This window comes from Streptomyces sp. STAM6, from assembly GCF_054963715.1.
Window position 1 is genome coordinate 55,615 of sequence record NZ_JBUEFZ010000013.1, and the last position, 111,704, is coordinate 167,318.

Sequence of the window (111,704 nt, forward strand, 5' to 3'; positions counted from 1 at the left end):
TCGCGTGAATGACAGGGACATCATCAATTACAGCGGTACGAATCATGACCGCAGCCTGACCGGTCCCCGCCCTACCGCGCCAGCAATATCCGCGCTACGGACACCCGCTCGCCCACCAGCACGCTCTCCCCGTCCTCCACGTCCCACAGGGCGTCCTGAAGCACCCGGCTCAGCGTCCACGCCCTCGCCCGCTCCCGGTCCAGCCCCAGCACCTCCGTCAGCAGGTCGAACCGCCACAGCACCTCCGCCGGATCGAACCGGTTGCACAGCGCCGGCAGCAGCTCGAACCCCGGATCGCCCGCCAGCGGCTTCGGATCGATCACCAGCCACGGCTCCCGCTCCGCCGCCAGCACGTTGTCGAAGTGCAGGTCCCAGTGCAGCAACCGGTCCCCCGGCTCCCCCACCACCTCCCGCACCGCCACCGCGCAGTCCCGCACCAGCCGCCGGTCCTCCTCGCGCGCCAGCTCCCCCAGCGCCTCCAGCACGTCCGCCAGCATCTCCGCCGCGATGTCGCCCAGCGTCCGCATCCCGGCCGGCGCCTCCACCGCCACCAGCCGCGCCATCAGCCCGGCCAGGATCCGCGTGGCCTCGCGCGCGTCCTCCACCACCGACAGATGCCGGCCCTCGTCGAGCCGCTCCAGCAGCAGCGCCCCCGTCCCGGGATCCTCCGCCAGCAGCCGCACCGCACCCGCGCCGTCCCAGGCCCGCAGCGCCGCCGCCTCCCCCTCGGTCTCCTCGTCCGGCAACCGCAGCTTCAACGCCGCCGACGATCCGTCCGCCGCCACCGACACCGGCACCACCAGCGAGGCCGCCCCGCTCATCACCGGGCCCGTCCTGCGCAGCCCCCACTCCTCCAGGAAGCGCTCCACCAGCCCCGGCAACGCCTCGACGAACGCCCGCCCGGCCTCACCGCCGAACTCCACCTGCGACTCGGCCAGCGCGGCCGGAACCTCGATCACACGCACCCCATCCAGTAACGTCCCGGCACACGCCCCCCACCCCACCGGCGCAACCGAGGACCCACATGAACACCGTCAACGGCGGCATATCGTTCTGGTACGCACAGGAAGGCACCCCCGCACCGCGGGAACCCCTCCCCGGCGACACCACGGCCGACGTCTGCATCGTCGGCGGCGGATACACCGGCCTGTGGACCGCGTACTACCTCAAAAAAGCCGTTCCCTTCCTCAATATCACCATCCTCGAAGCGAAGTTCTGCGGATACGGCGCCTCCGGACGCAACGGCGGCTGGCTCTACAACGGCATCGCGGGCCGCGACCGCTACGCCAAGGCCCACGGCCACGACGCGGCCGTCCGCCTCCAGCAGGCCATGAACGACACCGTCGGCGAAATCGTCAAGATCGCCGCCGAGGAGAACATCGACGCCGACATCCACCGGGGCGGCGTCCTGGAAGTCGCCCACACCCCCGCCCAACTCGCCCGCCTCAAGGCCTTCCACACCGTCGAAGTCGCCTTCGGCCAGACCGACCGCGAACTCCTCGGCGCCCGCGAAACCGCCGACCGCATACGCGTCACCGGCGCCGTCGGCTCGACCTGGACCCCCCATGGCGCCCGCATCCACCCCGTCAAGCTCGTCAAGGGCCTCGCCGCCACCGTCGAAGCCCTCGGCGTCACCATCCACGAGTCCACACCCGTCACGGAGATCAAGCCCAAGCACGCGGTCACCCCGTACGGCACCGTCCGCGCTCCCTACATCCTGCGCTGCACCGAAGGGTTCACCGCGACCATCAAGGGCCAGAAGCGCACCTGGCTCCCCATGAACTCCTCGATGATCGCCACCGAGCCGCTCCCCGCCGCCCTCTGGGACGAGATCGGCTGGAACGGCCGCGAAACCCTCGGCGACATGGCCCACGCCTACATGTACGCCCAGCGCACCGCCGACGACCGCATCGCCCTCGGCGGCCGCGGCATCCCCTACCGCTACGGCTCGAAGACGGACAACGACGGCCGCACCCAGCCCGCCACCATCGACGCCCTGCGCGACATACTCGTCCGCTTCTTCCCCGTCCTCGCCGGCACCCCCGTCGCTCACGCCTGGTCCGGCGTCCTCGGCGTCCCCCGGGACTGGTGCGCCGGCGTCACCCTCGACCGCTCCACGGGCCTCGGCTGGGCCGGCGGCTACGTCGGCTCCGGCGTCGCCACCGCCAACCTCGCCGGCCGCACCCTGCGCGACCTGATCCAGCAGGACTCCGGTCAGTCCGGCCCCACCGACCTGACCACCCTGCCCTGGGTCGACCACAAGGTCCGCAAATGGGAACCGGAGCCCCTCCGCTGGCTCGGCGTCCACGGCATGTACGCCGCCTACCGCACCGCCGACCGCCGCGAGTCGACCACCCACAGCGCCGGCACGGACCGCATCGCCGTCCTCGCCGACCGCGTCTCCGGTCGCCACTGACCCACCGGCCGCGCCCCGTACGAAGGCCCCGGACGCATCCGTCCGGGGCCTCTTGCCGCAACAGCCCCCACGCCCCCTATACTTACGCTCCGTAACCCCCTCGCTGCTCACGGTGGGAGGCCCATGCAGATCTCCATCACGGTGCGGGACGGTCGCGGCCCCACCGCGCCTTCCGGACCTGCTGCCCCCACCGCGCCCACCGGGCCCGAAGCCCGGCCGGCCGTCGAACCGTCCGCGCCCGGACGCTGACGGCCGCTCCCGTGACCACACCGCGTCGCACCGGTGACCTCACGGGCCCCGCGGCACGCGCGGTGGTCGTCGGCACCAGCCGCCACACCGGCGCATCCGGACTCCCCGGGCTGCCCAGTGTCGAGGCCACCGCCCAGGACCTCGCCCGCGCGCTCCACGAGGTCTGCGGCATGGACCCGTCGCACATCGCCCTGATCGTCGACCCCGCGGACGACGGCGTCGTACTGGAAGCCGTCGAGGAGGCCGTGGCCCGGGCCCGCGGCCTGGTGCTCTTCGTGTACATCGGGCACGGTCTGCTCGGTCCCCAGGACCAGCTGTACCTCGCCACCGGGGCCAGCACCTCGACCGGCGTCGCCCGCTCCGTCTCCTACCGGTCCGTCAAGGACACGCTCAGCGACAGCGGTGGCCGCACCGCCGTCATCCTGGACTGCTGCTTCTCGGGCCGCGCCGACGTCGCCTCCCGGACCCCCGTCCGCGACCCGTTCGTCTCCGCCAGGCCCGACGGCAGCTTCCTGCTGACCTCCGCGTCCAACTTCGCGGTCTCCTTCGCCCCGGAGGGCGAGCGGCACACCCTCTTCACCGGGAAGCTGATCAACCTGCTCCACCGAGGCGACCCGGCCGCACCGGCATGGCTGACCCTGGACGCGGCGTACGCGCACCTGGACCGTCAGTTCCAGCACGGGCCGGTCCGCCCGCACCGGAGGAGCGAGGACCGCGCCGGCGAACTCGTCCTGGCCGCCAACCGCGCCTATCCCACGGCCGCCGCGCCCCGGGACGACCTCCCCGCTCATCCGGCCGACGACAGCACCTGCCCGTACCCCGGCATGGAGCCGTTCCGGACCGAGGACCACGCACGGTTCTTCGGCCGCGAAGCCCTCGTCCGTGAACTGCTGACCGCGGTGACGCAGCGCGCCGAGCGCCCACCGATCGTCCTCGTCGGCGCCTCGGGCACAGGAAAGTCATCCATCCTCCGGGCAGGGCTGCTGGCCGGACTGGAACGCCGGTACGAGCAGGATCCCGCCACGCCCTGGCCCGCGCTCCTCCTCACCTCTCCGGGCCCGCACCCCCTGCGAGCCCTCGCGGCGCTCTGGGCGGAGGCGTCCGGCATGCCACGCGCCGAGGCCGAACGGCAACTCGCCGACGGCAGACTGCCGGACGGCGGCTGCAGGCTGCTGATCGTCGACCAGTTCGAGGAGATCTTCACCAGCTGCCAGGACCCCGAGGAGCGCGCCCGCTTCGTCCGGGCACTGTGCGCGGAACCCGGCGAGGACGGCACTCGTGTCGTACTCGGCCTGCGCGCCGACCACTACGGCAGCTGCCTCGCACACCCCGAACTCGTCCGGGCCCTCGACACAGGGCTGCTCAACGTGCCGCCCATGGACGAGACCGGCCTGCGCGCGGCGATCGAACGCCCCGCGCACGACGCCGGACTGCGACTGGAGGACCGGCTCGCCGACGTGCTGCTGCGAGACACCAGGGAAGGCGGTGGTCGCGACCTCGGCTCCGCGCTGCCCTTCCTCGCCCACGCGCTCCGCGAGACCTGGGTCCGTCGCCGAGGTGCGGTACTGACCCTCGCCGGATACGCCGCCACCGGCGGGATCTGGGAATCCGTGGCCCACACGGCGGAGACCATCCACGAGGAGCTCACCGAACCCGGCCGACAGACGCTCCGGGAACTCCTGCTGAACCTGGTCGGCCTCGCCGGCATCGGTGACGAACCGGTACGCCGCCGAGTCGCACTCGACGAACTGCAAGGCGGCCGGACCGAAAGCCGACGGCAGCGCACCGGCCTCGTCCTCGACCGGCTGGCACGCGCCCGCCTGGTCACCGTCGACCGCGACAGCGCCCAGATCTCCCACGAGGCGCTGCTGCGCGCCTGGCCCCGACTGCGCCGCTGGATCGACGAGGACCGGGCGGCACTGGTCATGCGCCGACAGCTCGCCGAGGCCGCCGACGCCTGGCAGAGAGCCGAACGGAACGACGAGTACTGCTATCGCGGCAGCCGGCTGGCCGCCGTCCTCGACTGGCTGCGCAAGGAACGGCACGCGCAGCTGCTCCGCCCCCTCGACCGTGCCTTCATCGACGCGAGTCGTGCCGTGGAGAGCGCGGAACGGGAACGGGAGCGGCTCCGCGCCCACCAACTGGAGCAGTTGCTCGCACAGGAGCGGCGTCAGACGCGCCGGCTCCGGCAGTTGGCGGGGGCACTCGCGGGGGTCCTGTGCCTGGCGCTGATCGCCGCGGGGATCGCCGTCCAGCAGCGTTCGAACGCCAGGGCCAGCAGCGAAACCGCGCTGAACCGCCAACTCCAGGCGGCGGCCCGCTCGAACATCGCCACGGACCCGAAGTCGGCGCTGCTGCTCGCCGTTGCCGCGTACAGGGACGACCCCACGCCGCAGAGCCGGGCGACCCTGATGGACGTCCTCTCCGGGACCCAGTACACCGGCTCCATCGAGGGCAGCGACACCGTCGACGGACTGGCCTACAGCGACGACGGCCGGACGCTCGTCGTGGGCGACGAGGACGGCACCGCCGCGTTGTGGGACGTCTCCGGCGCCGACCAGCCACGCAAGCGGGCCGACGCCGCCGCCGAGCAGTCCCTCCTGCCGGGTGATCCCGCGCTCTGGATCGGTGACGGCCGGTCCCTCCTCCTCGCCGGCGGCGGCGTGCCCTACCGCGTCGGCCGGTTCGCCCTCGGTGGCCGGGCCCCGGCATCGCTGGGCCGCCCTCTCATCCCGGCGGCCAGGCTGATGGAACAGGCGGAGTTCAGCCCGGACGGGCGGATGCTGGCCACCTCCGCCGACAAGACCACCCTGTGGTCGGTGGATCCGGGGCGCGGCGCCGTCCGCGCACGGGCGACCCTGCCCCAGCGGCAGAGCAACGTCAGGGCCATCGCCTTCTCGCCGCGAGCCGACCTACTCACTCTGGGCTGGCAGGACGGGACGGTGGAGCTGTGGGACATCAGCGCCCCGGGCCGCCCCCGGGCCCTCGGCGCACTGGACGGGACGGGCGGCGCGCCGCGAGCCGCCGTCTTCAGCGAGGACGGACGCACCCTGGCCGTCTCCTCCAGCGACGCTCAGGTCCGGCTGTGGGACGTCTCCAGGCCGGCCGCCGCCCGCCGCACCGCGGTGATCAGTGGACACGGCGGATCCACCGAAGCGCTCGCGTTCAGCCGCGACGGCCGCCGGCTGGCGATCGGCAGCACGGACCACGGCGCGACGCTGTGGGACGTCTCCGGTGGAGTGCCCGTCCGTTCGGCCGTCTTCACCGGACACGACACCACCGTCTCGGCCCTGGCCTTCTCGCCCGACGGCCGCACCCTCGCCAGCGGCGACACCGACGGCTCCGTCTTCTTCTGGTCGCTCACGGACCGCCTGACGCCCACACTCGCCGCCCGGCCCGTCGCGCCGGCCATCCCGCCGTACGACCGCCAGCTGCAACTGGTCACGCCGTACGCCTTCTCCCCCGACGGCCGGCTCCTCGCCGTGGCCACGACGGAACGCGAGCTGAGCCTGATCCCGCTGACCGGCCCCTCCGCGGGACGGGCGGCGGCAGTCGTCGGTGTCGAGGCGCCCGCCCGTCTCAGGGGCGGACGGCAGGTGTTCTCGGCGGACGGCAGCCGCCTCGCCGTCGAGGGGCCGAGCGGCACGGTGGCCGTCTGGAACGTGGCCGACCCCGCCCGGCCCGCCCTGGCGTTCCGGCAGCGGCTCGCCACCTCGGGCACCGGCGTCGACATGGCGTTCTCGCCAAGGGGTGATCTGCTCGCGGTCGGCGCCGACCACAAGGCGACCCTGTGGAACATCGCCCGCCCCGGGGGCCCCGAGCGACTCGGCGTCGTCGAGACCCGGACCGACCGCCCGAGCGTTCTGTTCGATCCCCGGGCGCGGACTCTCGTGGTCAACAGCACGCTGTACGACATCACCGATCGAAGGGCCCCCGAGCGGCTGCCGGACCTGCCCGATCCCGATGACAAGAGCATCACCCTGACGGCCCTGCCCGTGACGTTCTCGCCGGACGGCCGGACCCTGGTGTTCTCGGGGCTCGACGGAGGCCTCCTCTTCGACGTCGCCGACCGGAAGCACCCCCGCTTCCTGAGCAGACTCGACAACGGCATCGATCTGGGGCGCTACTCGTTCAGCAAGGACGGACGGCTGCTCGCGGGCAACGGCCCCGGAGCCCAGGTCCTCCTCTGGGACCTGACCGACCGGGCGGCACCGCACGAACTCGCCGCGATCACCCTGGACGACGAGGTGGAGGACCTCGCGGTCTCGCCGGACGCCACCGTCCTGACCACGTACGACGAATCGGACATCGCGAGCCACTGGCGCATCGCCGCGCTGGGCACGACCCTGCGCGATCCCGTCTCCCGCGCCTGCCGCATCGCCGGGGCGAACCCGACGGTAGCGCAGTGGAGGGCCATCGCCCCGGGCGTGCCCTGGCGGCGCGTCTGCCCCGGCCTTCCTCCCGCGCCGTCGCGCTGACGAGGAGGGCCGGACATGCACGTGTCCCGGACCTGAGCGGTCCGGGACACGGTCTGCCGGAGCCCCCTGTCGGGTTCGAACCGACGACCCCCGCTTTACAAGAGCGGTGCTCTGGCCAGCTGAGCTAAGGAGGCACTGCGGACGAGTGTAACCGGACACCGCCGCCTCCCGGTCGAAAATTTCCCGGTCCGGGAACTGCTGACATATCGCCCGCCGCCAGGTAGCGTCACGGGAAGTTCACTCACGTGGACTAGACCGATTCCATTCCTTTACTCGGATCGTCCGGCACGTTCCTGCCGGTGAAGGGACCGCATCACCATGGCTTCTGTCACCTTTGACAAGGCGACCCGGATCTACCCGGGCGGCACCAAGCCCGCCGTCGACCAGCTCGAGATCGAGATCGCGGACGGCGAATTCCTCGTTCTCGTCGGCCCGTCCGGCTGCGGAAAGTCGACCTCCCTGCGCATGCTCGCCGGCCTGGAGGACGTCAACGGCGGTGCCATCCGTATCGGTGACCGCGACGTCACGCACCTGCCGCCGAAGGACCGGGACATCGCCATGGTGTTCCAGAACTACGCGCTGTACCCGCACATGACCGTCGCCGACAACATGGGCTTCGCCCTCAAGATCGCCGGCGTGAACAAGGCGGAGATCCGCAAGAAGGTCGAGGAGGCCGCGAAGATCCTCGACCTCACCGAGTACCTCGACCGCAAGCCCAAGGCGCTCTCCGGCGGTCAGCGCCAGCGCGTCGCCATGGGCCGGGCCATCGTGCGTGAACCGCAGGTGTTCCTCATGGACGAGCCGCTGTCGAACCTGGACGCCAAGCTGCGCGTGTCGACGCGTACGCAGATCGCCTCGCTCCAGCGGCGCCTCGGGATCACGACGGTGTACGTCACGCACGACCAGGTCGAGGCCCTCACCATGGGTGACCGGGTCGCGGTCCTCAAGGACGGTCTGCTGCAGCAGGTGGACAGCCCGCGCAACATGTACGACCGCCCGGCGAACCTCTTCGTCGCCGGCTTCATCGGCTCCCCGGCCATGAACCTGGTCGAGGTTCCGATCACCGACGGTGGTGTGAGGTTCGGCAACAGCGTCGTCCCGGTGTCGCGCGAGGCGCTGGCGGCCGCCGCCAACCGTGGTGACACGACCGTCACGGTCGGTGTCCGCCCCGAGCACTTCGACGTCTCCGGATCCGAGAGCCACGCGGGTCTGCCCGTGTCCGTCAATGTCGTCGAGGAGCTCGGCGCCGACGGGTACGTCTACGGTTCCGCGCGCGTGGGCGGGGAGGACAAGGACCTGGTCGTCCGCGTCGGCGGCCGGTCGATCCCGGCGAAGGGTTCCACGCTGCACGTCGTCCCGCGTCCGGACGAGATCCACGTGTTCTCGACCTCGACGGGCGAGCGCCTCAGCGACTGACGCACCCGACGGCGAGAGCCGTCAACGCGCCTGGACGGCCCCGCACTTCGGTGCGGGGCCGTCCGCGTGCGCGGCGGGCCCAGTGATCATGGATGTCGACAAATACCCCGGCGTAACGGGCAATTCGGACCCTGTTCGTCAACGGTCAATTCGAAAAGGAGCATCGAACCATCCCCCGGAGGGGTGACTAAATGTCTCCAAATCATCACTGACCGCTACGCTCACCTCGTGACCCACACAGCACGCCGCATCGGCCGCACTCTCGCTCTCGTCCTGCCCGTCGTCCTGGTGCTCTCCGGAACTCTCGCGGTCACCAGTGTCCCGTGGGCGGGCAGCTCCGGGACGCAGATGCTCACCGCGTCCTCGGAGAACGTCTCCGTCCGGGCCAAGTCGCGCGCCCCGCAGGATATTCTGCGCGACCGCCTGCTCGCAGAGCTTCAGGAGAAGAACCCGGGCGTCGCCCTGACGGGCCTCCAGAAGACCGTCGAGGAGAACCCCTCGCTCGCCAAGTACTGCATGTCGATCGCGCGCGATCTGGGACGCGCCGCGGTCAAGAAGTACGGCCCCGCGCAGGCCCAGTCCTACTCCCGTCCCGTCTGCGACACCTCCTTCGCCTCCGGTGTCGCGCACGAGAGCTGAGCGGCGCTGATCGCATCGCTCCCTGCCGGGGTGCGCCTATCGTGCCGGTATGCACACCTCTCCGACGCAGGCCGTGGTCCTGGCGGGCGGCCAGGGCTCGCGACTGCGCCCGTACACCGATGACCGCCCCAAGCCGATGGTCGAGATCCCGGGAACCGGGACCCCGATCATCGGCCATCAGCTTTCCTGGCTGGCCGCGGAGGGGGTCACGGACGCCGTCGTCTCCTGCGGCCATCTCGCCCAGGTCCTGACCGACTGGCTGGCGACCGCCGAACTGCCGTTGCGCATCACGACCGTTGTCGAGGACGAGCCGCTGGGCCGGGGTGGCGGGCTGAAGTACGCCGCCACGCATCTGCCGGCCCCGGACGAGCCGTGGTACGCGACCAATGGCGACATCTGGACACGCTTCTCGCTGCGTGAGATGGCCGCGTTCCACACCGAGCGGGACGCCACCGCCACGCTGGCGCTGGCCCGTCCCCGTATCCCCTGGGGCGCCGTGGAGACGGACGCCTTCGGTCACATCACCGACTTCATCGAGTCGCCGCCGTCGCCGTATCTGATCAACGCCGGCGTGTACGTCTTCTCCCCGGCCTTCACGGCGCTTCTGCCGGACGTGGGCGACCACGAGCGCACCACGTTCCCCCGTCTCGCCCGTGAGCGGCGGCTGGCGGGCTTCCCGCTGCCGCAGGGGGCGTACTGGAGGGCCATCGACACGGCGAAGGACCTCAAGGAGGCCGCCAAGGAGCTGGCGGCGCGATCCGGCGCCGCATAGGCCCCCGCTCGCCGCGGAAGGCCCCGCTCGCCCATAGGCCCCCACTCGCCGCGGAAGGCCCCGCTCGCCCATAGGCCCCCACTCGCCGCGGAAGGCCCCGCTCGCCCATAGGCCCCCGCTCGCCGTGGAAGGCCCCGCTCAGGCCCTGTGCGGCGGGCCTCGACGGCACTGCGAAAGGGCGGTCACCGTCGATACGGTGACCGCCCTTTCCGGTGGGGGGTGGTGGGGGAAGGCGTCAGCCGAGGAGGCCGCCGATCGGGTTGCGGTTGCCGCCGGAGGAACTGCCGCCGTCGTCGGAGCCGCCGCCACCGCCGTCGTTGTCGCTGCCGCCGCTGTCGGAGCCGCCGTTGCCACCGCTGGACGACGGGCCGGAGCTGCTGGACGGCGGGTCCATGGGCCGGGACTCCTGCGGCGCCTCCTGGCCGGTGCCCTGGGAGGCGGTCGGCCGCTGCTCCTCCACCCGGCCGGTCTCGCGGACGGTCTCCTCGGGGGTGGACTCGTCGGCGGACGGGCGGGTCTCCGTGGAGGCGGACGGCGTGGGCCGCTCGGACGTCTCGCGGGAGGACGGGGAGCGCTCGCCCGGCTCCTGCGGCAGGGGCTGGCCGGGCAGGTGGTTGGTCGGGTCGTCGTTCGGGCCGGGCACGGTGACCATCTCGGTGGAGCGGACGGCGCCACCGAGGACCGAGCCGATGAGCAGGGTGAGACCGACGACGACGGTGGCGACGAGTGCGCCCCGGCGCAGTACGCGGCGGCGCAGGTCCCAGAGGGCCGAGCGGGGGCCGAGCTTGCGCCAGGCCTCGCCGGCGAGGCGGCCGTCGATGGAGTAGACGGGTGCGCCGGCGATGATCAGCGGGGACCAGGCGGCGAGGTAGATGATGTCGGGCGCGTCGTAGACGGGGACGGTGCGCCAGGTGACGGTCAGGATCAGCGCGGCGGACAGCAGGGCACCGAAGACGGCGGCGACGCGCTGCCAGAGCCCGAGGACGGTCAGGACGCCGACGACGACCTGGGCGAAGGCGACGGTGAGGCCGGCGCCCACGGGGTGGGCGAGGGCGAAGTCGCGCAGGGGTTCGGCGGCGGGCCAGGGGTGGAGCGAGGTGAGCCACTTGACCATGGAGCCGCGTTCGCCGCCGTCGAAGTAGACGGGGTCGCAGAGTTTGCCCATGCCGGCGTAGATGGAGATGAAGCCGAGGAACACGCGCAGGGGCAGGAGGACGACGCCGAGGTTCATGCGCCGTCCGGGGTAGTAGGCGTGCCGGTGGGCGGGGCCGGTGTAGGCGCCGTCGGCGTATCCGCCGCGCTCCTCGGTCCCGTCGTCGTCGGGGCCGTCGGGGCCGTCGAGGTCGAGGGCGCCGGTGTGGGCGGCGGTGGGCTCGGCCTGTTCGTCGTAGGCGCTCATGGCCCGGCGCATGGGCGGGAGCAGTGGCGGGGCGTCGGGGCCGCGCTGGTGGCCGACGACGGGGTTCGGCATGGTGTCGTCGGTGAGGCCGACGCGCGGGATGACCTGCGTGGCGCCGGCGTCGAGCGAGGGGGCGAAGGCCGGGTCGAGGGTGTCGACCGCGGCGGAGTCGCGGACGGCCTGGAGCAGCCCGGTGGCTCCGGGGTCGCCGGGGGCCGACTTCCCGCTCCAGACGACGGGCCGTCGCCGGGCCGGCTGCCCGGCTCCGCTCATCGCGGGGACGCGGGTGGTCTCGGCGGAGAAGCGGGGCTTCTGGGTGGGTGCGAGCTGTACGCGGAAGCTGGCGTGGTTCACGATGACCTGCGCGGGATCGCAATCCACCTTGACCATGGTCAGCGCGGGCTGATCGTCGAATCCGGGCCGGGGCGTTCTGGTGTCCACACTCATCTAACCGAGTGACGCGGGTTTAGGACACTGCCTTGACGGCGGGGAAATGTCCGAGACCCGTCAAGATCACGACGGGTCCCGGAATGCCCCGGTGGGGGCGGTTGTGTCAGGCCCGGCGGCGGGCCGCCTCGTAGAGCACGACGCCCGCGGCGACACCCGCGTTGAGGGACTCGGCGCCGCCCGGCATCGGGATGCGGACGAGGAAGTCGCAGGTCTCGCCGACCAGCCGGGACAGGCCCTTGCCCTCGCTGCCGACGACGATGACGACGGGGCCGCCGAGCGCTTCGAGGTCGCCGACCTCGGCGTCGCCGTCCGCGGCGAGGCCGACGACGGTGATGCCGGCCTTCTGGTACGCCTCCAGGGCGCGGGTGAGGTTGGTGGCGCGGGCGACCGGAGTACGGGCCGCGGTGCCGGCGGAGGTCTTCCAGGCTCCGGCGGTCATGCCGGCGGCGCGGCGCTCGGGGACGACGACGCCGTGGCCGCCGAAGGCGGACACGGACCGGACGACGGCGCCGAGGTTGCGCGGGTCGGTGACGCCGTCGAGGGCGACGATGAGCGGGTCCTCGCCGTCGTCGAAGGCGGCCGCGGCCAGGTCCTCCGGGTGGGCGTACTCGTACGGCGGGACCTGGAGGACGAGCCCCTGGTGGTTCAGGCCCCCCGTCATGCGGTCGAGCTCGACGCGCGGGGCCTCCATGAGGTTGATGCCGCCGCGCTCCGCCGCGAGCTGGAGCGCCTCGCGGACCCGCTCGTCGTTGTCGATGAACTGCTGGACGTAGAGCGTGGAGGCGGGCACGCCGTCGCGCAGTGCTTCGAAGACGGGGTTGCGGCCGACGACCATCTCGGAGGTGCCCTTGCCGCCGCGACGGGCGACGGGGCGGCGCTGGGCCTGCTTGGCCTTGGCGTTGGCGACGCGGTTCTTCACATGGCCCTTGCGGGCGGACGCGGGCGGCGTCGGGCCCTTGCCTTCGAGGCCGCGACGCCGCTTGCCACCGCTGCCGACCGTCGCGCCCTTCTTGTTGGACGTGCGGCGGTTCCTGCGCTGGCTGTTCCCGGCCATGACCTACCTACTTCGTGGATCCTGTGGTGCGTACGTATATATGAAGTGTGCCGCGCCGGGCGCTCAGCGCGCGCCGAGCGTCCACCGCGGGCCCTCGGGGCTGTCCTCGATGGTGAGCCCGGACCGGCCCAACTGGTCGCGGATCGCGTCCGCGGTCGCCCAGTCCTTGCGGGCCCGTGCGGCCTCCCGCTGGTCGAGGACCATGCGTACGAGGGTGTCGACGACGCCGTGGAGGTCCTCGCCGCGGTCGGACTCGCCGGCCCAGCTCGGGTCGAGCGGGTCCAGGCCCAGTACGCCGAGCATGGCGCGGACCTCGGCGAGCCGGGCCACGGCGGCGTCCTTGTCGTCGGCGGCCAGCGCGCTGTTGCCCTGACGGACGGTGGTGTGGACGATCGCGAGCGCCTGCGGGACGCCCAGGTCGTCGTCCATCGCCTCGGCGAAGGACGGCGGCACCTCGGCCGCGGGCTCGACGGGGCCGGCCTTCTCGACGACCCGCTGGACGAAGCCCTCGATGCGCGCGAACGCGGACTCCGCCTCGCGCAGGGCCTCCTCGCTGTACTCGATCATCGACCGGTAGTGCGGGGTGCCCAGGTAGTAGCGCAGGACGATCGGGCGCCACTGCTTGACCATCTCGCTGACGAGGACGGAGTTGCCGAGGGACTTCGACATCTTCTCGCCGCTCATGGTGACCCAGGCGTTGTGCACCCAGTACTGCGCGAAGTCGTCGCCGAAGGCCTTGGCCTGGGCGATCTCGTTCTCGTGGTGCGGGAAGATCAGGTCGAGTCCGCCGCCGTGGATGTCGAAGGCGGGGCCGAGGTACTTGTGCGCCATGGCCGAGCACTCCAGGTGCCAGCCGGGGCGGCCGCGGCCCCAGGGCGTCTCCCAGTCGGGCTCGCCGGGCTTGGTGGCCTTCCACATGGCGAAGTCGCGGGGGTCGCGCTTGCCGGAGACGCCTTCGTCGGGCTGGCGCAGGTCGTCGATGTCCTGGTTGGACAGCGCCAGGTACTCGGGGAAGGAGCGGACGTCGAAGTAGACGCTGCCGTCCGCCTCGTAGGCGTGGCCGCGCTCGATGAGGCCGCGCATCATCTCGACCATCTCGGTGACGTGGCCGGTGGCACGCGGCTCGTAGGTGGGCGGGAGGCAGCCGAGCGCGTCGTAGCCGTCGTTGAAGGCCCGCTCGTTGTCGTACCCGATAGACCACCAGGGGCGGCCCTGCTCGGCGGACTTGGCGATGATCTTGTCGTCGATGTCCGTGACGTTGCGGACGAACGTCACGTCGTAGCCGCGGTACTCGAACCAGCGGCGCATGATGTCGAAGTTCAGACCCGACCTGATGTGGCCGATGTGGGGTGCCGACTGCACGGTGGCGCCACACAGGTAGATCGAGACGGCGCCCGGCGTGAGCGGGGTGAAGTCGCGGATCTGCCGGGCGCTGGTGTCGTACAGCCGAATAGTCACCACTCCAGAGTAGTGGGCGCACGGCAGTGCCCCCGCCCGGTACGGGGCGGAGGCCCATTACTTTTCCGTGGCGCCGTGTGCCGTGGGTGACCGGCGTCAGGCCGTGCGGACGACGAGGACGTCAGGCCGTGCGGACGACGAGGGCGGTGGCGATCGCGGCCAGGCCCTCCGCGCGGCCGGTCAGCCCGAGCCCGTCGGTGGTGGTGCCCGAGACGGAGACCGGTGCGCCGGCCGCCGCGCCGAGCGCCTTCTGCGCCTCGTCGCGCCGCTTGCCGACCTTCGGGCGTACGCCGATGACCTGGACGGCGATGTTGCCGATCTCGAAGCCCTCGGCCCGGACGATCCGGGCGGCCTCGGCGAGCAGCGTGACCCCGGACGCGCCCGACCACTCGGGGCGCGAGGTCCCGAAGTGGGCGCCCAGGTCGCCGATCCCCGCGGCGGAGAACAGCGCGTCGCAGGCGGCGTGGGCGGCGACGTCGCCGTCGGAGTGCCCGGCGAGCCCGTAGCCGTCGCTCTCGGCCTCGTCCCACAGCAGGCCCGCGCACCACAGTTCGCGGCCCTTCTCGAAGGCGTGGACGTCGGTGCCGATGCCGACGCTGGGGATGCGCAGCGGCTCAGAAGCCATCGTTGGCCCTCCTGCGGGCGAGAACGGCCTCGGCCAGGACGAGGTCGAGGGGACGGGTCACCTTGAACGCCTCCTCGTGGCCGGGGACCACGACGACCGGCTCGCCGAGCTGCTCGACCATGCTCGCGTCGTCGGTGACGTTGTCGGTGACGGTCTTGTGCGCCCTGACGAGCGTGTCGCGGTCGAAGCCCTGCGGGGTCTGCACGGCGCGCAGCCGGGACCGCTCGGGCGTGGCGACGACCGGCTCCGGTTCGCCCTGCTCGCGCGGTTCGACCTGCTTGACGGTGTCGGCGAGGGGCAGCGCGGGGACGACGGCGACGGCTCCGTCGCGTACGGCCTCGATGACCGCGTCCACCGTGTCGACGGGCACGAGCGGCCGGGCCGCGTCATGGACGAGGACGGTGGTGATACCGGCCGGCAGCGCGTCCAGTCCGAACCGGACGGACTCCTGACGGGACTCGCCGCCGGGCACGACCAGATAGTCGGTCCTCTCCGGCAGGGCGTGGGTGTCCAGGAGGTTCTTGACCTCCGCGGCGCCGTCCGGCGGGGCGACCACGACGACGAGCGACACCGCACGGGAGGCGGCCATCGCGCGCACGGCGTGGATCAGCATGGGCGTGCCGTTCAGCGCGCGGAGCGCCTTGGGGGTACCCGGGCCGAGGCGGACGCCCCGTCCGGCCGCGGGGATCACCGCGGCGGTGCGGCCGGCGGGGGCGGGGGTGGCTCCCACTCCGAAGGCCGTGGGCGAAGAGGGCGCGGGGGGCGCTTCGTCAGACATCGGTTGCACTCCGGCAGGTTTGTTTCCTCGGCCGACATGGGTATGGCCTCTGCGGGCACCCCCGGCCGAAGGTTGGGGGAGTGCCGCGCGACGCCTGACCGGACCCTTCCGTGACGCACCGGTCGAGCGAGCCGCGTCGGCCGCCCGGGCCCGGCACATCGGGAGTGCGGGCACTGAGGGGGTGCGTGGGGGATGCGTATCCGAACATGCCGCAGCGCCCGGCGACGAAGCTGTGTGTCACAGCATGTCAGCGGGCACCGCGGCAGTGGTTCACCTCAGGACGCGAGGACCTCGTCGAGGAGGGCCTCGGCCTTGTCCTCGTTGGTGTTCTCGGCGAGCGCGAGCTCGCTCACGAGGATCTGGCGCGCCTTCGCGAGCATGCGCTTCTCACCGGCGGAGAGACCGCGCTCCCGCTCGCGACGCCACAGGTCGCGCACCACTTCGGCGACCTTGATGACATCGCCGGAGGCGAGCTTCTCGAGATTTGCCTTGTAGCGACGGGACCAGTTCGTCGGCTCCTCGGCGTACGGTGCGCGCAGCACCTCGAAGACCCGGTCCAGTCCATCCTGACCGACCACATCGCGCACGCCGACGAACTCCGCGTTGTCCGCTGGCACACGAACCGTCAAGTCGCCCTGGGCGACCTTGAGCACCAAGTAGGTCTTGTCCACGCCTTTGATCTGACGAGTTTCGATGGCCTCGATCAGCGCGGCCCCGTGATGGGGATAGACCACGGTGTCGCCAACCTTGAACGTCATGTGACAGGTACCCCTTCCGTGGCTATCCAGGGTAACACGGATACGGCTTCTTCTGAATGGCGTTTTCGCAGGTCAGGGCATATCTCGGGGCTTGACAACAGCGACAGGAACGTGCTGCGGAGGCCTTACGGAAGCGGGTATTCGCAGGTCGGAGCGGCTGTGCGGGCAGGCAGAAACGCGCACGTTACACGCACCTGGAGGGACACCGAGAAGGGTGAATGTCCCGGTTTGTCGGGTTCCAAGCGGTGAACTTCCCGTACTCCGTTCGGACGTCGTTCACTCGCTCGGACCCGGGCGCGCCACATTCCGGAATTGATCACCGGGGGCTTTTCCGTAAGGAATGCGTGGGCATCGTGGAATTGATCAAGGCGGTTATGTGAACGGCGATCGGCGTCCTGATCGAGCCGCGATCGGCGCCGCGGCCGACGCCGTGATCGGCCCCGTGATCGGCGCCGTCTGTTCGGGCGGCGTCCTGGGCACCGACGCACGCTGGGGCGGGTCGGGTGCGGGGCGGGGATGCGGGGTCGGTAACCTGAGCCCGCTGACTGATCCTTGGGCGTTCCCGAGAGTCCGCCGGGGATCGTCGCACCTTTCACAGACAGTGCCCGTCCCTCCGTCCGTACGTCCTAGGAGTTGCCGCCGCCGTGAGCCGCAGCCTTCGACGCGGCGCCCTCGCCGCCACCGCCATCGTGATCTCGATCGCTTCGCTCACCGCCTGCGGCGCGGGGAACGACGCGGAGACGCTCACGATCAGGCCGGACAACGCCGCCACCTCCGTCGGCGACATCCAGATCCAGAACGCCACGGTCATCACCCAGCCGAAGCTCGACGCGGTGGGTCCGGCGGTCGTCTCGGCGATGCTGTTCAACAACGGCTCGAAGGACCAGACGCTCGAGGCGATCGAGCTGCCCGGCACCGACGCCCCGGTCAAGCTCGCCCCGGCGAGCGGCTCCGGCCCGATCACCGTGCCGGCCGGCGGCTCGGTCCTCCTCGGCGGCAAGGGCAACGCGTCCGCCGTGATCGACCAGGGCCGGGAGGCGGCCAAGGACGGCAACGCCCAGGAAGTCGTCTTCAAGTTCAGCGAGACCGGCGACGTGAAGCTGAACGCGTTCGTCATCCCGGCGACCAGCTACTTCGCGGACTTCGGCCCGACCGAGGTGCCGAAGGCCCCGACCGAGCAGCCGAGCGGCTCGCCGACGGGCTCGCCCACCGGTTCCCCCTCGGGCTCGCCCACCGGCAGCCCCACGGGCACCCCGACCGGCGGTACCACCCCGGGCGCCCCGGCGGGCGGCCAGGCGTCGGACACCCCGTCGGACTCGGCCTCCGCGTCCCACGCGGGCCACTGAAGGCACGGAAGGGCGCCCCACCGGTGAGACCGGTGGGGCGCCCTTCCGCATGCGCGGCGCTCCGGCCGGCGGGCGTACGCCGGCCGGTGACCCACGGGCCCGAACCCACGGGCCCGAGGCGTACGGCCGGTGGCCCGTGGCGTACGGCCTCTGGCGGGTGGCCGGGGGCCTGTGACCCCCGCGGCCTATGGCGGGTGGTGGCCTACGGCTCGAACTTGTAGCCGAGACCGCGGACCGTGACCAGGTAGCGGGGCGCGCCGGGGTCGGGCTCGATCTTGGCGCGCAGGCGCTTCACATGGACGTCGAGGGTCTTGGTGTCGCCGACGTAGTCCGCGCCCCAGACCCGGTCGATCAGCTGCATACGGGTCAGCACCCGGCCCGCGTTCCGCAGCAGCATCTCCAGCAGGTCGAACTCCTTCAGCGGCAGGTCGACCTTGCCGCCCGCGACGGTGACGACGTGACGGTCCACGTCCATGCGGACGGGGCCGGCCTCCAGCGCCGCGGGGGCGACCTCCTCCGGCTCGCCGCGGCGGCGCAGCACCGCGCGGATGCGGGCGACGAGCTCTCGCGAGGAGAAGGGCTTGGTGACGTAGTCGTCGGCTCCTATCTCCAGGCCGACGACCTTGTCGATCTCGCTGTCCTTGGCGGTCACCATGATCACGGGGACGTTCGAGCGGCCGCGGAGCTGGCGGCAGACCTCCGTGCCGGGCAGGCCCGGCAGCATGAGGTCCAGCAGCACCAGGTCGGCACCGTTGCGCTCGAACTCGTCGAGCCCCTCGGGCCCGGTGGTCGCCACGGCGACCTCGAAGCCCTCCTTGCGGAGCATGTAGGACAGGGCGTCGCTGAAGGATTCCTCATCCTCGACGACAAGCACTCGGGTCACGGAAGGACCTCCGGGGCAGGGAGCGGATCGGTGTGGGTCTCGATGTCATGAGAGGTGGGACCGGCGGGCCGGTCCCGGGCGGCGCCCGCCTCGGGCAGCCGGAGGGTGAAGGTGGAGCCCTGACCCTCAGTGCTCCACACGGTGACCTCCCCGCCGTGCGAGGCGGCCACGTGTTTGACGATGGCGAGGCCCAGACCCGTACCTCCGGTGGCACGGGAGCGGGCGGGATCGACGCGGTAGAAGCGCTCGAAGATGCGCTCCTTGTCCTTGTCGGGGATGCCGATGCCCTGGTCGGTGACGGCGATCTCGATCAGTCCCCCTCGGCCTTCGGCCTGGGAGGTGCCCCCACCCCCGGGCGCGCTGACCCGCCGTGCGGCGATGCCGACGCGGGTGCGGGCCGGGGAGTAGTTCACGGCGTTCTCGACGAGGTTGCCCAGGGCGGCCGCGAGCTGCCCGCGGTGGCCCCATACGTGCAGGTCGGAGGTGACGCCGGCGGCCATGGTGATCTGCTTGGTGGAGGCGGTGTGCCTGGAGCGGTCGACGGCCTCGGCGACCAGCTCGTCCACAGGCACGGGCTCGGCGTCCTCCAGCGGGTCGTCGTTCTGGACCCGGGAGAGGTCGATGAGCTCCTGTACGAGGTTGGTGAGGCGGGTCGCCTCGATCTGCATCCGGCCGGCGAAGCGCTGCACCGCCTCCGGGTCGTCGGAGGCGTCCATCACGGCCTCGGAAAGCAGGGAGAGCGCGCCGACGGGGGTCTTGAGCTCATGACTGACGTTGGCGACGAAGTCGCGGCGCACGGCCTCGATGCGGCGGGCCTCGGTGAGGTCCTCGACGAGCAGCAGCACCAGGCGGGAGCCGAGGGGGGCGACCCGGGCGGAGACGGCGAGGGCCTCGCCCCGGCCACTGCCGCGGCGGGCCAGATCCAGTTCGACCTGGCGTATCTCGCCGTCGCGCCGGGTGTCGCGCGCCATGTGCAGCATCGGTTCGACGGCGAGTTCGCCGCCCCTGACCAGACCGAGCGCGTACGCGGCGGAGCTGGCCTTGACGACCGAGTCGCTCTCGTCGAGGACGACCGCGGAGGAGCGGAGCACGGACAGGACCGTGTCCACGCCCGGGGGCAGCACCGCGTCGGTGTGCAGGGAGGTGCGGGTGGGTCTCGCCTGGTCGCGCTCGCTCCAGCGGAACGCCAGCATGGCGATGACACCGGTCAGGAGACCGGCGATCGCTGCCGCTGCGGCGACCGCCGCGTTCACGTCCATGCATCCAGGTTATGCGGGGTCGAGGAGGGTCTCCCAGCCATCCGAGTGGCTCCTCGAACAGTCGTCGCTCAGAGTTCACCAAGGAGCAAGTGACGGTTCACTTGAGAGGGAGGCGCCCGACTTGTCAGGCCCGGAACGTGGGAGCGTGGGGGTCCGAGCCCCACCCGGACCGACCCGGACCCCCTGTGGGTCGTAGTGAGAGAGGGACATCCATGCGGGACGCGTACCACGAGGAACTGGACTCGATCGGCGAGAGTCTGGTCGAGATGGCCAGGCTGGTCGGGTCGGCGATCGGGCGCGCCACGACGGCGATGCTCGACGCCGACCTGAAGCTGGCGGAGGCCGTGATCGCGGCCGACCAGAAGGTCGACGATCTCCAGCACGACCTGGAGGCCCGGGCGATAGCCCTGCTGGCACGCCAGCAGCCGGTCGCGACGGACCTGCGCATCGTGGTGACCTCGCTGCGCATGAGCGCCGACCTGGAGCGCTCCGGCGACCTGGCCCAGCATGTGGCGAAGCTGGCGCGGCTGCGGTTCCCGGACCCGGCGGTGCCGCGGGACCTGCACGCCACGATCCTGGAGATGGGCCAGCTGGCGCAGCGCCTGATGGCGAAGGCCGCGGAGGTCATCATCACCAAGGACGTCGACCTGGCGCTCCAGCTGGAGACGGACGACGACGAGATGGACCTGCTGCACCGGACGCTGTTCCAGCACCTGATGGACGACCGGTGGAAGCACGGCATCGAGACGGCGGTCGACGTGACGCTGCTGGGCCGCTACTACGAGCGGTTCGCCGACCACGCGGTGTCGGTCGCCAAGCGGGTGGTGTACCTGGTGACGGGCGAGCACGCGGACGAGCTGCAGCAGGCGGAGAGCCCGGTCGAGGGCGCCTGAGACACGACGGGGCCTCTGTGCGCCGTTGATGCGCCCTGTCGGGTGGGCATGCAATGGGAAGAGGCGACGTACGCCTTTGAACGTACGCCTTCGAGGAGGAACCCATGGCAGATTCCCCCAGGACCGACCCGCAGCAGGAAACACCCGTCGAAGTGCTCCACCTGCCCGTGCTGGGCGCGTGCGGCTGCGGCTCCGGCTGCAGTTGCGGGTGCCAGTCGGGCGCGCCGTGCCAGTGCGGCGGCTGCTGCGGCTGATGCGCAGGGGTGTGCGAAAGGGCCTGTCCAGTGCTGTGGACGGTGCCCTTTCGCATGCCGCCGCGGCCTTCGCGCGGGGAATCGGCGGCCGCGGGCGTCGCCGAAGCCAAGATCACCCCGGTGTGCACCGACCAAGGCGGGCAGGAGCCGGGCGGTCGGCAGGACACCCGCAAGGGCAAGGGACTCATCGAGACGAACGAGAACCCCACGGGCAAGGCACCGCCGGGACAGAACTGACACCACTCGGCACCACGCGAACGCCCCCGTCCCACCGGGAGAGGGGCCTGCTGGTGTCCGGGCGCCGCTTCTCGCCTGTCGACCGACTTCCTCGGACGGTCCTCCCGACGGGCGACCCACGGGGAACGGACTTACGGTCGAGCGGTGGACGCCGCACCCCGTCGACGGGGGCACCACACATGTGCGGCTCCGCCGATTCCCTTCCGACAGCGACAGGAGACAGCCTGCCATGGCCACAACCTCTGAGACCCCGGTACTGGACACCCTCGCGGCGATGACGGTCGACTCGATCGAGCGGTGCGGGCTGGCACCGGAAACGTTCATGCTCACGCGCATCGCCGCGCTCGCCGCTTCGGACGCGCCGCCGATCTCCTACGTCGCCCACATCGACCCCGCGATCCAGGCCGGCGTGACCGCCGAGCAGGTGCAGGACGTCCTCGTCGCCATCGCCCCCGTCGTGGGGACGGCCCGCGTCATGACGGCGGCGGGCAACATCGCCAAAGCCCTCGGCATCACCATCGCGGTCGCCGACGCCGAGGCCCAGGGCCGGGCGTAGCGACCGGGCTGCCCCCGCGCCCTGGCGGCGGCCTCACCGGCAACAAGCGACAAGCCCCCTGTCGGCGGAAGAACCGCGGACAGGGGGCTTGTCCCTCCGTACCTACTTCTTCTTGCCCTGGGTCTGGGGGGCCCGATTTTTGTCCCTGGTCAGAGAGGTGGCCACCCCAACTGACCAGCAGTCGGGTGGTCGTTGGTGGTCGTTGTCTGTCGTCGTTGGTCGTCCTCGGAGGGCCCAGAGTGGGCCCGGAGGCGCCGCCCTGGGTCTCATTGACTAAGAGGAGCAGCGGCCGCGGCCGGCCCCTGCGAGCGCAGTCGTCATTGCGCAGGCAGGTCCGGCACCAGCGCCTCTGCGTCAATAGTTGCGGTCCACAGCAAGGTCACGCTTGTCGTTTGTCTCTCCCTGGATAGTCACGAAGACTGCCGGCGGCTCGTCGTCTTCGCTCCGGGCCGTCTCTTCCAGAAGAGTTAGCAATCGCTCTGCCGCGTTCAGCTCGAACCACTCGCTAGTACCTGTGGCGACGGTCAACCACCTATCAGGAGTGGACAGGCCAGGAACGAAAACCTCTAGGACGAACTGTCCATCCGCATCGTCGTCAGCCTCGCGCACGCGGGCGCTCACGATGTCCTCGCCCCGAACCCACGTGCTGACTGATGAGCCTCGCGTGTCCAACCAGACACGTGGCCTCTGGGCCAAGAATGCGCCCCGTAGCACTGCGTACGTCACAGCAGCGAGGCCCTCTCCAACCGCGTCTGTCAACTGGCCGTCGCCCGTCCGGTTCTCGGCCCGCTTGGCCTGCGCTGCAGCCTTTAGCTCCCATGCCGACACGAAACGTCCCCTCCGTTGTTTGCCTGTCGGTCCTGCTCTCCCCACCGACACGACCGACACACCTGCCGGGGGCGGCGATTCCCCAGAGACCCGACACCACAGCGGTTTTCATAAGCGTTGTGCTTTCAGTACCCAACTTGCCTCTGACCTGGGCAGACGCCTCGGCCACCCGGGAGAGTTCCTCTTATTGGCCCACGCACGGCCCATAGGCTGCATCACTCCGCATGGTCGACCTCGCATTTACCAACGATCACCCGCAGGTTAGAGGCGCCATCCTTCGAGGCCGGTTCGGGATCTTCGGACGAGACTGCCGTTGAGACTGAGAGTGCCCGTCGGCTGCCTCTCATGCCGACTCGAAGTCGTACGGGAAGGGATGCGCGAAGCCGGGCATCTAGCTCTCCGGGACCGACAACGTGCTCTATACCCCCAACACGGGTGCGAGGGGTGCGCATTGTACCTTAGCCAAGCGTTTTGACCTGGTGTACAGTTTCTGTTGTTGGACGCCTTGTCCTGGCTGACGAGGTGCCGAACATGACGAAGGGCCTAGCTCGTGCCAGAGCCAGGCCCTCCATGCAGTAACACGAGCCCGGTCGCCTACTTACAGGCCGGGCTCGCTGCTTTTCCAGCGGCCCGCCGCGGCCGGGCGTACTCGTGCGTGGGCGCTCCCTAGTTGCCTAAGAGGCGTACTGCACCACGATGGCGGCAAGCGCCAGGATCAGCCCAATCACACCGATGGCTACCTGGGCCTTCTCAGGTCCGGTCCACCGCCGACGAGGCTTCTCACCATTGAGACTTGCCACTTCGCGCCCTCCCATCGTCCAGCCCTGACCTCTCAGGGCGTTTCGCCGAACTCCCTTTTGGAGTCCGACCAGTTGAGGGGAGGATCGAGGAGCGCGATCACCACACTACTCTATCTGTACGTCACCAACTTAACGTACACACGCCACTCGGGACACGTACCGCACGACGCGGCACCCGTCTGCACTGACGTACCATCAGTACATCGCACCGCTACTGTTTTTGCAAACAACTCCAGTGTATCGACAAACAGTTTGCGCAAACAGTGCGGCCGCAAGGGCAAACCACATGGGGGTTGACATGCCGACTTTGCACACGGCGATCCGCGCACAGATGGGATCGACTCCGTACTACGTGACCACCATGAGGGTCAGCGACCTCGTCCAGATCGCCCGACCGGCGAGCGAACAAGAGAAGTGGGCTACTACGGGCCTGACCGAACGCCTGCAACGCGAACTCAACAGTGCACGCGTCCACTCGGAGATCGCCCCCTACTTGGCCAACTCCCCAGATCGGTTCTTCGGCGCGCTCATTCTCCTCCTCGAAGCTGATGAGGAACCGCAGTTCGAACCGTTCAGCGACCTAGCCAAGGGCCTACCGAGGGCGTACCAGGCAGCCCTGTCCAAGAACCCCTTCGGCTTCCTCACCATCGAGAGCGGTGACCGGATCATCCTCGATGGCCAGCACCGCTTTGCTGCACTGCGAGAGGTGGTCATCGACAGGTTGATCGAAGGCAGCTACGCAAAGGACGTTGCCAATGACGAGGTGACCGTCATCATCGTCCCGCACATCAGCACCCAGCACACCAGGAAGATCTTCAACAAGGTCAACCGGTACGCGAAGAACACCAGCCGCGGAGACAACATCCTCACCAGTGAGGATGACGGCTTCGCCATCCTCACTCGCCGGCTCGCGGATGACGATGGCCCGTTGGCCGGCCGAAACCACAAGGGCGAGTCGCTCGTCAACTACAAGAACAACACCATCGCTGATCGCAGCGTTCAGCTCACCACTCTCAGCGCGGTCTACGAAACCGTCCGCGTCATCGCAGAGCACTACGGGGTGGCAGACGAACTCAACGAGAAGAAGACGCACGTACGCCCCTCGGACGAGGTTCTGGACGAGGGGTATGAGCAGGTGCAGGGCTGGTGGACGACCGTGCTGGACGGCATGCCGATGCTCAAGCATGGCCGCGACAACACCAAGGTGCTACCAGACCTGCGAGCCAAAGACGCCAGCCATGGACTGCTTTTCAAGCCCGCCACCCATATCGTGCTATTCCAGGCGCTCTCCCAGATCCTGAAGGCTGACCCGAACTTGACACTCCAGGAGGCCGTGGAGCGCGCCTATCAGATCGACTGGGGGATCACGAGCCACCTCTGGCGGGATGTCCTGATCAACTCCGCCTACAACATCCTCACGAAGAAGGAGAACTACAACCTCGCTGCCGACTTCATGACCTACCTCGTCATCGGCAACAAGATGGCAGCCAACGACATCGAGATGCTACGTATCCGCATCGCGACAGCCCGCGGCGCGGACCTTGCCTCCTTCACGCTCCCGGAACCGTTGACCAACTGAGCTGGCCGTCGGCGGGTATTGCCCCGGACGGCCTGAAGTCGGACCACGCCAGTGTCGTACCTCGTGCCTACACTCCGCTCATGGACAAGGGAGCGATCTCGCGGGACGACATCCTCAAGACACTCGCTGAGTACGACGAGTTGACGCGAGAGGTCTTCCTGGAGACCTATGGGTACGGCAAGGCGAGTAAGTATCTGATTCTTCACGAGGGTAGGGAGTACGACTCCAAGGCTGTGGCCGGTGTGGCGCACAAGCACCAGCACGGCAGGCCGCTCACGAAGGGCGAGCTCATTGGGGGCGTAGGCCGTGGTCATGCTGTCGAGTGGCTTAAGCGGGAGGGCTTCGTCATCGGGGTCTCTCGCAATCCCAACTGGACCCGCGACGAGCTCATTCTCGCCTGTGACGTGGTAGCCAAGAACGGATGGCAGGGGCTCGACGCAGAGGATCCACGCATCGCTGATCTCTCCCGCTACCTTCAACTGCTTGGCGCCTACCCGCCGGAGGAGCGGGCTCTCACCTACCGCAACCGGAACGGCGCGGCGCGCAAGACCTTCGACATCGCTACACATCATCCGGACTACGCCAAGAAGAAGACCAAGGGCGGCGAATTGGACCGAGAGGTACTCCGCGACTTCCTGGAGCGGCCGGATGAGATGGCGCATGCTGCCGAGCTGCTGCGCGAGGGACTGGCGAACGGCACCTTGAAGGCCATCCTGGAGGCCGACGATAACGACGACGCCGAGGACGAGGCCAGCGCCCCCGAGGGCAAGGTGTTGTACCGACGTCACCGGACGCGCGAGCGCAACAAGGGCATACGGAATAAGAAGATCGCCGCTGTACTGAAGGCTGGCGGCTCTTTGGCTTGTGAGGCTTGCGGCTTCGACTTCGCGGCCGTCTACGGCGAGCGTGGTGAGGGCTACATCGAATGCCACCACGTCGTCCCACTGCATGAGGCCGGCGAGGGGACGACCAAGCTTTCCGACCTGGCTCTCATCTGCTCGAACTGCCACCGGATGATCCACCGTAGTGCACCATGGCCCACACCGGCGGAGTTGCGCGCGCTGATTCAAGCACGCGCCGAAGGTGCAGTGCTGCTGCCCGCCCCTAGAGACGTCGGCGCAGCGGCCAGCCGTCGATAGACCTACTTGCAGGTGCGACGATTGGCAAGAGCGCCGAGGTGTCACACCTGACCCCTGCCCTGACCTGCACGGATGCTTCAATCGGACCGGCCTTCCAGCGCGTTGGCCCACGCATGGCCTGCAGGAAGCGCGCTGAACATGGGGCCAGCTCGGTGCCCTACCGCCTTCTCACGGCTCCGGAGGCCAGTGCCGTCTTCGTGTCCATCCTGCTCACGCTTCATTTCTGGGATGGGGAAGCCAACTCATCCTGCGGATGCGTCGCGAGGTACTTGAAAGCCCTACCTCTCGATGCGAACTACGGGCCGGGTGGTCGCCGAAGCGCGCTGAGCAGATCAGGAGGGCTACTAGGGTCGGCGACTGTCAATCCTGGTCGACATAGTTGCTGTACAGCACTGTAGTGGCGCATGCGATCTTCGGCATACGCCACTACAGGGAGAAACAGCCTTCGCGGCAACGTGCTGCTTCTCGACGTTCCCGGAGCCCACAGCAGCCGGGTAGAGGTGCCAGCCTTCGGCCGCCTCCGTGACTCAACGACTACAAGGTCCCTCCGCTGCGGTCCAGCAGCAAGGCCAGCCAACGGTACAAAAATGCGGGAATTTGAGCATGCAGTTGCTTGCTGATCAGGGGTTTCATCCTTCAAGTTCCTGCTCACCTACATCGGGGCCTGCCGCCCCCAGGTTGGGCCGTGCCTGCCGGAATCACCGCGGTGGGAGTGGGCTGACTGCTCAGTGCCTGCCAAAATCGACTCTCGTGAGCCAGGGCGACGGCAACCGCCCTTTCACACCGCCGAGTTGGAGCCCACGCACACCTGGAGGACCATCCCTGATGGCCGCACAAATCAGCAATCTCAACTGTGTCGAGCCCGCACCACAACCGCTCACGCTTCCGGAGGTAATCCTCGTGGTGGTCGTGGTGGTACTGGTGGCCAGCCTCACCTTGTCCGGAACGTCACCTTTGGTGTTCTACATCACCATTGGGAACGCCTGCTTCTTCGCGACGCGCTTCGGTCGGCGGGTGCGGCTACATGCTGGCACCTCCCGCCTGGCGCCTGGTGCGGTTGCTTGATCGTGGGACGTCACGAATCCCCAATCGCTACATGTAGTGCGTCCCTTTATGCTCTCGCGTCGTGGCTTCGCGCCCGGCGCGAGAGCGCGGGGTACAGCTACGAGCAACTAGCGCGCTTCACTGCATGCAGTGAGGACACTCTTAGGCGTGCAGCCTCGGGAAAAAAGATTCCGAGGTTGAATGTGGTTCGCGAGTTCGCCAACGCCTGTGGCGCAGATCCACGTGAAGCAGAGCGTCTATGGCAAAAGGCGCGATACGAAGCCGCGAAGGAATCAACCCCTCGGGGCTCGACTAATTCTGCACATGTCGATTACGTTCAGAATTACTCGGAGCTTTATTCCGCCTTGGTAGAGCTCTACCGCAAGGATGGCTGTCGCTCCTACCGTGAGTTGAGCGAACGAGCTGGTGGGCACGGACGGCTTCCTCCCACCACGATCAGTCGGATTCTCACCAAGGACTACCTACCACGTCGGGACTTCGTCATAGCCTTCGCCCGGGCGTGTGGGGTGCAGGGATCTGCGCTGGATTCGTGGGGGATGGCTTGGGAGCGCGCCGATGCAGAACTCCGGGAGCAAGAGGAAAGGGCAAAGCGATCCCGGAAATCCTGGCGCGAGCGATCAAAACGGGCTTCAAGGACCAGTCAGGACCCGTATTCTAGCGCCGTCCAGAGAGGGCCTGGGCGATATCGTATCGTCGATTGCGCTGGATGCTATCGAGTGATTGTCGAACCTGAAGCTGCCCTCACTGGGCAATTCTGGTGCCTGGACTGCGGCCGGGATCGGATACCGAGAATTTCGCGAGCCAAGATGGCCGATAACTGCACGTGACTACGGGAAGCTGAAATCACGCACAATCACCCACTACCCCGGCTCCTGTGCACGCCACCCGCTTAGGGCGCCCCCGCCGGAGGCACCACTTGGGCCTGCTGCCGCTCTGCGGTGACCACCCCATGGCCTCGGCTCCAGCCGAGGCCATGTCTTTCTCGGCCTGGAGCGGATCCGTTCACACTCGCTTTCGAGGTCTGTTCGTGCTGCTCAGGGCGTAATATATAGGGCTGTCCAGGCCCGTTCATTCCCGTACTCCCGCCCGGAGCGTGAACCGCTTTGAACGGCTCCGGACGGGGGTGAATGAGACGGAAACTGAGACGGAGCGCAGTCGCTCCCATCAGGACCGATCTGCTGTTTCGGGCACGATTCGGCTCGTAAAACCGTGGTCGCGGAGCCGCTCATAGGCGGCCGTGACGTCGTCGGGAATCTCTTGCTCGATCATGAACCCTTGCCGGGGGTAGATCATGAGGCGCTGCTGAGCACCGACCAGCATGTCGACGACAAGACGGACGTCCCCGATTGAGTCGAAGTAATCAGGGAGCGTCATGCGGGTGGACGCGCACACCCACTCGACATCTGGCCACACCTTCCGGGCGGTCGCGTATGCGCGCCGTTCCTCGTAGGGCTTGCTGACCAGGAGGATGGAGGAAACGGCTACATGCCGTTCTTCCAGGAGCGCGCGAGAGAAGCGGATGTTCTCACCCGTGTTCCGTGCGTTCGGCTCAACAAGGATGGCGGGCTCGGGAACCCCCAGCTCCATGGCGCGTTCGCGGTAGTGCTCGGCCTCGCCGCGCGGCATCCGCTCCCGTGTCGTCTGGCTGGTTGCGCCGGTAAAGACGATGAGCGGCATCATGCCCCGGCGGTAGAGATCCGCTGTGGTGTCGGCCACCCCCAGGTCGTGACTGCCCAGACCGATGGCCACGGAGCATGGGCGGGGCTCATGGCCCATCTGCTGGAAGTCCCAGAGTCGGTGAGCGTCCGCCCACACCTGAGCCGAGATCACTTACTCTCACCCTCCGTCTCCGTCTTCGCTGAGTCGGGCACCTTGAAGTCGTACGACCACGCGAACCGCGTTGCGGCGTGTACCCCGATGGCGAATTCGACAACGGTTCCGTCTGCTGTGCGCGTGGTGCGGTGCAGCTCCACCACCCACTCACCTGGTGAGAGCTGAAGCTGTTGGGCCTCTTCGGCAGTGGGCACGCGTGCGAAGAGCTCCTCCGTCATGTGGTCGATCTCGTAACCGGCGTCATAGAGGACGCGGAACCCGCCGCCCCGTCCGGCGGGACCCGGTGTCGGGTCGACGATGCGGGTTCCTTCGACATGCTCAGGGCGGTAGTAGCTGGTCAAGGTGTGGGTCGGCTGCGTCCCTTCCTTCACGAGGCGTGCTCGCGCGTACACGTCCGCTCCCTCAGAGATGCCGTGGGCCGCGGCCACGGCCGCCGGCGCCTTCACACGGCTCACGGTCTGGGTTTGCTCGTTCCGGTTGTAGGAGCGGCCGGACGCCACTCGGTCAGCGATGAACGCGACTTCGTCGCCGTCCCGCCACTTGGCCTTGTCGTACCGCGCGATGCCCAACCGCTTGAGCGGAGGCTTCGAGCGCACGACGGTGCCGTGGCCGCGGGTCATCGTGACCAGCCCCTCTGCTTCCAGAGCCTTGTAGGCCCGGTGGACCGTCTCCTTTGACCCCTCGCCAGCCTCTACTAGCTCCCGAATCTGAGGAAGCTGCCGGTCAGGCCCGTATTCACCGCTCCTGATTCTCTCGGCATACCGGTCCGCAAGGTCACGCCACTTCGGCGCCTTCGCTGCCACATCGACTCCTCCCGACAGCTCTAAGTGAAGCACACAGTCCTAGGACTGTTGACAGTCCTAGGACAGCGGTGCATTCTCTTCTCAGGCCGCTCGCAGTCCTAGGACAGCGAGGGAAGGGGCTCATCTTTGGGTTCCCTTCAGTGGCTTTGTCGGTTCGGGATTGCTCGTGCACGTGGGGCCCTGAGCTGGTCGTTCCTTAAGAACTCAACAGCGTGACAAGTCGATGGGGCCTAGAGCTCCGTCCCCGCAACGGCCCGGGTGATGGCCGTCGGCGGCCACTTCCTGCGTGTCAGCTCTGGAGAAACAGCCGTGGGGATCATCCCTTCCTTTCGGGATGGCAACCCTTCGGGTGCCACGTGGTGCGCGCCGCCCTGCTGGCGTCAGAGCAGTGACGATGACGCGCCCGATTTCCCGGCTCGGGGCCGGTCCGCTGTGGCAACGGCGTACCAGTGAAAGCCGTGTCCCTGCGATCTGCGGGAGGTCGGCATGGGCCGACGACATACCAAGGCGCCGTCGTGATGGACCGGCCGGCGGCGCCCCTGCTCTTTCCGGTCCGTCCTGGCTTCGCAGCGCTGGACGCTGCGGCCGGCTGCCTCTCCCGCCCGTACCTCGTTCCGCCTTGCGGCCGGGGGACGGGCGGGAGCGCGGGGAGCCGGATTGACCGACTTCAACGGCGCGCGGCTCCCGGAGTGCCACCCGGGAGCCGCTGTTCGGGCCGTTCACCTTCTGGAGAGGACCACGACCCAATGGACCACATCGTGACTGTTCAGGATGCTGTTACCGCGTTCGCTGACTGGAACGAGCCGACGGATGCGGAGCTGGACGCGATCGAGACCGAGATGCCGGTCATCCTCGCGGACATCGACCTGCTGGACGCGCACATCGCCACCCTCGACCGCACCCCGAGCGAGCTGGATCAGCGGCGTATCCGCCGAGCCCGCCGCCGGGCGCTGGCCGCGCGGGTGGAACTGATCAACCACACGGTCACGGCGTCGGGAGTCGGGGCGTGACAGCGCAGACGTTCACGGCGCAGATGTCCGTGTTCAAGGGCCAGTGGCGCCTGTACGTGGTCCTGCTGAACACCACCGAAGCGTGGCCGGAGTTCGGCTTCGACCGGGCCCTTCCGGTGCCGACGTTCACGGAGCGCGCGGACGCGCTCAGCGTGCTCGGCTTCGAGCCGGTACCGGGCGCTGAGTGGCGGTGGACCGAGGACAGCGACGACCCCGGCAACCCTGCTTCGCCGGTCGTCCTGATCGCCGCGACTCAGGTGCGTTCATGGACGGGGGCGATCGCGTGAACGCCGTTCAGATCCGTTCAGCCGAGCGCGCCCTGTCGGTTGGCACGTGGCTGATCGTCGCCGGGGCGATGCTGTATTCGATCCTCACCGTCACCCCCCTCGCCGCCGCCCACACCCCCGACGAGTGGAAGTGGACCGCCCCGATCCTGCCGCTCGTGGTGGATGCCGCGGTGGTCATCGTGGTCCGTCTCGATGCGGTGCTGGCCCGGCTCGGAGGTCACGGAGGGAAGTGGCCGATCGTGCTGCGCTGGATGACCGGCTGCATGACCCTCGCCCTCAACGTCGCCGACTCCGCCCTGCACAACGACCTGGTCGGCGTGGCCGTGCACGCGGTCGCGCCGCTCCTGCTGATCGTCACCGCGGAAACCGGGCTCGCCTACCGGCGTGCGATCGCCGCCGCAGTGACCGAGCTGGAGACCCGGCAGCGGGCACAGCGCGAAGCGCGCGAGCGGGTGATTGCTGAGCGGCGTGAGACGGCCGCGCGGCTGGCCCGCGAGGAGCGCGAGCATGCCGCGCTGCTGGCACGTGAACAGCGTGAACACGAAGCCCGCCTGACCCGTCAACAGGTCGAACGCGAGGAAGCCGTCCGCCGCGAGGAACGCGAGCAAACCGCGGCCCGTGAGCAGGCGGAGCGGGAGGCGCGTGAACGCGCTGAGCGCGAGCGTGAACAGCAGGCGCGCGAGCGTGAACGCCGTGAACGCGAGGCCGCTGAGCGTGCCGAGCAGGAACGGGCCGCGCGGGCGGAGCGTGAACGCCTTGAACAGGCTGAGCGGCAAGCGCAGGCGGAGCGTGAACGCGCCGCCCTGCTGGCCGCTGGGCCCGCTGTCGAGAAGCTCCCCGAGGATCGTGCGCGTTCAACCGTGCAGGCCGCGTTCGAGGTAGGGCTTCCGGTGCGATCGGCTGCCGAGCTGTGCGGCTGGTCGGTGGGATGGGTGTCCACGCGCTACCAGGAGTTCCGCAACGTTGGTCACCCTGCCCGTGAGCACGAGCCGGTTGAGGTGGTGGCATGACCTCCCGCAACAAGCGCCGACAGCTGGTCGGGGACATGTTCCCAGGCATGGCCGACCGCATAACTGGCCGGCCGCCGAAGGCGGAAGCCGAGCCCGAGGCTTTGACCTTGGATGCGGCGATCGCCCGCTCATTCGCCATCCTCGATCGCGTCCTGGCCGCCTTCCCGGTCGTGGCCACGGTTGGGCTGTTCTCCGGCGGCAACGACTCCGTGGTCGTCAACCATCTCTTCCGCGATCATGTGGATGCGATCGCGCACGTCAACACCGGTACCGGTATCCCGGATACCACCCAGCACGTGCGCGATGTGGTCGCCGCCTGGGGTTTGCCCCTGCACGAGCTTCGCCCGAAGAACTCCTACCGGGATCTCGTGCTGGGCAATGTGCTGTCCACTCGCGGCAAGAACATCGGCCGCCAGGTGTGGAAGGGATTCCCCGGCCCGGCCGGACACTCAGTGATGTACCGCAGGCTCAAAGACGAGCCGTTACAGCGCCTGCGGGGGCAAATCATCGGCCGCCACGGGCGTACCCGCAACGTCGTCTACCTCGGTGGCATGCGCTGGGCCGAGACCGACCGTCGCTTTCGCAACGCAGAAGAGGTCGACCGCGAGGGCGCCCTGCTCTGGGTCTCCCCGATCGTGCACTGGACCAACGCCCACATGCGCGAATACCGCGATCGCCACCGCTGCACCCTCCCCCACCAGCACACCGACCACATGCTGTGCACTCCGAACGCCCTCCCGCTCAACGAGGTCACCGTGCACCTGCACATGTCCGGGGAGTGCCTGTGCGGCGCGTTCGCCAAGCCCAATGAGCTCGAAGAGATCGAGTTCTTCTACCCCCACGCCACCAAGCCCCTGCGGGAGTTGCAGCGCGAGGCCGAAGCCGCGGGCCTGACCGCGTGCAAGTGGGGCCAGCGCCCACCCGGCTCCCGCCGGCGCCGCCCGGCCGGGCGGCTGTGTGGCAAGTGCGAGGCCATCGAGGGGCAAGCCGACCTGCTCGCCGAATGGCGCGAGTCCGGCCTGATCACCCCCAGCCAGTTCGCCACCTTCACCCGCCCCGACGAACAGCGCGCCGCCTGAACACCCTCTTCAACCTGGGAGTTTCGCTGTGTCCAGCCGTACCCGATCCCGCGGTGGCGCGGGCATCCACACCGTTCGTATTCCGCACCAGCGCGGCCGCCGCTCGCAGCCGTTCCTAATCGTCGTCCCGCACCGACCCTCGCTGACCCGCGAGGTGTTCGGCTTCCTCGGGCGGGCTCTGTGGCGCTTCCGTGCCGCGCTCGCCCCCACGGGCCTGGCTCTGCTCGCGCTGGTCGTCACCGCGCTCCTGCACGTCTTGGGCTGGTGGTCCGGGCTCGTCCTCGCCCCGCTCGCCGCGGCGCCGGCGGTCTGGTTCGCCGTCATGCAGCGCCGCCGCCCCGCCCACCGTTCCACCCTCGCCTGGCGCATCGGACTGTCTGCGCTCGCCACGCTCACCGGCACGTGGGCGGCGCTGGCCGCCGCATTCGGCCCGTGGGCCGGCCCGCTCGGACTGATCTGGCTGATCGCCCTGATCATCGCTCAGTCCGCCTGGCTCATCGTCCGCCGCACCCACTAGCTGAGGAGACTGCCCGATGGCAGCAAACCGCAACGCCTCCGCCCGCCAGGTCGACGACTTCGCCCGGCGCCAGGCAAACCAGCCCTTCACCAACCCCCGGCGCAACGGTGCGAACCCGCAGAACAAGGGCGCCAAGTTCGCCAACGCAGGCGCCGCCGTGGGCGGGTTCGTCGGCGCAATGGGCGGCTCGTTCGTCCCCCCGATCAACGTCACCGTCAACAACACCAAGCACGCGGCCCGCGGCGGGGGCCGCCGCTCGCCCGCCGAATCCCTGCTGCCCGCCCCGGAGTTCGGCTCCCCGGCAGAGGTGCGGAACTACTGCAACACCCTGCGGGCCGCGGCCGTGACCTTGTCCATTGAGGTGGCCATGGGGGCGGAGATCCTCAAGGGCGTTTTGACTGCGGTGCCGGACCCGGAGGGCCGTGCGTTCGGCTCGCGTGTGCGGGCCCGGAAGGTCTCCCGCAAGATGCAGCGCTCCGCAGACGCCTTGCGGGATGCCGCGAAGAACGCCGCGGCCTGCTACGCGACCTTCCAGCAGGAGTTCGAGGAAGAGATCAACCGCGTCCGTCACCGCGCCCGCAAGCCGCAACAGCCGGTCATGAACTGGGCTCAGCAGTAGGGAGGTTGAGCCATGGCTCAGCAGTGGACTGATCAGGACGGCCGGAGCTACCCGCTCGCCGTCACCGGCATGAACGAGGGTTCGGGCGGCACGGTACGGGCGTACCTGCTGAACCGGGCCAAGCCGCACCTGCCGCCCTGGCTCGGCTGGGCCGGTACCGGTGTGGCCGGGGCGTTGGGGCACTGGCAGTGGGGTGAGAGCGCCGCCGCCGGCGTCGGGCTGACCCTCGCCTCGGTGGCGCTGACCGGCGCCACCTGGTGGGCTGGCAAGTCGACCAGCAACCAGCGGCGCCTGCACGCCACCGTCACCGCGGCCGCCGGCTCCGCCTGGGTCACGGCTGCCTGCCTCGCTGGGCCCACGGCCGGGCCGATCGACGACCTGTTCCTCATGGGCGGGCCCGCCGTGGCGCTGACGTGGAACGTGCGCACGGTCCTGCGCCACAACCCTGACGGAGCCCCGGCCAGTTCGGACGGGGGTCTGCTGGAAAAGGTGGGCCTGGCGCGGGCACAGATCGGTGCAGCGAAGGTGGAACCCAACCGGGTCACCGCGCCGATCGCCCTTCAGGCGGGCGAGCAGACCAACGACGACGTTGCCAAGGCCCTGGTGCGGATCGCGTCCGCGCTGGATCTGCCGACATCCGCCGTCCGGTACACGCCCGACCCCGGCTCCGTCCGGCGCGGCGAGCTGGTCATCGTCCCCGAGGACATGCTGTCCGAAGAGGTCCAGTGGGAGGGCCCCTCCAACCTCGGGGGGTCGATCGCCGATCCGCTGGTCATCGGCCGCTACGACGACGGCTCCGCGCTCGTCATGTGGCTGCCCGGCGATCCGGACGCGGGCCGCAACTCTACCCACGGCCTGATCGCGGGCCAGTCCGGGTCCGGCAAGGGCGATGCCGCCCTGAACCTGCTCACGGAGGTCCTCTCCCGGCGGGATGTCATCGTGTGGTTCTCCGACCCGAAGGCGTTTCAGGACTTCGCCCCTCTCCGGGCTGGTCTGGACTGGGACGCTGAGGGCGGCAGCCAGACGGAAATCATGGTGGCGGCAGTTGAGGCGGTCATCCCCGCCCGCACCCGCTGGCTCGGAGCCCACGGCTACCGCCAGTGGGTGCCCGCTGCAGCCGAACCGCAGAACGACCCCGAGCACTCCTGCCGCCAGGACGGCCGGGCCTGCGGCTGCGCGGGCATGCCGTTCCTGGTCGCCTGGTTCGAGGAAGCCGCCAACACCCTGCGCAACCTCGGAGACGACGCCTTCACTGGCATCGCGCAGGAGGCCCGCTCCGCGGGTGTCTCCCTGATCGTGTCGCTTCAGCGCCCTTCCTACGACCAGATGTCCACCTCCACCCGCGCCTCCCTCCCGTCCGTGATCGCACTCGGTTGCGACCCGCGCGACGAAGGGTTCGCACTGCCGGAGACGGTCATCGACGCCGGCGCCCACCCCGGAGCGTGGGGCAACCGGCGCCCCGGCTACTGCTACGTCGTCTCCCCCGGGATCGACGAAGCCCGCTACCCCTCGCCGGGCCGCACCCGCCGCTTCACCACCCGCGCGGTGCCCGTCATGGAGCAACTCGCGGCATGGGCGCAGCACAACGGCGCCACCGCCGACCCCATCACCGCCGGCGTCGCCTCGTCGGTGGCCGGCCGCGCCTACACCGGCCGCACCACCGACGACACCGACACGGCGCCGCGGCCGGTCGGGCTGCGGGCCGTCCCCGAGGAGGACGACATGGAACACGGCGGTCTGCTCGTCGACCCCGAGGACGCCGATATCGACCCCGAGGCCGACCTCCCCGAGCCGGAGCAGGGCGACGACGCGCCGATCTTCGGCCAGGAAGCCGGCCGCAAGCCCTCCCCCGAGGAGGCGCGGCGGCTGTTCGCTCAGGCACTTGAGGAGTTCGAGAGCAACGGTCAGATGGTGGTCGGCCCGAAGGACTTCACCGACTGGTGCGACCGCCACGGCCTCTCCCGCTCCTGGGTCTCCCTGCGGCTCAAGGAAGCCGCACAAGACGGGCGCCTGGACGCCACCAACACCACCGGCCGGTGGCGGATCGTTCCCGCCCTCACAGCCGCCTGACACCCGTAACGCGTTACGCCTGCCTAACACCCAAACCCCTAGGCAGACGCACGCGTTACCCGCCCTAACAGCGGCCGATCACACCCCTCACACCGTCACGTAACACCCGCTCGCGGGCCCGCCTCACACTCTGTGGCGCGGGCCCGCTCCCGTCCCAGAGGAGTTCGCATGGGTCACCTCGAACGGCCCGCGGCCGTCGAAGTCCACCACCCCATTCCGATCACCGCCTATCCGCCCGCCGCACCCCTCGTGCCGGTGCAGCCGGACCCGGCGTCCGCGGTGCAGTCGATCGTTTTGCCCGATGGCCGGGTCGTCACCGGCTACTCCCTCGCCCCCGCGCCGGCCCCGGCGCCGCTCGCTCCGCGGCCGGCCGTCTCGCGCACCGCGGTGAACATCGCTCTCGGAGGGATCGGGTTCGGCGCGGTGTGCGGCGGACTGGTCCTGCTCACCTCGTTCATCGCCGCCCTGACCGCGTTCATCACCCAGCTCATCACCCTCGCCGCGGTCATCTTCGGCGGCTGGATCGCCATTCAGATCTTCGGCACCACTGGCCGCCACAGCGGCGGCACCACGGTCAACATCCGCAAAGCCGTCATCAAGCGCAGCCACTTCCACGGGTAGAAGCTCAGGTGGTGAGGGGAAAGCCGGCGAATCCCTCAGGCGTCCGTGTCACCAGAGCGATGTTCTCCGCCATCAACAGCTCCTGCACGTCCTCGCTGGGCGCTTCCGGCAGCAGCACCGCCAACCGCAAACCGTCCGGGACGTCTAGGTGCCGGCGGTAGTCCAAAAGCTGGCCGATCGCGAAGCGCACGGCATTGCGACTCGCCTGTCCCTTGGCTTCGTACAGCACGTTGTCGGTGCTGTCGTACAAGTCCGGTACCAGGGCGCCCACTTCGCCCTTGACTGTGATTTGGAAGCTCTTGAAGACGTGGCCTACCGCCGTCAGGTGCTCCTCGAACGCGGTGACCAACTGGCCCTCGCGGCGGATGACCTGCCGCTCGCCACCCCGGATGGTGGCGGTAGTGCTCTCCGTAGAGTGCTTCTCCGTCTTCTTGTCCTTAACCCCGGTCTGCTTCGCGGGCGAGGCGGGCGCCTTCGGACTTGCCGGCAACTCCACCACACTGCTCACTGCGGCGGGCATCGCCATGTCCGCATCCGTCAGCGACCACTCCACCCCCGGCACGGGACGCAAACGGAAGACGAACACCCGCCGCATCACCTTGTCACCGCCCGGCGCATGGCGTTCCACGTAGGGAAGCACCGGGTCCACCAGGGCCGGCCCCACGAACCGGTGCCGCACACCTCCCTTGGCAGCGCCCTTCTTGCTGGCCGCGACGAAGAGCAGGACCCGGCGGCCATCGGTGACGCTGTCCAGCAAGGCTTTGTTCCCAGACGTCATCTGCTGATTCCCCGACATCCCTTCGCCGGTGTAGAGGAAGAGCGGGCCGTGTTCGTCGTCCTCGACCTGCCCGTCGAAGGTGTACCCGTGCTTCGCCCCCGCCGCCGGGTCGGAGTAGATCAGCACCGTTTCGCCATTCGCCGGGGTCTGGATACCCCCCTGGATCGCTCCGCCGTAGATCGCCTTCACCTCAGCGCGGGTCGCGATCGTGCCTGGAACAAGGTCGTCAGTCGCCATGAGACGCAACCTATCCAGCTCCACTGACACAAGCCTTTGCCGGCCCACTGCCGGCAAGTAGGGCGGCTCCCGTCTCGGCAAAGTCCGGGGCCGCCCTTGCCAACCAGTCCTCGACAGACCTGTTGGAGGTCTCCAGCATGACGCAACCCGATGACACCCGGCGAGCCCTCGCCTTACTCACTTCCCGGACGCTGGAGGTGGCAGCGTGAACAACCACCTGTGCACCGCCCTCCAGCTCGCGGTCGAGGGGCTGCCCGTCCTGCCGCTGCGCAAGGGCAAGGTGCCCTTCGCCAACTGCCCCGCGTGCCTGTACACCTCGTGCGGCGGGCGCCCGCACATGAAGAACCCCGGCCCCTGCACCTGCCCCGCCCCCTGCCACGGCTGGGCCGCCGCCACCACAGACCCCGCCGTCATCAACTCGCCGGCATGGGCGACCGCATGGCACGGCGCCGCGGCGGTCGCCTACCACCCCGGCGGCGCCGGCCTGACGGTCGTCGACTGCGACAACACCGACGCCATCGCGTGGGCCCGCGCCACCCTGCCCGCCACACGGACCGTGCCCACCACCCGCGGCGAGCACTGGCTCTACCTCGGAACGATGCCGTCGGCCAACGGCGTGCGGCCCGGCGTGGACATCAAATCCACCATGGCCTACGCCCGCTGGCTCGGATCTGGCACCGGCACCATGGCCGCGCTGCCCGACGTCGTGCGCGCGCTCACCGCAGCCAAGCCCGCGGCCCCCGTACCCATCAGGGTCCCCGCGCCGGCCAGGGGCGGGGAATGCCGCCACCGCACCCCCGCCTACCTCGAACGCGGGATCGCCATGGCGGAACAGCGCATCACCGAGACGTCCAGCGGCGTGCACACGGCCGTGTACCGGACGTTCCTGGCCGTGCTCTCGACGCACGGCCGGTGCGGCTGCCTCACCGAGGACCACATCGCCCGCCTGTTCACCGCCGCGCAGGCCAAGGGCGAGACTCCGCGGCACTGCACGGATGCGTGGACCAACGCACGCACCACGTTGGGGCTTTGAGCATGGACGACGACGACAAGAACCCGGCGCGGAAGGTCATCGCGGACTACGCGCAAGAGCGCTTCCGCTACTTCCGCACCGCGGACGGCACCGTCTACGCACAGCGCAAGGGCCACCCCGTGGCCCGCCCGATCCGCTCCCAGGGCACCACCGGAAGCCACCGCCAAGAACTCATGGTCGGCCTATTCAAGGACGGACTCGGCACGTTCAACGGCACCGCGATGAAGGAGGCACTCGACTTGATCGAAGCACTCGCCCTCACCGAGCAGGTCCAGCCCGTCCACATCCGCGTCGCCCCCGGCCTGGACGGGGCCACCTGGCTGGACCTCGGCCGTAACGACGGCCAGTCCGTCCGCATCCACCCCACCGGCTGGGACATCCGCACCCCCGACCCGAGCGAGGTGTGCTGGCGACGCACCCAGCTCACCGGCGAACTGCCCCTGCCCGCCAAGGACACCAACGGCAAGGGCATCGACCTGCTCTTTCGGCTCTGCAACTTCGCAGGCGCCGAAACCGAGTGCCTGGCCATGGCCTGGCTCATCGGCTGCCTGGAACCCGCCGTACCCGTCCCCGCGCCCTTCCTCACCGGCCCCCAGGGCGCGGGCAAGTCCACCGGCGGACGGATGCTCATCCGGCTCATCGAGGGCATGACCGGGGACCTGCGTCGCGCCCCGAAGGACGAGGACAACCTGATCGCGGCCGTGGCCGCGGGATGGGTCACGGCGCTGGACAACCTCTCCCACATGACCCCGGACCTGTCCGACGCCATGTGCTGCATCGTCACCGGAGCCGAAAGCGTCAAGCGAGCCCTGTTCACCGACGGAGACGTCTTCCGCGCCCGCTACCGCCGCCCCCTGCTCCTGACCGGCATCGACGTCGGCGTCATCCGCCCCGACCTCGCCGAACGCCTCCTACCGCTGCGCCTGGAACGCCCGAAGGTGCGGCGCACCGAAGCGGAGCTCTGGACGGAGTACGCGGAAGCCCTGCCCGTCATGCTCGGCTCCCTGCTGGACCTGACCGTCAAGGTCCGCGCCGCCACCGCCGAGACGCCAACCGACCTGCGCATGGCGGACTTCGCCCACCTGTGCGCGCAGCTCGACGAAGCGATGGGCCTCGGGGCTCTGGCGGCCTACCGGGCCGGACTGGACGATCTCAACGACGACGTCATCGAGGGCGACCTGCTCGCACAGACCGTGCTCCAGTACGCGGCCGGCATGCACCCCGGGGCACAGGAGCGGATGACGTCCGCGGAGTGGCTGCACCTGCTCACCCGGCTCTACAGCGGCGAGGACTGCCGCCCGCTTCCCAAGGGGTGGCCGACCACCGGCAAGGTCCTCTCCGACCGGCTCAAGCGCCTTCAGCCCACCCTCGCCGCCCGCGGCCTGGTCGTCGACTGGGGACGCACCCGCGAGGCCCGCTACATCGAGCTCACCGAACCCGCGCCGGCACCCGGCCCGCAACAGGAACCCGCGTTCTGAACGCGAGGTCACCGCACAACAGCAAGAAGAGCACCCGGGCCGACGCGGCGATGGGTGCTCCTCTTGCTGTTCGGTGCGCAGCACCGCCCGAAGGACGTGCCGCGCCAGCGGCTCCTTCTTCGCGCTCTGAGCCGCGCACAACAACAGACACCACCCCCCTCTTTTCCTAAGTAGGGGAACGCTGCGTCACCTGCGTCACACACGACGGAAAACGGCCTCTGACCAGCCAAAACAAGCGTGACGCAGAGCCCAACCGTCTGCGTCATCGTGCGTCACCTGCGTCACGCCACCGTGACGCAGGTGACGCGGCAGTGACGCACCCCCGCCGCGCTGTGTCACAGATTCCCCCAGGTCAGAAGCCTGAATGACGCTGGTGACGCTGTGACGCAGAAATCCCAACCTCGGACAGACGAGCCCTCCGGGCCCGCGCGCCCGCAACTCATCGCAGAAGACCTCACACCCTCCGCGACGGACATGAGGAGTCACCGAATCCATGGCCACCGAAGAGCCGACCGACCTGATTGGCGTCCTGCTCGCCCTCCTGCGCGGCAGCGTCCCGGACCGCTACCTGACTCCCGAGGACCTGGTCACCATGTTCAGCCTCCCAAGCGTCGAAACCGTCTACCAGTGGCGCCGCAAGCGCATCGGGCCGCCCGGTTTCCGCGTCGGCCGCTACCTCCGCTTCAACCCCGCCGCCGTCAGGGCGTGGGAGGCCGAACGCACCGCCCTCGACGACGCGGCCTGAGCCTGCCGCGCACCGCGCCAAGCAACTCTCCGGGGAGGGCCACACCGTGGCCCTCCCCCTCCCATGCCCAGAAGGGACCGCGCCCCACATGGCAGGCAGCATCCAAGACCGCTGGTTCAAGACCGAGACCAACTCCGCAGGCAAGAGCAGCAAGGTCAAGACAGCCCGGTACGGAACCGGCATGCGCTACCGGGCCCGCTACTTCGCACCCGACGGCAAGCGCAAGAGCAAGTCATTCGCCGACGGACAGAAGCGCCTCGCTGAGCAGTGGCTGACCAAGATGGCTGCGGACGTGGCCCGCGGCGACTACATCGACCCGAACGCGTCCCGGACCTCCTTCCAGGAGTTCGCGGAAGGATGGTTGGCGAGCCAGAGCGGGGACCCGAACACCCGAGCGTCGATGCAGTCGCAGCTCAGCCTGCACGCTTTCCCGCGCATCGGGTCACGCGCGCTGGGATCGTTCCAACCGAGCCACATCCGGGAATTCGTGACGCAGCTCGAAGCGTCCGGCATGTCCGGCGCCTACGCGCGCGTGATCTTCTCGAACGTCCGCGCTGTCCTTTCCGCCGCTGTAGAGGACGGCTACCTGCGCCGAAACCCCTGCAACTCGCGCACGGTGACGCTCCCCGAGATGGGCACGCGCCGTGTCGTCCCCTGGCAGCCTGACCGCGTTTTCGCCGTACGTGACGCCATGGTCGAGCGCTTCCGGACTATGGTCGACATGGGTGCCGGATGCGGCCTGCGACAGGGCGAGATTCTCGGACTGTGCGTCGATGAGCTGGACTTCGACAGCGGCACCCTGCACGTGGTGCAGCAACTCAAGTTGAGCCTGAGTAGGCCAGTGTTCGCGCCTCCCAAGGGCGGCAAGCTCCGGGACGTGCCTCTCCCCGAGCCTGTAGCTGAGGCATTGAAAGAGCACATGAAGCGCTTCCCGCCGGTTGAGGTCACCTTGCCGTGGATGCGCGCAAGCGGTCAGCCCGTGACCAAGCGGCTCATCTTCAGTGGGCCGCGCGGCGGGCACGTCTGGCGTACGTCGCTGAATGAGGACCACTGGAAGCCCGCCCTCGCGAAGGTAGGCGTCATCCCCAAGGCCAAGAGCCGTGAGCACGAGGCCGCTCGCGAACACGGCATGCACGCGCTCCGCCACTTCTACGCGTCCGTTCTCCTGGACGCCGGCGAGAGCATCAAGGCCGTCAGCGAGTACCTCGGACACTCTGACCCGGGGCTGACGCTGAAGGTGTACGCGCACCTCATGCCGAGCAGCCGGGACCGGGCCCGGAACGCCATCGGCCGCGCACTCAGGCCGCACGATCCGGGGCGCTGAGGGCCCACAGTGGGCCCAGACCATGAAAACGCCCCTGACTCGCACCATGTGCGCAGGTCAGGGGCATGATCACAATCCCTACTTCTTCTTGCCCTGGTTCTTGACCGCCTCGATGGCGGCCGCCGCGGCGTCCGGGTCGAGGTAGGTGCCGCCCGGCTTGACCGGCTTGAAGTCGGCGTCGAGCTCGTAGGCCAGCGGGATGCCGGTCGGGATGTTCAGGCCCGCGATGTCCGCGTCGGAGATGCCGTCGAGGTGCTTGACCAGCGCGCGCAGGCTGTTGCCGTGGGCGGCGATCAGGACCGTCCGGCCGGCCAGCAGGTCCGGGACGATGCCGTCGTACCAGTACGGCAGCATGCGGACGACGACGTCCTTCAGGCACTCGGTGCGCGGACGCAGCTCCGGCGGGATCGTGGCGTAGCGCGCGTCGTTCGCCTGGGAGAACTCGTTGTCGTCGGCGAGGACCGGCGGCGGGGTGTCGTAGGAGCGGCGCCACAGCATGAACTGCTCCTCGCCGAACTCGGCGAGCGTCTGCGCCTTGTCCTTGCCCTGCAGGGCGCCGTAGTGGCGCTCGTTCAGGCGCCAGCTGCGGTGGACCGGGATCCAGTGGCGGTCCGCGGCCTCCAGCGCGAGCTGGGCGGTGCGGATGGCGCGCTTCTGGAGCGAGGTGTGCAGTACGTCGGGCAGCAGACCGGCGTCCTTGAGCAGCTCACCGCCGCGGACCGCCTCCTTCTCGCCCTTCTCGGTGAGGTTGACGTCCACCCAGCCGGTGAACAGGTTCTTCGCGTTCCATTCGCTCTCGCCGTGGCGGAGGAGGATCAGCTTGTACGGTGCGTCGGCCATGCGTACGAGATTAATGGACGCGGGTGAAGGCCGACGGAGCCGTCTCAACCCTTGACGGGTCCGGTCAAATGAATAGCAGCGGGGTCGCACGTGCTTGTAAGTTCCGGTTACCGGATCAGCCACTTACGGGGGATACACGCATGTCGATGGCCACGCTCAGGCGCGCGGCGAAGGAAAGTGTCTCGGGGCTTCCCCCGGCGTTCTGGTGGCTGTGGGCCAGCACTCTGGTCAACCGGCTCGGGGCGTTCGTGGCCACCTTCATGGCCCTCTACCTGACCCTGGAGGAGGGCTACTCGGCCTCGTACGCGGGTCTCGTCGTCGCCCTCCACGGGCTCGGCGGCGTGGTGTCGTCGCTGGGCGCGGGGGTGATGACCGACCGGCTCGGCCGCCGTCCCACCATGCTGATCGCGCAGCTCGCGACGGCCGCCTCGGTCGCCGTGCTGGGCTTCATGGAGCACCCGGCGGCGATCGCCGCGATGGCCCTGGTCGTGGGCGCGGCGTCGAACGCGTCGCGGCCGGCCGTACAGGCGATGATGGCCGACATCGTCCGCCCCGAGGACCGGGTCCGGGCGTTCTCACTGAACTACTGGGCGATCAACCTGGGCTTCGCGATCTCCTCGGCGGGCGCCGGCTTCATCGCCGAGTACAGCTATCTCGCCGGCTTCCTCGGCGAGGCGGCCCTGACGCTCGTCTGCGCCGTACTGATCTTCGTCAAGCTTCCCGAGTCGCGGCCGGAGCACGCCCCCGAGGCCGCGGGCAAGACGGCCGACCCCGGGCTCGGGATGGGCACGGTGCTGCGCGACGGGCGCTTCATGGGCGTCGTCGGGCTGTCCTTCCTGATCTCGCTGATCTTCCAGCAGGGCTATGTGACCCTGCCGGTCGCCATGGGTGTGGACGGGTTCTCCAGCGCCGACTTCGGGCTCGCGCTCTCGGTCAACGGCGTCCTGATCGTCGCCCTGCAGATCCCGGTGACCCGGTACATCGAGCACCGCGACCCGCGCCGGCTGCTGATCGTCTCCGCGCTGCTGGCCGGCTACGGCTTCGGGCTCACCGCCTTCGCCGAGTCGATCGCCGTGTACGCGCTGACCGTGGCCGTCTGGACGCTCGCCGAGATCGTCAACGCGCCGACGCAGACGGGCCTGGTGGTCCGGCTCTCCCCGCTGCACGGCCGCGGCCGCTACCAGGGCGTCTACACCATGTCCTGGTCGGTGGCGGCGCTGATCGCGCCGCTGATGTCGGGCTGGGTGATCGACCGGTTCGGCGCGGAGTGGCTGTGGGGGATGTGCGCGGTGCTCGGGACGGTGTCGGCGCTCGGCTACTGGCTGCTGATGCGCTCGCTGCCGGACCAGGAGGAGACGCCGATGGAGGAGAAGACGCCGGAGGAGAAGACGCCGGTGGAGTCCGCGCCCGCCACGGCGACCGCACCGGTCACCGCGAACTGACGGCGCGCCGGGTCGTAGGGTGCGCCGGGCCTCGTACGGCGCGCCACGTCGGGTCGGCGTTCCGTCAGTGCCCGGTCGGCGTTCCGTGAGCCGTCGGCCGACGTGTCGGCGTCCGATCACCGGGTCAGCGTTGGTCAGCGTGTCAGCGTTCGGTCAGATGGGTGAACGCCTCGAGGTTCCGCGTCGATTCGCCCCGGGCCGTCCGCCAGGCGTACTCCTTGCGGATCGCCGAGGCGAATCCCAGCTCCAGGAGCGTGTTGAACGCGCCGTCCGCCGCCTCCAGGACCGAGCCGAGGATGCGGTCCAGCTCCTCCGGCGTGACCGCCGACAGGGGCAGCTTGCCGGTCAGATAGATGTCGCCGAGGCCGTCGATCGCGTAACTGACGCCGTAGAGGCGCAGATTGCGCTCCAGGAGCCAGCGGTGGACCCCCGCCTCGTTCTCGTCGGGGTGGCGGATCACGAAGGCGTTCAGGGACAGGGAGTGGTTGCCCAGCCGCAGCGAGAGCGTGGTGGACAGCTTGCGGGTGCCCGGGAGCGTGACGACATAGGTGCCGGACTCCGGGGACTCCCAGGTCAGCTCGGCGTCGTCCAGCGCGGACTCGATGATCTGCCGTGCTTCGCCGGCCGTGCCGCCGGCCATCTCGTCAGCCATGGTGCGAGCGTACGCGACGGCGGTGATCGTGCATCGCGGCCGTGTAGACCTCGGCCGTCCTGGAGGCCGCCGTCTCCCAGCCGAAGGAGGCGGCGTGGCGGGCGGCCGCCGCACCCATCCGGGTGCTCAGGGCCGGGTCGGTGACGAACCGGCGCAGGGCGGTGGCGTAGTCCGCGGGGTTGTGGCCCTGGACCAGGTACCCGGTCGAACCGTCCGCGACCGCCACCGGGAGGCCGCCGACCGCGGCGGCCACGACCGGGGTGCCGGCCGCCTGCGCCTCGATGGCGACGAGCCCGAAGGACTCGCTGTACGACGGCATGACCAGCACGGACGCGGCACGGAACCAGTCGGCGAGCCGGTCCTGGTCCACCGGCGGGTGGAAGCGCACCAGGTCGGCGATGCCCAGCCGGGCGGCGAGCTTCTGCAGCCCCTCCGGCTTGGCCAGGCCGCTGCCGCTGGGCCCGCCCACCACCGGGACGATCATGCGGGAGCGCAGGGTCGGGTCCTCGTCGAGCAGCCGGGCCGCGGCGCGCAGCAGGATGTCGGGGGCCTTCAGGGGCTGGATGCGCCCGGCGAAGACCGGCACGAAGGCGTCGGCGGGCAGCCCGAGCCGGGCACGGGCGGCGGCGCGGCCGTCGGCGGGCTGGAACCGGTCGAGGTTGACGCCCGGGTGGACGACCGCGACCTTCGCCGGGTCGGCGTCGTAGAAGCGGACGAGCTCGGCCGCCTCCTCGTCGGTGTTGGCGACCAGCCGGTCGGCGGCCCGGACGATCTGGGTCTCGCCGATCACACGGGCCGCGGGCTCCGGCGTGTCGCCCTCGGCGAGGGCGGCGTTCTTGACCCTGGCCATGGTGTGCATGGCGTGCACGAGCGGCACGCCCCAGCGTTCGGCGGCGAGCCAGCCGACGTGTCCGGAGAGCCAGTAGTGGGAGTGGACCAGGTCGTAGTGGCCGGGCCGGTTCCCCGCCCAGGCCTGCATCACGCCGTGGGTGAAGGCACAGAGCTGGGCCGGCAGCTCCTCCTTGGCGAGCCCTTCGTAAGGCCCGGCGTCGACGTGCCGGACGAGGACGCCCGGGGCGAGCTCCACGGCCGGGGGCAGCGCGCCGGTGGTGGCGCGGGTGAATATCTCGACCTCGATGTTGATCGCGGCGAGCCGTTTGGCCAGCTCGACGATGTAGACGTTCATGCCGCCCGCGTCACCCGTACCGGGCTGGTGCAGCGGGGACGTGTGCACGCTGAGCATGGCGATCCGGCGCGGCACCCGCGGCCGCCCGGGCAGCCGGAGCCTGGGCGGCACCGCGAGGGTGCCGGCGAACCGGGACACGTACTGGCTCACGTCGACGGTCCTTCCGCTCTCGGGCATGGCAAAAAGAGGACGCGCGTTCCTCCATCGCCCAGAACAGCGGAACGCTCCCTTTCATTTCCGTTTTGCCAATTCATTACGGGGACGGTGCCCGGCAGGGGCCGCACGCCGGGCACCCCGCGGCCCCTGGCCTACCCTCGTCTCCATGGCCCCGCGCACCACCCGCCCCGTCGGCAACCCGACCCGCGGGACCACCAACCCCAACCGGCTCCGCCGCATGGACCGCTGGATCGCGGCCGTGCACGGCCCGGCCCTGCGCCGCGCCGGGGAGGCGCCCGTGGCCGTGGACCTCGGGTACGGGGCCGCTCCCTGGACCGCCGTCGAGCTGCTGCAGCGGCTGCGCACCGCCGACCCGCGCACCCGGGTGGTGGGGATCGAGATCGACCCGGCGCGCGTCGAGGCCGCCCGGCCCTACGAGCGGGACGGGCTCACCTTCGCGCACGGCGGCTTCGAGGTGCCGGTCGACGGCTCCCCCGCCCTCATCCGGGCGGCGAACGTGCTGCGCCAGTACGACGAGGACGAGGTCCACGCGGTCTGGGCCCGGCTGTGCGGCCGGCTGGCGCCCGGAGGGCTGCTCGTGGAGGGGACCTGCGACGAGATCGGCCGGCGGCATGTGTGGGTGGCGCTGGGGCCCGAGGGCCCGCGCACGGTGACCTTCGCGACCCGCCTCGGCTCGCTGGAGCGGCCCTCGGACCTGGCCGAGCGGCTGCCGAAGGCGCTCATCCACCGCAATGTGCCGGGGGAGCCGGTGCACGCGTTCCTCCGGGACTTCGACCGGGCATGGGCGGCGGCCGCCCCGTACGCCTCGCTGGGTGCCCGGCAGCGGTGGATCAGGACGGCCCGCGACCTGGCCGCGGACTGGCCCCTGGCCGACGGCCGGCGGCGGTGGCGGCAGGGTGAACTGACGGTGTCGTGGGCGGCCCTGGCCCCCCGTTCCCTGTGAATATCCCCGGCGGGGGAACGCCCCTGGGTGATCTTTCGTCCCACACGGGTGGATGTGACCCGTCAAGTGCCCTGAACCTCTGTCGCTTTGGCGGCGGTCGTGGCACCATCGCGGAGGCCACTGAAAGTTACTGACGGTAAATCAGATAAGTGCCGGCGTATGTCCGGAGGGGGACACTCGTGAACCGACGCCGCTGTGCCGCCGCCGCCATCACCGTGGTCTGCGCGCTGACCGTGCTCGCGTCACCGGTCCAGGCCGCCTACGCGGCACCCGCGCCTCCCCCCTCGACACCGCCCGCGGCGCCCCCGTCCGGCAAGAGCCTCGAAGAGGTCCGCAAGGAGATCGAGAGCCTCTACCGCCAGGCCGCCTCCGCCACCGACGCGTACAACCTCGCCGAGGAGCAGGCCAAGAAGCAGTCGGCCGAGATCGTGAAGCTGGCGCGGGCGATCGTCGACGGCCAGGCCCGCATCGACGATCTGAAGAAGCGGGCCGGCGCGGCCGCCCGCGCCCAGTACCGCAGCGGCGGGATACCCGAGGAGGCCCGGCTCGTCCTCACCGACGACCCCCGCCTCTTCCTCGACGGCGTCGGCCGGGTCCAGCAGGGTCAGAAGGCCACCAAGGACCTGCTCGCCGAACTGAACCAGAAGCAGTCGGACTTGGAGACGTACACCAAGGACGCCAGCGCCCACTGGACCCGGCTGGAGGCCAACCGGGTCAAGCAGGCCAACGCGAAGAAGCAGATCGAAAGCAAGATCGCGGCGGCGAAGAAGCTGGAGGAACGGCTCGCGGCCGCCGAGCGGGCACGGCTGCTCGAACTGGAGCGGGAGGAGCAGTACAAGGCCCAGACGGCCTGGCTCGGCTCCGGTGTGCTCAAGGAGATCAACGGCAGTGCGAGCGAGCAGGGGCGCAAGGCCATCGAGTTCGCCACGGCCCAGCTCGGCAAGCCGTACGTGTGGGGCGCCGAGGGCCCGGACTCCTACGACTGCTCCGGCCTGACGTCCCAGGCGTGGGCGGCGGCCGGCAAGGGCATCCCGCGCACCTCCCAGGAGCAGTGGCGGCTGCTGCCCCGGATCGACATCAAGGACATGCGCCCCGGCGACCTGATCATCTACCACGCCGATGCCAGTCATGTGGGGATGTACATCGGCAACGGCGCGATCGTCCACGCCCCGCGGCCGGGCCGGAACGTCACGGTCACGGGCGCCGGCTCGATGGCCATCCTCGGGGTCGTACGCCCCGACAAGTGAGCCTTGCCACATAAGTCCTGGCGGCTCGTGCGTGATGTTCGTCATGACCCCCTGCCCAACTACGCCCCGACGTGCGGCATATGCCACCGGCTCTTCGTCGATCACCATTCCGTTCGGCCGCCCGGGGCCGCTATGGTCCCCGTCTGGTGAGGTGTCGCCCGATGCTTCACCGCGCCCTCGGGGGGAGGGAAGGAACCAAGCCGATGCCCGTACCCGTACCGCGACAGAGGGTGACCGTCTCCGCCGGCACCGCTGTGGCGGAGACCGCCGGTGGTGTGGACCTCACTCTTCTGGTGATCGAGGACGACCCGGCCGGTACCTTCACCGTCCCCGAGCTGACGGACGCGTCCGGCGCCCGCGTGCGCATCCGCACCGCCCGTAACCTCACCGAGGCCGAGCGGCTGCTCACCGACGACGTGCACTGTGTGCTCGTCGACCTCGCCCTGCCCGGCGCCCGGCCGGGCGACGACGCCCTGGAGCCGCTGCGGCACGTGCTGCGGATCGCCCCCCGCCACGCCGTGCTGGCCCTGACCACGTCCGGCGACGCGGCGCTCGCCGCCGAGGCGGTCCGCGCCGGCGCCCAGGACCACCTCTTCCGGGAGGAGCTCGACGGGCCGCTGCTGAGCCGCGCCATCCGGTACGCCGTGGAGCGAAAACGCGCCGACTCGGTCCAGGTGAAGCTGGCCGAGTCGCGTCTGCGGGCCCAGGAGAACGCCCGGCTGGAGCGCGGCCTGCTGCCCACGCCGCTCCTGCAGGGCTCCGACCTGAGGTTCGCCGCCCGCTACCGGCCCGGGCGCTCCCGCGCCCTGCTCGGCGGCGACTTCTACGACACGGTCCGCACGCCGGACGGCACGGTCCACGCCATGATCGGCGACGTGTGCGGGCACGGCCCGGACGAGGCGGCGCTCGGTGTGGAGCTGCGGATCGCGTGGCGGGCGCTGACGTTCGCCGGGCTCTGCGGCGACGAGCTGCTCTCCACGCTCCAGCAGGTGCTGGAACACGAGCGGGAGAGCGAGGAGATCTTCGCGACCCTGTGCACCGTCGACATCGCCCCGGACGGGCGGCGGGCCGGGCTCTGCCTGGCGGGCCACCCCTCACCGCTGATCGCCCGGCACGGCCGGGCGGCGAAGCTGCTGCCGTACGAGGACGGCGGACCCGCCCTGGGCCTGCTGCCCGGCGCCCGCTGGCCGCGCCGTCAGGTCGAGCTGGGCGGCTCCTGGAGCCTGATGATGTACACCGACGGGCTGATCGAAGGCCGCTCGGCGGGCCCCGACTCCGCGCGGCTCGGCCAGGACGGCATGCTTGAAATGATCAACCGCATGCTGGCGTCCGGCCTGGCCGGCGAGGAGCTGCTGGAAGCCGCGATGACGGAGGTCCGGGAGCTGAACGGCGGCGAGCTGACGGACGACGTGGCCGTGCTGCTGCTGGCCCGCGACAGCAACGACCGGGCCGCCCGCGGACGCCGTCGCCGCTGACGGAACCGGCCGTTTCCCCCTCGCCGGAGAGGGGCGGCTCAGCGCCCGCCGTTGTACGGACCATAGGGCCCGTCGCTGCTGGACCCGCCGCGCCGGCCCCGGCCGCCTCCCGACACCCGCTGGAGCGCCGGACGGACGTCGACCATGAACACGATCGACGCGACCAGCCCCGCGAGCTGCAGGAACAGCATCGGCACCAGCAGGTTCACCGCGACCGTGACGCCCAGGATGATCAGCCAGAAGGGCTTGCTCTGCTTGTCGGCGGCACGGTAGGCGTCCTCGCGCGCCATCACCGCGATGGCGAAGGCGACCACGGCGATCGCGAGCATGGCCAGGTAGATGAGGAAGAGGAACGAATTGAACCCCTCGAGCAACATGCTGAGCACCGCCTAATGAGTGGATGAAGCGCCTCGCGGCCAAGGTACCCGTACAACGCCCGCCGATCGACGATCGTGCCCACCGCGGCGGGAGGGCACCCCGGCGGGCGCGGGTGCGGGTGCCGGTACGCGCGGCCGTGCGGGGGCGGGCGCGCGGCCGTGCGGGGGCGAGCGCGCGGCCGTGCGGGGGCGGGCGCGCGGCCGTGCGGGTGCGCGCGGGTGCCGGTGCGCGGGCGAGGCGCGGCCTACTTCTCCGGGGAGGCCGTCGTCTTCCTGGCGGCCGGCTTGCGGGCCGCCGGGGTCTTCTTCGCGGGGGCCGTCTTCTTGGCCGCCGGCTCGTCCTGCGGCTCCGGGTCCGCCTTGGGCTCCGGGTCCGGCTCCACCGCGACGGCGATCTCGTTGATCTCCTCGGCGGCCTCGCCGCGCCAGGTCTTCACGGCCTGCTCACCGTGCTCGGCGACCCGCTCGTAGGTCTCCCGGGCCCGCACCGCGTACTCCGCGGCCGCGCCCACACCCCGCAGGGCCAGGCCCTGGGCCTGCTCGCCCAGCTTCTTCAGGTCGGTGTCGAGGCTGCCGAGCACCTCGGTGACCTTGGCCTGCACGGTGGCCTGGGCCTCCTTGGCCCGCACGGTCACCTTCTCCTGCACGACCTTGGGGTCGGTGTTGCGCACCGCGTCGATCCGCGCGGGCGCCTCGGCGGCGATCTGCTCGATCAGGCCCGGCACCTTCCTGGCCTGCTGCACGGCGAGGTCCGCCGTACCGGCGGCGAAGTAGAGCGGGGTACGCAGTTCTTCGATGATGGCCATGGTCTGTGGTCCTCCCGGATCGCAGAGTGGGTTCGGCTTCGGGTGAGGGTTCAGGGGGTCTTCCCCCGGTCGGCACCACTGCCGTCGGCCGTGCGGGGGCCGTCCTCGGCGGTGTCGGCGTCGGCGGTGGCGGTGGTGTCGGCGGCAGCCGTGTCGAGGCCGTTCTCCTTGCGGAACGAGTCGTAGATCTGGAGCAGCACCTGCTTCTGCCGCTCGTTGATCGAGGGGTCGGCGAGGATGACGGCTCGCGTCTCCAGTTCCTCGCGTTCCCGCTCGTCCAGGATCCCGGCCCGCACGTACAGCGTCTCCGCGGAGATCCGCAGCGCCTTGGCGACCTGCTGGAGCACCTCCGCACTCGGCTTGCGCAGCCCGCGCTCGATCTGGCTCAGGTACGGGTTCGACACCCCCGCGGCGTCGGCGAGCTGACGCAGCGACAGCTGCGCGTTGCGCCGCTGCTCGCGCAAGTACTCACCGAGATTGCCGACGTTGAGTGATGCCATGCCCCGATGGTGCACCCTCTCGCTAACTTTTGCAAGCAACTGCTTGCTGGAGTGTCGCTTCTCGGTCGGCTGCGGCGCGGAAGGCCGCCTTTCCGCGCGGCCGGTCGTGGTACTCGGCGATCAGCCCGTGCTCGCGCCGGCGGCGGGAGCGGGAGTGGACGCGGCCCCGGCCGGGGAAGTCCGCGGGCCTCGCCCGCCGGGCCCCGAGCCACCGAGAGGCCCTGCCTTCATGCGCGTACAGCGGAAGGATCACCCGGGTGGGAGACCGTCCGGTGAGGCGCGGCAGGGATGAATCGGCGGGCGGCCGCTCCGGCGGGCGGCGGGCGCAAAGGCGATGAACCGGGGCCGGGCTTGCCCGTAACATGAGCTGGATCCAAGCAGCGGAGGCCAGTTGACGCGGCATCAGTGCCGCAGCGCCTTCCCACGTGTCGAGGAGAGCAGTGCGCATGACCGACCAGCAGGTTGTCCGACCGGCGGCCATCAGCGGATTTCCCGAGTGGCTCCCTGAAGTGCGGCTCGTCGAGCAGCATTGGCTCGACGTCATCCGCGCGGGTTTCGAGCGGTACGGCTTCTGCTCGGTCGAGACGCCGTCCGTGGAGCCGCTCGACGTGCTGATGGCGAAGGGCGAAACCTCGCAGGAGGTCTATACGCTGCGCCGGCTCCAGGAGGACCAGGACGACACGTCGGACGCCAAACTGGGCCTGCACTTCGACCTGACGGTGCCGTTCGCCCGGTACATCGCCCAGCACTTCAACGACCTGGTGTTCCCGTTCAAGCGCTACCAGATCCAGCGGGTCTGGCGGGGTGAGCGCGCCCAGGAGGGCCGTTTCCGGGAGTTCACCCAGTGCGACATCGACGTCATCAACGTCGACCACGTGCCGCTGCACTTCGACGCGGAACTGCCACGGATCATCCACGAGATCATGAGCGAACTCCGCCTCCCGGCGTGGACCATCAACGTCAACAACCGGAAGGTCCTCCAGGGCTTCTACCAGGGGCTGGGCGTGGACGACCCGCTGGAGGTGATCCGGACCGTCGACAAGCTCGACAAGATCGGGGTGTCCGGGGTCAGCGAGCTGCTGTCCCGGAAGGTCGGCCTGACGGACCGCCAGGTCGGAGCCTGCGTGGAGCTCGCGAGCCTGCGCGGCACCGACGCGTCGGTGGTGGAGGACATCACCGGACTCGGCATCCGCTCGGAGCTGTTGTCCGAAGGTCTGGACGAACTCGCCTTCGTGCTGGACTCGCTGAGCGACCTGCCGACCGGGAGTCTGCTGGCCGACCTGTCGATCGCCCGCGGCCTGGACTACTACACGGGCACGGTCTACGAGGGCAAGTTCACCGACTGGCCGGGCTACGGCAGCATCTGCTCCGGCGGCCGGTACGAGAACCTGGCCGGCTCCTACATCCGCCGGAACCTGCCTGGCATCGGTATGTCGATCGGGCTGACCCGGATCTTCGCCAAGCTGCTGGCCGAGGGGCTGCTGCCCACCGGCCCGGCCTCACCCAGCGACCTGTTGATGGTGCTCCCGGAGGGCAGGGAGCAGGCCGCCGAGGCGGCGGCGACCGCCGGGCTGCTGCGCCGGCGCGGGCTGAAGGTGGAGCTCTACCACCAGCCCGACAAGGTGGGGAAGCAGGTGCGCTACGCCTCCCGCAAGGGCATCCCGTACATCTGGTTCCCGCCGCTCAGCGAGGGCCGGGAGCACGAGGTCAAGGACCTCGTCAGCGGGGAGCAGACCGCCGCCGACCCGGAGACCTGGCGGCGCCCCTGAGAGCCGCCGCCCGGGAGGCGGCGCACCGCGGGACGTGAACCGGTGGAGGGCCCGACGTGCACGGCGACAGCCGGCCGTCGGGCCCTCCACCGTCCCGGGGCCCGAGACAGCGGGGCCGGTTGGCTTGTGCTGGACATGGCGACCACCGGACGGCCCGGGATCTTGAGGCCGCGGAGCCGTTGCGCACACGATGGGAACCGGGCGGGAAACCGTCCGTCACCCGTAGGGCATCGGTTCGACGAGACGGAGTCCGTATGGCCACCGCGCCCCACCCGAGCGAGGCAGGCGCCCTCGCGGCAGTCGCGCCGGCGCACCCGGCTCGGATCGAGGCCGCGCGGCTCCACGAGTCCGTCGGGGACCCGGTGCTGACCTCGATGACCCTGCTGAACGAGATCGCCGGGCGCTTCCCGGACGCGGTCTCCTTCGCGGCGGGCCGCCCGTACGAGGGCTTCTACGACACCCGTGCGCTGGCCAGGTACCTGGGCACCTTCGAGGAGTACCTGCGCGGGGAGGCCGGGCTGACGGACGAGGAGGTCACCCGGGCGTTCTTCCAGTACGGCAGGACCAAGGGCATCATCCACGAGCTGATAGCCCGGCACCTGGCGAACGACGAGGGCTTGCGGACCGACCCCGAGGACATCCTGGTGACCACCGGGTGCCAGGAGGCCATGGTGCTCGTCCTGCGGGCACTGTGCCGGGACCGGCGCGACGTGGTGCTCGCCTCCTACCCGTCCTACGTCGGATTCCTGGGCGCCGCCCGGCTGGTGGGCATGCCGGTCCGGGGAGTGCGCGAGAGCGCCACCGGCATCGACCTCGAGGACCTCACCGCCCAGATCAGGCGGGCCCGTGCGGAGGGCTTGCGCCCCCGCGCCTGCTACGTGGTCCCGGACTTCGCGAACCCCAGCGGCGCCACCATGACCACGGCGGACCGGCGGCGGCTGCTGGAGGTGGCGGCGCAGGAGGACATCCTGCTGCTGGAGGACAACCCGTACTCGATGTTCCGCCTCGACGGGTCACGCCCGCCGACGCTGAAGTCCCTGGACCGCGACCGGCGCGTGGTGTACCTCGGCTCGTTCGCCAAGACGGCGTTCGCCGGCGCCCGGATCGGCTACGTGGTCGCGGACCAGCCGGTGGAGGACGGCGCAGGCGGCAGCACGCGGTTCGTGGACGAGCTCGCCAAGCTCAAGAGCATGCTCACCCTCAATACCTCCACCGTCGCCCAGGCCGTCATCGGCGGCTTCCTGCTGGAGCACGGGTGCAGCGTGGAGAAGGCCTCCGTCCGGGAGGCCGCCGTGTACCGGGAGAACCTCCGGCACCTGCTGGGCGGCCTCACCGAACGGTTCGGCGACGGCGGCGCCGACGGCGCGGCCGGGAGGGTCAGCTGGAACACACCGAACGGGGGGATGTTCGCCGTGCTGACCGTCCCGTTCCGCGCGGACCAGGCCATGCTGGAGTACTCCGCGAGCCGCTTCGGGGTGCTGTGGACTCCGATGGAGCACTTCTACGCCGGCACCGGCGGGCACCGGCAACTGCGGCTCTCCTACAGCGTGCTGTCCCCGGACCGGATCAGCATGGGTCTGGACCGGCTGGCCGCCCTGGTCCGTGACCGCGCCTGATCAGCCGGCCAACTGCCGGGCCCGGACGTCGCCCAGGTCGAGCATGCCGGACTCGGAGAGTTTGACGGCGGCCTGGAATCGGGTCTGGACCCGAAGCCGCTCCAGGAGCCGGGACACTTTGCGGCTCAGCGTCCGGGTGGAGATGCCGAGTTGGCGGGCGATCGCCTCGTCCTTGGAGCCCATCGCCATCATGTGGACGACCATCTCCTCGAAGGGGCTGAGCATCTCGCCGACTTCCTCCGCCCCGTGGACCGAGGTGAGCGGCGCGGCGACGGCCCAGTGGAAGCCGAAGATGGCCCGCAGCGCCGCGACCACCTGGCGGCTGCGCACCGCGAACGCGCCGCGTGCCGTCTCTGCCGGGTCGATCGGCAGGATGGCGACGTCGTCGTCGATGACGATCATGCGCAGCGGGACCGCCGGGGCGACCCGGATCTCGGCGCCGTGGCGGGACACCTCGGTGAGGTACTCCGCGAGGTGGGGCACCGCCACCAGGTGGTGGGCGTAGATGGCCTCTAACTGCACGCCCTGGTCGAGCGCCGCGAGGTCGCGGTGGATCATCTCGTCGAGCAGTTCCACCGGTGGCACCCCGCCGGGGTGCATGGCCTGTTCCCGGACGCGGGCGTCGAGGGCCCGCTCCTCGATGTACTCGTTGACCGCCGAGGCGGTCGGCAGCATGTCGATGGTCGCGGTCTCGGAAGGGCCGGCCTGCGGGGGAAACTCCCGCAGCAGGGAGAGGATCTGCTCCTGGCGGTGCGACCGGTCCCGCATCCAGCCCTCGGTGAGTTCGCGCTCCATGGACACCAGCCGGGAGAGGGCGTTGACCGGCCGCACGACCTGGTAGCCCGAAGGCTGCAGCGGGGCCGGCAGCAGGAGGCCCATTCCCTTCAGGTGCCCGACGGCCCGTTCGGCTTCGAGCGGCGAACACTCCGTCTCCGCGGCTATGTCCTCCGGTTCCCAGGAACATCGGTCCTCTGCTGTGTGATACAGCTGCCGGGCCAGGTCTGTGAAATCGATTCCGGTTGTCACGAAGTATTCCCCCATGAATGTCGCTTCCCCCGGGCAGGGACGAGCCCTGACGTTCTTCCGACACTACACGAGCCTCACGACGGGGCAGCCGGGTTTTTTGCGGGCGAAATTCGGGATCATTCCCGCCAGATGGTCGTTGCTTTGCCTTTCAACTGCTTCATTGGTCGGCTCCCGCCAATTCATCCGCGGCCCTTCCTCGAGGCTGTTCCGCAGCCGATGGTCACGGGTGGGGTGATCTTGCTGTACCGGGTGTGACAGCGGCGTCGGAGCGCTGCGGCGCGAGGGTGCGGACCCCGTCCGCGAGGGCCGGCCGTGGAGCTGCCGCTGGAGCAGCACAAGCGGGTCCGCAAGGAACCCGCGCCGATCAAGGACGGCACCCTGGCCCCCACCCGCGACCACGCCGACACCCGGTTCGTCGTCGCCGTCGCGCGTGGGCCGGCCGCCGCGAGGACAGCGCCCGCGTCGAGCACACCTTCGCCCGCATGAAGGACTGGAAGATCTTGCCCGCCTCAGGGCTCCTGGTCGTTCGGTTGGTGATCTCACTCATCAACGTCTCGATAAAAGAGCCCTGTTGATCCCTTATCGAGCCATCCTCGACGTCCCGCACCAGGTGGTTGAGCATGTCTCCTGGCTCATCTGCGCCCGAAGGCGTGAAATGCGTTCGCACCGGCGGCGTACTCACCAGTAAAGCGCCGGATCTCAGGCCGCGCAGCCGTTGTGATCGCTGAACTCATGGCCAGGGACGTTCCGTGGCCGCATGAGCGTCACCGGGCCGGGCTTGCCTCTTGGCCGGGAAAGCGGGCCATTGGCGTCGGCGGGAAGCACCGCCCGGTGTCCGTCGACCGGACCCTGGACGAGGTCGTCGGCCACCTCGCCGCCGGCGGCGGGACCGGCACCGTCGAAGGCGCGGAGATTCGACGCCGAATGCCGTGACGCAGCCCGATCAAGCCCGGAAGCTGCGCGGACGTCACCCACGCCCGCGGGTTGGGGCTGGTCAAGCTCCTGGCCGACGGGCCGCGGTCGGACTCCTTACCGATGCCGCCCACCAGGACCGTGTACGAGCGCGTCGGCCGTCCGAGCCACCGGGACCCCGGCCCGGACGAATCCGATCCCGGTGGTCGTCGGCCCGCCACCCGGGCCTCACCGCCGACGTCCATCTCACATGGTGAGACCAACGACGCGGCTGTCTTGATCCCGTCAAGGCGAGCAGACGAAGCCGGGAACGCTGGACCGGCACCCCTGGGCCAGGAAATGATCTGAATACCGGATGAGCCGACGGGGGCTCGGTAATCCCGCTCAAGGGAAAGGGGGGTAATCGTGGAGCAGCTCATCAACGGATGGTGGTGACGCATTCATGGATAAGCGTCGAAATTATCTCTGTAATTGATTGCACGGAGGATCGGTGACAGCCCGTCTGGGAAAGCAGTACTGGCTTCTCTGGTCGTCCTCCAGCCTGTCCGCGCTGGGCGACGGAATGCGACTCGTGGCACTGCCGCTGCTCGCGTACTCCGTCACCGACGACCCGGCGGCCATCACCCTGATCATGGTCTTCGCCTCGCTGCCCGGGCTGCTCGTCGGCCCCCTGGCCGGGGTGCTCGTCGACCGGCTGGACCGGCGACGGGTCATCGCCGCCGCCAACGTGCTGCGGGCTGTCCCGGTGCTGGTGTTCGCCGCGTTCGTCCAGGCCGACGAGGTACGACTCCCACTCATCTACGCCCTGGCGCTGCTGCTCCCGGTCTTCGAGGTCCTGGTGGACAGCGCCACGCAGCCGCTGATGTCGGAACTGCTGCCGGAACCCCTCCTGGAGAAGGGCAACTCGCGGATCTTCATCGCCCGGATGCTCGCCCAGGACGTCCTGGGATCGCCCGTCGCCGGAACACTGATGGCGGTCTCCGCCAGCCTGCCGTTCCTGGTCAACGGGGCGACGTTCCTCGGTGCGACGGTCCTCATCCTGATGCTCGGCGCCCGGTCGGCGGCCCGCGGGCCACTGCCGGCGGCCGCGAAGGCCCCGGGACCGGACGCACCGGGCGGCGGCGTCGCCGGGGTCTGGCGGAACCTCAAGGAGGGCATGGAGGCCATCTGGCACACGCCCATGCTGCGCACCATAGCCCTGACCTCGGCCGTACTGAACTTCGTCCTGCTCGTCGGCTCCTCGCTGATGGTGATCTACGCCAAGGAGGACCTGCGCCTCACCGACACCCAGTTCGCGCTGCTGTTCTCCGCGGCCGCCGTGGGCAGCGCCCTGGGCGGATGGGCCGCGCCGTACATCGTCGCGCGGCTCGGCACCGGGCCGACCATCACCGTGGCACTGTTGGCGATCGGCGCGTCCCGGGCGGGCTTCGGCCTTGCCCACGGGTTCTGGAGCGCACTCACGGCGTTCTTCGCCATCGGCGCGGCGGTGTTCGTCTTCGGCGTGGCCGTCACCTCCTACATGCAGCGGGCCACCCCCAACCACCTGGTCGGGCGGGTGTACGCGACGAGCCAGGCGGTGAGCTACGGGGCAGCCGTCCTCGCGGCCCTCATCGCCGGAGCGCTGGCCAGCGTCACCAGCGTCCGCAGCATCATGCTGATCGGCGGCCTCGCCGCGATGGCCTGCGGCCTCGCGGCCTGGCGCAGCAATTCCAGCCAACCGGACCCGGATGGCGGGGACGCCGCGGAGGACCGTGACACCGGGCCTGACCCGGTGGGGCCCGGCGCCGACCGGGCGGAGCGCCCGGAGCGCGCGAACACTCAAGCAATCGACTGAAGCAGGGGACTGGCCGATGTCAGAATCGTTGGACGTACTCATCCTCTCCAAGAGGTCCGTCGGCGGCGTCCGCCACCTCGCGGAGCTGCTCCGGAAGTCGGGCCGCCGACCCGTCCTGCTCTCGGAGAACCCGGAGGACATGAACCGCGGCGCCTGTGACGCCCACGTGGTGGTCGACTGGGCCGCCGACGGCCCGGAGCGGGCGGTGGCCGCCATCGACGCGGCCGGCGTGGTGCCGACCGCGGTGGTCAACCTGGTGGACCCGCTGGTGCAGTGGCAGGCGTGGATCGCCCGCCACTACGGCCTGCCCGGCGGCGAGCCGGCGCGCGAGGTGCTGGTGAGCAAGGCCCGGGTTCGGGAGGAGATGCACCGCCTGGGCCTCTCCGACCTCTGGTTCGGTCACGGCGCGGCCGGCTCGTACCCCGTCGAGGAAGTCCCGGCGTACCCGGTGATCGTCAAGCCGTGCACCGACTCCGGGGCCTCCCGGCTGGTGCGGCGCGCCGACGACGCGGAGCAGCTCCGGGCGGCCCTGCGGGAAATCTGCGGGAACGCCGGACCCGAGTTCGAGGTGATCGTGGAGGAGTATGTCGCGGGCACCGAGATCTCGATCGACGGGCCGCTGATCGACGGCCGGTTCCGCGGCCTGCTCCACGTCGAGAAGTACGGGCGGGACGAGGCGCGCAACCACGACACCGGCATCCTGCAATCGCCGGTGCGCGGCGAACGGCTCACCCGGGGAGCCGAGCTGGTCGAGCGCCGGATCACCGCGCTCTGCACCGGCCTCGGCCTGGACAGGGGTTGGCTGCACGTCGAGGCGCGGATCGCGGAGGACGGGACCGCGGAACTGATCGAGATCAACCCGCGCGTCGGCGGGGGCATTTACCCCGCCGCGATCACCCACGCCTGCGGTCTCGACGCCGTCGAGGAGATGCTCCTGATGGCGCTCGGCCAGGAGGACCTGGAGCGGCTCCGCTCGGCGGCCCGCAACGACGAGCTCATCGGGTTGGTGCACATCGAGCCCGATCGGGTTGGCAAGCTCACCGAGGTGACGCCGCTGGAGCGAATGAAGGAGCTCCCCGGGGTGCTGGACGGCTACATCTGGGACGACTTCGAGGTCTGGTCCCTGGACAACGAGAACTTCTTCGCCGCGTTCGTGGTCACCGGAGGCACTGAGCCGGAGCTCGCCGAGGCCGCGGACCGCGTGCACCGCGAGTTCTCCTTCCGGGTCGGGTGAGCCGGCCGCACATCCCGGCCCACCCGCCACGCCATGCCCGACAGCCCAAAGGCAGGAGCGCCATGTCTGTAGTGCCCGGACCGCCGCAGGTCGTCATCTGCAAGTGGAACGTCCACCTCACCAGGTCCATGCTGGACCTCACTCCCCATGTCTTCGTCATCCTGGACGAGTTCGACACCGCCTACATGGATCCGGACTGGGACCTGCTGGCGAAGGCCGAACGGGTCTACCGGATCAAGGACTTCGATTCGATCGAGGAGATCGCCGCGGTCGCCGCGGACCTCGCCCTGCGCGGCGCCGAGATCAGCCGCATCGTCAGCTTCACGGAGTTCAGCCAGTTCGGCGCCGGGTACCTCGGAGTGCTGCTCGGACTCTCGGACGACCCGATGCAGCACGTCGCCTTCCGGGACAAGCGGTTGATGAAGGACCGGGTACGCCGGGCCGGCGTACCCGCCGCGGCGTGGGCCACCCTCGCGGACCCCTCCGACGAGGCGGACGTCGCCGCCGTCCGGGAGCGGCTGGCCTTCCCGGTGGTGATCAAGCCGGTGGCCGGATCGGGTGCCATCGGGACGGTCAGGGTCGACCGGCCCGAGGAGCTCGACCGGGTGATCCGGGACATCGAGCCCGACCCCCACCTGAAGTCGCACCAACTCGCCGTCGAGGAGTTCGTCTCCGGGCGCGAGTACCACGTGGACGCCCTGTGGCGGGACGGCGAGGCCCACTACCTGATCATCAGCGCCTACTACCGTCCGCGGATGGCGGTCCTCGACGAGGACCCGGCGGCCGGCGACACCCCGCGCGACGGCAGCTACGTCGTCAACGAGGAGGACGACCCGGATCTCCACCGGCGGATGCGCGAGCTGCACCGGAAGGTCAACGGCGCCCTGGGCATCACCGACGGCCCCACCCACCTGGAGGTCTTCGAACGGCCCGACGGCGAACTGGTCTTCTCCGAGATCGCCTCCCGGATGGCGGGCGCCTGGATCGGAGCCGTGATCAGCGCCTGGCTCGGCTACGAGATCCACGAGGCCATCGCGGCCAGCGCCGTCACGGGCACGATTCCCGCGCCCTCCCCGAGCCGGCCCTACCTCGGCGGACTCCACCTGCGCCCCGAGGGGCCCGGCCGGATCACCGCGATCCCCGAGGAGGCCGAGATGCTCGCCGTCGACGGAGTGCTGCGGGCGCAGCGGCTCCGCGCGGTCGGCGACACCGTCGAGCACGCCCACCCGTCCGAGTGGTGCGCCTTCGTGACCCTGGGGGCCGGGAGCCGCAAGGAATACGACGCCCTGGCCCGCCGCGTGACCGATCTGCTGCGGGTCGAGGTCGAGCCCCTCGGATGACCCGGCGACCGGCGAGCGCCGGTCGCTCCCCCAACTGCTCGCGACCGCCGGCCGCGAGAAGCCCAACGACGTCGACGGCCGACGAACAACGACGGCCCGACCGGAGGAGATATCCATGACCACCGTCAGCGACATCGAGAAGATGAACTACAACCAGCTCATCGGCGTGGTCCGCGAGACCAACCGCCCGCCGGGCGGCATTCGCAGCATCGCCCAGATCGCCGCCAACGGCTTCCTCACCAAGGACTCGCACGTCCTGGAGATCGGCACCAGTACCGGCATCACCGCCGTCGAGCTGGCCAAGCTCGTCGGCTGCCGGATCACCGCGATCGACATCAACGAGGAGAGCCTCGTCGAGGCCCGCCGCCGCGCGGAGGAGGCGGGCGTCGCCCACCTCATCACCTTCGAGCGCAAGGACGCCACCGACACCGGCTACCCGTCCGGCGCGTTCGACATGGTGTTCTGCGGAAACGTCACCTCGCTGATCCCGGACCGTGACAAGGCCCTCGCCGAGTACACCCGGGTCCTCAAGACCGGCGGCTTCATCGGCGCGATCCCGATGTACTACATCGACACCCCGTCCGACCAGCTGATCAACGACGTGCGCGCCGCCATCCAGGTGGACATCACCCCGCTCTACCGCGACTTCTGGATCGACTTCTTCGTCGGCGGCGAGCGGCACGCCTACTTCGTACAGGACTACCGCTTCGATGCCGTCCCCACCGACGAGGTCGACCGCTTCGTGGACGACATCCTGCGCCGTCCCCACCTCGCCGAACTGGAGGAGGACGCCCGCAAGCTGGTCCAGGAGCGCTACCGCGAGTACATGCAGCTGTTCCGGGTGAACCTCAGCCACATGGGCTTCACCACCCTGCTGCTCCGTAAGGAGCCGGCGGATGTCGAGCCCGAGCTGTTCGTCTCGACCGCGGTCTGAGGCACGGCCGTGATCACCTGGCCGTCCCCGCTGACCGACGGCGCGACCCTGGCCGTCTGGGCCCCGAGCTCACCGGCCCCGGTCGCCTTCCCCCGGCGCTTCGCCCGGGGGGTGGAGGACCTCGGCTCCGAGGGCTTCACCGTGCGGCCACTGCCCTCCTGCGGGGTCGCCCGGGGCGTGTCGACCCTGGAACCCGTCGCACTGGCCGAGGAGTTGCACCGGGCACTGCTCGACCCGGAGATCGACGGTGTGATGGCGGCGGTCGGTGGCTGGACCCTCCTCAACGTGCTGCCGCACCTCGACTGGCAGTTGATCGGGGAGGCCGGCAAGCCGCTGATCGGCTACAGCGACCTCACCACCCTGCTCAACACCGTCTCCCGTCGTTCCCGCCTGGTGGCCTTCCACGGGCCGATGCTGGTGTCCGAGTGGGGCGAGGCGGGCGGGGCCTGGGACTACACCCGGGAGGAGTTCCGCGCCCTGACCGGTGGCGCTGGGCTCCGCCCCGGGCGGCCGGTGGCCGAGCCGGCCGAGTGGTCGGACGAGCTGCTCTGGTGGGACAAGGAAGACACCCGGCCGCGCGCCCCCCGCGAGGGCGAGCGGATTCGGACCGTACGGGCCGGGGACGGGGTCGAGGGAACGCTGTGGGGTGGCTCGCTGGCCGTCCTGTCGCTCGCCCTCGGCACCCCGTACGCGGACCCGCCGGAGGACGCCCTGGTCTTCCTGGAGGCCGAGGGCCTCGCACCGGACGAGTTCGCGGCCCGGCTGTGCCAGCTGCGGCTGGCCGGCGTGTTCGACCGGGCTGCCGGTGTGCTGGTCGGCCGGATCGGCGGGGCCCGGGCCTGCCTGAGCGGTTTCACCGGCTTCGACGAGGTGCTGCGCGATCTGGTGCCCGCGCAGCTCCCCATCGCGGCGGGATACCCCTTCGGGCACTCGACGCCCATGCTCACCGTCCCGGTCGGCGGCCGGGCCCGGCTGGACTGCGCGCCGGCCGGGCCGCCCCGGCTGACCCTCCTCGCGCCGACAGTCTGACGGCCGCCGGACCCGGCGCCCTCCCGGGTGCCGCGCGGGCTCTCCCGGGGCCGGCGGCAAACCGCCCTTACCTACACGAGAATGGATCGCTTCATGAGCACCACGACATCTGGTCGTGACGACGCGTCGGTGCGGCAGTTCGACATCTCGATGCCCGGCTTCCCCGAGTCCCTGCCCGCCGACGTGATGTTCGAGCAGGACATCATCCGGACGATCGGGAAGGGCTTCGAGGCCCGGGGCTTCCGGCCGCTGGACTCCGCCTGCATCCAGCGGCAGGAGGTCCTGGTGGCCGGCGGCGCCCAGTACCTCGACGGCGGCATCCCCGAGTTCGCCTTCACCGTTCAGGAGCCGCCGGAGTCGTACACCGGGGCCAACTTCGCCCTGCGCTACGACCTGACGGTCCCGGTCTCGCGCTTCATCGCCGAGCACTCGAGCAAGCTCTCCTTCCCGCTGCACGTCTACCAGATCAACAAGGTCTGGCGGGCCGAGCAGATGCCGACCGCCACCCACTGGCGGGAGTTCTACCAGTGCGACGTGGATGTCATCGGCCAGGGCGAGCTCAGCCTGCTCTACGACGCCGAGATCGCCAACGCCCTGGTCGGGGCCTTCCGCAACATCGGCGTGGACGGCTTCACCGTCCGCATCTCCAACCGGAAGGTGCTCGCGGCCCTGCTGGACAGCCACGGCGTGCGGGTCCACCGGGCCCGGGCGATCGTGCAGATCCTCGACAAGGGCAACCGCCAGCCCGTCGAGGAGACGGTGACCCAGCTGGTGGCCTCCGGCATTCCCGAGCACGTCGCCGCGGACCTCGGTCGGCTGGTCTCCTCGCCGACCCTGTCGGACGCCCGGGACCTGCTCAAGCTCCGGGGCGCCGACCAGGTGGGCATCGAGGAGCTGGACACCGTGATCCGCGCCGCCCACGACCTCGGCGTGCCGGAGGACCACCTGGTGCTCGATTTCTCGATCACCCGGGGACACGACTACTACACCGGCACCGTCTTCGAGACCTTCGCCACGGGGCGCGAGCACTGGGGCGCGATCGGCGCCGGCGGCCGATACCAGGACCTGCTGAAGCACGTGAACGGCAGCAGCTACCCCGGGGTCGGCATGTCGGTCGGCCTCGCACGGCTGATGGGCCTGCTGCGGGAGGACGGCGTCCGCAAGCAGCAGGGACTGCGGCACGAAGCCGTCACCGTCGTCCGCCGCGAGGACGACGACGCCCAGGCCGTGACCGGGACAGTGCGGCGGCTGCGCGAGGCCGGCCTGTCCGTGCAGGCGGTCTTCGACCCCGTCGGCGCGGAGAAGGCGCTGAGCATCGCGACGGAGGCAGAGGTGGGCTTCCTCGTCTCCCTCCAGGACGCCGGCACCGCGACGGTGCGGGACATGGCCTCCGGCGCCGAGCGCGGCGTGCCGGTCGACGGCGTCGCAGACGCGATCGCCGAGCTGCGCCGGGCCGGCTGACCGCCCGTCCGCCCGACCGCGCGAACGCCCGACCGGAACGACCCCTGATGGCCGACCGGGGGGTGCGGCGCCCACCGCACGCCCCGGCCGGCCGGGCTGGAGACCACACCATGAAGCACACAGTCCGTTCACGGGCCGTACTCCTGGGAGCGGCCGCCTACCTCGGCGTCCAGTTCTGGCACACGTTCCGGAACCGGAACTCCTGGCCGTTCTGCGCGTACAACATGTTCACCTACGAACTCCAGGACCGCTGGCATCAGTTCAGGGTCGTCCTCCACGACTCCGAGGGCGGAGCCACCGGACCCGTCGACCCGTGGCCCCTGCTCCCGGTGGAGTTCTTCCGGGTGGTCGCGATCCTGAACCGGATGTTCTTCGTCAACGAGGACCAGGACCTGCGCACCAGATTCTGCGCCCGCACCCTCGACCTGCTCAACCAGACCTCCTGGGCGGACTTCGACGAAGTGCGGGCCTCCCTCCAGGCCCCGCCGGGGGCGCGGTTCACCGCCCTCGACGTCTACCTGGTGGAGGTCGACCAAGACTGCGACGCGGTCGACCGCAGCTCGGTGCGCTCGGCGGAGCTGATCCACCGCCACGACCCCACCGGCATCGCCGCCGGGACCACCGTCCACTGGCCGCACGAGACGAGCAGGTAGCCCCATGAACCTCCCCGGAACAGCCGGCGGACCGCGCGCGGCACACGCCGTGGGCCGACGGCTGCACGAGATCTACGTCCGCCAGCACCACGCGGTGGACCGGCTGTCGCTGGTCCGCCTCACGACCGGAGCCGCCGTGGTGCGCACGGTGTGGCACCTGCCGCCCGGCCGGTTCCTCGCCGACTACACCCGGCTGGTCGACGAGGCCGGGGACGAGCCGGTCAAGGGCCGTCCGCTGGACCCGCTGGCGTACGAGGCGCTGCGCGCCGTCGCGGTGGTGTCCGCCGGGGCCTGGGCGCTCGGTGCCGGGCACCCGGCCGTCCGGGTCGCGGCGAACGTCTCCTTCGGCCTGTTGCAGCGCCAGGTGGTACGGCTCGACCGGACCCTCTGGAGCTACAACAGCCACCTCAACGTCTTCCTCGGGCTGCTGTCGCTCGTGGACGACGTCGAGCGCGACAGGGATGAGGACTCCGCCGCCGCGTACGCCACCGCCCTGCTGGCCGCCATGCAGTCGTACTACGCGGCCATGTACCTCCAGTCGGGCCTGGCCAAGGTGCTCACCGTCGGCTGGAAGTGGACGCGCGGCTCGACGCTGCGCGGCGCCTGGGCGGAGCTCGGCACCCCGCTCGGCAAGCGGCTCTCGGCCGTGGAGCCGAACCCCGCGCGGGCCGCCGCGACCGGCGCGCTCGTCTACGAACTGGCCTTCGCGCCGCTGATGCTGGCGGCCTGGCGGCACCGGCGGCTGCTGGGGCTGTCCTCCGCGGGCTTCCACGGCGCCGTCAAGGCCACCATGAGCATCTCCTTCTGGCACCTGTCCTGGTACTCCGTCCCGCTGTTCGCCGCCCCGGACCGGGCCACCGCCGCCTGCTCCCGGCTCCTGAAGGCCGGCCGCCGCAACCGGTGGACCGGTCTGGGCCTGGCGGTGGCGGGTGCCGCCGCGGGTGCCGCTCCACTCGTCGCGTCCTGGCTGAAGGGAAGGCGTGCACGTGTTTGACCCCGAGATCCTGCTGACGGAGGAGACCGCGCTCGACCCGTACCCGGTCTTCGCCCGGATGCGCGCGCTGGACCCGGTGCACTGGAACGAACCGACGAACTCCTGGTACGTCACCACCTACGGCGACGTCGCCCGGCTGCTGCGGGAGGAGAGCCTCTCCGCCTGCCCGGGCGACTACACGGGACCTCAGCGCGACGAGGACCGTCCCGAGGTCGAGGAGGCCATGGCCTTCTTCAACTCCTGGATGGTCTTCAGCGACCCGCCGCACCAGACCCGGCTCCGGGAGACGGTCGCCCCCGCCTTCCCGCGCCGCAGCGCCGAGGCCTGGGCCGGCCACGTCCGCCGGACGGCACGGGAGCTGCTCGACGCCGTGGGCGAGGGGGAGACCGACCTCTTCGACGCCTTCGCCGCACCTCTCGCCGTGCGCCTCACCTGCGCGGTGCTCGGAGTGCCGGAGGAGGACGTGCGGCTGGTCCGGGACTGGTCGTCCCGGCTGATCGGCTTCCTGAGCACCCCCACGGCGGACCCGGTACGGGCCAGGATCGCGCTCCGGGCGCGGGACGACCTGCGGAAGTACCTCCAGGACACGGTCGTCCCGGGGCTGCGCGCCACCGACGACGAACGGCTGATTCCCCTGCGCGGGCTCGCCGAGCTCGACCCCGAGGACGCGCTCGCCCTGTTCGCCCAGCTCCTGACCGGGGGGATCGACCCGGTGGCCAGCGCACTGGCCACCACGGCCGACGTCCTGCTGCGCTGGGACCCGGCGGCCCGGGCGGAGGCGCTCGCCCGGCCGGAGCTGCTGGAGGCGGTCGTGGAGGAGGCGCTGCGCTACGACGCCCCGTTTCACTTCGTCCCGCGGTCCACCACCGTGCCGCTGGAGGTCGGCGGGCGCAAGGTGCCGGCCGGCCGGCGCCTGGTCCTGGTGATCGCCTCGGCCAATCGGGACGAGGCCGTCTACGAGGACCCGGACGCGTTCCGACCGGGCCGCGGCGGACCGCGTCACCTGTCCTTCGGCCTCGGACGCCACTACTGCCTGGGCGCGCTGCTGTCGCGGGTCATCCTCCGGGAGGGCGTGCTGGCTCTCCTGGAACGGCTGGACGGCACCGGGGCGCGCCCCCTGGCCGCCGTGCGCACCCCGGCCTTCGGCGTCACGACCTGGCAGCGGCTCATGGTCGCGGTCTGAGTCACCGTCCGAACCACCGCCACCGGGTCCCGAGAGAGAGCCATGCCAATCGTGACGACCATCGTGGGGCAGGGACTCGCGGCTCACCGGGCCTGGGCCTCGCTGCGGAGTTCCGAACTCTTCGAGCTGTACCGGGAGAAGGGCCCCTGTGGCGTCCCGGGCGCCGACACGGCGGCGACCGAGACGTGGCGGGACCTGCTCGCGACCCCGGAGATCGACCTGCTCGTCCTCGCGGTGCCCCCGGCCGACCGGGTCGCCCTCGGGCAGGCCGCCCGGGGTGCCGGGAAGGCGGTCCTGCTGGAGGAGGGGCTGCCGCTCTCCGCGGCCGAGATCGACCAACTCGCCGAGCCCGACGGCGAGGGCGCGGCCCTCGTCGGCATGGTGCTGCCCCTTCGCGGCCTGCTGGCCGCCGGCCGCGGCATCCTGGACCGGGAGTGGACGCCCGCGGCCTGCGGCGGGCTGATCCTCTCCGGATCCGCTCCCCGGGCTGCCTCGGCCCCGTGGGGGCCGGCGGACGCGGCAGGGCCGCGGGCGGACGGCGGACGACTGCCCGAGGTCTTGGTGCGGACCATCAGCCCGTACCTCGACCTCGCCTGCCAGCTGTTCGGCAGGCCGGTCTCCGCGCACCTCGGCGGGGCGGTGACCGGCTCGGCCGCCGGGAGCGTCGAGTTCGAGTCCGGCGCGCGGCTCTCCCTGGCGGTCACGGTCCGCTCGGGTGTCGAGGCGACCAGCCTGACGATCACGGACGTCGACCAGTCCGTCACCCTGCGGGGCCGCGAGCTGCGGGTGGAGGACGCCGACGGTCTGGTGTCCCGCGGCATTCCGCCGCTCGAAGCCCTCCGGCTCTCCTCCTACGCCGACATGGCGCTCGTGGTGGGCGGAGCCCGCTCCACCGGCCGCGACTCTCCCGAGTCCACCCGGGCGCTGGCCGACTGCCTGGACCTGCTCCGGGCCTGACCCCCTGACAGCGAACGAGGCCACTGCCTCGCATTCCCGAATTCGACGAAATTCACCGTGCGGCAACCCGCACCAGATCACTGGAGGACGTGAATGTCCATCATCCCCGGCGGGACCGTCGAGGCCCCTCGTTCCTGGACGACCCCGGAGAAGCACTACCTGACCGTTCTGGAGAACCCGTGGTACCGCAATCTGGCGGTCCTTCAGGACGTCGTCACGCACAGCACCACGGATTTCTGGACCAAGCGGGGTGCGCGCAACCTGCACCTCCCGGTCACCACCGGATCCATCTCCAGCCCGATGGGGCGGGGGAGCGACAGCTCGCCCGTCAAGGTCGAACTCGAGGGCGTCCCCACCTACCTCGCCGACTCGATGCAGTTCGTCCTGGAGTTCGGCTGCCGGCTGGCCCCGGAGGGCTCCTACTACCTGATGCCGTCCTTCCGGGGCGAGGCGGCGGACGAGACCCACCTGTGCCAGTTCTTCCACAGTGAGGCGGAGATAGCGGGCGGCCTCGACGACATGATGGAGGTGGTCGAGGCCTATCTGCGGCACCTGGCCGGAGCCCTGCTCACCCACGGCCGCGAGGCTGTGACCGAGATGGCCGGGACGGTGCAGCACCTGGAGGAGCTGGCCGGCAGCGGCCCGCTGCCCCGGATCGCCTTCGAGGAGGCCTACGGGATCCTGAAGGACCTGCCCGGAGCCGTCAAGGAGCTGGAGCCCGGCTGCCGGAGCCTCACCCGCGAGGGCGAGCGCGTCCTGATGGACAAGTTCGGCGGGTACGTCTGGCTGACCCACCCCGACCACCTGAGCGTGCCCTTCTACCAGGCCTTCGACCCGCAGGACCCGACCAAGGCGCTGAGCGCCGACCTGCTGTTCGGGGTCGGCGAGACGGTCGGCGCGGGCGAGCGCCACACCGACGTCGCCGACCTGCGCCGCGCCCTCGACCTGCACGAGGTTTCCGAGGACGCCTACGAGTGGTACGTCACCATGAACGAGCGCCACCCGATGCGAACCTCCGGCTTCGGGCTCGGCGTCGAGCGGTTCCTGCTCTGGGCGACCCAGCACGACGACATCCGTGACCTCGCCCTGCTGCTGCGCTTCAACGGCACGAACATCCTGCCCTGACCGGCCGGAGGCCGTGGCCCCGCACACACCTGGTGCGCAGGGCCACGGCCCGTGCCGGCGGGCGGGCGGGTGCCACCGCTCGGCACTTCTCGGATCGGCCGAGACGCCGGTCCGCATCGCGTCCCACTCGAAGTGGCCCGCCTCTGGTCACGGCCTCGGCGTGGTTCACCTTCGCTGGGACGGGACACGCGGCCGGCCGCCACCTACGACAGGGACACCAGATCCAGGTACTCCTCGCTCCACATGTCCTCGTCCGCGCCCGGAAGGAGCAGGACGCGGTCCGGGCGCAGTGCCTCGATGGCGCCCGGGTCGTGGGTGACCATGACGATCGCGCCCGGGTAGGTGCCCACGGCGGTGAGTACCTCCCGGCGGGACGCGGGGTCCAGGTTGTTCGTCGGTTCGTCGAGCAGCAGGACGTTCGCCCCGGAGTGGACGAGGCCCGCCAGGGCCAGACGGGTCTTCTCTCCGCCGGAGAGCACCCCGGCCCGTTTGTCGGCGTCGTCCCCGGTGAAGAGGAAGGCGCCGAGCACGCGCCGCGCCTCGCCGTCGGTGAGGTGGGGCGCGGAGGCGAGGAGGTTCTCGCGGACCGTCCGGGCCGGGTCGAGGGTGTCGTGCTCCTGCGCGAAATAGCCCAGGCGCAGTCCATGGCCGTGCACGACCCGGCCGCCGTCGGGCGTCTCGCGGCCCGCGAGCAGACGCAGCAGGGTCGTCTTGCCCGCGCCGTTGAGGCCGAGGACGACCAGGCGGCTCCCGCGGTCGACGGCGAGGTCGACGCCCCGGAGGACCGGGTGGTCCCCGTACGCCTTCGTCAGGCCGGCCGCCCCGAGCGGGACGCGTCCGCACGGGGCGGGTTCGGGGAGCCGGATGCGCGCCACCTTCGCGGTGTGCCGGGCGGGTTCGAGCCCGGCCAGCAGGCGGTCGGCGCGGCGGGCCATGTTCTTCGCCGCGACGGCCGTGGACACATGGGCGCGCATCTTGTCCGCCTGGGCGTGCAACGCGGCCGCCTTGCGTTCGGCGCCGGCCCGCTCGCGGGCGCGGCGGCGCTCGTCGGCGTCCCGCTGGGCGAGGTAGTCCGACCAGCCGGTGTTGTGCACGTCGATCGTGGTGCGCCGGGGGTCGAGGTGGAAGACCCGGTTGACGGTGTCCGCGAGGAGCGACGTGTCGTGGCTGATCAGCACCAGACCGCCCGGGTGACCGAGGAGGAAGGTGCGCAGCCGGGCGAGGGAGTCGGCGTCCAGGTGGTTCGTGGGCTCGTCGAGCAGCAGCGTTCCCTCGTGACCGGCGAACAGGATGCGCGCCAGTTCCACGCGGCGGCGCTGACCGCCGGACAGGGTGCCCACGGGCTGGTCCAGCACGCGCGGCGGCAGGCCGAGTCCGGCGGCGACGCGGGCCGCCTCGGCCTCGGCGGCGTACCCCCCGCGAGCCTGGAACTCGGCCTCGGCGCGCGCGTAGGCGGCCATGGCCCGCTCCGTGACGGCCGGGCGCGCGGCGGTGCGACCGCATGTCCGCCGCACCCGTGTCCCTCACCGCCCCCCTCCCCACCGCCCGATCGCGCCGGCTCGCCCTCGGAGTGATCGCCACCGTTCACCGTCCTGCGCCGCACGCCGGCCGCCCCCGGGCCCCGGGGAGTGTCCGCGAAATAGCGTTCCGCCCGCCGGGCCGCCGGGACTTCGCGGACACGGCCCGGCCGAGGGGACGCGCCGGCCGCCCGGCCCGGCGCCCGGCACTCACCGCAGGGCCGGGGGGAGGGGCCGGGTGTGCAGGACGTCGAGCCGGGAGACCGCGCGCGTCAGCACCACGTACAGCCGGTGCAGACCACGGGGTTCCGCCTCCACGACGGAGGCCGGTTCGGCCAGCACGACGTGGTCGTACTCGAGGCCCTTGGCGAGGGTCGCCGGCAGCACCGTGAGCCGGTCCCCCTCGGGCAGGCCGGCCTCGGCGAGGGCGGCGCGCAGGGCGGCCGTGTCCGGCTCGGCGGCGATCACCCCGACCGAGCCCTCCCGGTCCAGGGCGGCCCGCACCGCGCGAACCGTCGCCGCGGCCAGGTCCGGCACCTCACGGACGGTCAGTTCGCCGTCCTGCCGCAGGGAACGGGCGGGCGGCACCTCGACGTCCAGGTCGCCGAGCAGCCGGTTGGCGAGCTCCACCACGGCGGCCGGGACGCGGAAACCGGTCGTCAGCGGCACCACCTCCGCCGTCTTCCGCCCCAGGTGCGCCAACTGCTCGCGCCAGTCCCGGGCGGCCCACGGGGTGGTGCCCTGCGCGAGGTCGCCCAGCACGGTGAGCGAGCCGAAGTCCGCGCGGCGCGCGACGGCACGGCACTGCATGGGCGAGAGGTCCTGGGCCTCGTCGACCACGATGTGGCCGTACCCGCCGGGCCGTTCAACGAGTCCCGCCAGCTCGTCGAGCAGCACCAGGTCCGCCGCCGTCCACCTGGCCGACCGGTGCGACCGAGGGGGTTTCGCCCAGCGGACCGCCTCCCGCTCCGGCGGGCTCAGCGCGCCGTCGGCGGGATCGGTCAGCAGCTCGGCCAGCACCTCTTCGGGGCTCACCCGGGGCCAGCACGCGTCGACGAACGCCGTGACCGGGCGGGCCCCGGCGATCCGCCGCACCCAGGAGTTGCTCATCGGGCCGGCCCGCCGCTCCGCCCGGAGCCGGATCGCGCGCACCGCCCGGCTGCGCACGCGCTCCCGCCCCACCGCGTAGGGCGGCGCCTCCGCCCGTACGTCCCGGACGATCGCGGCCAGCTCGTCGAGGGGCACCCGCCACCGGTAGGAGCCGTCCGGCACGACCAGTTCGCCCTCGGGGGCACGGATCCGCGCGTACAGAGCCCGGTGCAGTACGCCCGCCATGCGCGCGTCGTGCTTGACGGCCGCGGCGGCGTCCGAGTCGTACGCCCTCACCTCTCGTCCGCCGGCGATCTCGTCGTGGATCGTGGACTGGCGTACGTCCAGCTCGCCGAGGGCGGGCAGCACTTCGGAGATGTACGACAGGAAGGTGCGGTTGGGGCCGAGGACCAGCAGGCCGCCGCGCCGAATGCGCTTGGGGTGGGTGTAGAGCAGATAGGCGGCCCGGTGCAGTCCGACGGCGGTCTTTCCGGTGCCGGGGGCGCCCTGCACACAGACGGTCGTGTCGAGCGGCGCCCGTACGAGGTCGTCCTGCTCGGGCTGGATGGTGGCGGCGATGTCCCGCATCGGCCCGACACGCGGCCGCTCGATCTCACCGGCGAGGATGGCGCTCGCCCGGGATTCACCCGCACCGAGGTGCTCGTCCTCCAGGCCGGTCAGGTCCGCCGGGTCGCCCTCGCTGAAGGGCGCCCAGCCGAACCGGCGCCGCACCCGGACACCCTGCGGATCGAGGGCGCTCGCCTGGTAGAAGGTGCGGGCCACGGGCGCGCGCCAGTCGATGACCAGGGGTGGGGCCGCGGGCTGCTCACTGATGCGGCGGCGGCCGATGTGGTGGCTCTGGCCGTCCTCGTGGTCGAGCCTCCCGAAGAACAGGGGCCCGGGTCGCTCCTCGCGCAACTCCTTGGCCCGGCTGCGCAGTTCGTAGCCGAGGGCCTCGGCGTCGGCGCCGGAGGCGGAGACGTCCGCGCCGGTGACGACCTGGCGGCCGGCGCCTTCGACCATGCGCCGCATGGCCGCTCGGCAGGTGTCGTGGTAGGCGCGTTCCTGTCTCAGTTCATGGTCCAGTGCGGTCATTCCCGCGAGAATACCGTAACCGAGTTACATTTCTTACCTAGTCCCATTCTCCACCTTCGAGTGAACTCGGGATGAACGCGCCACCTGCGCTTCCGTGCACTCGTTGACACTCTCCGTATTCGGAAGCTAACTTCACGGCGTCGTCGCCACACCGGGAGCACAAGGTTCCTCAGGGACTAGCGGCGCGAAGGACGCTTTCCAGTTGACCGCTGAGACCGTCGTCGAAAATCCTTCCCCACCGGCCACCGCGGCCGGCCTCTTCCTCGTCCAGCCCTATACGGCGCACTGCCGGGTGATCTGCGCCGAGGGCGCGCACGCCGTCATCGGAGTCTCCCCCGGCAACAGCTACTTCTCCGCCCGGCGCGTCGTCGACCTCGCGCGCTGGGGCATCGAGAACTTCGACCGGGTGGACTTCGTCTACACCGACCTGCACGTGGCCGAGATGTACGAGGCGTCCGGCTACCCAGCCGACGACGCCCGCCGCAAGGCCGTCAAGAACCTGCGCGGCGTCCGCGCCAAGGTGACGTCCGCCGTCCAGGAGGTCGACCCGGACGGCACCCGCCTGCGCGCCCACCCCATGTCGTCCTTCGGCGACAACCCCGCGTACCGCGACATCCACGCCCATCTCCAACGCCGACTGGACATGGACGAGGAGTTCCGCGCCACCTGCGAGGCACTGGTGGACACCTTCCTGTCCTCCAAGGTGCTGGACGGCAGGGCAGCCACGGAGCGGCAGCGCCAGGTGTGCCTGGAGTACGTCTGCGCCGAGGCCCCGCTGTTCCTCGACACCCCCGCCATCCTCGGCGTCCCGTCCTCCCTCAACTGCTACCACCAGCTCCTGCCGATGGCCGAGCTGCTCTACTCGCGCGGCTCCGGCCTGCGCGCCTCCCGCAACCAGGGCCACGCCATCGTCACCCCCGCCGAAGGAGACCGCCATGTCCGTTGAGACGCCGCACGACGAGCTGATCGACTTCCCGTTCTCCTGGCGTGGCGACCGGATCCCCGCCGAGGTCGAGACCCTCCGCAAGGAACCGGTCAAGCGGGTCCGGACCATCGCCGGCGACCAGGCCTGGCTGGTGTCGTCCCACGCGCTGTGCAAGCAGGTCCTGGAAGACCCCCGGTTCAGCCTCAAGGACACCTCCGCACCCGGCGTCCCCCGCCAGTACGCCCTGACGATCCCGCCCGAGGTCGTCAACAACATGGGCAACATCACCGGGGCCGGCCTGCGCAAGGCGGTGCTCAAGGCGCTCAATCCGAAGGCGCCCGGCCTCGTCGAGTGGATGCGGTCGAACGCGGCCGGGCTGCTGGACCGCCTCATGGCCGACGGTGCCCCGGCCGACCTGCGCGGCGGGTTCGCCGACCCGTACTCGGCGGCGATGCACTGCCACATCCTCGGCATCCCGCAGGAGGACGCGCCCAGGCTGATGCGGAGCCTGGACATCGCGTTCATGAACTCGGCCTGCCCCATCGCCGGTGCCAAGCTCAACTGGGACCGTGACATCGCCTACATGACGGAACGTCTGGACGACCCGGCCACCACCGGGCTGATGGCCGAGATCGCCGCCCTCCGGCAGGACCCGGAGTACGCCCACCTGACCGACGAGATGCTCGCGACGGTCGGCGTGACCATGTTCGGCGCCGGGGTCATCTCCACCGCGGGCTTCCTGACCATGGCCGTGGTCTCCCTCCTCCAGCACCCCGAGCTGAAGGCCGAACTGCTCGCCGACCGCGGGAAGATCCCCGCGGCGGTCGACGAACTGCTCCGGATCAACCTCTCCATCGGGGACGGCCTTCCCCGTCTCGCCCTGGAGGACGTCACGCTCGGGGACGTCACGGTGAAGAAGGGCGAACTGGTGCTGGTCCTGGTGGAGGGCGCCAACTTCGACCCCGAGGTGTTCAGCGATCCGCACACGGTCGACCTCACCCGCGAGAACAGCACCGCGCACTTGTCCTTCGGCGGCGGCCGGCACTACTGCCCGGCGACCGCGCTCGGCAAGAGGCACGCGGAGATCGCCCTGGAGACCCTCCTCGACCGGATGCCCGGCCTGCAACTCGCGGTGCCGATCGCCCAGCTGGTGTGGCGGACCGGATTCATGAAGCGCATCCCGGAGCGGCTGCCCGTCATGTGGTGACCCGAAGCCCCCGCCGCACCGGGAGCGGGGCCGGGGGCGAGGCTGCCGGAGGCCCGGCCCGGGAGCGGCCGGATCGCGGGGGCCGGCCACCGGCCGGATGGCGGCCAGGACGCGAGGCCGCCCGCGGGCCCCCGGGCGAGAACTGGTAGGCCGTACGAGCCGGTTGCCGGGCCGGGTCGCGGCCGGAGCGTGCACCCGGCGGCTCCGGGCCGGGTCGCGGCCGGGTTCCGGATCCCGGGGTCGGGCCGGTTTGCGGGCAGGGGGGCTCAGGCCGTCGGCAGGCCCGTGGCCAGTTGCCGGAAGGCGAGGCCCGCGGCCGCCACCGCGTCCGGCTCGACGGCGTCCGCGCTCTCGCCGGCGGCGATCCGCCGCCAGTTCTCCTCGGCCAGGATCCGCTGGACGGCGACGATCTGGCCGGCCGCGAGGCGTGCGGCGAGCCCGCCGCCGAGCGCCTCCGCCAGCGCACGTTCGGCCGCCTCCTGGTACGCGTACAGCCGGGCCACCAGGCTCGGCGTGCCGTAGAGCAGCCGGTGGAAGGCCAGCACGTCCGGGTCGTCGTTCAGCCCGGTCACGGGGTCGCGGCGGCCGAGCCCGTCGACGAGGTGGCGGTGCAGCGCGTCGAGCGGGGCGACCCCCTCCGGCCGTCCGAGGACGACGCGCGCCGCCTCGTCCTGGTGGTCGGCGAACCGGTGCAGGACCAGGTCCTCCTTGGCCGGGAAGTACCGGAAGAGCGTCGGCTTGGAGACCTCGGCGGCCGCGGCGACCTCCGCGACCGGGACCCGGTCGAAGCCCTTCTCCAGGAAGAGCGCGATCGCGGTGTCCGAGATCACCTGGTACGTCCGTCGCTTCTTGCGTTCGCGCAACCCGCTCATGCCGGTGAGCCTACGCACCGCCGGCCGGCGCGGCGCCGTCGACCAGCACCTGGATGCCGTCCAGCACGCGCTCCAGGCCGTAGCGGAAGTCGTCGTCGGGATCGTCGGGGGCGTCCATGGCCCCTTCCGCGAGCATCCTCGCCACCTCCGGGTAGCGGGCGGGATCGGCGAGCCTGCGCAGTGTGCGGGCGTAGCGGGCCATGACCTCCTCGGGCGTGGCGCCGCTGTCCCTGATGGCCGCGTCCAGGTCCGCCATGGTCCCGGCCTGCTGTCGCACATAGCCGCTGATCAGCAGGATGTTGCCGGTCCGTGTGCTCGTGTCGAGCCCGGTGCCGGCCTGGGCGGCGAGCCCCCACTCCCACCAGGCCACGGTGTTGGGTGTGACGGGCGGGCCGGAGATCGGCACCCTGAGCATCCACAGATTGCGCTGGTAGACCTCGCGCAGGCCCCAGGCCCACCGGGTGAGCGCCTCGCGCCAGCCGGTGCCGGGGGCGGGCGGGGGCGGCGGCGCCCCGGTGGCCGCCTCCAGCATCAGGACGTACAGCTCGTCCTTGGCGGCGACGTACCGGTACAGCGACATCGTCGAGGCGCCGAGTTCCTTGGCGACGCGCCCCATGGAGACGGCCGGGAGCCCCTCCGACGCGGCGAGGGCGACGGCCGCGTCGACGATCCGGCCGACGGAGAGCCCGGGGCGCGGCCCTTTCGTGGGGCGTTCCCGCAGTCCCCAGGCGGCCTCGATGCTCGCCGGGAGTCCGGTGCCGCCGTCGCTGTCCTTCATCGCTCCCGCCTCCGCCTCCGCATCGCCCCCTCGGCGTCATGTGGTCCGCCCTGGGTGCTTGACGGCCATCCTAGTAATGCGTAACCCTTACACAGTAACGCGTATGCCATACGCAGAAGGGTGCGCGACATGACACGACAGTCACCGGCCATCGAGGCCGTGGGCCTTCGCAAGGCCTACCGGAACATTCCCGTGCTCGACGGCATCGACCTGCGCGTCGAACCGGGCACCGTTTTCGCCCTGCTCGGCCCCAACGGCGCCGGGAAAACCACCACCGTCCGCATCCTGGCCACCCTCACCGAGGCGGACGCGGGCCGCGCGCGGGTCGCCGGCCACGACGTGGTGGCCGAACGCGCCCGGGTACGCCGGGCGATCAGCCTGACCGGCCAGTTCGCGGCCGTCGACGACATGCAGACCGGCGAGGAGAACCTGCGCATGATGGCCCGGCTGAGCGGGCTCTCCCGCGCGGCGGCGACCCGACGCGCCACCGAACTCCTCGAACGGTTCGACCTGACCGACGCCCGCCGCCGCACCGCCCTCACCTACTCGGGCGGCATGCGGCGCCGGCTCGACCTCTCCGCGGGCCTGGTCGGCGACCCGGAGGTGATCTTCCTGGACGAGCCGACGACCGGCCTCGATCCGCGCAGCCGCCGACAGCTCTGGCAGGTCGTCCGCGACCTCTCCGCCCGGGGCGCCACCGTCTTCCTCACCACCCAGTACCTGGAGGAGGCCGACCGGCTGGCCGACCGCGTCGCCGTGCTCGACTCCGGCCGCATCGTCGCCGAGGGCACCGTCGACGAACTGAAGCGCCGCGTCGCCGGCCACCGCCTCGACCTCGTCCTCGCCGACGAGCAGGCGTACCAGCGCCTCGCCCCGCACGCGGTCCGGCACACGCCCGAGACACTCACCCTCGGCCTGCCGACGGACGGCGGCGCCGCCCACGTCCGCGCCCTCCTCGACCGGCTCGACCCGGCCGGCACGGACATCGTCCGCTTCTCCCTGCACGGCGCGACCCTCGACGACGTCTTCCTCGCCCTGACGGCGAGCACCACCCAGGACCGGACCAGGCCGGAGGAGAACACCCATGTCTGACGCGCTCACCCTGCTCGGCCGGGGCATCCGGCTCAGCCGCCGCAACGTCGACGCCGTCATCACCGCCATGGCGCTGCCGATCATGCTGATGCTGATCTTCGTGTACTTCTTCGGCGGCGCCATCGACACCGGCACGCGGTACGTCACCTACGTCGTCCCCGGTGTCCTGCTGCTCTGCGCCGGTTTCGGCTCGTCCTCCACCGCCGTGAGCGTCAGCGAGGACATGAAGCGCGGCATCATCGACCGCTTCCGCTCCCTCGACGTCCAAGGGACCTCGATCCTCGCCGGTCACGTCGGGGCGAGCGTGACCCGCAACCTGCTGTCGACCGGGCTGGTCCTCGGGGTCGCCTTCCTCATCGGCTTCCGGCCCTCCGCCACCGCGGCCGGCTGGCTCGCGGCACTCGGCGTCCTGCTCTCCTTCATCCTGGCCGTCTCCTGGCTGTCGGCCGCCGTCGGCCTGCTCGCCAAGACCCCGGAAGCGGCCTCCGGGTTCACCTTCCTGATGATGTTCCTGCCCTACCCGAGCAGCGCCTTCGTCCCGATCGAGACGATGCCGTCGTGGCTGCACGGCTTCGCCGACCACCAGCCGGTCACACCCGTGATCGAAACCCTGCGGGGCCTCCTGATGGACCAGCCGGTGGGCACCACGCCCTGGATCGCGCTCGCTTGGTGCGCGGGCCTGCTGGCGGTCGCGGTCGCCCTGTCGGGCACCCTCTTCCGCGTCCGCACACGGTGATCAGAAGATGTCCGGGCACCAGGGCCGGCGCGACGCGCGCAGCAGGGTGTCGGCCAGGGCCGCGGCTCCCGCCCGGGCCTCCTCGACCCGGCCCAGCGCCACCAGCCGCGACACCGACTCGTCACCGAGGTACAGCGTCCCCAACTCGGCGACGTCCATGACCAGATCGGCGGACTCGGTCGTGGGGGCGCACACCGCCCCCTCCGGCGAGGCGTCCAGCCGGAAGCGGCCCCCGGCGAGCCCCGCCGTGTCCCGGATCTCCAGCACGAGCGATCCCGGCGCGGCGTACGCCCGGGTCTCCAGTGCCTTGACGACGTCGAGGATCCGCACCCACAGCAGGTCGGCGTGCGTGGTGACGCGCGCCGCCCGCGGGTCGGGCAGCAGCAGCGGCAGCAGATCGTCCGGGGCGCGGTAGCCGCTCTTCACCGTGACGATCCAGTCGATCGAGCAGACGTAGTGCCACAGGGCCCGCTCCGCGGCCGGGGTCACCGCGATCAGATCCCGCACCGTCGCCGTGTTCAGCGGCTGCTTTCCGTCGTGCCAGGTGTCGTCCACCACGTAGGCGACGTACCCCTCCAGTTCGCCGGCCGCCGAGTGGTACGTCGCGTAGAAGGGCTCCTTCCACGTCTCCCCGGACGGCAGGTTCAGCCCCGTGCCGACTTCCCAGCCCCGCGAGTCGCGGTTCACCACGCCGTGCCGGAACGACCGGAGCCGGTCGTGCAGTCCGGGACCGGCCTTGCGTATCCCGGCCCCGTCCACCAGGTCGATCCGGCCGCCGTCCACCGGCCGCGACCACTTCGGGTCGAGACCCGCGCGCCGCACGTCGACGGTCCACTCGGTCGTCCAGGCCGCCGGACCGAAGCCGTACCGCCCGTAGATCGGGTACTCGGCGGCGATCAGCGTGGAGACGGCCTCGCCGCGCTCCTTCGCCGCCGCCAGCTCCGTGGCCATCATCCGGCTGAGCAGGCCCCGTCGGCGGTGCGTGGCCGCGACGGCGACGTTCGACACGGCGCTCGCGGCCAGCGGGGCGCCTCCGACGGCGGTGAGCTCCTGCGCGAACGAACGGAAGGCGGCGACGCACCGCCCGTCGTCGAACGCCCCTTGTGTACGCGTGAGATCGAGGTGCGCGCGCCGGACCGCCACATCCTCGTCCGTGATCACCGGTGGCCGGAGGAAGCCGGTACGGAGGGCGATCATCCAGTCGGGCAGCTCGGCGGCGGTGATGGTCCGGACTTCGAGACTCATGCGCCTCACGCTATGCGGGCGCGCCCGGACGCCGCACCCCGATTTCCCTCAGGTCAGCAGGTCGTCCACCTGCGCCTCGCCGTCGCGGTACCTGCGGGCGATCTCGGCGCTGCAGTCGTCGGCCGTCCGCTGCAGTTCCTGGCGGCGACGGGAGACCTGCTGCTCGTAGTGCGCGAGCCGCCCCATCGCCGCGTGCAGCTCGTCGTCCGTGCGGGCGCCCAGGTCGGACAGCTCGACCTCGGAGAGCATGTCGGCGGCCAGCCGCCGGTACTCCTCGCCGCGCGGGGTGGAGAGCGTGACGTGACGGGCCGACGAGCGGTGCCGCGACGGGGTGTCGGCGAGGATCTCGGAGAGCCGGTCGACGACCGGGACGTGTGGACCGGTGCGGCGCGCCAGTTCCGCCCGCAGGATGTCGATGCGGCCCTGGAGCAGGCGCCGCACATAGCTGAGGTCGGCCTCGTCGCCGTGCGAATCGCGCCGCAGGGCGCGCAGCTCCGGCAGTCGCAGGGCCTTCAGGTCGTGCTGCCGGGCCTCCGGCAGGCCGGACTCGCCGACCCGTTGCGCGGGGGGCCTCATGGTGCCTCTGCCGGAGCAGGTCGTCGGTACGGGATGCGGCGTCTGCCCGGCGCCATGTGTGCTCATGTGAATCCGTCCCCTCGACCGGTGCGTAAGCCGCACCGCCTGACACGCATGGTGCCATTCCTCCCTGTACGCGTGCAGGCGCTCTGCACCCGTTCGGACGCGGATAGGTTGGTCTGTATGCGTGCAGTGGTGCAGAGAGTGGACGGCGCGAAGGTCGTCGTGGCGGGAGAGACCGTCGGCGAGATCGTCGGCGAAGGGCTGTGTGTGCTGGTGGGAGTCACCCACGAGGACACCCCGGAGAAGGCGGCGCAGCTGGCCCGCAAGCTCTGGTCGGTGCGGATCCTGGAGGGCGAGAAGTCCTGCTCGGACGTGAATGCGCCCTTGTTGGTGATTTCGCAGTTCACTCTCTACGGGGACGCCCGCAAGGGCCGGCGCCCCACGTGGAACGCGGCGGCGCCCGGCGATGTGGCCGAGCCTCTGGTCGACGAGGTGGTGGCGCGGCTTCGGGACCTGGGCGCGACCGTGGAGACGGGCCGGTTCGGAGCGGACATGCGGGTGTCGCTCACGAACCACGGCCCGTTCACGGTGATCGTCGAGGTGTAGTCGGGGTCCGGAAAGCCCCCGGAGAGGCGCCGGGTCAGGGTTCGACGACCGTCTCCTGGGAGGCCGCCGTGCCGCCGGCCAGCAGCGGCGCGTCGACCGCCACGTTCCGCTTCACCAGCGCGAGTGCGATCGGTCCGAGCTCGTGGTGGCGTACGGCGGTGGTGACGAACCCGAGCTGGCGGCCCTCCTCGCCGTCGGCGGCCAGGCGCACCGGAGTGCCGTGTCCCGGCAGGTGCACCTCGCTGCCGTCCAGGTGCAGGAAGACCAGCCGACGCGGGGGCTTGCCCAGGTTCTGGACGCGCGCCACGGTCTCCTGGCCGCGGTAGCAGCCCTTCTGCAGGTGTACGGCGGTGCCGATCCAGCCCAGCTCGTGCGGGATGGTGCGGTGGTCGGTCTCGAAGCCGAGCCGGGGGCGGTGCGCCTCGACGCGCAGCGCCTCGTACGCCCAGATGCCGGCGAGCGGGCCGTTTCCGGCCGCGTACGACTCCAGGTCGGCGCGCGGCAGGAACACGTCCCGGCCGTGCGAGGTCTCCCGTACGACCACGCCGTCGGGAACCTCGGTGATGGAACCGGCCGGCAGGTGCACGACCGCGAAGTCGTCGGTGCGGTCGGCGACCTCGACCCGGTAGAAGAACTTCATCGACTCCAGGTAGCCGATGAGCGCCTCCTGCGTGCCGGGCTCGACGTGCGCCCACACGGTCTCGCCGTCGTCGACGAGGTACAGGGCGTGCTCGATGTGCCCGTTCGCGGAGAGGATCAGCGCCTCGGTGGCGCGGCCGGCGGGCAGTTCGCTGACGTGCTGGGTGAGGAGCAGATGCAGCCAGCTCAGCCGGTCGTCGCCACTGACGGTGATGACCCCGCGGTGGCTCAGGTCGACCAGGCCCCTGCCGTCGGCGAGGGCGCGCTGCTCACGGAACAGGTCGCCGTAGTGCGCGGCGACACCTTCGTCACGCCCCTCGGCGGGGACCGCGCCGGACAGGGACAGGAGAGGGCTCTTCATACCAGTAAGACTACGACCCGGTAGCGGTGGCCTTCTCCGTGCACTTCGCACACCGTCCGAAGATCGCGAAGTGCTTCATGTCGGTGTCGAAACCGAACGTCTCGCGGAGCTTGGCGGTGAAATCCGCGGCCACGTCCACATCCGCCTCGATGACGTCCGTGCAGTCCCGGCACACCAGGTGCAGATGGTGGTGCCGGTCCGCGAGGTGGTAGGTCGGGGCGCCGTGGCCCAGATGGGCGTGGCTGACCAGCCCGAGCTCCTCCAGCAGCTCCAGCGTCCGGTAGACGGTGGAGATGTTCACGCCGGAGGCGGTCTTGCGGACCTCGCCCAGGATCGCGTCGGGTGTCGCGTGCTCCAGCACGTCCACCGCTTCCAGGACAAGCTGGCGCTGGGGAGTCAGCCGGTAGCCGCGCTGCCGAAGGTCGCTCTTCCAGTCGGTGCTCACCACGCGCTCCAGTGTAGGAGCACCGACCCGGAAAGCCTCGTGATCCGCCGGGATGATCCGGGCGGACCGGGATCCCCGCGCGGACCGGGATCCGCCCGGACGGGGCGGGGACCTACTTGAAGAAGGCGATGCCGTCGTCCGGCAGGTCGCCGAGGTCCTTCGCCCAGGCCTCGACCTGCTCGGGGGTGACGACCTTCTTCAGGTGCGCCGACATGTAGGGGCGCAGCGGGACCTCGGGGGTCGCCTTCTCGCCGACCCACATCAGGTCGCCCTTCACATAGCCGTACAGCCGCTTGCCGCCGCTGTAGGGGCCGGAGGCCTCGGTGCGCGCGACGGCGTCCGTGACGACGTCGATCTGCGGCTTCTGGTGGGCGAGCTCGCCGTACCAGACCTCGACGATGCCCTGGTCGCGCACCATCACGATCTCGACCTTGCGGTCCTTGTCGATGCGCCAGTAGCCGCTCTCGCTCTCCAGCGGCTTGACCTTGTTGCCCTCACCGTCGAGGACCCACGAGTACGAGCGGTACTCGATGAAGTCACGGCCGTCGTGGCTGAAGGTGACGGACTGGCCGAAGTTGCACTTCTCGGCGCCCGGGAAGTCGGAGACGCCCGCGCCCTCCCACGTGCCGAGGAGGAACGCGAGGGGGACGAGGTCCGGGTTCAGGTCGGACGGGATCTCGATCATGAGTTGCTCAGACGATCTGTCGGGGGAATCAGCGCTGGCCCTGGTACAGCTTCTTCACGGTCAGACCCGCGAAGGCGAGCACGCCGACGCAGACCAGAACCAGCAGCGTTTCGAAGAAAACGATCACGGGGTGCTCCTCGAATGAGCGGTGAAGGGCGGAACGGGCCGGACCCCAGCTTAGTGGGCGCACGCCCGGCTCTCTCTGTGAGGTTCGCTTCGGTGCCCCGTACAGTTTGGCGTATGGCGAAGAAGCTCGTGATCAAGGTGACCGCCGGGGCCGACGCCCCCGAGCGCTGCTCGCAGGCCTTCACGGTGGCGGCGGTGGCCGTGGCCAGCGGGGTGGAGGTCTCGCTGTGGCTGACCGGCGAGTCGTCGTGGTTCGCCCTGCCGGGGCGGGCGGCGGAGTTCGAGCTGCCGCACGCCGCGCCGCTGCCGGACCTGATCGACGGCATCCGCGCGGGCGGCGGACGGATCACGCTGTGCACGCAGTGCGCGGCACGCCGTGAGATCACCGAGAAGGACGTCCTGGAGGGCGTGCGGATCGCCGGGGCGCAGGTCTTCGTCAGCGAGGCCATGGCCGACGGCACGCAGGCGCTCGTCTACTAGGCACCGGCGTCTACGGGGCACCCCGGCGGCGCTTCTTGCCGTCGAGTTCGTCCCACCACTCGTCGGACTGGGGATCGCCCGAGGGGTCGTCCCACCAGCGGTCCTCGGGCCCCCGCCGGTTGGCGATCATCGCCGCGACCGGCGGGATGACCATGGCCACGAAGCACATCGCGATCGCGGCGGGCATCGACCACAGGCGTACGACGGCCCAGGCGCCCACGAACAGCACCAGGCAGGCCGCCATCATCCCGAAGTAGATGTGCCGACGCCGCGCGTACATGTCTTCAGCGTACGACCGAAGGGCCGCACCTCGTTCCCGGTAAGCGTCCAACCCCCAGGAGGTGCGGCCCTTCGGCCGGTATGGCGTGTCGCCGCCGTCACACGGCGATGGCGACCTCGGCGAGACCGCCGGTCTGGGCGACGACCGTGCGGTCGGCCGTGGCGCCGGGCACGAGCGCCCGGACGGTCCAGGTACCTTCCGCCGCGTAGAAGCGGAACTGGCCCGTCGCGGAGGTCGGGACCTCGGCGGTGAACTCGCCGGTCGAGTCCAGCAGGCGGACGTAACCGGTCACGGGCTCGCCGTTGCGGGTCACCTGGCCCTGGATCGTGGTCTCACCGGGCTTGATCGTCGAAGCGTCCGGGCCGCCGGCCTGTGCTCCACACATGGGTTTCTCCTGAGGGGTAGAGAGGGACGGGAGGTCCGGATTACTTGTTGGCGCCGAGCTCGATCGGCACGCCCACGAGGGAGCCGTACTCGGTCCAGGAGCCGTCGTAGTTCTTGACGTTCTGCTGGTCGAGCAGCTCGTGCAGGACGAACCAGGTCAGCGCGGAGCGCTCACCGATGCGGCAGTAGGCGATGGTGTCCTTCGCCAGGTCGACCTGCTCCTGCTCGTAGAGGGCCTTGAGCTCCTCGTCCGACTTGAAGGTGCCGTCGTCGTTGGCGTTCTTGGACCACGGGATGTTGCGGGCGCTCGGCACGTGGCCGGGGCGCTGCGACTGCTCCTGCGGGAGGTGCGCCGGGGCGAGCAGCTTGCCGCTGAACTCGTCGGGGGAGCGCACGTCCACCAGGTTCAGGTTGCCGATCGCGGCCACGACGTCGTCGCGGAAGGCACGGATCGACGTGTCCTGGGCCTTGGCCTTGTACTCGGTGGCCGGGCGCTGCGGCACCTCGGCGACCAGGTCGCGGGAGTCGAGTTCCCACTTCTTGCGGCCGCCGTCGAGGAGCTTGACGCTCTCGTGGCCGTAGAGCTTGAAGTACCAGTAGGCGTACGAGGCGAACCAGTTGTTGTTGCCGCCGTAAAGGACGACGGTGTCGTCGTTGGCGATGCCCTTCGCGGAGAGGAGCTTCTCGAAGCCCTCCTGGTCGACGAAGTCACGGCGGACCGGGTCCTGCAGGTCCCGCTTCCAGTCGATCCGGACGGCGTTCTTGATGTGGTTCTTGTCGTACGCGGACGTGTCCTCGTCGACCTCCACGATGACGACCTTCGGGTCGTCGATGTGGGCCTCGACCCAGTCGGCGTCTACAAGGACGTCGCTGCGGCTCATGCTGTTCTCCTCCGGGGCAGTGTGCGGCGGGGTGCGGCAAGGGTGGTGCCGGGAGCTCTTCGCGTACGTGGACGTACGAGACGTGCAGGTGTGCGTGGCTGCTTCGGCACGAGGGATGGGCCTCGGACGACCGGGAGGCCCGGGAATCGCGGGAGACGGGCTCCCGCTCAGACGGAGCGACAGAGCATGGCGGCGACGCGGCACAGGTCTACTGCCCGCCGCTTCGTGAGGTCCGCCTGTCGCTTCATGCGTCCGATCGTAGGGACGGACGGGCGGCCGTGTCACCGGCGTGTCGTATTCTGAGACGCGATCGTCCGCCAGGCGAGACGAGGACGCCTCGAAGGGGGAGGGCACCGCCCGCCGCACGGAGGCGCTCGGCGATGTCTTCTACGGAGCGGACAGCTCCGTCTCAGCATGTGGCCGGGCGGGGAAAACCGGCCCGGAACCGGGCGATCGGGCCGACCGGGCTCAGCCCGCCAGAACCACGTTCTTCCCGCCGACGGTGATCGCCACGCCCTCGGGCAGCGCCTCGACCTTCTGCAGCTTCAGCCCGGCCGGCAGACCGCCCACCTGGCGGTCGAAGTCGGTGCGCTCACGGACCAGATCCTCAAGGCCCGGAATGCCCTCGCCGGGCACCTTGTCGGCGCGCACCCGGATCGTGTCGCCCCCGACCAGGCTGACGGTGGAGAGCACGCTGCGGGTGAACTCCCGGCCCAGGACCCGGACGGTGCCGGTGACCTTCACCTTGCCGTTGCCGCCGTGGGCGACGGTGACGTCCTCGCCGGACGCCTTGCCGAGGTCGGCGTACGAGACACGGGCGGTGCCGGAGGCACTGGCCGCGGTGGCGCTGGAGAAGTTGTCCTCCAGCCGGACGTCGTGCAGTGCGGCGTTCATCTCGCTGACGCGGACCTTGCGGCCGCCGGCGGACGCCTCGACGCCGGTGAGGCTTATGTCGACCTGGTCCAGCTCCTTGCCCATGACCTGGGTCAGAAACGGGAAGCCCTTGATCGAGACCTCCGGGGACCCGGCCATTCCCTGGCTCGCCCGGATCTTGTCGGCGGCCTCGGACTCGGCGAAGTTCACCGCCATGCGGTCCACGACGACGAAGATGCCCCCGAGGATCACGGCGGTGATCAACAGTATTCGCAGTGCACGCATGACCCGGTGTTCCCCCACCCCTGATTCTTGGCGGGGCCTCCCCCGTCACCTCAATGATCGACGACTCGGGAAACCGATTGGTTCCCGTACGCCCCTCACGCGAGCGCGCGTCCCAGCACGTACACGGCCGGCGCCGCCAGGGCGAGCGGCAGCGCCACCCCGGCCGTCATGTGGACGAACCGCGACGGGTAGTCGTAGCTGGCCACCCTCAGCCCCACCAGGGCGCACACCCCCGCGGCGAGCCCGAGCAGCGCCCCCTGGGAGCCGATGTCCGTCATGCCTCCGACGGCCACTCCCGCGCCCGCGGCGGCCAGCAGCGAGACGACCACCGACGCGGCGCCGGGCAGCGGCAGCGCACGGGCCAGGGTCGCGACGGCGACCGCCGACGCGCCCACGACCACCGCGTCCGAGGCGGCGGCGAGGTGCCCCGCCGCGAGGATGGCGAGCGCCGCCGACGCGACCGTGGCCATCAGGCCGTACTGCCGCTCGTCGGCTCCCGCCCGGCTGCGCAGTTGCAGCACGAACACCAGCAGCACCCACACGCCGAGCGTGCCGATGATCGCGGCCGGACCGTTCTCACGGCCGGCGCCGAGCAGCACGGCGTCGGCGGTCACACCGCCGAGGAAGGCGAGCGCGATGCCCTGGCGGGCGGGCCACATGCCGTTGAGCCGGAACCAGCCGGCCGCCGTGACGGCCTGGAGCAGGACCAGCGGGACGAGCAGCGCGTACGTGCCGACCGCGGCGCCGGCGGCGAGCAGGACACCCAGGAGCGCGGTCAGGGCGGCGGGCTGGATGCCCGGCGCGATGATCGGCGAGCGGCCCTCGGCCCGGGCCCGCTGGGCGTCGGTGATCCGGGTGTTGCCCATGGTCGTGGGGGCGCTGTAGCCGGCCGTCGCGGCGGCGGTCTCCGCGGACCCGGGCCCGGCCGGTTCGGGCGGCGCGGTCTCGGCGGTCACCGGCCGCAGGAGGGCGGTGGGGGTGTCGTACGCCGCCGGGACCTCCGGGGGCAGCGGGTACGAACCCTGCGCCGGCAGGTACGCGGTCTCGGCGGCCGCCGAAGCGGCCTGGGCGTGCGGGTGCTGGGCGTGCGGATGCTGCGCGGGCGGATGCTGCGCGGGCGGATGCTGGGCGTGCGGATGCTGCGCGGCCGGGGCCTGCGGGTGCTGCGCGGGCGGGGCCTGCGGGTGCTGCGCGGCCGGGGCCTGCTGCGCGGGCGGGACCGTGGGCTGGTACTGGGTGTCCCAGGTCTGGCCCTCCCACGTCTGCGCGACGTTCGGGTCCTGGTAGCCGTACGGATACTGCTGATCGCTGCTCATGATGTGCGGTTCACCCTCCTGCGAACGGCGGGAGCACCTCGACCGTGCCGCCCTCGGCAAGCCGTACGGTCTCATGACCGCGGGTCCCGACGGGGTCGCCGTCGACCAGGAACGAACACCGCTGCAGGACGCGGACGAGCTCGCCCGGGTGCTTCGCCCGGACGGCGTCCAGCGCCTCGGCCAGGTTCTCCGCCGCGTACGGCTCCTCGGCGGTCCCGGCGGCGGCCTTGGCCGCGGCCCAGTAGCGGATGGTTCCCGCTGCCATAGCGGCACTCCCTTCGTTCGTGTGCGCGCCGCCCTCCATGATGGGCTATGCGCGCGTGAGCCAGTCCGCGATCCGGTCGAGGAGCCGGTCGTCGGCGGCGTTCTCGGCATGGCCCATGCCCGGCTCCAGCCACAGCTCCGCCGCGCCGCCCGCCGCCTTCGCCAGCATCCGGGGGTGGTCCACCGGGAAGTACGGGTCGCTGTCGCCGTGCACGATCAGCAGCGGGGTGGGCGGGATCAGCGGCACGGCCTCCACCGGGGACAGCGGCACCGGGTCCCAGTCGCGGTGGTGGATGCGGACGCGCAGCCCGTACCGCCCCACCAGGCGCCCCGCGGGGCGCGTGACCACCCAGTGCAGCCGGCGCATCGGAGCCGTGCCGCGGTAGTACCAGCGCGCCGGCGCACTTATGGCCGCGACGGCATCGGTGCGCGCTTCCGCGTGCGCCCCCTGTGCTTCCCCGTACAGCGCGGCGTGCCGCAGCACCACCGAGCCGCCCATGGAGAAGCCGGCGGTCACCACGCGCGCGTGGCCGAGTTCCCGCGCCCAGGCGACGGCCGCCGCGAGGTCGAGCACCTCCCGGTCGCCCACCGTCGAGCGGCCGCCCGACCCGCCGTGGCCGCGGAACGAGAAGGTCACGACCGCCGCGTACCGGGCGAAGACCCGGGCGGCGCGCCGGACCGCGGGCCGGTCGACCGAGCCCGTGAAGCCGTGGGCGAGCACAATGGCCGTGCGGGCGTCCGCGCCCGCCGACGGTTCGTAACGGGCCTCGATACGGACCCCGTCAGATGTCCGAAGGGTTGCGCTCAGGGGGCTGGGCGTGATCGAGGAAACATCCACACTGTGAAATGGACCCTCCGGCTCCGAACTCATGTGGGCTATTCTGCTGGGCAGAGGATCCGGGCGACGCAGCCCCCGGGTCCTTTTGTGTTTTCCCGCCGTTGTTACAGGCAGGTGAACAAAGGCTCTCAAGGCGCGCGGGAGCCACCGTACGAAGCAGTGCCGCAACGTCCTCGCAGGGACCGAGGAGGAACCGACGTTATGGGCGAGCGAACCGTGCACCAAGACCGTCCGACTCAGGCAGGTGGTCGGTGATGAGCTCACTGCTGCTCCTGACCAATGCCCTCCAGCCGTCGACCGAAGTGCTCCCCGCACTCGGTCTGCTGCTGCACAACGTGCGGGTGGCCCCCGCCGAAGGCCCGGCGCTCGTCGACACCCCGGGGGCCGACGTGATCCTGGTCGACGGCCGGCGTGACCTGCCCCAGGTGCGGTCGCTGTGCCAGCTGCTGCGGTCCACGGGACCCGGCTGCCCGCTCATCCTCGTCGTCACGGAGGGCGGTCTCGCGGCCGTCACCGCCGACTGGGGCATCGACGACGTCCTGCTCGACACGGCGGGCCCCGCCGAGGTCGAGGCCCGGCTGCGGCTCGCCATGGGCCGCCAGCAGATCACCGCCGACGACTCCCCCATGGAGATCCGCAACGGCGACCTGTCGGTCGACGAGGCGACGTACAGCGCGAAGCTGAAGGGCCGGGTCCTGGACCTGACCTTCAAGGAGTTCGAGCTGCTGAAGTACCTGGCCCAGCACCCGGGACGGGTCTTCACCCGCGCCCAGCTCCTGCAGGAGGTCTGGGGCTACGACTACTTCGGCGGCACCCGGACGGTCGACGTCCACGTACGGCGGCTGCGTGCCAAACTGGGCCCCGAGCACGAGTCGCTGATCGGCACCGTCCGGAACGTCGGCTACCGCTTCGTCACGCCGGAGAAGGTCGAAAGGGCGGCCGAAGAGGCCAAGGCCTCCGCCGTCGCCCGTACGGCGGAAGCCGAAGAGATCGAGGAAGCCGCCGTACGACCTGCCCAGAGGTAGGTCACCCCGCGTAGACTGCCGCGCGTGGCCAAGGTGACGCGGGACGACGTTGCGCGACTGGCGGGTACTTCGACCGCCGTCGTGAGCTACGTCATCAACAACGGACCCCGGCCGGTCGCCCCGGCCACGCGCGAGCGGGTACTCGCTGCGATCAAGGAGCTGGGCTACCGGCCCGACCGGGTCGCGCAGGCGATGGCCTCGCGGCGCACGGACCTCATAGGCATGATCGTCCCGGACGCCCGGCAGCCTTTCTTCGCCGAAATGGCGCACGCGGTCGAACGGGCCGCCGCCGACCGCGGGAAAATGGTCCTCGTCGGCAATTCGGACTACCGGGACGAGCGTGAGGTCCACTATCTGCGCGCCTTCCTCGGCATGCGGGTCGCCGGACTGATCCTGGTCAGCCAGGGCCCGAGCGAGCGCGCCGCCCAGGAGATCGATGCCTGGGACGCCCGCGTGGTGCTGCTGCACGAGCGGCCCGAGGCGATCGACGACGTCGCGGTCGTCACCGACGACATCGGCGGCGCCCAGCTCGCCACCCGCCACCTGCTGGAGCACGGCCACGCGTACGTCGCCTGTCTCGGCGGCATCGAGTCGACCCCGGCGGTCGGCGACCCGGTCGCCGACCACGTGGAGGGCTGGCGCCGGGCCATGCTGGAGTCCGGCCGCTCGGTCGACGGCCGGCTGTTCCAGGCCGCGTACAACCGCTACGACGCCTATGAGGCCGCCCTGAAGATCCTGTCCGGCCCCGACCGGCCGCCGGCGATCTTCTGTGCCACGGACGACCAGGCCATCGGTGTCCTGCGCGCGGCGCGCGAGCTGCGCCTCGACGTTCCCGGGGACCTCGCGGTCGCGGGCTTCGACGACGTGAAGGAGGCCGCGCTGACGGACCCGCCGCTCACCACGGTCTCCTCCGACCGCCCGGCGATGGCCCGGGCGGCGGTGGATCTGGTCCTCGACGACGGCCTGCGCGTGGCCGGCTCGCGCCGGGAACGGGTCAAGCAGTTCCCCTCGGCGTTGATAGTGCGCCGATCATGCGGTTGCAACGGCCTGTAGCTCTTGTAACGGCCTGTAGCCCTTTATATGGGGCATACAAGACTCTTCCCCTACTCTCAGGGCGTCCTCAGGCAGTTCTCATGTACGGCTCGGAGAGTCGACGGCATGACGGACCACTACCGCCGAAGCGGCGACGAGTTCGAGCAGCCGCGGACACCGCAGTACCCGCAGCAGCGGACGTACGCCTACCCGCCCCCGCCGGCGTACGCACCGGCGTCGCACCGCCAGGCCCGTGCCCGGCGGCCGGTGGCGCTGATCTCCGCGGTCGCGATCGCCGCCGCCGTGATCGGGGGCGGCACCGCGACGCTCGTGCAGCGGCTCGCCGGCGGCGAGCAGGTCACCGGCGGCGGCAACAGCGTGACCGGCACCAGCGTCTCCCGGTCCAGCAAGGGCACCGTCGCCGGTGTCGCCCAGGCCGTCTCCCCCAGCATCGTGGAGATCAGCGCGAACTCCTCCGCCGGCCGGTCCACCGGCTCCGGGGTGATCATCACCGGGGACGGCGAGATCGTCACCAACAACCATGTGATCTCCGGTGCCTCGGAGATCACAGTGCGGCTCAGCGACGGCAGCAGCTACCGCGCCGAGATCGTGGGCACCGATCCCGACAAGGACCTCGCACTGATCGCACTCAAGGGCGCCAAGGGCCTGAAGGCCGCCGCGCTCGGCGACTCCGGCAAGGTACGCGTCGGCGAAGAGGTCGTCGCGATCGGCTCCCCCGAGGGCCTGACCGGCACCGTCACCAGCGGCATCGTCTCCGCCCTCGACCGCGACGTGACCGTCTCGAAGGACGAGGACCGCCCGCAGCAGCCGCAGGGCTCGGACCAGGGCTGGCCCTTCGAGTTCGGCGGCCGCCAGTTCAACGGCGACACGGGCTCGTCCAAGACGACGTACAAGGCCATCCAGACCGACGCCTCGCTCAACCCGGGCAACTCCGGCGGGGCACTGATCAACATGGCCGGCGAGATCATCGGGATCAACTCCGCGATGTACTCGCCGAGCTCCGCCACCGGCTCCACGGCAGGCAGCGTCGGCCTCGGTTTCGCCATCCCGATCAACACCGTCAAGGCCGACCTGGACCACCTCCGCTCCGGCTCGTGACCCGTGCGACGCTGACCGCATGAACGCAACCGCTGACGCCGACCGCATCCTGATCGTCGACGACGAACCCGCCGTCCGCGAGGCGCTGCGGCGCAGCCTCGCCTTCGAGGGGTACGGCACCGAGGTCGCCGTCGACGGGATCGACGCCCTCGCGAAGCGGGAGGCCTACGAGCCCGATCTGATCGTGCTGGACATCCAGATGCCGAGGATGGACGGGCTGACCGCGGCCCGCCGTATCCGCGCCGCCGGCTCCACCGTGCCGATCCTGATGCTCACCGCCCGCGACACGGTCGGCGACCGGGTCACCGGCCTGGACGCGGGCGCCGACGACTACCTGGTGAAGCCGTTCGAGCTGGACGAGCTGTTCGCGCGGATCCGGGCACTGCTGAGGCGCAGCTCCTACGCGGCCGCGGCCACGGGCCCGCGGCCGGGCGGTGACGTGCTGACGTTCGAGGACCTCCACATGGACCTGCCGACGCGCGAGGTCACCCGCGCGGGGCGGCGGGTGGAGCTGACCCGTACGGAGTTCACGCTGCTGGAGATGTTCCTGTCGCACCCGCGGCAGGTCCTCACCCGGGAGCAGATCCTGAAGTCCGTGTGGGGCTTCGACTTCGAGCCGAGCTCCAATTCCCTGGATGTGTATGTGATGTACCTGCGACGCAAGACCGAGGCGGGGGGCGAGCCGCGGCTGGTGCACACGGTCCGCGGCGTCGGCTACGTGCTGCGCGGCGGGGGCGACGGGTGACCGGACCGGTCGCCCGTTTCCGGGCACTCCCCCTGCGCTCGCGCCTCGCCCTGCTGACGGCGACGGCGGTCGCGGTGGCGGTGGCGGCGGTTTCGGTGACGTGCTGGTTCGTCACCAGGGCGCAGCTGAAGAACGAGCTCGACACGTCGCTGCGGAACACGAGCGCCCCGAGCGGCACGGTCCGCGACGCCCTGGCGTCGTGCGGGACGCGGCCGGTGGAGCAGCCGTCCGGGCGCCGGAGCTTCGCGTACATCCAGGTCGTCCTGGGCGACGGGCAGCGCTGCGTGCCGCCGTACTACGAGCCGGTGAAGGTCCGGCCCGAGGACGTGCGGGTCGCGGGCGGCCTCCAGGACGACTCGCTCCACGACAGCACCACCGACAACGGCATCCCGGTCCGTGTGCACACCATGCGGCAGGGGCCCACGGTGGTCTCCGTCTCCCGCCCCCTCACCGAGATCGACTCCACCCTGAACCGGCTCGCCCTCCTCCTCACCGTCCTCGCCGGCATCGGGGTCGTCGGGGCCGGCGCGGCCGGGCTGTGGGTGGCGAGGACCGGGCTGAAGCCGGTCGACCGGCTCACCGGCGCGGTCGAGCACGTGGCCCGCACCGAGGACCTGACCGTCCGGATCCCCGCCGAGGGGGAGGACGAGATCGCCCGGCTGTCCCGGTCGTTCAACGCCATGACCGCCGCCCTGGCGTCCTCCCGCGAGCGGCAGGCGCAGCTGATCGCCGACGCCGGGCACGAGCTGCGGACCCCGTTGACGTCGCTGCGGACCAACATCGAGCTGCTGGCGCGCAGCGAGGAGACCGGCCGCGCGATCCCGCCCGAGGACCGGCGCGCCCTGCTGGCGTCGGTGAAGGCGCAGATGGCGGAGCTGGCGGCGCTGATCGGGGATCTGCAGGAGCTGGCACGGCCGGACGCGGTGACGCCGGGCCGGCTGGAGGTGGTCGCGCTGCACGACATCCTCGGCACGGCGCTGGAGCGGGCGCGGCTGCGCGGCCCGGAGCTGACGATCACGGCCGCGCTCGCTCCCTGGTACGTACGGGCGGAGCCCGCCGGGCTGGAGCGCGCGCTGGTGAACGTCCTGGACAACGCGGTGAAGTTCTCCCCACCGGGCGGGACGGTCGAAGTGGCTCTCTCCGGCGGCGAGGTGTCCGTGCGCGACCACGGGCCGGGGATCGCGCCCGACGAGCTGCCGCATGTCTTCGAGCGGTTCTGGCGGTCCCCGTCGGCGCGCAGTCTGCCCGGCTCGGGACTGGGCCTGTCCATCGTGGCCCGCACGGTGCGGCAGGCGGGCGGCGAGGTCGCGCTGTTCGCGGCGGAGGGCGGCGGCACGCGCGCGGTGATCCGTCTGCCGGGCGCGCCGACACCACCGCCCTCCACCGCTTCAGTTGTGCCGGATCAGTGAGGCGACGAGCCCGTCCCGGGTGTTCGGGAAGTCCATGGGAACGATTCCGAGGCTTCTCCAGCCGCTCGCCTCGGCGCCGTCCACAAAGCTGTGGACGCGGGGATTGAGCCGGTCGGAGTTCCAGCGCGGCGGCAGCAGGGCGGATGTGGAGACGTGGTTGACGAAGAGCTTGCCGGGCTGGGCGGCGGCCTTGCGGAAGTGCGCCTCGATCTTGGGGTACTTGGCGCCGGGCTCGGCCATGTAGTCGTCCTGGATGTCGAACAGCGTGCCGTCGCCGTACCGCACACCGGGCAGACCGCCGTTGTCGGCGAGGAGCACGACCTTGCCCCGGGCCTCGCCGAGCGACGGCAGGCCGTCGCCGATCCGGAAGAGGGGCCGCCAGCCCTTGGTGTCGATATAGAGGTCGAAGATCCGCCGGAAGGTGGTGTCGGAGTCCTCGGAGTACTCCTGCTTGACGCGCATGAGGACGGTCTCGGAGGGGTGGGCGGCGAGAAAGGCGCGGCAGGCGACGAGGACGTCACCGAACATCAGGTTCTGGTAGTACGCGCCGTGGTGGATGGCGAAGGCGTCGCCGGTGACCCGGCACCGTACGTCCAGGAAGCGGATGCCGCTGTCCAGTTGCTGGGCGATGGTGGTGTTCTGGCAGGCCACCCACGGGCCCCCGTACCGCGCCCCGGAGTCGTGGGTGCCGGGGATGGTCAGGGCCCGCAGGGGGGTGGCGTCGCCGAAGGCGGCCATCCAGTCCTGGGTGCCGAGGACGCGTGTCCGGGCGCGGGCCGGTGACGCTCCCAGGAGGGCGGTGGCGGATACGGCGGCGGCACCCGCGAGAAAGCTCCGTCGGTCCAGATCCATGGCGCGGAGTATGACGGGTTCACGTCAACTTCACCAGAGAAGGGAGCGGGGCGGCGAAACCCGTGAAGGGCCGCCACCCCGCTCCCGCCGTCGCCTTACTGGACGACCGTGATCCGGTCCGCCGCCGGGGGCGCGATCGGCGAGGTCGCCGACGAGTTCGCCGCCAGGTAGGCGTTGAAGACGTCCAGGTCGGACGCGCCGACCAGCTTGTTCTTGCCCTGGGCCAGGGCCGGGAAGCCGTCGCCGCCACCCGCGAGGAACTCGTTCATCGCGACGCGGTAGGTCTTGGCCGGGTCCAGCGCCTCACCGTTCAGCTTGACCGACGCCACGTCGATCCGGGCCGCGCCCGTCTTCGTCATGTCGAGCGTGTACGTGAAGCCCCTGGAGACCTGGAGGATCTTCGGGGAGGCCTCGTTGGAGCCGCTGACCTGCTGCTGGAGCGCGGCGATCAGCTGCGCGCCGGTCAGGTCGACGACGTTCATCATGTTGGTGAACGGCTGGACGGTGAACGCCTCGCCGTAGGTCACCACACCGTCGCCCTCGCCGCCGGACGCCTTGTACACCAGGTCGGAACGGATACCGCCGGGGTTCATCAGCGCGATCTGCGCGCCGCCCTTGTCCGCGGGGGACAGACCGGCCAGCTGGGCGTCCGTGATCAGGTCGCCGAGCGGCTTCTCGTACGCGGTGGAGCCACGGCCGTTGATGTCGGCGGAGATGAAGCCCTGCGGCTTGCCCGCGATCGGGGCGGCGAGCTTGTTCCACCGCTCGATCAGCGAGGTCATGTCCGCGGCCTTGGGCACGTCACGGCGCACGACGTGGTTCGCCGACTCGACCGACGTACGGACGATGTCCTTGGTCCGGCGGTCGTAGGTGAGCGTGGTGTCCGTGTACAGCTTGCCGAACGAGGCCGCCGAGGTGACCATGCGCGGCTTGCCGGCCGGGTCCGGGATGGTGCACACGTACGCCTGGTGCGTGTGGCCGGTGACCAGCGCGTCGACCTGCGGGCTCAGGTTCTTGGCGATGTCGACGATCGGGCCGGACACACCGTCGCCGGGGCCGGGGCTGTCACAGTTGTAGTTGTACGACGGGGAGGCCGGGGCGCCGCCCTCGTGGATCAGGGCGACGATCGACTTGACGCCCTTGCGCTCCAGGATCTTCGTGTACTTGTTGATCGTCTCGACCTCGTCGCCGAACTTCAGGCCCTTGACGCCGTCGGCGGTGACGATGTTCGGCGTGCCCTCCAGGGTCACACCGATGAAACCGATCTTGACGCCGTTCTTCTGCCAGATGAAGTACGGGTCGAGGATCGGCTTGCCGGTCTTCTCGTTCGTCACGTTGGCGGCGAGGAACGGGAACTTCGCGCCCTTGAAGGTCTTGCCCTCCTCGTAGCAGCCGGCGGTCGGGTGACAGCCGCCCTTCTGCATCCGGGCGAGTTCCTTGGCGCCCTCGTCGAACTCGTGGTTGCCGACCGAGGTGACGTCGAGCTTCAGCTTGTTGAGCGCCTCGATGGTGGGCTCGTCGTGGAAGAGGCCCGACAGCAGCGGCGAGCCGCCGATCATGTCGCCCGCGGCGGCGGTCACCGAGTAGCGGTTGCCCTTGCGCGCCTCCCGCAGGTGCGTGGCGAGGTACTCGGCACCACCCGCGTCGATCTTCTCGGTCTTGCCGTCCGGGTGGGTGTGCGTGACCTGTCCGGAGGAACCGGCCGGCGGCTCCAGGTTGCCATGCAGGTCGTTGAAGGAGAGCAGCTGTACGTCGACGGTGCGGCCGGAGGCGTAGGGGCTGTCGTGTCCGTTCCCCCGGTCGTCGGCGCCGGCCGGCAGGGCGGCGACCATGGCGCCGGCGGTGGCGAGTCCGGCGGCGGTGGCGAGTATCCGCCGGGCCGCGCGGTTCTTCTGCGGTGTCGCTGACATCTGTCCCCTCGTTGATTTCAGCAAGGAACGCTCTTGTGCGTCGGAGTGGTCATGTGCACGTAGATGTGCCGAGCGAAGCCTAGGGTCAACGCGCGTAGCACAACAGGGGGTGGCGGGTTACGAGCTGGTTGCCTTCGCCCGGTCGGCCGGTTGCGGTGCTGTTCCGGGCGGTCGCCGTACGCTCGTGACTATGACGACAGACGCGCCCGTACCGGCCATCGAGCCGGGCCGACGTATCGACACATTGGACGAGCTCTCGCACCAGCAGGCCCAGGACGTCCTCGCCCTCCTCGCCGAGGCCGCCCGCTCGGACGGGATGCAGGCGGTCTCCGAGCAGGGGCGGCTCCAGTTGCGCGGCGGGCGGCGCGAAGGCGTGTCGCACCTGCTGCTCACCGTCCGCGGCGACCTGGTGGGCTACGCCCAACTGGAGGACACCGACCCCGTGGAGGCCCCGGCCGCCGAACTGGTCGTACACCCCCAGCACCGCGGCCGGGGCCACGGGCGGGCGCTCGGCTCCGCCCTCATGGCCGCCTCCGGGAAGCGGCTGCGCGTGTGGGCGCACGGCGGGAAGTCGGCCGCCCGGCACCTCTCCCAGGTCCTGGGCCTCACCCTGTTCCGCGAACTGCGCCAGCTCCGCCGCCCCTTGGTCCCGCTGGACATCCCCGAGCCGGTGGTACCGGCCGGCATCACCGTGCGGACCTTCGTCCCGGACGAGGACGACGCGGCCTGGCTCGCCGTCAACGCCGCCGCCTTCGCCCACCACCCCGAGCAGGGCTCGCTGACCCAGCGCGACCTGGACGACCGCAAGGCCGAACCCTGGTTCGACCCGAAGGGCTTCTTCCTCGCCGTACGGGAGTCGGACGGCGAGATCGTGGGCTTCCACTGGACGAAGGTCCACGCCGAGGAGCAACTCGGCGAGGTGTACGTGGTCGGCATCCTGCCGGAGGCGCAGGGCACCGGCCTCGGCAAGGCGCTGACCGCGATCGGTCTGCGCCACCTCGCCGCCGAGGGCCTGCCGACGGCGATGCTCTACGTGGACGCCGACAACACGGCGGCCGTGACGATGTACGAGCGGCTGGGCTTCTCGACGCACGAGGTGGACCTGATGTACCGCTCGGAGACCTGAGCGGGGCGGCGGGGAGGGGTGCCGCCTCGGCGGCGCCCCTGCCCGCCCCGCTGCCGCGCAACGACGAGCGGCCCCCGGCGCGTTGCCGGGGGCCGCTCGTGTCGTGCTACTCGTCGGAAGAGCCGATCACGTACGTGCCCTTCGCCGGCAGCGTGGCGACAAGGCCGCGGCTCCTGAGTTCGGCGATCGCGCGGCGCACAGTGCCGATACTCACGCCGTACAGGTCGGTCATGGCTCGCTCGCCGGGCAGGGCCGCACCCTTCGGCAGCTTGCCCGATGCGATCTCGGCGGCAATGACATCTGCCAGCTTCACGTATTCGTAGCGCGGGAGACCATCACTCATCCCTCCACAGTGACGCGTCCCTGTGCTACCTGCATCGTGAGGACGCGTCTCACCGCGTCCTGACGCAGGGGGACGCAGTGGGGTGCAGAGGGACGCAGTTATGGGTACGCTTTGAGAGCAAGAGCCCCGGCGACGGCTGCAACCGTCCCGGGGCGCGGCCGATCCGCGCTTGGAGCAGACCGACATGACCGACCTTATCCTCGCGCTCGCCCTCCGGGCGAGGCTCCTGCTCGCGCCGCCGCGCGCCACGGGGCGGCACCGGGCGCGACCCGCGCTGCGGGCGCCGCGGCCCGACCGCCCGCGCCCCGTGCGCGCCCTCCTGCCCGTACCCCGCTCGCCGTACGGGCTCGACCTGCCGCTGGACGGCGAGGCGAGCGCGCTCGTGCGGCCGTACCTGCGCGCTCTCGGGCCCCAGCAGGTCTTCGCCGAGGCGGCGGCATGACCGCCGACCACCCGCGCCCGGCCCGCCTCGCCGCCGGTACCCGCGTCATCGACACCTCCCGCATGAAGGTCGCCGTCATCGCCGGGCCCGTCGACCGGCACGGGTGGTACACGCTCAGCGGGGAGTACGTCACCGGGTCCTGGAGGGCCCGGGCCTGGACCCTCGTTCCGCTGCCCCCGCTCCGGGAGCCGTAGCCCGGCCCACCCCCTGCAACCACCCCGGCTGCGTTGCCGGTTGACAGCACCCCCCACCCCTGATCATGCTTTCACTACTTGCTTAGTGAAAGGGTGGTGCAGGGGAACGTGGTCGAGTACCGCATCGACCGGCGCAGCGGGGTCGCCACCTATCTGCAGATCGTCCAGCAGACCAAGCAGGCCCTGCGCCTGGGTCTGCTGGAGCCCGGAGACCGGCTGCCGACCGCCCGCGAGGTCGTCGAGGCCACCGCCATCAACCCGAACACGGTGCTCAAGGCCTACCGCGAACTGGAACGCGAAGGCCTCGTCGAGGCCCGCCGGGGCCTCGGCACCTTCGTACGGAGGACCCTGGGCAGCGCCCCGGCCGACTCCCCGCTCGGCGCCGAACTCGCCGACTGGGTCGCCCGCGCCCGCGCGGCGGGCCTGGAGCGGGACGACGTGGCGGCACTCTTCACCTCCGTACTCGAACGGATCTACGAGGGGGACGACACATGACCAGTGCCCTGGAGGCCCACGGCCTCGCCAAGCACTACGGACGGCGCCGCCCACCGGCCCTGTCCGGCTGCACCTTCCGGCTGCCCGCCGGCCGCGTCTGCGCCCTCGTGGGCCCCAACGGCGCCGGCAAGTCCACGCTCCTCGCGCTCGCCGCGGGCCTGCTGCGCCCCGACGAGGGCAGCGTCCGCGTTCTCGGCACCGACCCGGCCACGGCCCGCCCCCGCGTCGCATACGTCGCCCAGGACAAGCCGCTCCACCCGCAACTGACGGTCGAACAGACCCTGCGCATGGGCGAGGAACTCAACCCGGACCGCTGGGACGCCGAGACGGCGGCCCGCGTCGTCACGGCCGGCGGGCTGGACCCCGCCTCCCGCGTCCGCACCCTCTCCGGCGGCCGGCGCACCCGACTCGCCCTGGCCCTCGCCCTCGGCAAGCGGCCCGAACTGCTCCTGCTGGACGAACCGATGGCCGACCTCGACCCCCTCGCCCGCCACCAGCTGATGGGCACGCTCATGGCGGACGCCGCCGACCGCGGCACGACCGTGGTGATGTCGTCGCACATCCTCGGCGAACTGGAGGGCGCCTGCGACCACCTGCTCTTCGTCGACGGCGGCCGGGTCCGCCTCGGTGGCGACATCGACGACATCCTGACCGCCCACACCCTCGTCACCGGCCCCATCGCCGACCTCACCCCGCACACCGTCGTCGACTCCCGCACGACCGGCCGTCAACTCACCGCGCTCATACGCCAGGACGGCCCGGTCGACACCACCGCCTGGCAGACCGCGCGGCCGTCCCTGGAGGAACTCCTGCTCGCCCATCTCCGCTCCCCCGAGGCCCCGCCCCTGCTGACCCCGAGCACGGAAGGGACGGCGACCGCGGCATGAGCGCCCCGACCGTCACAGGGATGACCTGGACCGTGCTCCGACTGCACCGTGCCGCGCTGCTGCTGTGCGGGGCACTCTTCACACTCTCGGCCGCCGGCCTGGTCTGGCTGCGCGCGGCGGGAATGGAGAAGGAGCGGGCGGGAGGGTGCGGCTCGGCCGGCTCCGGGCTGCCGTTCTGCCCGCCCTTCCCCCCGCCCCTCGGCTTCGACTTCTCCGCGGACATCGGTCTCGCCGCCACCGCGATCGGGTGGTCCCCCCTCGTCGTGGCGTTCTACGCGGGGGCCGTCCTGATCGGCGCGGAGTTCCAGCGCGGCACGGTCGGCCTGGCCTGGACGCAGGCCGTCACCCCGTTCCGCTGGCTCGCCACGAACCTCGCCGTCCCCGCCGTCCTGATCGTCGCGGGCCTCAGCGCGCTCTCCGTGCTGTACCGCTGGGTGCGGAGCTCCGCCCCCGGGGCCATGCCCGACGAGTGGCACTACACCGACGTCTACCTCTCGCTGGGCCCCACGGTCCTCGCCTACGGCCTGCTGGCCCTGGTCACCGGCGCACTGGCGGGCCTGCTCCTGCGGCGCGCCCTGCCCGCCGGAGGCGTCGCCCTCGCCGTCACGGGACTGATCATGCTGTCCGCCGAGACGTGGCGGGAGAAGCTGTGGCCGCCCGCGCTCTGGAGGTCGAGCGGCTCCCGTGCCGAGTACGGGAACAGCGCCTGGCAGCTGGAGAACGGCATGCTGACCCCGGCCGGTGTCCGCGTCCAGGACTGCTGGAGCCCCACCGGCGCCGGGCCGGACAAGTGCCGGGCGGTGGCCGGCTCCCGGGAGTGGTACGCCCTCACCCACCCCCCGTCGCACTTCTGGCCCATGCAGCTCGTCGAGACCGGCATCGTCCTCGCCCTCACCGGCGTCGTCACGGTGATCGCCTTCCGGGTGCTGCGCCGCCTCCACGCCTGACCGGGCGGGCCGGAAAAGGGTGCGGCCGGGCGGCCGGGACGGGGGTCCGGCCGCCCGCCCGCACCCAGCACGTCACATCGCCGTTACCAACCATTCAGACACGCTTGCGACGCTCGGTGAATGAAGCCCGCCGTGTCCGCGCCCCTGGGGAAGCCCCCGCGCCGCCCCCAAGGGACACTTCCCTCCACCACGGCCCCCTCCGACGCGCCTGACCAGCCCGACGCGCGGAAGAATGGTGCCATGAGCCAGCAGCCCGCCGAGGTCCAGGTCCAGCCCGCCCAGCCGTCCGTCGGTTCCATAGCCGCGCACCGGCCGCACACCGTGGCCGCCGCGCCCGTGTCCGGCCTCGCCCCCGATCTCGATGCCGATCTCGACGGCTACGAGGAGGACGGCCCGAACGCCGAACTGCCCCAGGGCAGGTTCCTCGACCGTGAACGCAGCTGGCTCGCCTTCAACGAAAGGGTGCTGGAGCTCGCCGAGGACCCCGCGACCCCCCTCCTCGAACGAGCGAACTTCCTGGCGATCTTCGCCTCCAACCTGGACGAGTTCTTCATGGTCCGGGTGGCCGGCCTCAAGCGCCGCATCGCCACCGGGGTCGCCACCCGCTCGGCCTCCGGCCTCCAGCCCCGCGAGGTCCTCGACCTGATCTGGACCCGCTCGCGGGAGCTCATGGCCCGGCACGCCGCCTGCTTCCAGCAGGACATCGCCCCGGCCCTGGCCGACGAGGGCATCCACCTCATCCGCTGGCCCGAGCTCACCGAGAAGGAACAGGCCCGCCTCTTCACCCTCTTCCGGCAGCAGATCTTCCCGGTCCTCACGCCCCTCGCCGTCGACCCGGCCCACCCCTTCCCGTACATCTCCGGGCTCTCCCTGAACCTGGCCGTCGTCGTCCGCAACCCGGTCAGCGGCCACCGCCACTTCGCCCGCGTGAAGGTCCCGCCGCTGCTGACCCGGTTCCTGGAGGCGTCCCCCCAGCGCTACGTCCCGCTCGAGGACGTCATCGCCGCGCACCTGGAGGAGCTCTTCCCCGGCATGGAGGTGCTGGCCCACCACATGTTCCGGGTGACCCGGAACGAGGACCTGGAGGTCGAGGAGGACGACGCCGAGAACCTCCTCCAGGCCCTGGAGAAGGAACTCATGCGGCGCCGCTTCGGGCCGCCGGTCCGCCTGGAGGTGGAGGAGTCGATAGACCCGTACGTCCTCGACCTCCTCGTCCGCGAGCTCAAGGTCTCCGACGCCGAGGTCTACCCGCTGCCCGGGCCGCTGGACCTGACCGGGCTGTTCGGGATCTCCGCCCTGGACCGGCCCGAGCTGAAGTACCCGAAGTTCGTCGCCGGCACCCACCGGGACCTCGCCGAGGTCGAGTCCGCCTCCGCGCCCGACGTCTTCGCCGCACTGCGGGAGCGGGACGTCCTGCTCCACCACCCGTACGACTCGTTCTCCACGTCCGTGCAGGCCTTCCTGGAGCAGGCGGCCGCCGACCCCGACGTCCTGGCGATCAAGCAGACGCTGTACCGGACCTCCGGCGACTCCCCCATAGTCGACGCGCTCATCGACGCCGCCGAGTCCGGCAAGCAGGTCCTCGTCCTCGTCGAGATCAAAGCCCGCTTCGACGAGCAGGCGAACATCAAGTGGGCGCGCAAGCTGGAGGAGGCCGGCTGCCACGTCGTGTACGGCCTCGTGGGCCTCAAGACCCACTGCAAGCTGTCCCTGGTGGTCCGCCAGGAGGGCGACATCCTGCGCCGCTACAGCCACGTCGGCACCGGCAACTACCACCCCAAGACCGCCCGGCTCTACGAGGACCTCGGACTGCTGACCGCCGACCCGCAGGTCGGCGCCGACCTGTCCGACCTGTTCAACCGGCTGTCGGGGTACTCGCGGCGCGAGACCTACCGGCGCCTCCTCGTCGCCCCCAAGTCCCTGCGCGACGGCCTGATCTCCCGGATCAACAAGGAGATCGTCCACCACCGCGCCGGCCGCCCCGCCTACGTCCGCATCAAGGTCAACTCGATGGTCGACGAGGCCGTCATCGACGCCTGCTACCGGGCCTCCCAGGCCGGAGTGCCGGTCGACATCTGGGTCCGCGGCATCTGCGCCGTCCGGCCCGGCGTCACCGGCCTCTCCGAGAACATCCGGGTGCGCTCGGTGCTCGGGCGCTTCCTCGAACACTCCCGGATCTTCGCCTTCGGCAACGGCGGCGAAGCCGAAGTCTGGTTCGGCAGCGCCGACATGATGCACCGCAACCTCGACCGGCGGATAGAGGCCCTCGTGCGGGTCTCCGACCCGTCCCACCGCGCGTCCCTCAACCGGATGCTGGAGACGGGCATGTCCGACACCACTTCCTCCTGGCACCTCGGCCCGGACGGCGACTGGACGCGGCACGCGACCGACCCGGACGGACAGCCGCTGCGGCATGTCCAGGAGATGCTCATAGACGCGCGGAGGCGCCGGCGTGCTCAACCCTGACCAGGTCCCGGCCGGCGACGTCCTGGCGCCGTACCTCCACGCCCGGGCCGCGGACTTCCTCCGCGGCCTGCGGCTGCACTCGGAGAGCGGCGTCGACACCGCGGGCGCCGAGGAGGCGGCCCGGGCGCTGCGCGCGGCCGCCCGCCGGATCAGCGGAACCCTGCACACCTTCCGTCCCCTCCTCGACGCCGCCTGGGCCGACCAGCTGCGCACCGAACTGGCCTGGCTGTCCGGCACGCTCGGCCAGGAACACGCCTGCACCTCACGGCTCGTCCGGCTGATCGACGCGCTCGCCCGGCTGTCCGGCGGCACGGCGGGCGTCCCGGCACCCCGGTCCGGCCGCGAGGCCCTCTCGGTGGGCGCCGCCAGGGCCGGGGCGCTGCTGGAGCGGCAGCTCACGCTCGCCCGGACCCGGGCCCACTCGGCCGCGCTGCAGGCCCTCGGCTCCTCCCGGTTCCACGCGCTCGCCGACGCGGTCGCGCTGCTCGCCTCGGAGGTGCCGCTCGGCCCGGCCGCGTCCGCACCGGCCGGCGAGGTGCTGACCCCGTCGGCGGAGGCCGTGGAACGGCGCCTGCTGGACGCCGTGGCCACCCTGCCGATGAGCCCGGCCGTGGGCGGCGAACAGCAGGACGCGCCCTGGCACCACGTACGGGCCCTGCTGCGGCTGCACCGGTACGCGCGAGAGGTACGGGGCGGCGACCCGGTGCTGTACGAGGCGGGTCGCGCGCTGGACCGGCACCGGGACGCGGCGGAGGCCGCGGCCGCCGCCGCGAGCGCCGCCCGCACCCCGCGCATCGCCCCCGCGACGGCGTACGCGCTCGGCGTCCTCCACGCCGACCAGCGGCACGACGTGGAGGCGGCGCGGTACGCCTTCCAGCGGGCCTGGCAGCGCCAGGTGGTGACGACATGAACAGACCGGTGATCCGGGCGGCCGGATGCGTGCTCTGGCGGCGCTCCCCCGACGGTGGGGCCATCGAGATCGCGGTGATCCGGCGCCGCAAGCACGCGGACTGGTCGCTGCCGAAGGGCAAGCTGGAGGACGGTGAGGAGGCGCGCGAGGCGGCGCTCCGGGAAGTGCTGGAGGAGACCGGCATGACGTGCGCCCTCGGCCCGGAGCTGCCCACCGCCCACTACGAGGTCGGCGGCCGCCCCAAGGAGGTCCGCTACTGGGCGGCCGAGGCGACGGGCGGCTCCTTCGAGCCCAACCGTGAGGTGGACGAGCTCCTGTGGCTGCCCCCGGCGCCCGCCCGCTCCCGGCTCACGTACGACCTCGACAAGAAGCTCATCGACACGTTCCTCGCCTCGGAGGCGACGGACTGAGTCCGCACGCGCGCGCGGCGCCTCCCGGGCGCCGGGCACCACCCCCGGTACTCGGCGTCCCGTGCGGCGCACGCGCCCCGCGAACCCGCAGGACCCGACGCCGGGGCCGCGGGCGCCGAGCCGGCCGACGCGGCGCGGCGACCGCCGGCACGCCTCGCCCCGCACCTGGGGCGCACGGTGTTCACCCGCTCGGGCGGCATCCCTTCACCCGCACCGCGCACTCGCACGGGTGGTCCGGGTGGGTACCGGCCCGGGGATCCGACCGGCGCACGACCCGCGCCCACACCCGCACCCGGCCACCGTCCGGCCACCGCGCGACCGGCGCACGACAGCGCCCGGCCGCCCCGCGACCCGCGCCCGGCCGCCCCGCGACCCGCGCCCGGCCGGACGCCGACGCCCCCGAGCACCGCGCTCCACTCCGCGCGGGAGCGCCCCCGGCCGGGTACCGCACACCGCGCCACGCCACGCAAGAGCGCCCGCGCACGGCCCCGGCGCCCCGCGACAATGCCCCACACCGCGGCTTCCGTCACGGTTCACCTTTCGTTCACTCTCCCCCGTCGGCCACGTCACCTGTTCTGCCTAATTTCGGCAGTACCCGGCGACCCGGCCCTGTGCCGAGCCGCCCACCACCCCGACACACGCCGCCGTGGAACGTCGTCACAGCACCATCGGCCGAAGGCCGGCGACAGGACGCGACCGGCGGCTCCTGGAAGGAACACCCGAAAGTGAAGCTTCAGCGCAAGAACGGGCTTCGCGCCACCGCGCTCGGTGCCCTCGCCGTGTCCGGCGCCCTGGTCCTCACGGCGTGTGGTTCGGACGACAACACGGGCGGCGCCGACGGTGGCAAGAAGACCGGCGCCGCGTCGAACATCAAGTGCGACGGCGCGAAGGGCCAGCTGCTGGCCTCGGGTTCCAGCGCGCAGAAGAACGCCATGGACCTCTGGGTCAAGAACTACATGGCCGCCTGCCCCGGCGTGGAGATCAACTACAAGTCCTCCTCCTCCGGCGAGGGCATCATCGCCTTCAACCAGGGCACCGTCGGCTTCGCCGGCTCCGACTCGGCGCTCAAGCCCGACGAGGTCTCCGAGTCCAAGAAGATCTGCAAGAGCGGCCAGGGCATCAACCTGCCCATGGTCGGCGGCCCGATCGCGATCGGCTACAACCTGCCCGGCGTGAAGGACCTCGTCCTCGACGCCCCGACGATCGCCAAGATCTTCAACGACAAGATCAAGACCTGGAACGACCCGGCGATCGCCAAGCTCAACCCGAACGCCAAGCTCCCGAGCACCCCGATCCAGGCCTTCCACCGCTCCGAGGACTCCGGCACCACCCAGAACCTCGGCAAGTACCTCGGCAAGGCCGCCAAGGCGGACTGGCCCTACGAGGCCGAGAAGAAGTGGCCGGCCCCCGGTGGCCAGGCCGCCTCCGGCTCCTCCGGCGTCGCCGCCCAGGTGAAGCAGGCCGAGGGCGCGATCGGCTACTTCGAGCTCTCGTACGCCACCTCGCAGTCCATCCCGACCGTGCAGATCAACACGGGCGCCGCCGCCCCGGTCCCGGCCACCTCGGAGAACGCCTCCAAGGCCATCGCCGCCGCCAAGATCAAGGGCACCGGCAAGGACCTGGCGCTCGACCTGGACTACACGACCAAGGCCGAGGGCGCCTACCCGATCGTCCTCGTCACCTACGAGGTCGTCTGCGACACCGGCAACAAGGCCGACACCCTGGGCACGGTCAAGTCCTTCCTGACCTACACCGCGTCCGAGGAGGGCCAGAAGGTCCTGACCGAGGCCGGCTACGCCCCGATCCCCGCCGAGATCAACACGAAGGTCCGCGAGACGGTCAACGGCCTCTCCTAGGACGCAGCGGCCGGCCCGGAACACCCCTCCGGGCCGGCCCCCTCCGGTGCACCGCCGCCAGGGGAGCCGCACACCGCGGACTTCCCCCACACAGACCGGAAAGACCATGGCTATAACGACTGACAACGCACCGGCTCCGCCGGTTCCCAGGAAGCCGGGCACGTCCACCGGCCGCGCGGGCGACAAGATCTTCCTCGGTCTGTCCCGCGGCTCGGGCATCCTGCTCCTGGTGATCATGGCGTCGATCGCCGTGTTCCTCACCTATCGGGCCTCCCTCGCGCTGTCCCAGAACGAAGGCAACTTCCTCACCACCTTCGACTGGAACCCGGCAGGCCAGCCCCCCGTCTTCGGCATCGCGGTACTGCTCTTCGGCACGATCGTCAGCTCGGTCATCGCCATGGTGATCGCCGTTCCGATCGCCGTCGGCATCGCGCTGTTCATCTCGCACTACGCGCCGCGCAAGCTGGCCGCCCCCCTCGCCTACGTGGTCGACCTGCTGGCCGCCGTGCCGTCGATCATCTACGGCATCTGGGGCGCCCTCTTCCTCGTCCCGTACCTGGAGGGCCTCAACCTCTGGCTGGACGAGTTCTTCGGCTGGACGTACATCTTCGACAAGACCGAGGTCGGCGTCGCCCGCTCGCTGTTCACCGTCGGCATCCTGCTGGCGATCATGATCCTGCCGATCGTGACCAGCGTCTCCCGCGAAGTCTTCCTCCAGGTCCCGCGCATGAACGAGGAGGCCGCCCTGGCCCTCGGCGCGACCCGGTGGGAGGTCATCCGCCTCTCCGTGCTGCCCTTCGGCCGCTCCGGCGTCATCTCCGCCTCGATGCTCGGCCTCGGCCGCGCGCTCGGCGAGACGATGGCCGTCGCGACCGTCCTCTCCCCCAGCTTCGTGATCTCGCTGCACCTGCTGGACCCGGGCGGCGGCACCTTCGCCCAGAACATCGCCGCGAAGTTCGACGAGGCCAACGAGCTCGGCCGTGACGCCCTGATCGCCTCCGGCCTGGTGCTCTTCATCCTCACCCTGCTGGTCAACGGCGCGGCCCGCCTGATCATCGCGCGCCGCAAGGAGTACTCGGGGGCCAACGCGTAATGAGCAACATGATCCAGGACGCCCCCGCCCAGGCCGCCCCCCTCCCCGGCAAGGACAGCCTGAGCCACCGCCGTCTGCCCCGCTGGGCCCCGGCCGGCTTCGCCGTCGTGTCGATCGCCCTCGGCATCGGCATCGGCATCGCGACCGGCCTCGAGAGCCGCATCCAGTGGGGCCTGATCGCCGCCGCGCTCTTCGTCGTCGTCTCGTACACCGTGACCTCGGCCGTCGAGAACCGGCGGCAGGCCAAGGACCGCCTGGCCACCAGCGTCGTCTGGGTGTGCTTCGTCCTCGCCGTCGTCCCGCTGTTCTCCCTGATCTGGGTGACGGTCAGCCGGGGCATCAAGGTCCTCGACGCGTACTTCCTCACCCACTCCATGGCCGGCGTCCCCGGCTTCGAGCCCGGCGGCGGCGTCTACCACGCCCTCGTCGGCACCCTGCAGCAGGTCGGCCTCGCCACCCTCGTCTCCGCGCCGATCGGCCTGCTGACCGCCGTCTACCTCGTCGAGTACGGCAAGGGCGCGCTGGCCAAGGCCGTGACGTTCTTCGTGGACGTCATGACCGGCATCCCGTCCATCGTCGCCGGTCTCTTCATCCTGTCGATCATGCTGATCGCGGGCCTCCAGCCGTCCGGCCTGATGGGCGCGCTGGCCCTGGCGATCCTGATGATCCCGGTCGTGGTCCGCTCCACCGAGGAGATGCTCAAGCTCGTACCGAACGAGCTGCGCGAGGCCGCCCTCGCCCTCGGTGTGCCGAAGTGGCGCGTCATCCTGAAAGTGGTCATCCCGACCGCGATCGGGGGTATCACCACGGGTGTGATGCTCGCGATCGCCCGCATCGCAGGTGAGACCGCCCCGATCATGCTGCTGGTCTTCGGCAGCCAGCTGATCAACACGAACCCGTTCGAAGGTGCCCAGTCCTCGCTCCCCTTCTACATCTGGGAGCAGTACAGGGTCGGCAGTGAGGCGTCGTACGACCGCGCCTGGGCCGCCGCCCTCGTCCTGATCGCCTTCGTCATGATCCTCAACCTGGTGGCCCGCGGCATCGCCCGCTGGAAGGCCCCGAAGACCGGCCGCTAAGGCCTCCTGGAAGTAGTGATTCACATGGCCAAGCGAATCGACGTCAGCGGCCTCACCGCGTACTACGGCTCCCACAAGGCGATCGACGACATCTCGATGACCGTCGAGCCCCGCTCCGTGACGGCCTTCATCGGCCCCTCCGGCTGCGGCAAGTCCACCTTCCTGCGCACCCTGAACCGGATGCACGAGGTCACCCCGGGTGGCCGCGTCGAGGGCAAGGTGATGCTGGACGACGAGAACCTCTACGGCAAGGACGTCGACCCGGTCGCCGTGCGCCGCACGGTCGGCATGGTCTTCCAGCGCCCGAACCCCTTCCCGACGATGTCGATCTTCGACAACGTGGCGGCCGGCCTGCGGCTGAACGGCTCCTACAAGAAGGCGCAGCTCAACGACGTCGTCGAGCGCTCCCTCAAGGGCGCGAACCTCTGGAACGAGGTCAAGGACCGCCTCAACAAGCCGGGCTCCGGCCTCTCGGGCGGCCAGCAGCAGCGCCTGTGCATCGCCCGCGCGATCGCGGTCGAGCCGGACGTCCTGCTGATGGACGAGCCGTGCTCGGCGCTCGACCCGATCTCCACGCTGGCGATCGAGGACCTGATCAGCGAGCTGAAGGAACGGTTCACGATCGTCATCGTGACCCACAACATGCAGCAGGCGGCCCGCGTCTCGGACCGTACGGCGTTCTTCAACCTGGCGGCCGTGGGCCAGCCGGGCAAGCTGATCGAGATCGACGACACGGAGCGCATCTTCTCCAACCCGTCGGTCCAGGCGACCGAGGACTACATCTCCGGCCGCTTCGGATAGGCCCCCTTCGCTCCTTGCGGTGCTGCATGGCGGTGCCACCGCAAGGCAAGGGCCCGCCCCCTCTCCCAGGGGGCGGGCCCATCCGTTTGCGCAGGTGCGGGCGTCAGCCGAAGAACAGCCGCACGACGGAGAAGCTCACCGCCGCCGGCATCGTGATACGGCACCCCGGGGGACCACCCCCGGACCCCCGGCAGAACCGGGCGGCACCCGTCAGCCGAAGAACAGCTGCACGATGTAGAAGCTCACCGCCGCCACCAGCGCCGCCGCCGGCATCGTGATGAACCAGCCCAGGATGATGTTCTTCGCGACACCCCAGCGCACCGCGTTGACCCGCTTCGTCGCGCCGACGCCCATGATCGCCGAGGTGATGACGTGCGTCGTCGAGATCGGCGCGTGGAACAGGAACGCGGAGCCGAACATGATCGACGCCCCCGTGGTCTCCGCGGCGAAACCCTGCGGCGGATCCAGCTCGATGATCTTG

At 70.8% G+C, this 111,704-nt stretch carries 109 protein-coding genes, 1 tRNA gene and 1 pseudogene (2 of these 111 only partly in view); 68 read left to right on the forward strand and 43 right to left on the reverse strand.

The genetic code is table 11. The annotated features are described in order from the left end of the window. Together ACY34K_RS17665 and ACY34K_RS17670 are read right to left on the reverse strand one after the other, a co-directional pair. Positions 1-46, reverse strand: the 5' end (the start) of a protein-coding gene (locus ACY34K_RS17665) for an N-acetyltransferase family protein (RefSeq protein WP_462748044.1). The gene continues 425 nt to the left of window position 1, outside the view; 46 of the gene's 471 nt are visible here — the first part of the coding sequence; it begins with the start codon at positions 44-46; its stop codon lies beyond the left edge, outside the window. Positions 47-71: 25 nt separating this feature from the next. Beyond that, a complete protein-coding gene (locus ACY34K_RS17670) occupies positions 72-974 on the reverse strand; it encodes an aminoglycoside phosphotransferase family protein (protein ID WP_462748290.1) in 903 nt (300 codons plus the stop codon). Between the two features lie 50 nt (positions 975-1,024). Between ACY34K_RS17670 and ACY34K_RS17675 the strand changes: the two genes are divergently transcribed. Together ACY34K_RS17675 and ACY34K_RS17680 are read left to right on the forward strand one after the other, a co-directional pair. Next, complete coding sequence (locus ACY34K_RS17675; protein WP_462748046.1) at positions 1,025-2,416, forward strand: NAD(P)/FAD-dependent oxidoreductase; 1,392 nt, start codon at positions 1,025-1,027, stop codon at positions 2,414-2,416. 260 nt (positions 2,417-2,676) lie between these two features. Beyond that, entirely contained in the window at positions 2,677-7,143 is a 4,467-nt protein-coding gene (locus ACY34K_RS17680) for a caspase, EACC1-associated type (RefSeq protein ID WP_462748048.1), read from the forward strand. 60 nt (positions 7,144-7,203) lie between these two features. Here the strand turns inward: ACY34K_RS17680 and ACY34K_RS17685 are convergent. Beyond that, positions 7,204-7,277 (reverse strand) — tRNA-Thr (locus ACY34K_RS17685). A 184-nt stretch (positions 7,278-7,461) separates the two neighbouring features. On the opposite strand from ACY34K_RS17685, the gene ACY34K_RS17690 reads away from it, so the two are divergent. The 3 genes from ACY34K_RS17690 to ACY34K_RS17700 all read left to right on the forward strand — a co-directional run bounded on the left by ACY34K_RS17690 (position 7,462) and on the right by ACY34K_RS17700 (position 9,970). Continuing rightward, positions 7,462-8,559, forward strand: a complete 1,098-nt coding sequence (locus ACY34K_RS17690; protein WP_462748050.1) for an ABC transporter ATP-binding protein — start codon at positions 7,462-7,464, stop codon at positions 8,557-8,559. A 228-nt stretch (positions 8,560-8,787) separates the two neighbouring features. After that, a complete protein-coding gene (locus ACY34K_RS17695; protein ID WP_462748052.1) occupies positions 8,788-9,198 on the forward strand; it encodes a hypothetical protein in 411 nt (136 codons plus the stop codon). A 49-nt stretch (positions 9,199-9,247) separates the two neighbouring features. Next, positions 9,248-9,970, forward strand: a complete 723-nt coding sequence (locus ACY34K_RS17700) for a nucleotidyltransferase family protein (RefSeq protein WP_462748053.1) — start codon at positions 9,248-9,250, stop codon at positions 9,968-9,970. 235 nt (positions 9,971-10,205) lie between these two features. Here the strand turns inward: ACY34K_RS17700 and ACY34K_RS17705 are convergent, their stop codons facing one another. The 6 genes from ACY34K_RS17705 to ACY34K_RS17730 form a co-directional block, all read right to left on the reverse strand. Further along, the gene (locus ACY34K_RS17705; RefSeq protein WP_462748055.1) at positions 10,206-11,816 is read right to left on the reverse strand and encodes a DoxX family protein; all 1,611 of its coding nucleotides are present in this window, start codon (positions 11,814-11,816) and stop codon (positions 10,206-10,208) included. A gap of 106 nt (positions 11,817-11,922) precedes the next feature. Beyond that, on the reverse strand, positions 11,923-12,873 hold the full coding sequence (gene rlmB / locus ACY34K_RS17710; protein ID WP_462748057.1) for a 23S rRNA (guanosine(2251)-2'-O)-methyltransferase RlmB: 951 nt from the start codon (positions 12,871-12,873) through the stop codon (positions 11,923-11,925). Positions 12,874-12,936: 63 nt separating this feature from the next. Continuing rightward, on the reverse strand, positions 12,937-14,331 hold the full coding sequence (gene cysS, locus ACY34K_RS17715; protein WP_462748059.1) for a cysteine--tRNA ligase: 1,395 nt from the start codon (positions 14,329-14,331) through the stop codon (positions 12,937-12,939). 121 nt (positions 14,332-14,452) lie between these two features. Next, the gene (ispF, locus tag ACY34K_RS17720) at positions 14,453-14,956 is read right to left on the reverse strand and encodes a 2-C-methyl-D-erythritol 2,4-cyclodiphosphate synthase (protein WP_462748061.1); all 504 of its coding nucleotides are present in this window, start codon (positions 14,954-14,956) and stop codon (positions 14,453-14,455) included. Then, positions 14,946-15,734: a 2-C-methyl-D-erythritol 4-phosphate cytidylyltransferase gene (gene ispD, locus ACY34K_RS17725; RefSeq protein WP_462748063.1), complete on the reverse strand. Its 789-nt coding sequence runs from the start codon at positions 15,732-15,734 to the stop codon at positions 14,946-14,948. The genes ispF and ispD overlap by 11 nt, the downstream gene beginning before the upstream one ends. A 275-nt stretch (positions 15,735-16,009) precedes the next feature. After that, positions 16,010-16,492: a CarD family transcriptional regulator gene (locus tag ACY34K_RS17730; protein WP_003953493.1), complete on the reverse strand. Its 483-nt coding sequence runs from the start codon at positions 16,490-16,492 to the stop codon at positions 16,010-16,012. Between the two features lie 644 nt (positions 16,493-17,136). On the opposite strand from ACY34K_RS17730, the gene ACY34K_RS17735 reads away from it, so the two are divergent. Continuing rightward, positions 17,137-17,838, forward strand: a complete 702-nt coding sequence (locus ACY34K_RS17735; protein ID WP_462748065.1) for a DUF461 domain-containing protein — start codon at positions 17,137-17,139, stop codon at positions 17,836-17,838. 202 nt (positions 17,839-18,040) lie between these two features. Here ACY34K_RS17735 and ACY34K_RS17740 read toward each other — a convergent pair whose 3' ends face one another. Both ACY34K_RS17740 and ACY34K_RS17745 read right to left on the reverse strand, forming a co-directional pair. Further along, on the reverse strand, positions 18,041-18,721 hold the full coding sequence (locus ACY34K_RS17740; RefSeq protein WP_064067557.1) for a response regulator transcription factor: 681 nt from the start codon (positions 18,719-18,721) through the stop codon (positions 18,041-18,043). Beyond that, positions 18,718-19,980, reverse strand: coding sequence for a sensor histidine kinase (locus ACY34K_RS17745; RefSeq protein WP_462748068.1), 1,263 nt, complete (start codon positions 19,978-19,980; stop codon positions 18,718-18,720). The genes ACY34K_RS17740 and ACY34K_RS17745 overlap by 4 nt, the downstream gene beginning before the upstream one ends. A gap of 212 nt (positions 19,981-20,192) precedes the next feature. On the opposite strand from ACY34K_RS17745, the gene phoU reads away from it, so the two are divergent. The 4 genes from phoU to ACY34K_RS17765 all read left to right on the forward strand — a co-directional run bounded on the left by phoU (position 20,193) and on the right by ACY34K_RS17765 (position 21,920). Further along, positions 20,193-20,873 carry a phosphate signaling complex protein PhoU gene (gene phoU, locus ACY34K_RS17750; protein WP_462748070.1) on the forward strand — a complete coding sequence of 227 codons (681 nt, stop codon included), beginning with the start codon at positions 20,193-20,195 and terminating at the stop codon, positions 20,871-20,873. A gap of 104 nt (positions 20,874-20,977) precedes the next feature. Then, positions 20,978-21,127, forward strand: a complete 150-nt coding sequence (locus ACY34K_RS17755; RefSeq protein ID WP_462748073.1) for a hypothetical protein — start codon at positions 20,978-20,980, stop codon at positions 21,125-21,127. Positions 21,128-21,181: 54 nt separating this feature from the next. Then, positions 21,182-21,364 carry a hypothetical protein gene (locus ACY34K_RS17760; RefSeq protein WP_462748076.1) on the forward strand — a complete coding sequence of 61 codons (183 nt, stop codon included), beginning with the start codon at positions 21,182-21,184 and terminating at the stop codon, positions 21,362-21,364. Positions 21,365-21,593: 229 nt separating this feature from the next. Beyond that, the gene (locus ACY34K_RS17765; protein ID WP_462748078.1) at positions 21,594-21,920 is read left to right on the forward strand and encodes a carboxymuconolactone decarboxylase family protein; all 327 of its coding nucleotides are present in this window, start codon (positions 21,594-21,596) and stop codon (positions 21,918-21,920) included. Between the two features lie 354 nt (positions 21,921-22,274). Here the strand turns inward: ACY34K_RS17765 and ACY34K_RS17770 are convergent, their stop codons facing one another. After that, positions 22,275-22,748 carry a hypothetical protein gene (locus tag ACY34K_RS17770; RefSeq protein ID WP_462748080.1) on the reverse strand — a complete coding sequence of 158 codons (474 nt, stop codon included), beginning with the start codon at positions 22,746-22,748 and terminating at the stop codon, positions 22,275-22,277. A 1,098-nt stretch (positions 22,749-23,846) separates the two neighbouring features. Between ACY34K_RS17770 and ACY34K_RS17775 the strand changes: the two genes are divergently transcribed. The 4 genes from ACY34K_RS17775 to ACY34K_RS17790 all read left to right on the forward strand — a co-directional run bounded on the left by ACY34K_RS17775 (position 23,847) and on the right by ACY34K_RS17790 (position 28,158). Then, on the forward strand, positions 23,847-25,127 hold the full coding sequence (locus tag ACY34K_RS17775) for a DNA sulfur modification protein DndB (RefSeq protein ID WP_462748081.1): 1,281 nt from the start codon (positions 23,847-23,849) through the stop codon (positions 25,125-25,127). An 80-nt stretch (positions 25,128-25,207) separates the two neighbouring features. Continuing rightward, positions 25,208-26,266: an HNH endonuclease gene (locus tag ACY34K_RS17780; protein WP_462748083.1), complete on the forward strand. Its 1,059-nt coding sequence runs from the start codon at positions 25,208-25,210 to the stop codon at positions 26,264-26,266. Between the two features lie 825 nt (positions 26,267-27,091). Continuing rightward, positions 27,092-27,331, forward strand: a complete 240-nt coding sequence (locus ACY34K_RS17785) for a hypothetical protein (protein WP_462748086.1) — start codon at positions 27,092-27,094, stop codon at positions 27,329-27,331. A 2-nt stretch (positions 27,332-27,333) separates the two neighbouring features. After that, a complete protein-coding gene (locus ACY34K_RS17790) occupies positions 27,334-28,158 on the forward strand; it encodes a helix-turn-helix transcriptional regulator (protein WP_462748089.1) in 825 nt (274 codons plus the stop codon). A 337-nt stretch (positions 28,159-28,495) separates the two neighbouring features. Here ACY34K_RS17790 and ACY34K_RS17795 read toward each other — a convergent pair whose 3' ends face one another. Next, a complete protein-coding gene (locus tag ACY34K_RS17795; protein WP_462748091.1) occupies positions 28,496-29,161 on the reverse strand; it encodes a YdcF family protein in 666 nt (221 codons plus the stop codon). Then, positions 29,158-29,967 (reverse strand): GntR family transcriptional regulator, encoded by an 810-nt coding sequence (locus ACY34K_RS17800; RefSeq protein ID WP_462748093.1) that lies wholly within the window; start codon positions 29,965-29,967, stop codon positions 29,158-29,160. Before ACY34K_RS17800 ends, ACY34K_RS17795 begins: the two co-directional genes overlap by 4 nt. Before the next feature lie 746 nt (positions 29,968-30,713). Here ACY34K_RS17800 and ACY34K_RS17805 point away from each other — a divergent pair. The 8 genes from ACY34K_RS17805 to ACY34K_RS17840 all read left to right on the forward strand — a co-directional run bounded on the left by ACY34K_RS17805 (position 30,714) and on the right by ACY34K_RS17840 (position 37,180). Beyond that, positions 30,714-30,977, forward strand: a complete 264-nt coding sequence (locus ACY34K_RS17805; protein WP_462748096.1) for a DUF6284 family protein — start codon at positions 30,714-30,716, stop codon at positions 30,975-30,977. Then, positions 30,974-31,264: a DUF6303 family protein gene (locus ACY34K_RS17810; protein ID WP_462748098.1), complete on the forward strand. Its 291-nt coding sequence runs from the start codon at positions 30,974-30,976 to the stop codon at positions 31,262-31,264. Before ACY34K_RS17805 ends, ACY34K_RS17810 begins: the two co-directional genes overlap by 4 nt. Then, complete coding sequence (locus ACY34K_RS17815) at positions 31,261-32,274, forward strand: DUF2637 domain-containing protein (RefSeq protein WP_462748292.1); 1,014 nt, start codon at positions 31,261-31,263, stop codon at positions 32,272-32,274. The genes ACY34K_RS17810 and ACY34K_RS17815 overlap by 4 nt, the downstream gene beginning before the upstream one ends. Then, complete coding sequence (locus tag ACY34K_RS17820) at positions 32,271-33,353, forward strand: phosphoadenosine phosphosulfate reductase domain-containing protein (RefSeq protein ID WP_462748100.1); 1,083 nt, start codon at positions 32,271-32,273, stop codon at positions 33,351-33,353. Before ACY34K_RS17815 ends, ACY34K_RS17820 begins: the two co-directional genes overlap by 4 nt. A gap of 28 nt (positions 33,354-33,381) precedes the next feature. Beyond that, complete coding sequence (locus tag ACY34K_RS17825; RefSeq protein WP_462748103.1) at positions 33,382-33,870, forward strand: hypothetical protein; 489 nt, start codon at positions 33,382-33,384, stop codon at positions 33,868-33,870. Positions 33,871-33,886: 16 nt separating this feature from the next. After that, positions 33,887-34,489, forward strand: a complete 603-nt coding sequence (gene traA, locus ACY34K_RS17830) for a plasmid transfer protein TraA (protein ID WP_462748105.1) — start codon at positions 33,887-33,889, stop codon at positions 34,487-34,489. Positions 34,490-34,558: 69 nt separating this feature from the next. Then, positions 34,559-36,559 carry a plasmid transfer protein TraB gene (gene traB, locus ACY34K_RS17835; RefSeq protein WP_462748294.1) on the forward strand — a complete coding sequence of 667 codons (2,001 nt, stop codon included), beginning with the start codon at positions 34,559-34,561 and terminating at the stop codon, positions 36,557-36,559. A gap of 168 nt (positions 36,560-36,727) precedes the next feature. Beyond that, a complete protein-coding gene (locus ACY34K_RS17840) occupies positions 36,728-37,180 on the forward strand; it encodes a hypothetical protein (RefSeq protein ID WP_462748107.1) in 453 nt (150 codons plus the stop codon). 4 nt (positions 37,181-37,184) lie between these two features. Here the strand turns inward: ACY34K_RS17840 and ACY34K_RS17845 are convergent, their stop codons facing one another. Beyond that, positions 37,185-38,195 carry a hypothetical protein gene (locus tag ACY34K_RS17845; protein WP_462748109.1) on the reverse strand — a complete coding sequence of 337 codons (1,011 nt, stop codon included), beginning with the start codon at positions 38,193-38,195 and terminating at the stop codon, positions 37,185-37,187. A 205-nt stretch (positions 38,196-38,400) separates the two neighbouring features. Here ACY34K_RS17845 and ACY34K_RS17850 point away from each other — a divergent pair, with 205 nt between their 5' ends. From ACY34K_RS17850 to ACY34K_RS17865, 4 genes are all read left to right on the forward strand, one after another. Continuing rightward, the gene (locus ACY34K_RS17850; protein ID WP_462748111.1) at positions 38,401-39,228 is read left to right on the forward strand and encodes a bifunctional DNA primase/polymerase; all 828 of its coding nucleotides are present in this window, start codon (positions 38,401-38,403) and stop codon (positions 39,226-39,228) included. Positions 39,229-39,230: 2 nt separating this feature from the next. Then, positions 39,231-40,706, forward strand: a complete 1,476-nt coding sequence (locus tag ACY34K_RS17855) for an ATP-binding protein (RefSeq protein ID WP_462748296.1) — start codon at positions 39,231-39,233, stop codon at positions 40,704-40,706. A gap of 493 nt (positions 40,707-41,199) precedes the next feature. Continuing rightward, complete coding sequence (locus ACY34K_RS17860) at positions 41,200-41,451, forward strand: helix-turn-helix transcriptional regulator (RefSeq protein WP_462748113.1); 252 nt, start codon at positions 41,200-41,202, stop codon at positions 41,449-41,451. Between the two features lie 88 nt (positions 41,452-41,539). Then, a complete protein-coding gene (locus ACY34K_RS17865; protein WP_462748115.1) occupies positions 41,540-42,775 on the forward strand; it encodes a tyrosine-type recombinase/integrase in 1,236 nt (411 codons plus the stop codon). Positions 42,776-42,853: 78 nt separating this feature from the next. Here the strand turns inward: ACY34K_RS17865 and ACY34K_RS17870 are convergent, their stop codons facing one another. Further along, on the reverse strand, positions 42,854-43,615 hold the full coding sequence (locus tag ACY34K_RS17870) for a phosphoglyceromutase (protein ID WP_462748117.1): 762 nt from the start codon (positions 43,613-43,615) through the stop codon (positions 42,854-42,856). Between the two features lie 140 nt (positions 43,616-43,755). Here ACY34K_RS17870 and ACY34K_RS17875 point away from each other — a divergent pair, with 140 nt between their 5' ends. Then, positions 43,756-45,057 (forward strand): MDR family MFS transporter, encoded by a 1,302-nt coding sequence (locus tag ACY34K_RS17875; protein ID WP_462748120.1) that lies wholly within the window; start codon positions 43,756-43,758, stop codon positions 45,055-45,057. Positions 45,058-45,199: 142 nt separating this feature from the next. Here the strand turns inward: ACY34K_RS17875 and ACY34K_RS17880 are convergent, their stop codons facing one another. Together ACY34K_RS17880 and mshA are read right to left on the reverse strand one after the other, a co-directional pair. Beyond that, the gene (locus ACY34K_RS17880) at positions 45,200-45,709 is read right to left on the reverse strand and encodes a type III secretion system chaperone family protein (RefSeq protein ID WP_462748121.1); all 510 of its coding nucleotides are present in this window, start codon (positions 45,707-45,709) and stop codon (positions 45,200-45,202) included. Beyond that, positions 45,702-47,045 carry a D-inositol-3-phosphate glycosyltransferase gene (gene mshA / locus ACY34K_RS17885; protein ID WP_462748122.1) on the reverse strand — a complete coding sequence of 448 codons (1,344 nt, stop codon included), beginning with the start codon at positions 47,043-47,045 and terminating at the stop codon, positions 45,702-45,704. Before mshA ends, ACY34K_RS17880 begins: the two co-directional genes overlap by 8 nt. A gap of 172 nt (positions 47,046-47,217) precedes the next feature. Between mshA and ACY34K_RS17890 the strand changes: the two genes are divergently transcribed. The 3 genes from ACY34K_RS17890 (at position 47,218) to ACY34K_RS17900 (ending at position 50,737) form a co-directional block, all read left to right on the forward strand. Continuing rightward, positions 47,218-48,015 carry a class I SAM-dependent methyltransferase gene (locus ACY34K_RS17890; RefSeq protein ID WP_462748123.1) on the forward strand — a complete coding sequence of 266 codons (798 nt, stop codon included), beginning with the start codon at positions 47,218-47,220 and terminating at the stop codon, positions 48,013-48,015. Between the two features lie 179 nt (positions 48,016-48,194). After that, on the forward strand, positions 48,195-49,262 hold the full coding sequence (locus ACY34K_RS17895; protein WP_462748125.1) for a C40 family peptidase: 1,068 nt from the start codon (positions 48,195-48,197) through the stop codon (positions 49,260-49,262). Between the two features lie 203 nt (positions 49,263-49,465). After that, positions 49,466-50,737, forward strand: a complete 1,272-nt coding sequence (locus ACY34K_RS17900) for a PP2C family protein-serine/threonine phosphatase (RefSeq protein ID WP_462748128.1) — start codon at positions 49,466-49,468, stop codon at positions 50,735-50,737. 38 nt (positions 50,738-50,775) lie between these two features. Here the strand turns inward: ACY34K_RS17900 and ACY34K_RS17905 are convergent, their stop codons facing one another. The 3 genes from ACY34K_RS17905 to ACY34K_RS17915 all read right to left on the reverse strand — a co-directional run bounded on the left by ACY34K_RS17905 (position 50,776) and on the right by ACY34K_RS17915 (position 52,420). Continuing rightward, on the reverse strand, positions 50,776-51,114 hold the full coding sequence (locus ACY34K_RS17905) for a DUF2516 family protein (RefSeq protein WP_462748130.1): 339 nt from the start codon (positions 51,112-51,114) through the stop codon (positions 50,776-50,778). Positions 51,115-51,359: 245 nt separating this feature from the next. After that, positions 51,360-51,920 (reverse strand): hypothetical protein, encoded by a 561-nt coding sequence (locus tag ACY34K_RS17910; RefSeq protein WP_462748131.1) that lies wholly within the window; start codon positions 51,918-51,920, stop codon positions 51,360-51,362. 50 nt (positions 51,921-51,970) lie between these two features. Continuing rightward, on the reverse strand, positions 51,971-52,420 hold the full coding sequence (locus ACY34K_RS17915; protein ID WP_462748133.1) for a helix-turn-helix domain-containing protein: 450 nt from the start codon (positions 52,418-52,420) through the stop codon (positions 51,971-51,973). Positions 52,421-52,866: 446 nt separating this feature from the next. Here ACY34K_RS17915 and hisS point away from each other — a divergent pair, with 446 nt between their 5' ends. Both hisS and ACY34K_RS17925 read left to right on the forward strand, forming a co-directional pair. Continuing rightward, positions 52,867-54,189 (forward strand): histidine--tRNA ligase, encoded by a 1,323-nt coding sequence (gene hisS / locus ACY34K_RS17920; protein ID WP_462748135.1) that lies wholly within the window; start codon positions 52,867-52,869, stop codon positions 54,187-54,189. 254 nt (positions 54,190-54,443) lie between these two features. Next, complete coding sequence (locus tag ACY34K_RS17925; RefSeq protein ID WP_462748137.1) at positions 54,444-55,805, forward strand: aminotransferase-like domain-containing protein; 1,362 nt, start codon at positions 54,444-54,446, stop codon at positions 55,803-55,805. On the opposite strand, the gene ACY34K_RS17930 is transcribed toward ACY34K_RS17925, so the two are convergent. Continuing rightward, entirely contained in the window at positions 55,806-56,831 is a 1,026-nt protein-coding gene (locus ACY34K_RS17930) for a helix-turn-helix transcriptional regulator (protein WP_462748140.1), read from the reverse strand. It abuts the gene before it with no gap. Positions 56,832-57,143: 312 nt separating this feature from the next. Between ACY34K_RS17930 and ACY34K_RS17935 the strand changes: the two genes are divergently transcribed. From ACY34K_RS17935 to ACY34K_RS17990, 12 genes are all read left to right on the forward strand, one after another. After that, positions 57,144-57,317 carry a hypothetical protein gene (locus ACY34K_RS17935; protein WP_462748306.1) on the forward strand — a complete coding sequence of 58 codons (174 nt, stop codon included), beginning with the start codon at positions 57,144-57,146 and terminating at the stop codon, positions 57,315-57,317. 916 nt (positions 57,318-58,233) lie between these two features. After that, positions 58,234-59,577, forward strand: coding sequence for an MFS transporter (locus ACY34K_RS17940; protein WP_462748144.1), 1,344 nt, complete (start codon positions 58,234-58,236; stop codon positions 59,575-59,577). A 16-nt stretch (positions 59,578-59,593) separates the two neighbouring features. Then, positions 59,594-60,811 carry an ATP-grasp domain-containing protein gene (locus ACY34K_RS17945; protein WP_462748146.1) on the forward strand — a complete coding sequence of 406 codons (1,218 nt, stop codon included), beginning with the start codon at positions 59,594-59,596 and terminating at the stop codon, positions 60,809-60,811. Positions 60,812-60,873: 62 nt separating this feature from the next. Beyond that, positions 60,874-62,151, forward strand: coding sequence for an ATP-grasp domain-containing protein (locus tag ACY34K_RS17950; protein WP_462748148.1), 1,278 nt, complete (start codon positions 60,874-60,876; stop codon positions 62,149-62,151). 115 nt (positions 62,152-62,266) lie between these two features. Next, positions 62,267-63,085, forward strand: coding sequence for a class I SAM-dependent methyltransferase (locus ACY34K_RS17955; protein ID WP_462748150.1), 819 nt, complete (start codon positions 62,267-62,269; stop codon positions 63,083-63,085). A 9-nt stretch (positions 63,086-63,094) separates the two neighbouring features. Next, positions 63,095-64,114 carry a S66 peptidase family protein gene (locus ACY34K_RS17960; protein WP_462748152.1) on the forward strand — a complete coding sequence of 340 codons (1,020 nt, stop codon included), beginning with the start codon at positions 63,095-63,097 and terminating at the stop codon, positions 64,112-64,114. A 93-nt stretch (positions 64,115-64,207) separates the two neighbouring features. Continuing rightward, positions 64,208-65,575: a histidine--tRNA ligase gene (locus ACY34K_RS17965; protein WP_462748154.1), complete on the forward strand. Its 1,368-nt coding sequence runs from the start codon at positions 64,208-64,210 to the stop codon at positions 65,573-65,575. 110 nt (positions 65,576-65,685) lie between these two features. After that, on the forward strand, positions 65,686-66,228 hold the full coding sequence (locus tag ACY34K_RS17970) for a hypothetical protein (protein ID WP_462748156.1): 543 nt from the start codon (positions 65,686-65,688) through the stop codon (positions 66,226-66,228). A 4-nt stretch (positions 66,229-66,232) separates the two neighbouring features. After that, positions 66,233-67,222: a hypothetical protein gene (locus ACY34K_RS17975; protein WP_462748158.1), complete on the forward strand. Its 990-nt coding sequence runs from the start codon at positions 66,233-66,235 to the stop codon at positions 67,220-67,222. Then, positions 67,215-68,405, forward strand: a complete 1,191-nt coding sequence (locus ACY34K_RS17980; RefSeq protein WP_462748160.1) for a cytochrome P450 — start codon at positions 67,215-67,217, stop codon at positions 68,403-68,405. The genes ACY34K_RS17975 and ACY34K_RS17980 overlap by 8 nt, the downstream gene beginning before the upstream one ends. Before the next feature lie 51 nt (positions 68,406-68,456). After that, complete coding sequence (locus ACY34K_RS17985) at positions 68,457-69,362, forward strand: Gfo/Idh/MocA family oxidoreductase (RefSeq protein WP_462748163.1); 906 nt, start codon at positions 68,457-68,459, stop codon at positions 69,360-69,362. A gap of 93 nt (positions 69,363-69,455) precedes the next feature. Beyond that, entirely contained in the window at positions 69,456-70,487 is a 1,032-nt protein-coding gene (locus tag ACY34K_RS17990) for an asparagine synthetase A (RefSeq protein WP_462748166.1), read from the forward strand. Between the two features lie 203 nt (positions 70,488-70,690). On the opposite strand, the pseudogene ACY34K_RS17995 reads toward ACY34K_RS17990, so the two are convergent. Further along, positions 70,691-71,968 (reverse strand): annotated as a pseudogene (locus tag ACY34K_RS17995) (ABC-F family ATP-binding cassette domain-containing protein); the annotation flags it as partial. A 246-nt stretch (positions 71,969-72,214) separates the two neighbouring features. After that, positions 72,215-74,188 carry a HelD family protein gene (locus ACY34K_RS18000; protein WP_462748168.1) on the reverse strand — a complete coding sequence of 658 codons (1,974 nt, stop codon included), beginning with the start codon at positions 74,186-74,188 and terminating at the stop codon, positions 72,215-72,217. Positions 74,189-74,390: 202 nt separating this feature from the next. On the opposite strand from ACY34K_RS18000, the gene ACY34K_RS18005 reads away from it, so the two are divergent. Both ACY34K_RS18005 and ACY34K_RS18010 read left to right on the forward strand, forming a co-directional pair. Continuing rightward, complete coding sequence (locus ACY34K_RS18005) at positions 74,391-75,134, forward strand: cyclodityrosine synthase (protein WP_462748170.1); 744 nt, start codon at positions 74,391-74,393, stop codon at positions 75,132-75,134. After that, a complete protein-coding gene (locus tag ACY34K_RS18010) occupies positions 75,124-76,320 on the forward strand; it encodes a cytochrome P450 (RefSeq protein ID WP_462748172.1) in 1,197 nt (398 codons plus the stop codon). The genes ACY34K_RS18005 and ACY34K_RS18010 overlap by 11 nt, the downstream gene beginning before the upstream one ends. Positions 76,321-76,586: 266 nt before the next feature. On the opposite strand, the gene ACY34K_RS18015 is transcribed toward ACY34K_RS18010, so the two are convergent. Beyond that, positions 76,587-77,192 (reverse strand): TetR family transcriptional regulator, encoded by a 606-nt coding sequence (locus ACY34K_RS18015; RefSeq protein WP_462748174.1) that lies wholly within the window; start codon positions 77,190-77,192, stop codon positions 76,587-76,589. Between the two features lie 10 nt (positions 77,193-77,202). Further along, positions 77,203-77,970 (reverse strand): TetR/AcrR family transcriptional regulator, encoded by a 768-nt coding sequence (locus ACY34K_RS18020; RefSeq protein ID WP_462748175.1) that lies wholly within the window; start codon positions 77,968-77,970, stop codon positions 77,203-77,205. A 129-nt stretch (positions 77,971-78,099) separates the two neighbouring features. Here ACY34K_RS18020 and ACY34K_RS18025 point away from each other — a divergent pair, with 129 nt between their 5' ends. Together ACY34K_RS18025 and ACY34K_RS18030 are read left to right on the forward strand one after the other, a co-directional pair. Next, a complete protein-coding gene (locus tag ACY34K_RS18025; protein ID WP_462748177.1) occupies positions 78,100-79,062 on the forward strand; it encodes an ATP-binding cassette domain-containing protein in 963 nt (320 codons plus the stop codon). After that, a complete protein-coding gene (locus tag ACY34K_RS18030) occupies positions 79,055-79,798 on the forward strand; it encodes an ABC transporter permease (RefSeq protein ID WP_462748179.1) in 744 nt (247 codons plus the stop codon). The genes ACY34K_RS18025 and ACY34K_RS18030 overlap by 8 nt, the downstream gene beginning before the upstream one ends. Here the strand turns inward: ACY34K_RS18030 and ACY34K_RS18035 are convergent, their stop codons facing one another. Both ACY34K_RS18035 and ACY34K_RS18040 read right to left on the reverse strand, forming a co-directional pair. Further along, positions 79,799-81,043, reverse strand: coding sequence for a GNAT family N-acetyltransferase (locus ACY34K_RS18035; protein ID WP_462748181.1), 1,245 nt, complete (start codon positions 81,041-81,043; stop codon positions 79,799-79,801). It lies immediately after the preceding gene. A gap of 48 nt (positions 81,044-81,091) precedes the next feature. Continuing rightward, positions 81,092-81,685, reverse strand: coding sequence for an RsiG family protein (locus tag ACY34K_RS18040; RefSeq protein WP_462748183.1), 594 nt, complete (start codon positions 81,683-81,685; stop codon positions 81,092-81,094). 117 nt (positions 81,686-81,802) lie between these two features. On the opposite strand from ACY34K_RS18040, the gene dtd reads away from it, so the two are divergent. After that, positions 81,803-82,228 (forward strand): D-aminoacyl-tRNA deacylase, encoded by a 426-nt coding sequence (gene dtd / locus ACY34K_RS18045; protein WP_462748185.1) that lies wholly within the window; start codon positions 81,803-81,805, stop codon positions 82,226-82,228. A 34-nt stretch (positions 82,229-82,262) separates the two neighbouring features. On the opposite strand, the gene ygfZ is transcribed toward dtd, so the two are convergent. The 3 genes from ygfZ to ACY34K_RS18060 form a co-directional block, all read right to left on the reverse strand. Continuing rightward, positions 82,263-83,228 carry a CAF17-like 4Fe-4S cluster assembly/insertion protein YgfZ gene (ygfZ, locus tag ACY34K_RS18050; protein ID WP_462748188.1) on the reverse strand — a complete coding sequence of 322 codons (966 nt, stop codon included), beginning with the start codon at positions 83,226-83,228 and terminating at the stop codon, positions 82,263-82,265. A gap of 10 nt (positions 83,229-83,238) precedes the next feature. Further along, positions 83,239-83,676: a Fur family transcriptional regulator gene (locus ACY34K_RS18055; protein WP_462748190.1), complete on the reverse strand. Its 438-nt coding sequence runs from the start codon at positions 83,674-83,676 to the stop codon at positions 83,239-83,241. Between the two features lie 109 nt (positions 83,677-83,785). Continuing rightward, positions 83,786-84,358 (reverse strand): heme-binding beta-barrel domain-containing protein, encoded by a 573-nt coding sequence (locus ACY34K_RS18060; protein ID WP_462748192.1) that lies wholly within the window; start codon positions 84,356-84,358, stop codon positions 83,786-83,788. A gap of 240 nt (positions 84,359-84,598) precedes the next feature. Here ACY34K_RS18060 and ACY34K_RS18065 point away from each other — a divergent pair, with 240 nt between their 5' ends. Continuing rightward, on the forward strand, positions 84,599-84,964 hold the full coding sequence (locus tag ACY34K_RS18065; RefSeq protein ID WP_462748194.1) for a DsrE family protein: 366 nt from the start codon (positions 84,599-84,601) through the stop codon (positions 84,962-84,964). 10 nt (positions 84,965-84,974) lie between these two features. On the opposite strand, the gene ACY34K_RS18070 is transcribed toward ACY34K_RS18065, so the two are convergent. The 8 genes from ACY34K_RS18070 to ACY34K_RS18105 form a co-directional block, all read right to left on the reverse strand. Continuing rightward, the gene (locus ACY34K_RS18070; protein WP_462748195.1) at positions 84,975-85,295 is read right to left on the reverse strand and encodes a DUF3099 domain-containing protein; all 321 of its coding nucleotides are present in this window, start codon (positions 85,293-85,295) and stop codon (positions 84,975-84,977) included. A 46-nt stretch (positions 85,296-85,341) separates the two neighbouring features. Next, on the reverse strand, positions 85,342-85,629 hold the full coding sequence (locus tag ACY34K_RS18075) for a DUF1416 domain-containing protein (protein ID WP_462748197.1): 288 nt from the start codon (positions 85,627-85,629) through the stop codon (positions 85,342-85,344). A gap of 40 nt (positions 85,630-85,669) precedes the next feature. After that, entirely contained in the window at positions 85,670-86,509 is an 840-nt protein-coding gene (locus ACY34K_RS18080) for a sulfurtransferase (RefSeq protein WP_462748198.1), read from the reverse strand. A 167-nt stretch (positions 86,510-86,676) separates the two neighbouring features. Beyond that, complete coding sequence (locus tag ACY34K_RS18085; RefSeq protein ID WP_350497993.1) at positions 86,677-86,757, reverse strand: putative leader peptide; 81 nt, start codon at positions 86,755-86,757, stop codon at positions 86,677-86,679. Between the two features lie 220 nt (positions 86,758-86,977). Further along, on the reverse strand, positions 86,978-87,667 hold the full coding sequence (locus ACY34K_RS18090; RefSeq protein WP_462748199.1) for an LmeA family phospholipid-binding protein: 690 nt from the start codon (positions 87,665-87,667) through the stop codon (positions 86,978-86,980). A 95-nt stretch (positions 87,668-87,762) separates the two neighbouring features. Beyond that, positions 87,763-88,983: a hypothetical protein gene (locus ACY34K_RS18095; protein WP_462748201.1), complete on the reverse strand. Its 1,221-nt coding sequence runs from the start codon at positions 88,981-88,983 to the stop codon at positions 87,763-87,765. A gap of 10 nt (positions 88,984-88,993) precedes the next feature. Continuing rightward, positions 88,994-89,248, reverse strand: a complete 255-nt coding sequence (locus ACY34K_RS18100; protein WP_462748203.1) for a MoaD/ThiS family protein — start codon at positions 89,246-89,248, stop codon at positions 88,994-88,996. A 45-nt stretch (positions 89,249-89,293) separates the two neighbouring features. Continuing rightward, positions 89,294-90,118, reverse strand: coding sequence for an alpha/beta hydrolase family protein (locus tag ACY34K_RS18105; RefSeq protein ID WP_462748205.1), 825 nt, complete (start codon positions 90,116-90,118; stop codon positions 89,294-89,296). A 221-nt stretch (positions 90,119-90,339) separates the two neighbouring features. On the opposite strand from ACY34K_RS18105, the gene ACY34K_RS18110 reads away from it, so the two are divergent. The 5 genes from ACY34K_RS18110 to ACY34K_RS18130 all read left to right on the forward strand — a co-directional run bounded on the left by ACY34K_RS18110 (position 90,340) and on the right by ACY34K_RS18130 (position 95,415). Beyond that, positions 90,340-91,110 carry a response regulator transcription factor gene (locus tag ACY34K_RS18110; protein ID WP_462748206.1) on the forward strand — a complete coding sequence of 257 codons (771 nt, stop codon included), beginning with the start codon at positions 90,340-90,342 and terminating at the stop codon, positions 91,108-91,110. Positions 91,111-91,134: 24 nt separating this feature from the next. After that, the gene (locus ACY34K_RS18115; protein ID WP_462748209.1) at positions 91,135-92,163 is read left to right on the forward strand and encodes a LacI family DNA-binding transcriptional regulator; all 1,029 of its coding nucleotides are present in this window, start codon (positions 91,135-91,137) and stop codon (positions 92,161-92,163) included. 105 nt (positions 92,164-92,268) lie between these two features. After that, entirely contained in the window at positions 92,269-93,261 is a 993-nt protein-coding gene (locus ACY34K_RS18120; protein ID WP_462748211.1) for a S1C family serine protease, read from the forward strand. 19 nt (positions 93,262-93,280) lie between these two features. Next, positions 93,281-94,006 carry a response regulator transcription factor gene (locus tag ACY34K_RS18125; RefSeq protein WP_462748213.1) on the forward strand — a complete coding sequence of 242 codons (726 nt, stop codon included), beginning with the start codon at positions 93,281-93,283 and terminating at the stop codon, positions 94,004-94,006. Further along, entirely contained in the window at positions 94,003-95,415 is a 1,413-nt protein-coding gene (locus ACY34K_RS18130) for a sensor histidine kinase (RefSeq protein ID WP_462748214.1), read from the forward strand. Before ACY34K_RS18125 ends, ACY34K_RS18130 begins: the two co-directional genes overlap by 4 nt. Here ACY34K_RS18130 and ACY34K_RS18135 read toward each other — a convergent pair. Both ACY34K_RS18135 and ACY34K_RS18140 read right to left on the reverse strand, forming a co-directional pair. After that, positions 95,395-96,267, reverse strand: coding sequence for a phosphatidylinositol-specific phospholipase C (locus tag ACY34K_RS18135; RefSeq protein ID WP_462748217.1), 873 nt, complete (start codon positions 96,265-96,267; stop codon positions 95,395-95,397). The genes ACY34K_RS18130 and ACY34K_RS18135 overlap by 21 nt on opposite strands. A gap of 95 nt (positions 96,268-96,362) precedes the next feature. After that, positions 96,363-98,177, reverse strand: coding sequence for a bifunctional metallophosphatase/5'-nucleotidase (locus tag ACY34K_RS18140; protein ID WP_462748219.1), 1,815 nt, complete (start codon positions 98,175-98,177; stop codon positions 96,363-96,365). A 190-nt stretch (positions 98,178-98,367) separates the two neighbouring features. Between ACY34K_RS18140 and mshD the strand changes: the two genes are divergently transcribed. Continuing rightward, positions 98,368-99,303, forward strand: a complete 936-nt coding sequence (gene mshD, locus ACY34K_RS18145; protein WP_462748221.1) for a mycothiol synthase — start codon at positions 98,368-98,370, stop codon at positions 99,301-99,303. 106 nt (positions 99,304-99,409) lie between these two features. Here mshD and ACY34K_RS18150 read toward each other — a convergent pair whose 3' ends face one another. Next, entirely contained in the window at positions 99,410-99,646 is a 237-nt protein-coding gene (locus tag ACY34K_RS18150; protein WP_462748223.1) for a GntR family transcriptional regulator, read from the reverse strand. A 184-nt stretch (positions 99,647-99,830) separates the two neighbouring features. Here ACY34K_RS18150 and ACY34K_RS18155 point away from each other — a divergent pair, with 184 nt between their 5' ends. From ACY34K_RS18155 to pstB, 12 genes are all read left to right on the forward strand, one after another. After that, positions 99,831-100,088 carry a hypothetical protein gene (locus ACY34K_RS18155; protein ID WP_462748225.1) on the forward strand — a complete coding sequence of 86 codons (258 nt, stop codon included), beginning with the start codon at positions 99,831-99,833 and terminating at the stop codon, positions 100,086-100,088. Further along, positions 100,085-100,282, forward strand: coding sequence for a hypothetical protein (locus ACY34K_RS18160; protein WP_462748227.1), 198 nt, complete (start codon positions 100,085-100,087; stop codon positions 100,280-100,282). Before ACY34K_RS18155 ends, ACY34K_RS18160 begins: the two co-directional genes overlap by 4 nt. Before the next feature lie 108 nt (positions 100,283-100,390). Continuing rightward, positions 100,391-100,777, forward strand: a complete 387-nt coding sequence (locus tag ACY34K_RS18165; protein ID WP_462748298.1) for a GntR family transcriptional regulator — start codon at positions 100,391-100,393, stop codon at positions 100,775-100,777. Further along, positions 100,774-101,664, forward strand: a complete 891-nt coding sequence (locus ACY34K_RS18170; RefSeq protein ID WP_462748228.1) for an ABC transporter ATP-binding protein — start codon at positions 100,774-100,776, stop codon at positions 101,662-101,664. The genes ACY34K_RS18165 and ACY34K_RS18170 overlap by 4 nt, the downstream gene beginning before the upstream one ends. A 20-nt stretch (positions 101,665-101,684) precedes the next feature. Next, positions 101,685-102,611 (forward strand): hypothetical protein, encoded by a 927-nt coding sequence (locus tag ACY34K_RS18175; protein ID WP_462748230.1) that lies wholly within the window; start codon positions 101,685-101,687, stop codon positions 102,609-102,611. A 240-nt stretch (positions 102,612-102,851) separates the two neighbouring features. Then, positions 102,852-105,077, forward strand: a complete 2,226-nt coding sequence (locus ACY34K_RS18180) for an RNA degradosome polyphosphate kinase (RefSeq protein ID WP_462748232.1) — start codon at positions 102,852-102,854, stop codon at positions 105,075-105,077. Further along, positions 105,064-105,987, forward strand: coding sequence for a CHAD domain-containing protein (locus ACY34K_RS18185; RefSeq protein ID WP_462748234.1), 924 nt, complete (start codon positions 105,064-105,066; stop codon positions 105,985-105,987). Before ACY34K_RS18180 ends, ACY34K_RS18185 begins: the two co-directional genes overlap by 14 nt. After that, on the forward strand, positions 105,984-106,397 hold the full coding sequence (locus ACY34K_RS18190) for an NUDIX hydrolase (protein ID WP_462748236.1): 414 nt from the start codon (positions 105,984-105,986) through the stop codon (positions 106,395-106,397). The genes ACY34K_RS18185 and ACY34K_RS18190 overlap by 4 nt, the downstream gene beginning before the upstream one ends. A 725-nt stretch (positions 106,398-107,122) precedes the next feature. Continuing rightward, complete coding sequence (gene pstS, locus ACY34K_RS18195; RefSeq protein ID WP_462748238.1) at positions 107,123-108,253, forward strand: phosphate ABC transporter substrate-binding protein PstS; 1,131 nt, start codon at positions 107,123-107,125, stop codon at positions 108,251-108,253. Between the two features lie 106 nt (positions 108,254-108,359). After that, on the forward strand, positions 108,360-109,346 hold the full coding sequence (gene pstC, locus ACY34K_RS18200; RefSeq protein WP_462748241.1) for a phosphate ABC transporter permease subunit PstC: 987 nt from the start codon (positions 108,360-108,362) through the stop codon (positions 109,344-109,346). A gap of 8 nt (positions 109,347-109,354) precedes the next feature. Further along, complete coding sequence (gene pstA / locus ACY34K_RS18205) at positions 109,355-110,422, forward strand: phosphate ABC transporter permease PstA (protein WP_462748300.1); 1,068 nt, start codon at positions 109,355-109,357, stop codon at positions 110,420-110,422. 24 nt (positions 110,423-110,446) lie between these two features. Further along, positions 110,447-111,223, forward strand: a complete 777-nt coding sequence (gene pstB, locus ACY34K_RS18210; RefSeq protein ID WP_462748243.1) for a phosphate ABC transporter ATP-binding protein PstB — start codon at positions 110,447-110,449, stop codon at positions 111,221-111,223. Positions 111,224-111,433: 210 nt separating this feature from the next. On the opposite strand, the gene ACY34K_RS18215 is transcribed toward pstB, so the two are convergent. Continuing rightward, a protein-coding gene (locus tag ACY34K_RS18215; RefSeq protein ID WP_462748245.1) for an anion permease crosses the window boundary here: on the reverse strand, positions 111,434-111,704 show its 3' portion. It continues 728 nt past the right edge of the window; only the last 271 of its 999 coding nucleotides appear in the window; the start codon falls outside the window, past its right edge — the gene reads right to left on this strand; the stop codon is at positions 111,434-111,436.

What these genes read in the sequence shown, in the direction of transcription:
- ACY34K_RS17675 (WP_462748046.1), top strand. Translation starts at nt 1,025, where the DNA reads ATGAACACCGTCAACGGCGGCATATCGTTCTGGTACGCACAGGAAGGC.
- ACY34K_RS17690 (WP_462748050.1), top strand. Translation starts at nt 7,462, where the DNA reads ATGGCTTCTGTCACCTTTGACAAGGCGACCCGGATCTACCCGGGCGGC.
- ACY34K_RS17700 (WP_462748053.1), top strand. Translation starts at nt 9,248, where the DNA reads ATGCACACCTCTCCGACGCAGGCCGTGGTCCTGGCGGGCGGCCAGGGC.
- ACY34K_RS17705 (WP_462748055.1), bottom strand. Translation starts at nt 11,816, where the DNA reads ATGAGTGTGGACACCAGAACGCCCCGGCCCGGATTCGACGATCAGCCC.
- rlmB (WP_462748057.1), bottom strand. Translation starts at nt 12,873, where the DNA reads ATGGCCGGGAACAGCCAGCGCAGGAACCGCCGCACGTCCAACAAGAAG.
- ispF (WP_462748061.1), bottom strand. Translation starts at nt 14,956, where the DNA reads ATGGCTTCTGAGCCGCTGCGCATCCCCAGCGTCGGCATCGGCACCGAC.
- ispD (WP_462748063.1), bottom strand. Translation starts at nt 15,734, where the DNA reads ATGTCTGACGAAGCGCCCCCCGCGCCCTCTTCGCCCACGGCCTTCGGA.
- ACY34K_RS17730 (WP_003953493.1), bottom strand. Translation starts at nt 16,492, where the DNA reads ATGACGTTCAAGGTTGGCGACACCGTGGTCTATCCCCATCACGGGGCC.
- ACY34K_RS17745 (WP_462748068.1), bottom strand. Translation starts at nt 19,980, where the DNA reads ATGGACGTGAACGCGGCGGTCGCCGCAGCGGCAGCGATCGCCGGTCTC.
- phoU (WP_462748070.1), top strand. Translation starts at nt 20,193, where the DNA reads ATGCGGGACGCGTACCACGAGGAACTGGACTCGATCGGCGAGAGTCTG.
- ACY34K_RS17755 (WP_462748073.1), top strand. Translation starts at nt 20,978, where the DNA reads ATGGCAGATTCCCCCAGGACCGACCCGCAGCAGGAAACACCCGTCGAA.
- ACY34K_RS17760 (WP_462748076.1), top strand. Translation starts at nt 21,182, where the DNA reads ATGCCGCCGCGGCCTTCGCGCGGGGAATCGGCGGCCGCGGGCGTCGCC.
- ACY34K_RS17765 (WP_462748078.1), top strand. Translation starts at nt 21,594, where the DNA reads ATGGCCACAACCTCTGAGACCCCGGTACTGGACACCCTCGCGGCGATG.
- ACY34K_RS17775 (WP_462748081.1), top strand. Translation starts at nt 23,847, where the DNA reads ATGCCGACTTTGCACACGGCGATCCGCGCACAGATGGGATCGACTCCG.
- ACY34K_RS17780 (WP_462748083.1), top strand. Translation starts at nt 25,208, where the DNA reads ATGGACAAGGGAGCGATCTCGCGGGACGACATCCTCAAGACACTCGCT.
- ACY34K_RS17785 (WP_462748086.1), top strand. Translation starts at nt 27,092, where the DNA reads ATGGCCGCACAAATCAGCAATCTCAACTGTGTCGAGCCCGCACCACAA.
- ACY34K_RS17805 (WP_462748096.1), top strand. Translation starts at nt 30,714, where the DNA reads ATGGACCACATCGTGACTGTTCAGGATGCTGTTACCGCGTTCGCTGAC.
- ACY34K_RS17820 (WP_462748100.1), top strand. Translation starts at nt 32,271, where the DNA reads ATGACCTCCCGCAACAAGCGCCGACAGCTGGTCGGGGACATGTTCCCA.
- traA (WP_462748105.1), top strand. Translation starts at nt 33,887, where the DNA reads ATGGCAGCAAACCGCAACGCCTCCGCCCGCCAGGTCGACGACTTCGCC.
- traB (WP_462748294.1), top strand. Translation starts at nt 34,559, where the DNA reads ATGAACGAGGGTTCGGGCGGCACGGTACGGGCGTACCTGCTGAACCGG.
- ACY34K_RS17840 (WP_462748107.1), top strand. Translation starts at nt 36,728, where the DNA reads ATGGGTCACCTCGAACGGCCCGCGGCCGTCGAAGTCCACCACCCCATT.
- ACY34K_RS17845 (WP_462748109.1), bottom strand. Translation starts at nt 38,195, where the DNA reads ATGGCGACTGACGACCTTGTTCCAGGCACGATCGCGACCCGCGCTGAG.
- ACY34K_RS17855 (WP_462748296.1), top strand. Translation starts at nt 39,231, where the DNA reads ATGGACGACGACGACAAGAACCCGGCGCGGAAGGTCATCGCGGACTAC.
- ACY34K_RS17860 (WP_462748113.1), top strand. Translation starts at nt 41,200, where the DNA reads ATGGCCACCGAAGAGCCGACCGACCTGATTGGCGTCCTGCTCGCCCTC.
- ACY34K_RS17865 (WP_462748115.1), top strand. Translation starts at nt 41,540, where the DNA reads ATGGCAGGCAGCATCCAAGACCGCTGGTTCAAGACCGAGACCAACTCC.
- ACY34K_RS17870 (WP_462748117.1), bottom strand. Translation starts at nt 43,615, where the DNA reads ATGGCCGACGCACCGTACAAGCTGATCCTCCTCCGCCACGGCGAGAGC.
- ACY34K_RS17875 (WP_462748120.1), top strand. Translation starts at nt 43,756, where the DNA reads ATGTCGATGGCCACGCTCAGGCGCGCGGCGAAGGAAAGTGTCTCGGGG.
- ACY34K_RS17880 (WP_462748121.1), bottom strand. Translation starts at nt 45,709, where the DNA reads ATGGCTGACGAGATGGCCGGCGGCACGGCCGGCGAAGCACGGCAGATC.
- ACY34K_RS17890 (WP_462748123.1), top strand. Translation starts at nt 47,218, where the DNA reads ATGGCCCCGCGCACCACCCGCCCCGTCGGCAACCCGACCCGCGGGACC.
- ACY34K_RS17900 (WP_462748128.1), top strand. Translation starts at nt 49,466, where the DNA reads ATGCCCGTACCCGTACCGCGACAGAGGGTGACCGTCTCCGCCGGCACC.
- ACY34K_RS17905 (WP_462748130.1), bottom strand. Translation starts at nt 51,114, where the DNA reads ATGTTGCTCGAGGGGTTCAATTCGTTCCTCTTCCTCATCTACCTGGCC.
- ACY34K_RS17910 (WP_462748131.1), bottom strand. Translation starts at nt 51,920, where the DNA reads ATGGCCATCATCGAAGAACTGCGTACCCCGCTCTACTTCGCCGCCGGT.
- ACY34K_RS17915 (WP_462748133.1), bottom strand. Translation starts at nt 52,420, where the DNA reads ATGGCATCACTCAACGTCGGCAATCTCGGTGAGTACTTGCGCGAGCAG.
- hisS (WP_462748135.1), top strand. Translation starts at nt 52,867, where the DNA reads ATGACCGACCAGCAGGTTGTCCGACCGGCGGCCATCAGCGGATTTCCC.
- ACY34K_RS17925 (WP_462748137.1), top strand. Translation starts at nt 54,444, where the DNA reads ATGGCCACCGCGCCCCACCCGAGCGAGGCAGGCGCCCTCGCGGCAGTC.
- ACY34K_RS17945 (WP_462748146.1), top strand. Translation starts at nt 59,594, where the DNA reads ATGTCAGAATCGTTGGACGTACTCATCCTCTCCAAGAGGTCCGTCGGC.
- ACY34K_RS17950 (WP_462748148.1), top strand. Translation starts at nt 60,874, where the DNA reads ATGTCTGTAGTGCCCGGACCGCCGCAGGTCGTCATCTGCAAGTGGAAC.
- ACY34K_RS17955 (WP_462748150.1), top strand. Translation starts at nt 62,267, where the DNA reads ATGACCACCGTCAGCGACATCGAGAAGATGAACTACAACCAGCTCATC.
- ACY34K_RS17965 (WP_462748154.1), top strand. Translation starts at nt 64,208, where the DNA reads ATGAGCACCACGACATCTGGTCGTGACGACGCGTCGGTGCGGCAGTTC.
- ACY34K_RS17970 (WP_462748156.1), top strand. Translation starts at nt 65,686, where the DNA reads ATGAAGCACACAGTCCGTTCACGGGCCGTACTCCTGGGAGCGGCCGCC.
- ACY34K_RS17975 (WP_462748158.1), top strand. Translation starts at nt 66,233, where the DNA reads ATGAACCTCCCCGGAACAGCCGGCGGACCGCGCGCGGCACACGCCGTG.
- ACY34K_RS17990 (WP_462748166.1), top strand. Translation starts at nt 69,456, where the DNA reads ATGTCCATCATCCCCGGCGGGACCGTCGAGGCCCCTCGTTCCTGGACG.
- ACY34K_RS18000 (WP_462748168.1), bottom strand. Translation starts at nt 74,188, where the DNA reads ATGACCGCACTGGACCATGAACTGAGACAGGAACGCGCCTACCACGAC.
- ACY34K_RS18010 (WP_462748172.1), top strand. Translation starts at nt 75,124, where the DNA reads ATGTCCGTTGAGACGCCGCACGACGAGCTGATCGACTTCCCGTTCTCC.
- ACY34K_RS18015 (WP_462748174.1), bottom strand. Translation starts at nt 77,192, where the DNA reads ATGAGCGGGTTGCGCGAACGCAAGAAGCGACGGACGTACCAGGTGATC.
- ACY34K_RS18020 (WP_462748175.1), bottom strand. Translation starts at nt 77,970, where the DNA reads ATGAAGGACAGCGACGGCGGCACCGGACTCCCGGCGAGCATCGAGGCC.
- ACY34K_RS18025 (WP_462748177.1), top strand. Translation starts at nt 78,100, where the DNA reads ATGACACGACAGTCACCGGCCATCGAGGCCGTGGGCCTTCGCAAGGCC.
- ACY34K_RS18030 (WP_462748179.1), top strand. Translation starts at nt 79,055, where the DNA reads ATGTCTGACGCGCTCACCCTGCTCGGCCGGGGCATCCGGCTCAGCCGC.
- ACY34K_RS18035 (WP_462748181.1), bottom strand. Translation starts at nt 81,043, where the DNA reads ATGAGTCTCGAAGTCCGGACCATCACCGCCGCCGAGCTGCCCGACTGG.
- ACY34K_RS18040 (WP_462748183.1), bottom strand. Translation starts at nt 81,685, where the DNA reads ATGAGCACACATGGCGCCGGGCAGACGCCGCATCCCGTACCGACGACC.
- dtd (WP_462748185.1), top strand. Translation starts at nt 81,803, where the DNA reads ATGCGTGCAGTGGTGCAGAGAGTGGACGGCGCGAAGGTCGTCGTGGCG.
- ygfZ (WP_462748188.1), bottom strand. Translation starts at nt 83,228, where the DNA reads ATGAAGAGCCCTCTCCTGTCCCTGTCCGGCGCGGTCCCCGCCGAGGGG.
- ACY34K_RS18060 (WP_462748192.1), bottom strand. Translation starts at nt 84,358, where the DNA reads ATGATCGAGATCCCGTCCGACCTGAACCCGGACCTCGTCCCCCTCGCG.
- ACY34K_RS18065 (WP_462748194.1), top strand. Translation starts at nt 84,599, where the DNA reads ATGGCGAAGAAGCTCGTGATCAAGGTGACCGCCGGGGCCGACGCCCCC.
- ACY34K_RS18075 (WP_462748197.1), bottom strand. Translation starts at nt 85,629, where the DNA reads ATGTGTGGAGCACAGGCCGGCGGCCCGGACGCTTCGACGATCAAGCCC.
- ACY34K_RS18080 (WP_462748198.1), bottom strand. Translation starts at nt 86,509, where the DNA reads ATGAGCCGCAGCGACGTCCTTGTAGACGCCGACTGGGTCGAGGCCCAC.
- ACY34K_RS18085 (WP_350497993.1), bottom strand. Translation starts at nt 86,757, where the DNA reads ATGAAGCGACAGGCGGACCTCACGAAGCGGCGGGCAGTAGACCTGTGC.
- ACY34K_RS18090 (WP_462748199.1), bottom strand. Translation starts at nt 87,667, where the DNA reads ATGCGTGCACTGCGAATACTGTTGATCACCGCCGTGATCCTCGGGGGC.
- ACY34K_RS18095 (WP_462748201.1), bottom strand. Translation starts at nt 88,983, where the DNA reads ATGAGCAGCGATCAGCAGTATCCGTACGGCTACCAGGACCCGAACGTC.
- ACY34K_RS18100 (WP_462748203.1), bottom strand. Translation starts at nt 89,248, where the DNA reads ATGGCAGCGGGAACCATCCGCTACTGGGCCGCGGCCAAGGCCGCCGCC.
- ACY34K_RS18105 (WP_462748205.1), bottom strand. Translation starts at nt 90,118, where the DNA reads ATGAGTTCGGAGCCGGAGGGTCCATTTCACAGTGTGGATGTTTCCTCG.
- ACY34K_RS18110 (WP_462748206.1), top strand. Translation starts at nt 90,340, where the DNA reads ATGAGCTCACTGCTGCTCCTGACCAATGCCCTCCAGCCGTCGACCGAA.
- ACY34K_RS18120 (WP_462748211.1), top strand. Translation starts at nt 92,269, where the DNA reads ATGACGGACCACTACCGCCGAAGCGGCGACGAGTTCGAGCAGCCGCGG.
- ACY34K_RS18125 (WP_462748213.1), top strand. Translation starts at nt 93,281, where the DNA reads ATGAACGCAACCGCTGACGCCGACCGCATCCTGATCGTCGACGACGAA.
- ACY34K_RS18135 (WP_462748217.1), bottom strand. Translation starts at nt 96,267, where the DNA reads ATGGATCTGGACCGACGGAGCTTTCTCGCGGGTGCCGCCGCCGTATCC.
- ACY34K_RS18140 (WP_462748219.1), bottom strand. Translation starts at nt 98,177, where the DNA reads ATGTCAGCGACACCGCAGAAGAACCGCGCGGCCCGGCGGATACTCGCC.
- mshD (WP_462748221.1), top strand. Translation starts at nt 98,368, where the DNA reads ATGACGACAGACGCGCCCGTACCGGCCATCGAGCCGGGCCGACGTATC.
- ACY34K_RS18150 (WP_462748223.1), bottom strand. Translation starts at nt 99,646, where the DNA reads ATGAGTGATGGTCTCCCGCGCTACGAATACGTGAAGCTGGCAGATGTC.
- ACY34K_RS18155 (WP_462748225.1), top strand. Translation starts at nt 99,831, where the DNA reads ATGACCGACCTTATCCTCGCGCTCGCCCTCCGGGCGAGGCTCCTGCTC.
- ACY34K_RS18160 (WP_462748227.1), top strand. Translation starts at nt 100,085, where the DNA reads ATGACCGCCGACCACCCGCGCCCGGCCCGCCTCGCCGCCGGTACCCGC.
- ACY34K_RS18170 (WP_462748228.1), top strand. Translation starts at nt 100,774, where the DNA reads ATGACCAGTGCCCTGGAGGCCCACGGCCTCGCCAAGCACTACGGACGG.
- ACY34K_RS18175 (WP_462748230.1), top strand. Translation starts at nt 101,685, where the DNA reads ATGACCTGGACCGTGCTCCGACTGCACCGTGCCGCGCTGCTGCTGTGC.
- ACY34K_RS18180 (WP_462748232.1), top strand. Translation starts at nt 102,852, where the DNA reads ATGAGCCAGCAGCCCGCCGAGGTCCAGGTCCAGCCCGCCCAGCCGTCC.
- ACY34K_RS18190 (WP_462748236.1), top strand. Translation starts at nt 105,984, where the DNA reads ATGAACAGACCGGTGATCCGGGCGGCCGGATGCGTGCTCTGGCGGCGC.
- pstC (WP_462748241.1), top strand. Translation starts at nt 108,360, where the DNA reads ATGGCTATAACGACTGACAACGCACCGGCTCCGCCGGTTCCCAGGAAG.
- pstA (WP_462748300.1), top strand. Translation starts at nt 109,355, where the DNA reads ATGATCCAGGACGCCCCCGCCCAGGCCGCCCCCCTCCCCGGCAAGGAC.
- pstB (WP_462748243.1), top strand. Translation starts at nt 110,447, where the DNA reads ATGGCCAAGCGAATCGACGTCAGCGGCCTCACCGCGTACTACGGCTCC.